84 protein-coding genes and 1 tRNA gene (1 of these 85 running past the window's edge) are annotated in these 115,343 nt (G+C 50.0%); 30 read left to right on the forward strand and 55 right to left on the reverse strand.

Annotation, left to right across the window (positions count from 1 at the left end):
• Positions 1–629 precede the first annotated feature (629 nt).
• The 4 genes from Q4579_RS05060 to puuE are packed head-to-tail and all read right to left on the reverse strand — an operon-like array spanning position 630 to position 3,941.
• Entirely contained in the window at positions 630–1,886 is a 1,257-nt protein-coding gene (locus Q4579_RS05060; RefSeq protein WP_303562201.1) for a urate hydroxylase PuuD, read from the reverse strand.
• 47 nt (positions 1,887–1,933) lie between these two features.
• A complete protein-coding gene (locus Q4579_RS05065) occupies positions 1,934–2,479 on the reverse strand; it encodes an ureidoglycolate lyase (RefSeq protein ID WP_303562202.1) in 546 nt (181 codons plus the stop codon).
• A gap of 20 nt (positions 2,480–2,499) precedes the next feature.
• Positions 2,500–3,015, reverse strand: coding sequence for a 2-oxo-4-hydroxy-4-carboxy-5-ureidoimidazoline decarboxylase (gene uraD / locus Q4579_RS05070; RefSeq protein ID WP_303562203.1), 516 nt, complete (start codon positions 3,013–3,015; stop codon positions 2,500–2,502).
• A gap of 2 nt (positions 3,016–3,017) precedes the next feature.
• Complete coding sequence (gene puuE, locus Q4579_RS05075) at positions 3,018–3,941, reverse strand: allantoinase PuuE (protein ID WP_303562204.1); 924 nt, start codon at positions 3,939–3,941, stop codon at positions 3,018–3,020.
• Between the two features lie 393 nt (positions 3,942–4,334).
• On the opposite strand from puuE, the gene uraH reads away from it, so the two are divergent.
• From uraH to Q4579_RS05095, 4 genes are all read left to right on the forward strand, one after another.
• The gene (gene uraH, locus Q4579_RS05080) at positions 4,335–4,688 is read left to right on the forward strand and encodes a hydroxyisourate hydrolase (RefSeq protein WP_211647893.1); all 354 of its coding nucleotides are present in this window, start codon (positions 4,335–4,337) and stop codon (positions 4,686–4,688) included.
• A gap of 277 nt (positions 4,689–4,965) precedes the next feature.
• Positions 4,966–6,312, forward strand: coding sequence for an NCS2 family permease (locus Q4579_RS05085; protein WP_303562206.1), 1,347 nt, complete (start codon positions 4,966–4,968; stop codon positions 6,310–6,312).
• A gap of 151 nt (positions 6,313–6,463) precedes the next feature.
• Positions 6,464–7,858 carry a nucleobase:cation symporter-2 family protein gene (locus tag Q4579_RS05090; RefSeq protein ID WP_303562208.1) on the forward strand — a complete coding sequence of 465 codons (1,395 nt, stop codon included), beginning with the start codon at positions 6,464–6,466 and terminating at the stop codon, positions 7,856–7,858.
• Positions 7,859–7,965: 107 nt separating this feature from the next.
• Positions 7,966–9,336, forward strand: coding sequence for an 8-oxoguanine deaminase (locus Q4579_RS05095; RefSeq protein ID WP_303562209.1), 1,371 nt, complete (start codon positions 7,966–7,968; stop codon positions 9,334–9,336).
• A gap of 266 nt (positions 9,337–9,602) precedes the next feature.
• Here the strand turns inward: Q4579_RS05095 and Q4579_RS05100 are convergent, their stop codons facing one another.
• The gene (locus tag Q4579_RS05100; protein ID WP_303562210.1) at positions 9,603–10,214 is read right to left on the reverse strand and encodes a TetR/AcrR family transcriptional regulator; all 612 of its coding nucleotides are present in this window, start codon (positions 10,212–10,214) and stop codon (positions 9,603–9,605) included.
• Between the two features lie 193 nt (positions 10,215–10,407).
• Here Q4579_RS05100 and Q4579_RS05105 point away from each other — a divergent pair, with 193 nt between their 5' ends.
• The 6 genes from Q4579_RS05105 to Q4579_RS05130 all read left to right on the forward strand — a co-directional run bounded on the left by Q4579_RS05105 (position 10,408) and on the right by Q4579_RS05130 (position 16,166).
• Positions 10,408–12,006 (forward strand): DUF4331 domain-containing protein, encoded by a 1,599-nt coding sequence (locus Q4579_RS05105; protein WP_303562211.1) that lies wholly within the window; start codon positions 10,408–10,410, stop codon positions 12,004–12,006.
• Between the two features lie 11 nt (positions 12,007–12,017).
• A complete protein-coding gene (locus Q4579_RS05110; RefSeq protein ID WP_303562212.1) occupies positions 12,018–12,515 on the forward strand; it encodes a cadherin-like domain-containing protein in 498 nt (165 codons plus the stop codon).
• A 78-nt stretch (positions 12,516–12,593) separates the two neighbouring features.
• Positions 12,594–13,661 (forward strand): tetratricopeptide repeat protein, encoded by a 1,068-nt coding sequence (locus Q4579_RS05115; RefSeq protein WP_303562214.1) that lies wholly within the window; start codon positions 12,594–12,596, stop codon positions 13,659–13,661.
• A gap of 75 nt (positions 13,662–13,736) precedes the next feature.
• Positions 13,737–14,819 (forward strand): HupE/UreJ family protein, encoded by a 1,083-nt coding sequence (locus tag Q4579_RS05120; RefSeq protein ID WP_303562215.1) that lies wholly within the window; start codon positions 13,737–13,739, stop codon positions 14,817–14,819.
• A 112-nt stretch (positions 14,820–14,931) separates the two neighbouring features.
• On the forward strand, positions 14,932–15,465 hold the full coding sequence (locus tag Q4579_RS05125) for a sigma-70 family RNA polymerase sigma factor (protein ID WP_303562217.1): 534 nt from the start codon (positions 14,932–14,934) through the stop codon (positions 15,463–15,465).
• A complete protein-coding gene (locus tag Q4579_RS05130) occupies positions 15,462–16,166 on the forward strand; it encodes an anti-sigma factor (protein WP_303562219.1) in 705 nt (234 codons plus the stop codon). Before Q4579_RS05125 ends, Q4579_RS05130 begins: the two co-directional genes overlap by 4 nt.
• A 96-nt stretch (positions 16,167–16,262) precedes the next feature.
• Here the strand turns inward: Q4579_RS05130 and Q4579_RS05135 are convergent, their stop codons facing one another.
• Positions 16,263–16,859, reverse strand: coding sequence for a TetR/AcrR family transcriptional regulator (locus Q4579_RS05135; protein ID WP_303562221.1), 597 nt, complete (start codon positions 16,857–16,859; stop codon positions 16,263–16,265).
• A gap of 140 nt (positions 16,860–16,999) precedes the next feature.
• On the opposite strand from Q4579_RS05135, the gene Q4579_RS05140 reads away from it, so the two are divergent.
• Positions 17,000–18,202: an MFS transporter gene (locus tag Q4579_RS05140; RefSeq protein WP_303562222.1), complete on the forward strand. Its 1,203-nt coding sequence runs from the start codon at positions 17,000–17,002 to the stop codon at positions 18,200–18,202.
• Between the two features lie 75 nt (positions 18,203–18,277).
• Here the strand turns inward: Q4579_RS05140 and Q4579_RS05145 are convergent, their stop codons facing one another.
• The 4 genes from Q4579_RS05145 to Q4579_RS05160 form a co-directional block, all read right to left on the reverse strand.
• On the reverse strand, positions 18,278–19,645 hold the full coding sequence (locus tag Q4579_RS05145; RefSeq protein ID WP_303562224.1) for a glutamine synthetase family protein: 1,368 nt from the start codon (positions 19,643–19,645) through the stop codon (positions 18,278–18,280).
• Between the two features lie 129 nt (positions 19,646–19,774).
• Positions 19,775–20,215 carry a DUF2214 family protein gene (locus tag Q4579_RS05150; RefSeq protein ID WP_303562225.1) on the reverse strand — a complete coding sequence of 147 codons (441 nt, stop codon included), beginning with the start codon at positions 20,213–20,215 and terminating at the stop codon, positions 19,775–19,777.
• Entirely contained in the window at positions 20,200–21,186 is a 987-nt protein-coding gene (locus tag Q4579_RS05155; RefSeq protein ID WP_303562227.1) for an alpha/beta hydrolase, read from the reverse strand. Before Q4579_RS05155 ends, Q4579_RS05150 begins: the two co-directional genes overlap by 16 nt.
• A gap of 43 nt (positions 21,187–21,229) precedes the next feature.
• The gene (locus Q4579_RS05160) at positions 21,230–22,330 is read right to left on the reverse strand and encodes a sensor domain-containing diguanylate cyclase (protein ID WP_303562229.1); all 1,101 of its coding nucleotides are present in this window, start codon (positions 22,328–22,330) and stop codon (positions 21,230–21,232) included.
• Positions 22,331–22,697: 367 nt separating this feature from the next.
• Here Q4579_RS05160 and Q4579_RS05165 point away from each other — a divergent pair, with 367 nt between their 5' ends.
• Positions 22,698–23,387, forward strand: coding sequence for an RT0821/Lpp0805 family surface protein (locus tag Q4579_RS05165; protein WP_303562230.1), 690 nt, complete (start codon positions 22,698–22,700; stop codon positions 23,385–23,387).
• A 39-nt stretch (positions 23,388–23,426) separates the two neighbouring features.
• Here the strand turns inward: Q4579_RS05165 and Q4579_RS05170 are convergent, their stop codons facing one another.
• The 4 genes from Q4579_RS05170 to Q4579_RS05185 all read right to left on the reverse strand — a co-directional run bounded on the left by Q4579_RS05170 (position 23,427) and on the right by Q4579_RS05185 (position 27,459).
• Positions 23,427–23,867: a DUF1772 domain-containing protein gene (locus tag Q4579_RS05170; protein ID WP_303562231.1), complete on the reverse strand. Its 441-nt coding sequence runs from the start codon at positions 23,865–23,867 to the stop codon at positions 23,427–23,429.
• 23 nt (positions 23,868–23,890) lie between these two features.
• Positions 23,891–26,233 carry a membrane-bound PQQ-dependent dehydrogenase, glucose/quinate/shikimate family gene (locus tag Q4579_RS05175; protein WP_303562232.1) on the reverse strand — a complete coding sequence of 781 codons (2,343 nt, stop codon included), beginning with the start codon at positions 26,231–26,233 and terminating at the stop codon, positions 23,891–23,893.
• A 147-nt stretch (positions 26,234–26,380) separates the two neighbouring features.
• Entirely contained in the window at positions 26,381–26,947 is a 567-nt protein-coding gene (locus tag Q4579_RS05180) for a GNAT family N-acetyltransferase (RefSeq protein WP_303562233.1), read from the reverse strand.
• A 2-nt stretch (positions 26,948–26,949) separates the two neighbouring features.
• Positions 26,950–27,459, reverse strand: a complete 510-nt coding sequence (locus Q4579_RS05185; RefSeq protein WP_303562235.1) for a GNAT family N-acetyltransferase — start codon at positions 27,457–27,459, stop codon at positions 26,950–26,952.
• Positions 27,460–27,931: 472 nt separating this feature from the next.
• Here Q4579_RS05185 and Q4579_RS05190 point away from each other — a divergent pair, with 472 nt between their 5' ends.
• Positions 27,932–29,590: an EAL domain-containing protein gene (locus Q4579_RS05190; RefSeq protein WP_303562236.1), complete on the forward strand. Its 1,659-nt coding sequence runs from the start codon at positions 27,932–27,934 to the stop codon at positions 29,588–29,590.
• 11 nt (positions 29,591–29,601) lie between these two features.
• Here Q4579_RS05190 and Q4579_RS05195 read toward each other — a convergent pair whose 3' ends face one another.
• The 4 genes from Q4579_RS05195 to slyA form a co-directional block, all read right to left on the reverse strand.
• Complete coding sequence (locus Q4579_RS05195) at positions 29,602–31,218, reverse strand: methyl-accepting chemotaxis protein (RefSeq protein WP_303562237.1); 1,617 nt, start codon at positions 31,216–31,218, stop codon at positions 29,602–29,604.
• A gap of 196 nt (positions 31,219–31,414) precedes the next feature.
• The gene (locus tag Q4579_RS05200; RefSeq protein WP_303562238.1) at positions 31,415–32,452 is read right to left on the reverse strand and encodes a DUF2955 domain-containing protein; all 1,038 of its coding nucleotides are present in this window, start codon (positions 32,450–32,452) and stop codon (positions 31,415–31,417) included.
• 12 nt (positions 32,453–32,464) lie between these two features.
• A complete protein-coding gene (locus Q4579_RS05205) occupies positions 32,465–33,523 on the reverse strand; it encodes an HlyD family secretion protein (protein ID WP_303562239.1) in 1,059 nt (352 codons plus the stop codon).
• 6 nt (positions 33,524–33,529) lie between these two features.
• The gene (gene slyA / locus Q4579_RS05210) at positions 33,530–34,012 is read right to left on the reverse strand and encodes a transcriptional regulator SlyA (RefSeq protein ID WP_303562240.1); all 483 of its coding nucleotides are present in this window, start codon (positions 34,010–34,012) and stop codon (positions 33,530–33,532) included.
• 260 nt (positions 34,013–34,272) lie between these two features.
• Between slyA and Q4579_RS05215 the strand changes: the two genes are divergently transcribed.
• Positions 34,273–35,952 (forward strand): Hsp70 family protein, encoded by a 1,680-nt coding sequence (locus tag Q4579_RS05215; protein WP_303562241.1) that lies wholly within the window; start codon positions 34,273–34,275, stop codon positions 35,950–35,952.
• Between the two features lie 76 nt (positions 35,953–36,028).
• On the opposite strand, the gene Q4579_RS05220 is transcribed toward Q4579_RS05215, so the two are convergent.
• From Q4579_RS05220 to Q4579_RS05245, 6 genes are all read right to left on the reverse strand, one after another.
• Positions 36,029–36,886 (reverse strand): hypothetical protein, encoded by an 858-nt coding sequence (locus tag Q4579_RS05220; protein ID WP_303562242.1) that lies wholly within the window; start codon positions 36,884–36,886, stop codon positions 36,029–36,031.
• A 26-nt stretch (positions 36,887–36,912) separates the two neighbouring features.
• Positions 36,913–37,611, reverse strand: a complete 699-nt coding sequence (locus tag Q4579_RS05225; protein WP_303562244.1) for a hypothetical protein — start codon at positions 37,609–37,611, stop codon at positions 36,913–36,915.
• Positions 37,612–37,946: 335 nt separating this feature from the next.
• Positions 37,947–40,802, reverse strand: coding sequence for a J domain-containing protein (locus tag Q4579_RS05230; RefSeq protein ID WP_303562246.1), 2,856 nt, complete (start codon positions 40,800–40,802; stop codon positions 37,947–37,949).
• Entirely contained in the window at positions 40,799–41,566 is a 768-nt protein-coding gene (locus Q4579_RS05235) for a DUF1266 domain-containing protein (RefSeq protein ID WP_303562248.1), read from the reverse strand. The genes Q4579_RS05230 and Q4579_RS05235 overlap by 4 nt, the downstream gene beginning before the upstream one ends.
• A gap of 970 nt (positions 41,567–42,536) precedes the next feature.
• Positions 42,537–42,627 (reverse strand) — tRNA-Ser (locus Q4579_RS05240).
• 113 nt (positions 42,628–42,740) lie between these two features.
• Positions 42,741–43,652, reverse strand: coding sequence for a DMT family transporter (locus Q4579_RS05245; RefSeq protein ID WP_303562250.1), 912 nt, complete (start codon positions 43,650–43,652; stop codon positions 42,741–42,743).
• Between the two features lie 100 nt (positions 43,653–43,752).
• Between Q4579_RS05245 and Q4579_RS05250 the strand changes: the two genes are divergently transcribed.
• Positions 43,753–45,216 (forward strand): PLP-dependent aminotransferase family protein, encoded by a 1,464-nt coding sequence (locus Q4579_RS05250; protein WP_303562252.1) that lies wholly within the window; start codon positions 43,753–43,755, stop codon positions 45,214–45,216.
• 202 nt (positions 45,217–45,418) lie between these two features.
• Positions 45,419–46,447 (forward strand): PQQ-dependent sugar dehydrogenase, encoded by a 1,029-nt coding sequence (locus tag Q4579_RS05255; RefSeq protein WP_303562537.1) that lies wholly within the window; start codon positions 45,419–45,421, stop codon positions 46,445–46,447.
• Positions 46,448–46,538: 91 nt separating this feature from the next.
• Here the strand turns inward: Q4579_RS05255 and htpX are convergent, their stop codons facing one another.
• Positions 46,539–47,420, reverse strand: a complete 882-nt coding sequence (htpX, locus tag Q4579_RS05260; RefSeq protein WP_211647734.1) for a protease HtpX — start codon at positions 47,418–47,420, stop codon at positions 46,539–46,541.
• A 280-nt stretch (positions 47,421–47,700) separates the two neighbouring features.
• Between htpX and Q4579_RS05265 the strand changes: the two genes are divergently transcribed.
• The gene (locus tag Q4579_RS05265; RefSeq protein ID WP_303562256.1) at positions 47,701–47,856 is read left to right on the forward strand and encodes a hypothetical protein; all 156 of its coding nucleotides are present in this window, start codon (positions 47,701–47,703) and stop codon (positions 47,854–47,856) included.
• Positions 47,857–48,003: 147 nt separating this feature from the next.
• Positions 48,004–48,672 (forward strand): transporter, encoded by a 669-nt coding sequence (locus tag Q4579_RS05270; protein ID WP_303562258.1) that lies wholly within the window; start codon positions 48,004–48,006, stop codon positions 48,670–48,672.
• A 55-nt stretch (positions 48,673–48,727) separates the two neighbouring features.
• Here the strand turns inward: Q4579_RS05270 and bioD are convergent, their stop codons facing one another.
• From bioD to bioB, 4 genes are read right to left on the reverse strand one after another with little or no spacing between them, the layout of a single operon-like run.
• Positions 48,728–49,417, reverse strand: coding sequence for a dethiobiotin synthase (bioD, locus tag Q4579_RS05275; RefSeq protein WP_303562260.1), 690 nt, complete (start codon positions 49,415–49,417; stop codon positions 48,728–48,730).
• The gene (gene bioC, locus Q4579_RS05280; RefSeq protein WP_303562261.1) at positions 49,410–50,237 is read right to left on the reverse strand and encodes a malonyl-ACP O-methyltransferase BioC; all 828 of its coding nucleotides are present in this window, start codon (positions 50,235–50,237) and stop codon (positions 49,410–49,412) included. The genes bioD and bioC overlap by 8 nt, the downstream gene beginning before the upstream one ends.
• Entirely contained in the window at positions 50,206–51,402 is a 1,197-nt protein-coding gene (bioF, locus tag Q4579_RS05285) for an 8-amino-7-oxononanoate synthase (protein ID WP_303562262.1), read from the reverse strand. The genes bioC and bioF overlap by 32 nt, the downstream gene beginning before the upstream one ends.
• A complete protein-coding gene (gene bioB / locus Q4579_RS05290; protein WP_211647723.1) occupies positions 51,392–52,441 on the reverse strand; it encodes a biotin synthase BioB in 1,050 nt (349 codons plus the stop codon). Before bioB ends, bioF begins: the two co-directional genes overlap by 11 nt.
• A gap of 138 nt (positions 52,442–52,579) precedes the next feature.
• Here bioB and bioA point away from each other — a divergent pair, with 138 nt between their 5' ends.
• Together bioA and Q4579_RS05300 are read left to right on the forward strand one after the other, a co-directional pair.
• Positions 52,580–53,893, forward strand: coding sequence for an adenosylmethionine--8-amino-7-oxononanoate transaminase (gene bioA / locus Q4579_RS05295; RefSeq protein ID WP_303562263.1), 1,314 nt, complete (start codon positions 52,580–52,582; stop codon positions 53,891–53,893).
• Between the two features lie 146 nt (positions 53,894–54,039).
• On the forward strand, positions 54,040–54,609 hold the full coding sequence (locus tag Q4579_RS05300) for an LON peptidase substrate-binding domain-containing protein (RefSeq protein ID WP_303562264.1): 570 nt from the start codon (positions 54,040–54,042) through the stop codon (positions 54,607–54,609).
• Between the two features lie 6 nt (positions 54,610–54,615).
• On the opposite strand, the gene Q4579_RS05305 is transcribed toward Q4579_RS05300, so the two are convergent.
• A complete protein-coding gene (locus Q4579_RS05305) occupies positions 54,616–54,981 on the reverse strand; it encodes a thiol-disulfide oxidoreductase DCC family protein (RefSeq protein ID WP_303562265.1) in 366 nt (121 codons plus the stop codon).
• Positions 54,982–55,112: 131 nt separating this feature from the next.
• Positions 55,113–56,330: an ROK family protein gene (locus Q4579_RS05310; RefSeq protein ID WP_303562266.1), complete on the reverse strand. Its 1,218-nt coding sequence runs from the start codon at positions 56,328–56,330 to the stop codon at positions 55,113–55,115.
• Positions 56,331–56,617: 287 nt separating this feature from the next.
• Here Q4579_RS05310 and queE point away from each other — a divergent pair, with 287 nt between their 5' ends.
• The 4 genes from queE (at position 56,618) to Q4579_RS05330 (ending at position 63,951) form a co-directional block, all read left to right on the forward strand.
• On the forward strand, positions 56,618–57,286 hold the full coding sequence (queE, locus tag Q4579_RS05315) for a 7-carboxy-7-deazaguanine synthase QueE (protein ID WP_303562268.1): 669 nt from the start codon (positions 56,618–56,620) through the stop codon (positions 57,284–57,286).
• A gap of 196 nt (positions 57,287–57,482) precedes the next feature.
• Positions 57,483–60,347, forward strand: a complete 2,865-nt coding sequence (locus Q4579_RS05320; RefSeq protein WP_303562269.1) for a hypothetical protein — start codon at positions 57,483–57,485, stop codon at positions 60,345–60,347.
• Positions 60,348–60,558: 211 nt separating this feature from the next.
• Positions 60,559–61,959 carry an asparagine--tRNA ligase gene (gene asnS / locus Q4579_RS05325; RefSeq protein ID WP_303562539.1) on the forward strand — a complete coding sequence of 467 codons (1,401 nt, stop codon included), beginning with the start codon at positions 60,559–60,561 and terminating at the stop codon, positions 61,957–61,959.
• Positions 61,960–62,406: 447 nt separating this feature from the next.
• Complete coding sequence (locus Q4579_RS05330) at positions 62,407–63,951, forward strand: PAS domain-containing methyl-accepting chemotaxis protein (RefSeq protein WP_303562271.1); 1,545 nt, start codon at positions 62,407–62,409, stop codon at positions 63,949–63,951.
• 395 nt (positions 63,952–64,346) lie between these two features.
• Here the strand turns inward: Q4579_RS05330 and Q4579_RS05335 are convergent, their stop codons facing one another.
• A complete protein-coding gene (locus Q4579_RS05335) occupies positions 64,347–65,303 on the reverse strand; it encodes a transposase (RefSeq protein ID WP_303562541.1) in 957 nt (318 codons plus the stop codon).
• A gap of 450 nt (positions 65,304–65,753) precedes the next feature.
• On the opposite strand from Q4579_RS05335, the gene Q4579_RS05340 reads away from it, so the two are divergent.
• Together Q4579_RS05340 and Q4579_RS05345 are read left to right on the forward strand one after the other, a co-directional pair.
• Positions 65,754–66,167, forward strand: a complete 414-nt coding sequence (locus tag Q4579_RS05340; protein ID WP_303562273.1) for a hypothetical protein — start codon at positions 65,754–65,756, stop codon at positions 66,165–66,167.
• Positions 66,168–66,171: 4 nt separating this feature from the next.
• A complete protein-coding gene (locus Q4579_RS05345; RefSeq protein WP_303562274.1) occupies positions 66,172–68,460 on the forward strand; it encodes a YgiQ family radical SAM protein in 2,289 nt (762 codons plus the stop codon).
• 91 nt (positions 68,461–68,551) lie between these two features.
• Here the strand turns inward: Q4579_RS05345 and Q4579_RS05350 are convergent, their stop codons facing one another.
• The 6 genes from Q4579_RS05350 to Q4579_RS05375 all read right to left on the reverse strand — a co-directional run bounded on the left by Q4579_RS05350 (position 68,552) and on the right by Q4579_RS05375 (position 74,818).
• Positions 68,552–69,988: an aspartate kinase gene (locus Q4579_RS05350; RefSeq protein ID WP_303562275.1), complete on the reverse strand. Its 1,437-nt coding sequence runs from the start codon at positions 69,986–69,988 to the stop codon at positions 68,552–68,554.
• A 150-nt stretch (positions 69,989–70,138) separates the two neighbouring features.
• Positions 70,139–70,534, reverse strand: coding sequence for an ectoine synthase (locus Q4579_RS05355; protein ID WP_303562277.1), 396 nt, complete (start codon positions 70,532–70,534; stop codon positions 70,139–70,141).
• 11 nt (positions 70,535–70,545) lie between these two features.
• Positions 70,546–71,811 (reverse strand): diaminobutyrate--2-oxoglutarate transaminase, encoded by a 1,266-nt coding sequence (gene ectB / locus Q4579_RS05360; protein ID WP_303562279.1) that lies wholly within the window; start codon positions 71,809–71,811, stop codon positions 70,546–70,548.
• 23 nt (positions 71,812–71,834) lie between these two features.
• Positions 71,835–72,371, reverse strand: coding sequence for a diaminobutyrate acetyltransferase (gene ectA / locus Q4579_RS05365; protein WP_303562281.1), 537 nt, complete (start codon positions 72,369–72,371; stop codon positions 71,835–71,837).
• 337 nt (positions 72,372–72,708) lie between these two features.
• Positions 72,709–72,864 (reverse strand): hypothetical protein, encoded by a 156-nt coding sequence (locus Q4579_RS05370; protein ID WP_303562283.1) that lies wholly within the window; start codon positions 72,862–72,864, stop codon positions 72,709–72,711.
• A gap of 19 nt (positions 72,865–72,883) precedes the next feature.
• Positions 72,884–74,818, reverse strand: a complete 1,935-nt coding sequence (locus Q4579_RS05375) for a diguanylate cyclase (protein WP_303562285.1) — start codon at positions 74,816–74,818, stop codon at positions 72,884–72,886.
• 224 nt (positions 74,819–75,042) lie between these two features.
• On the opposite strand from Q4579_RS05375, the gene Q4579_RS05380 reads away from it, so the two are divergent.
• Entirely contained in the window at positions 75,043–75,879 is an 837-nt protein-coding gene (locus Q4579_RS05380; RefSeq protein WP_303562287.1) for a UDP-2,3-diacylglucosamine diphosphatase, read from the forward strand.
• Positions 75,880–75,953: 74 nt separating this feature from the next.
• Here Q4579_RS05380 and Q4579_RS05385 read toward each other — a convergent pair whose 3' ends face one another.
• A complete protein-coding gene (locus tag Q4579_RS05385) occupies positions 75,954–79,016 on the reverse strand; it encodes an FAD-binding and (Fe-S)-binding domain-containing protein (RefSeq protein WP_303562289.1) in 3,063 nt (1,020 codons plus the stop codon).
• 261 nt (positions 79,017–79,277) lie between these two features.
• Positions 79,278–80,798, reverse strand: a complete 1,521-nt coding sequence (locus tag Q4579_RS05390) for a phosphatase PAP2 family protein (RefSeq protein WP_303562291.1) — start codon at positions 80,796–80,798, stop codon at positions 79,278–79,280.
• 226 nt (positions 80,799–81,024) lie between these two features.
• Between Q4579_RS05390 and Q4579_RS05395 the strand changes: the two genes are divergently transcribed.
• Positions 81,025–82,680: a VRR-NUC domain-containing protein gene (locus tag Q4579_RS05395; protein WP_303562292.1), complete on the forward strand. Its 1,656-nt coding sequence runs from the start codon at positions 81,025–81,027 to the stop codon at positions 82,678–82,680.
• A 124-nt stretch (positions 82,681–82,804) separates the two neighbouring features.
• The gene (locus tag Q4579_RS05400) at positions 82,805–83,653 is read left to right on the forward strand and encodes a pirin family protein (protein WP_303562294.1); all 849 of its coding nucleotides are present in this window, start codon (positions 82,805–82,807) and stop codon (positions 83,651–83,653) included.
• An 11-nt stretch (positions 83,654–83,664) separates the two neighbouring features.
• Here the strand turns inward: Q4579_RS05400 and Q4579_RS05405 are convergent, their stop codons facing one another.
• Together Q4579_RS05405 and Q4579_RS05410 are read right to left on the reverse strand one after the other, a co-directional pair.
• Complete coding sequence (locus Q4579_RS05405) at positions 83,665–84,150, reverse strand: DUF2947 domain-containing protein (RefSeq protein WP_303562543.1); 486 nt, start codon at positions 84,148–84,150, stop codon at positions 83,665–83,667.
• A gap of 188 nt (positions 84,151–84,338) precedes the next feature.
• Positions 84,339–84,554, reverse strand: coding sequence for a hypothetical protein (locus tag Q4579_RS05410; RefSeq protein ID WP_303562296.1), 216 nt, complete (start codon positions 84,552–84,554; stop codon positions 84,339–84,341).
• A 497-nt stretch (positions 84,555–85,051) separates the two neighbouring features.
• Here Q4579_RS05410 and Q4579_RS05415 point away from each other — a divergent pair, with 497 nt between their 5' ends.
• Positions 85,052–85,834, forward strand: a complete 783-nt coding sequence (locus Q4579_RS05415; RefSeq protein WP_303562298.1) for a DUF3108 domain-containing protein — start codon at positions 85,052–85,054, stop codon at positions 85,832–85,834.
• A 33-nt stretch (positions 85,835–85,867) separates the two neighbouring features.
• Here Q4579_RS05415 and Q4579_RS05420 read toward each other — a convergent pair whose 3' ends face one another.
• The 13 genes from Q4579_RS05420 to Q4579_RS05480 all read right to left on the reverse strand — a co-directional run.
• Positions 85,868–86,119 carry a hypothetical protein gene (locus tag Q4579_RS05420; protein ID WP_303562300.1) on the reverse strand — a complete coding sequence of 84 codons (252 nt, stop codon included), beginning with the start codon at positions 86,117–86,119 and terminating at the stop codon, positions 85,868–85,870.
• A gap of 2 nt (positions 86,120–86,121) precedes the next feature.
• Positions 86,122–86,682 carry a gamma-glutamylcyclotransferase family protein gene (locus tag Q4579_RS05425; protein ID WP_303562302.1) on the reverse strand — a complete coding sequence of 187 codons (561 nt, stop codon included), beginning with the start codon at positions 86,680–86,682 and terminating at the stop codon, positions 86,122–86,124.
• A 31-nt stretch (positions 86,683–86,713) separates the two neighbouring features.
• On the reverse strand, positions 86,714–87,640 hold the full coding sequence (locus Q4579_RS05430) for a biotin-dependent carboxyltransferase family protein (protein WP_303562303.1): 927 nt from the start codon (positions 87,638–87,640) through the stop codon (positions 86,714–86,716).
• Complete coding sequence (gene pxpB / locus Q4579_RS05435) at positions 87,622–88,320, reverse strand: 5-oxoprolinase subunit PxpB (protein WP_303562305.1); 699 nt, start codon at positions 88,318–88,320, stop codon at positions 87,622–87,624. The genes Q4579_RS05430 and pxpB overlap by 19 nt, the downstream gene beginning before the upstream one ends.
• Entirely contained in the window at positions 88,317–89,057 is a 741-nt protein-coding gene (locus Q4579_RS05440) for a 5-oxoprolinase subunit PxpA (RefSeq protein ID WP_303562307.1), read from the reverse strand. Before Q4579_RS05440 ends, pxpB begins: the two co-directional genes overlap by 4 nt.
• Positions 89,058–89,316: 259 nt before the next feature.
• Positions 89,317–90,042, reverse strand: coding sequence for an amino acid ABC transporter ATP-binding protein (locus Q4579_RS05445; RefSeq protein ID WP_303562309.1), 726 nt, complete (start codon positions 90,040–90,042; stop codon positions 89,317–89,319).
• Between the two features lie 19 nt (positions 90,043–90,061).
• Positions 90,062–91,009 carry an amino acid ABC transporter permease gene (locus Q4579_RS05450; protein WP_303562311.1) on the reverse strand — a complete coding sequence of 316 codons (948 nt, stop codon included), beginning with the start codon at positions 91,007–91,009 and terminating at the stop codon, positions 90,062–90,064.
• Between the two features lie 70 nt (positions 91,010–91,079).
• Entirely contained in the window at positions 91,080–91,883 is an 804-nt protein-coding gene (locus tag Q4579_RS05455) for a transporter substrate-binding domain-containing protein (protein ID WP_303562313.1), read from the reverse strand.
• 331 nt (positions 91,884–92,214) lie between these two features.
• Positions 92,215–92,700, reverse strand: a complete 486-nt coding sequence (locus Q4579_RS05460; RefSeq protein ID WP_303562315.1) for a hypothetical protein — start codon at positions 92,698–92,700, stop codon at positions 92,215–92,217.
• 152 nt (positions 92,701–92,852) lie between these two features.
• Positions 92,853–93,425, reverse strand: a complete 573-nt coding sequence (gene yeiP, locus Q4579_RS05465; RefSeq protein ID WP_211647649.1) for an elongation factor P-like protein YeiP — start codon at positions 93,423–93,425, stop codon at positions 92,853–92,855.
• Positions 93,426–93,703: 278 nt separating this feature from the next.
• Positions 93,704–94,435, reverse strand: coding sequence for a thioesterase II family protein (locus tag Q4579_RS05470; protein WP_303562318.1), 732 nt, complete (start codon positions 94,433–94,435; stop codon positions 93,704–93,706).
• A 76-nt stretch (positions 94,436–94,511) separates the two neighbouring features.
• Positions 94,512–110,597: a non-ribosomal peptide synthetase/type I polyketide synthase gene (locus Q4579_RS05475; RefSeq protein WP_303562320.1), complete on the reverse strand. Its 16,086-nt coding sequence runs from the start codon at positions 110,595–110,597 to the stop codon at positions 94,512–94,514.
• Positions 110,597–115,343, reverse strand: the 3' portion of a protein-coding gene (locus Q4579_RS05480; protein WP_303562321.1) for a non-ribosomal peptide synthetase. It continues 2,366 nt past the right edge of the window; only the last 4,747 of its 7,113 coding nucleotides appear in the window; the start codon falls outside the window, past its right edge; its stop codon occupies positions 110,597–110,599. The genes Q4579_RS05475 and Q4579_RS05480 overlap by 1 nt, the downstream gene beginning before the upstream one ends.

Consider the following 115,343-nt stretch of genomic DNA (forward strand, 5'->3'; position numbering starts at 1 on the left):
TGTTGTAATTCTATCTGTTCAATCATGATTTTCGTGTAATTTTAACTCGGGGTTCTATTTGACGAATTTGAGTGTTTCCGATGTGACGAAGAGTTGTTTGAGATTCAAGATTTTCCCTTCAGTTTTAAAATCTCACCACAATAGAAAATGACAATTATTGAGTAAATTCAATGCGTGGTGATTTCATTGAATCACAGGTCACAACACATCCCCTTTTATCCAGCAAGGGCCGTTCGGAACAACAAAAAAAGCCCCGATACAACACGTATGGGGCTGGTCACATATTATGGATTGATATGTAAAGGAGATGAGTCGCCGTCACTCCCGGACTGCTGCCTGGCTACCTACCCTGAACCCATTCAGATTGCCATCTGTGTGAATCGGTTCGTTGTATGCCGCCTGACTGCAGTCACAGGAAGTTCAGGCAAACGGACTATCATACCAATCGCAGTCAATCATCGGTCATCCTAGCTTGTTCAAATGCTCGATAACTGCGTTAGATTTTTTGATTGTAGAGTAACTACTTATCTAAAAAATCCGCCTTGTTCTCAAACATTTTTCCTACGCTATTTCTGATCACTGACTGACTTTGATTGGTATAACAGGGGCTTTCGCCCCCGAGGGGAACACTAGAGTTGCGCGCCCTGCTTCACCCAGGTGCCGATGAGCTGACGCTCATCATCCGTCATCTGAGTCAGGTTACCCAGTGGCATCACTTTCGTTTGTACCGACTGAGCCACAATGCGTGGCGCATTCACTTTAATTTCTTCCGGTGTATCCAGAATCACACCGGCAGGCGCTGTGGTAAAGGCGGCGTGCGTCGGCTGAGCCGAATGACAAACCGTACAACGCGCCTGAATCACATCATTGACCTGAGCAAAACTGACGCCCTGCGCTGCTGCTGGCTGCGCTGAAGCCGTTGTGCCCTGCTCTGCCTGTGATGCCGTTGACTCAGCCTTCACTGAAGGCGTCGCAGTTTCACCCATTTTGCTTGCGTATGGGGAGGTCACAAATGCCAGCGCAATCATACCCAGCGCGGCCAGCGGCATGGTCCAGGCATACTTCTGGCTGCCATGACGGGTGTTAAAGTAATGGCGAACCAAAATACTGAACACGGCCAGACCAGCAAGAATCAGCCAGTTGTACTCCGACCCGTACGTGCTTGGAAAGTGGTTACTGATCATGATGAACAGCACCGGCAGCGTCAGGTAATTGTTGTGACGTGAGCGCAGCAGACCTTTCGCAGGCAGGACCGGATCCGGTTCGCGGTTTTCTTCAATCGCTTTCACCAGACCACGCTGAGCCGGCATAATCACGAAGAACACGTTCCCGACCATGATGGTCCCGATGATTGCACCCACGTGGATGTAAGCACCCCGGCCACTGAAAACCTGGCTCAGACCATACGCCGCGCCAACCAGTGCGAAGAACAGAATGATCCCCAGCAACATCGGTTTTTTACCGAGCGCGGAGTCACACAGCAGGCTGTAGATAATCCAACCGGCAGCCAGCGCACCGATACCCAGTGCAACCGATGCCGTTGCTCCCAGACCGGAACCCGGCGCAACCAGATAGATATCGGCATTCATGTAGTACACGACGCCCAGCAGCAGAATACCGGTAATCCAGGTAAAGTAAGCTTCCCACTTAAACCAGTGCAGGTTTTCCGGCATGCTTGGCGGGGCCAGCTTATATTTTTCGAGGTGGTAGATACCACCGCCGTGAATGGCCCATAAATCACCAGACAGGCCGGTTTTCGGGTTGACACGGTTCAGGTTGTTTTCCAACCAGACAAAGTAGAATGAGGCACCAATCCATGCGATACCTACAATCATGTGAATCCAGCGGATTACCAGATTCAGCCATTCCGTCATATGTGGATCCATAACGAACTCCTGTTATGTTATGCGTTCTTTGATTGCTCTCTGGCTTATCAAAGTACGACGGTTGATGCTTCCTGCTCTAAACTGCTCAGTGATAATTCGATACGGACATCGTCAGAAAAGTACACTTCATCGCAGTTATTGCCGGGTCCTGAACGATCGACGACTAAAAACTGGTCGTTCTCGTGCAGTGCCAGCACCGGGTGGTGCCAAACCCCTTTTCCATAATTCACGCCCTGACGTCCATTACTGTAAAACGCCTTAAGCTGAGCGGGGTCTGGTGTTTCCCCTGCCGGGGCCACCAGGATCAGGTACGGATTGCCCAGTAAAGGAATGAAAGCCTGAGAACCCAGTGGATGACGCTCCATCATCGCTATCCGCAACGGATAACTGAGTGGCTGGGCCTCGAAGATACTGATGATTGCAGCGCCACCTTCTTCTGCGACATCCACATTCGCCATCGCATGGTAACGTCGGGTCGACCCGTTATTGATCATAAAGTAGTCACTGACTTCTTTATCAATCACATCACCAAAAGGGGCAAAGGCTTCGCGTGTCAGCGGTTCAATCGTCAGTTGTCTCACGGGAGTACTCATCCTTTCTATTCCTGTTCGGGTTACATTGTCTGCAGACGGAACAAAGCGATCTTATTGATCTCTTTCAGCGCCTGCTTGAACTCAGCGTCAATTTCATGACCTAATCGCTCCTCAAACGACTCAAGGATTTGATAACGATTGGCCCCTTTCACAGCCATGATGAAGGGAAACTGAAACTTTGCTTTGTAGCTGTCGTTATAACGATTGAATTTTTCAAATTCTTCTGCGGAACACTGATCAATCCCTGCACCGGCCTGCTCAGAGGTCGAAGCTTCCGTCAGTTCACCATTTATGGCTGCACGGCCGGCTAAATCCGGGTGTGCATTGATCAGGGCCAGTTGCTCTGTTTTGCTGGCAGACAGCAAGACATCGGCCATGCGGGCATGCAGTGTGCTGATCTCATCATCAGCTTCGTTGATGCCATTGTCATACACTTTTTCCGCCACCCATGGGCTGTGCTCGTACACATCCGCAAAATGCGAAACAAAAGCTTCCCGGCTCATTTGGCTCGGCTGGCAAGACGAAAAACGTGCCATCATTAATACTCCTTCATACTTGGGTGCGGGTGATGCTCGTGCCAGTGCTTGGCAATATCAATTCTTCGGCACAGCCAGACGTTGTCGTGCTGTTGCACATAATCCAGAAAACGTCGCAGTGCAGCGATCCGGCCCGGACGGCCAATCAGACGACAGTGCAAACCCACAGACATCATTTTGGGTGCGGTCGCGCCTTCTTCATACAGGGTGTCAAAGGTGTCTTTGAGATAGTTGAAGAACTGATCGCCGGCGTTGAAGCCCTGAACTGTTGCGAAACGCATGTCGTTCACGTCCAGCGTGTAAGGGATCACCAGCTGTGGTTTTGGCCCCTCTTCATGCCAGTATGGCAGGTCGTCATCATAGGCATCGGAGTCATATAGGAAACCGCCTTCCTCTGCGACCAGACGACGTGTATTCGGCCCGGTACGGCCGGTATACCAGCCATAAGGACGCTCACCGGTCAGATGACGGATGATCTCAATCGCTTTCATCATGTGATCCCGCTCTGCGGACTCATCCATGTTCTGATAATCAATCCAGCGATACCCGTGACTGCAGATTTCATGGCCAGCATCCACAAAGGCTTTCGCCACATCCGGATGACGTTCCAGTGCCATCGCCACACCAAAAATCGTCAGCGGCACATCATATTCTTTAAACAGGCGCAGAATACGCCACACGCCTGCACGGCTGCCATATTCATAAATAGATTCCATGCTGATATGACGCTGACCCGGAAAAGGCTGTGCGGCTGGAATCTCAGACAAAAATGCTTCTGACTCGCTATCGCCGTGTAGAATGCAGCGTTCTCCACCTTCTTCATAGTTGAGAACAAAAGAGACTGCGACGCGGGCGTCATTTGGCCACCGTGGGTGCGGAGGCACAGCACCGTAGCCGATCAGATTGCGTGGATACTCATTACTCACACATGACTCCTTTAGATCCTAATTGGTCTTCTTCCTGACCATCTGATAATCAATTTATAACAGCGATTGTATACAATATCCAGAATTTTTGTAAATAAAATGTACCTAACATTTTTTGTGAACAATCAAAAAAAGTTAAATGCTTGTTATCTATAGATAGGTTTCTTTAAGATCAATATCTTAATGACATACTATACGCGACAAGGGCTTAGAACACCTAACTTCCGAGTTAACATTTCAGTTACACGGGCCTTTACTAATCGACAAAGTTGTGTACATAGTTAAATACAATGTGACGAACTGATAACGAATCACACATCGACGGCATACAATAAGTATGCAAAACGTCATCCATATTCGTACAACTAAGGAGCGCAACGCGCGAGGTTATCCATGGGAAAACTGACTACTCACGTGCTTGATACAGCCTCAGGCTTACCTGGAGCAGAAATCAAAGTTTCTCTGTACCGCCAGGAAGGCACAGATTTTGTTTTGGTGAAAACCGTTCATACCAACGCTGACGGCCGAACCGATCAGCCAATTCTGGAAGGCAATGCCCTGACATCTGGTAAATATCAGCTGATTTTTGACACAGCCGAATATTTTCGTCAGCAAGGTGTCGAGCTGGCGTCCGTGCCTTTCCTGGATGATGTGGTGATTCGGTTTGGTATCGCAGATACCGGAAGCCACTACCATGTGCCGCTGCTGGTTTCTCCGTACAGCTTCTCCACATACCGGGGCAGCTGATCCAAAACAGAACGAAAGTAGTAAAAACAAGGTTTCCGGTGCTGAGGTCAGATGCAGCATCGGAAACCAGACAAGAGAGTTTGAAGTTGTATACAAAAGTTCAGGCTAATTCGTAATCACTTCAGAAACCGTGTTGTCTCAGGCAGTCATAGTGCCAGAGGGATTTCAGTAAGTGACGGCCTGGAAGATAGAGGGAAGCCCTGAATCATATGTGCAGTTGGATAGACCAATAATTACCAGCACACAGCAATTTCAGGCACAAAAAGGAAGCGTCGTCATGAACAATACCAAAACAGAAACGCTCAGCCGTTCTGAAGCCGGCCCGGCTTCACTGATAGAGCGCCTGTTTCAACTCAAAACTCACGGATCCAATGTGAGAAACGAGATCGTCGGTGGGATAACAACCTTTGCCACCATGGCTTATATCATTTTCGTGAACCCACAAATCATGTCGGCCTCAGGCATGGATGCTGAAGCAGTCTTTGTCGCCACCTGTATTGGTGCAGCGATTGGGACACTCCTGATGGGCCTGTTCGCCAACTGGCCCGTCGGTCTGGCACCGGGCATGGGCCTGAATGCCTTTTTCGCCTTCACCGTCGTTGGGGAGATGGGGTACAGCTGGCAGGTCGCACTCGGCGCTGTCTTTATTTCCGGTATTCTGTTTGTCGCAATGAGCTTCTACAAAGTCCGCGAATGGATTATCGAAAGTATTCCTGAAAGTCTCCGATTTTCAATGACGGCCGGTGTCGGCCTGTTCCTGGGCCTGATCGGCCTGAAAACAGCGGGGATCGTCGTCGACAGTCCGGCGACACTGGTCAGCCTGGGTGATTTCACTCAGCCGCAGGCACTGCTGGCCGCCATCTGTTTCCTGATTATCGCGGTCCTGAGCGAGCGAAAAATCTTCGGTGCCGTGCTGATCGGCATGTTCAGTGTGACCTTGGTCGGCTTCCTGCTGGGCCTGGTTCAGTACAATGGGGTTGTTTCCATGCCACCAAGTCTGGCACCCACCCTGTTTGCCATGGACATCACCGGCGCTCTGAATATTTCAATGATCAGCGTGATTCTGGCTTTCCTGTTCGTCAATATGTTTGATACCGCAGGCACCCTGATGGGTGTGGCAGAACGTGCGCATCTGCGCAATAAAGAAACCGGTCGGATTGAAGGCCTGAGCAAAGCCCTGAAAGCCGACAGTATCGCCAGCGTCGCTGGTGCCTGTGTCGGCTGTCCTCCGGTCACCAGCTATGTCGAAAGCGCCGCGGGTGTGGCGGCAGGTGGCCGAACCGGTCTGTCTGCGATCGTGATTGGCCTGCTGTTTGTCGCTGCGATCTTCTTTTCGCCACTGGCAGGGATGATCCCGTCCTACGCAACCGCAGGTGCACTGATCTACGTCGCATTCGTGATGATGGGCAGTATGCAGCACGTGAAATGGAACGATTTCACCGATGCCGCTCCCGCAGCGATCACCGCACTGATGATGCCTCTGACGTTCTCAATCGCAAACGGTATCGCACTGGGCTTTATCACCTACACGGTTCTGAAAGTCGCAACCGGCCGGACCAAAGAAGTCTCCATCAGTATGTATATCCTGACGGCAATCTTTGTCGCCAAGCTGGTATACCTCTGATTCTAAAACAATAAATAGTAAAGATTTTGGTGCACACCTCTTCTGTCAACGACACAGAAGCGGGTCCCTGCACCCTTTAAAACCAAAAAGACGTTTACACAACATTAACCCTACGCAGCCAATTCATCGGATGAATTGTGGAGAAATAACGATGAAACTTCTCTATACGCTCAACCAGAGACCGCCCCACAGTATTACCCTGCTTCTGGCCATTCAGCACATGCTTGCCTCCATTGGCGGTATCGTTGCGGTGCCACTGATTGTCGGCACCTCAATCGGATTACCAACCGACGAAGTCGTCACCCTGATCAATGCCGCCCTCCTCGCCTCTGGCATTGTCACTATCGCGCAATGTCTGGGTATTGGTCCGGTGGGGATTCGCCTTCCTGTGGTCATGGGCTCAAGCTTTGGTTTTCTGGGCGTAGCCATCAATATCGGCAACGACGGCGGGGTCGGAGCCATCATGGGCGCCGCGCTGGTCGGTTCTTTTGTCGTGGTCGCTGCCAGCTTCTTCATGGATAAGATAAAGCAGCTGTTTCCAAATGTGGTCAGCGGCGTTGTCGTCACACTCATCGGCCTGACGATTCTGCCTGTAGCGATGAACTGGGTCGGCGATGCACCGAACTCCAGCGCACAGTTTGCCACCATGCCGAAACTCTTCCTGGCGTTTATTTCGCTGGCGATTGTGATTGTTGTCTCGATTTACTGCCGGGGTGCCGTTGCTGCTTCTGCCATCGTGATTGGTCTGGCTGGTGGTTATCTGGTGGCACTGTCGATGGGCATGGTCGATCTGGATCAGATTTCACGCGCCGCCTGGGTTGGCAGCCCGGCTATCATGGAATATGGCATGAGCTTCAGTCTGTCTGCGATTGTGAGCATGAGTCTGGTCTATATCGTGGTTATCGCGGAAGCAACCGGTGATTTCATGGCGCTGGCGAATAACTGTAAAGTCAAACTGTCTGGCAATGATCTGAAGCGCGGCTTACTGGGTGATGGGCTGGGCAGCACGCTGGCGTCATTTCTGACAGCGATGCCGCTGGCGTCATTCAGTCAGAACGTCGGCATTGTCGGGATTACAGGCGTTGCCAGTCGTTATGTGGTTGCAGCCACGGGCGGTCTGCTGATTCTGGGGGGCCTGTTCCCGAAACTGGCGGCCATTGCCGTTACCATTCCCAAACCGGTTCTGGGCGGTGTGGGCTTCATCATGTTCGGCATGATTGCCTATGCCGGGATTCGCATGCTGATTAAAGCCGCAGATACCAAGCGCAATGCGCTGGTGATTTGTGTCGGTCTGGCCTCGGGTCTGGCTGTGACCATTGAACCGCGCCTGATTCAGCATCTGCCGCATGACTTACAAAGCCTGTTTCACTCCGGGATCACCACAGGCACCATCATTACCGTCTTACTGAATCAGATTCTGCCTGAATCTGCCGTCAGCGATCAAACTGAGGAAACGGCTAACGAGGACGAAGCAACTGCTTCAACGGTGCAAACGTCTGAGTCAGCAGAAAAAAAGCAAACGATTGAAACCGTAAAACAATCCTGAACAGAGGGTCATCAATACTTTTATTAACCCCTGATCCGGTTTCGACCGGGTCACCCCCCATCAGACCTTCTCCTCGGAAACGGCAGAGAAGGCTAAGGACGAAAGAAATGGAAACCATTTGGCTGAAAAACCCTTTAGCCATTTACACAGGCTCAACTACGGCACAGGATGCCCGCGGCGGCGTGGTCATTCAGGGAACTCAAGTGATTGAGCTGGTTCCGCTTGGTGCACAACCCAGCCGAACCCCGGATCAGGTGATCGATGCCAGCGAGCATGTCATCACTCCGGGGCTGGTTAATGCGCACCATCACTTCTATCAAACCCTCACCCGGGCCTATCCGAATGCACTGAATAAAGAACTTTTCCATTGGCTCAAAACGCTGTATCCAGTCTGGGCTGGCCTGGACGAAGAAATGATGCAGGTGGCCACAGAACTGGCTTTAGTCGAGCTGATGATGTCCGGCTGTACTACGGCGTCGGATCACCACTATCTGATTCCGACCGGTCTGGAGCACGCCATCGATCTTCAGGTCGAAACCGCTCAGAAACTGGGGATCCGCGCTATCTTTACCCGTGGCTCGATGAGTCTGGGCGAAGATGAAGGCGGCCTGCCGCCGCGTCATACAATCCAGAAAGAAGAGACAATTCTGGATGACAGCATGCGTCTGATTCGTCAGTACCACCAGCGAGGCGACGGGGCGATGACCCAGATTGCTCTGGCCCCCTGTTCTCCTTTCTCGGTCACCACAGATCTGATGAAAGAAACGGCACGACTTGCTGAACGGGAAAACGTCATGGTGCACACCCACCTGTGTGAAACCATCGATGAAGAAAACTTCTGTCTGGAGCGTTTCGGCCTTCGCCCGGTCGACTACCTGGAAGAAACCGGCTGGCTGAATCACCGTACCTGGCTGGCCCATGGAATTCACTTCAATGACGAAGAGATCCGCCGTTTAGGTCAGGCTGAAGTCGGGATTTGTCACTGCCCGTCATCCAACATGATGCTGGCTTCCGGTATTTGCCGGAATAAAGAACTTGAAGCCGCAGGCGTCAAAGTCGGTCTGGGGGTCGATGGTTCCGCCTCGAACGATGGCTCGAATCTGGTGAATGAAGTCCGGATGGGACTGTACATCCAGCGACTGCGCTACGGTTCGGCTGAAGTCACCCATTTTGATGCGTTGCGCTGGGCCACATCCGGTTCGGCACGCGCCATGGGACGTGAAGATTTCGGTACGCTGGCGGTGGGTAAACAGGCAGATATTGCGATGTTCCGACTGGACGACATCCGCTTCTCCGGCGCACACGACCCGCTGGCAGCGCTGGTGCTGTGTGGTGCCCATCAGGCGGATCGGGTCATGGTTGCGGGCCAGTGGCGGGTGCATGATGGCCACGTCATCGGTGTCGATTTACCTGCTTTACTGAGCCGGCATCAGGCCGCAGCGAAACGACTGGTCGCACGGTTCCAGCAACGCCGCTGAGTGCGCTTCGCAGCAGCCATGTAAAACAAATCACGCTCTGTTCAGAACAATCCAAGCGCTTTCGTCTTCATTCCTCAGGGGCGAAAGCGCTTTTTTCGCGGCCTTATACCAATCAAAGTAAGTCAATGATCAGAAATAGCGCCGGAAAAATGTTTGAGAACAAGGCGGATTTTTTAGATAAGTAGTTATTCTACAATCAAAAAATCTAACGAAGTTATCGAATATTTTAGCAAGCTAGGATGACCAGTTATTTACTGCGATTGGTATTAAGCCGTTTGAATCTTGCAGCCCTGAATCACGAGCTGGGTCAGAAACTCAGCCGCATTGGCAAAATCCTGATCATCCAGCGCTTCTTTCTCGAGCACATTGCAAATCTGCCAGCTGAAATCAGCATAAGTCTGTGTGGATGCCCAGATGGTAAACATCAGATGTTGCGGTGAAACCCGCGCCATCACACCTTTTTCAATCCAGCGTTCCAGCTTGCTGATGATCATCCGGGACTGTGCCAGCAGTTCTTCGCGGATATCTTCCGGCAGGTAAGGCGCGCCAGACATGACTTCATTGGCAAACACTTTTGAGGCAAACGGATGATCGCGGGATATCCGAAGTTTGGTATGAATGTACGACGTGAGGGCTTGTGCCGGATCGTCCAGATCCTCAATTGGTTTTGAGGCTTCCAGCAATGGCTCCGTCACGCTTTCCAGTACCGCACGATACAGGTTTTCTTTGGTTTTGAAGTAGTAATACACATTCGGCTTGGGTACGTCCGCCAGTTTTGCAATATCCGCCACTTTGGTTGCGGCAAATCCCTGCTCGGCAAACAAACGCCCGGCATATTTAATGATCACTTCCTGATTTTTTTCTCGAATACGCGACATAACCTGACTTCATCCTCCAACCGATGGAACGCCTCATACTAGACGAACTGACCCGCGAATCAAAGTCTGTCGCCCCTATTTACCTGATATCCAGCGTCATTTTAATTTTCCGGAAAAAATGCACATTTTTCGCATCCGAATCCTCTGCCCGCACGTTTCTAAAGGGACGAACAACAACAGATAAGGGTTCATCATGTATCACAAGCTCGTTGTCAGTGTCCTTGCCTTGAGTATTTCAAGTATTGTTTCTGCATCCAGCCACCGGGAAGCACCAAACATTACCCGTTTGCCCACACTGGACTCTACAGACTTCTATGCATTTAACAGTTATGAATCTGGCCGTGAAGCGTATGTCACCCTGATTGCTAACTACATCCCTCTGCAAGATGCCTACGGTGGTCCAAACTATTTCGCGATGGATCCCGCTGCGGTCTACAGTATTCACATCGATAACGATGGCGATGCCGTTGAAGATCTGACGTTCCAGTTCCGTTTTACCAACGCTTTGCCCAACAATAATCAGGGGGTCATGCTCAACATCGGCGACAGCGGTCAAACACAGTCAGTTGCTGTACCGCTAAAAGTCGTCGGGGGCATCAGCGCTGCCGATCAGAGTGCTGCGAATTTCAGTGAATCCTACACACTGAGTCTGGTGAAAGGTCAGCAGCGTTTTGGCAACGCAAGCAAACTCAATAACTTGTCGACCGGACAAAACACCTTCCATAAGCCCTTGGATTTCATCGGCACGAAAACCTTTGGCAGTGAAGGCGAATACGTCAATTATGCCAATCTGTTCGTGTATGAATTTGGCATACCAGGTTGTTCCGGTGCGGGGAAAGTGTTTGCCGGTCAGCGCAAAGATCCCTTTGTTGTCAATCTGGGTAAAACCTTTGATTTAGTGAATTATGTGCCAGTTGAAGGGGACAGTGCTCCCGGCGCTAACGACGGTGGCGGTTTTCCAGGTGGTATCACACAGTCTCAGTCGAATGATGATTTAAGATTCAAAAATGTCACCGAACTGGCCATCGAAGTGCCCAAGTCCTGCATTACAGGCAGTGGGAATGGCACTATTGGGGCATGGACCACGGCAAGCCTGCCGCAGGCCCGGATACTGAATCCGAACGCTACATTCAGCCGGCCAGAAATTAACGGGGGGGCACTTACGCAAGTTTCCCGCTTAGGAAACCCGCTGGTGAATGAACTGGTCATCGGTCTGAAAGATAAAGATACTTTCTCCGCTTCACAGCCTCGGAATGACGGTCAGTTTGCGACCTATGTGACCCACCCCAGCTTACCTGAACTGCTGAATATACTGTTCAAAGATGCTGTCAATGCCACTCTGGGGACAAGCTTAACGACGCTGGCACCAACCAACTTCCCCCGAAATGATCTGGTCACCGCTTTTCTGACCGGTTTTCCGGGCGTGAATCAGCTCAAAACGGTCACGCCATCTGAAATGCTTCGCCTGAATACAGGCATCCCAGCCAAACCCGTGGCGGAACAATCTCCATTCGGCGTGGCCGGTGATGATCTGGCGGGCTTCCCAAATGGCCGCCGCCCCGGGGATGACGTGGTTGATATTGCCCTGCGAGTTGTGATGGGCCGCCTGTGTTACCCCATTCCGGTGAATGGTGAAGAAACCGAACTGGGCCTGTGCGAACCCTCAGATGCCAGTGTCGGCAATGTTCCCTTCACTGATGGTGCACCCGTGAATGCCACACTGATGGACGACAGCTTCCCTTATCTGGCACCACCCCTGCCCGGCTCTGGTGTTGACACAGGTGCAGAATGAGGAGTAAAGCCATGAAGTATTTGATCTCTCTCATCCTACTGTGTATTGCCACAGCATTGACAGGATGTAACGGCAGTTCCGATGATGGCGCAGGTACAGAGAATTCCGCGCCGAATGCGACCCCTTTTTCAGGGGTCACTCAGACCGAAACACCGTTATCCGGCAACCTGAAAGCTGAAGATCCTGACGGAGATGTACTGACCTTCTCACTGGTCAGCGCCCCCGTGCAGGGCTCGGTTCAGATCCAGCCTGACGGCCAGTTTACTTACACCCCCATCACTGGGTTTACCGGGAATGATCAGTTCACCTTCAGCGTTTCAGACGGCAAAAGTCCGCCTGTCAGCGCCGTGGTCTCCATCACAATCGAAGTACTGCAACTGAGTTTCTCGTCATTCAGTCGTGAGGTTTTTGCCGCTTCAGAAAACAGCGAGCCCAAAAGCCTGCGGGGGCGTCAGGTCAGCAACGATATCAGTCAGCCTGACTTTTATGATGATTTGCTGACGGAATAAAGTGTGCGTGTTCGGTCTGCATTTCAGACCGCTTCGTGTTCGATCGGCCAGGGAAGGCCTCTTTTTTGGAGATTTCAGATGAAACTGAACGCAGCTGTTTACCTGATCATGACAGGACTGGCTTTCGCTCACGCCAGTGCTTCAGCGAAGCCCGGCATTCCTGAAGATCCACAAGCGCCGATTATTGCACTGAACCCGCAAGACATGCAGGCACCATCGGCAACACCCGCTACACTGGATCGTATTGAAGCGTTGATGATGCAAGCAAAATTCATTGACGCTTCGCCAGAAACCGTTCAGACGGCCTTGCAACAACTCCAACCTTACCTGACGGGCGCAGCTTCTGCCAAGGCACTGTCCCTGCTCGCAAGAGTTCAACAGCATCAGCACCAGTTTGCCGATGCCGAAAAAACCTTACAAAAAGCACTGAAACAATCACCCGATGACAGCTCCGCACGACTCTTACTGGCCAGTGTGATGACCATTCAGGGCAAGTTCGATGCTGCTAAACAACAATGCCTGATGCTCATTGATCAGGCTCCCATGCTCATCACCTCTGCCTGTAGCCTGAATGCCAGTTTTCATCAGCTAAAACACCCGGACCAACAAACAGCTGTCTATACTCAGTTGGCTTCGCTCTCCGAGCGATTCGCGGTGGCAGATGAAACCTCTGCCGCTTGGGTCATGGAGATGCTGGCGGCCATGGCACTGGATCTGAATCTCCCTCAGGCAGCCATACAACATTTGGCGCTGCCTGTCAGCCCTGACCGGACCATCAGCTATCTGACAATTTGGGCCAAAGCCAAGCTGGCCGCTGGCGAGCCAGATAGGGTCCTCAGCACACTAGGCAATTTGGTTCAGTCTTCGGCCTTACCGGATGACGCACTATTGCTTGAACTGGCACGGGCCGAAAAACGCAAACACGCCCGAAGCACCTGGCACCAGCAAGTTGAAGCACGAGTTCAATTACGGGAGCAACGGCAAGATATCTCCCACGCAGCCTTCCTTGCGTACTATTACCTGGAAATCAGCCCTGTACCAGGCAAAGCCCTGTACTGGGCAAAAGTGAACTGGCAAACCAATCGGCTACAGACCGATCAGCAACTTTTGAGTCTGGCTGAGCAAGCGATGGCCGTTCAGTCATAGGTCAGTGTCATCACCCGAAAAGGACAAGCCATGATATCCCACATCAAAAATTTGATACTGATGCTGTGCTCAATCTTGCTAATCAGCAGTTTCGCACAGGCACATCAGTTAAGTACGTCTTATCTGACCCTTCAGCAAGACGGAAAAAACTTCACCGGCAACTGGCAGGTCCAACTCACCGATATGGCCAGACTGCTGGCAGCGGACGGGGTTTCGCTGGATCAGAACGCCGATCAACAATTAAGCTGGCGCGAAATTTCAAACCATGAAGAAACAATTTCAAGCGCCTTACTTGCGCAACTCAAGTTCAGTCAGGAGAACGGGTCTTGTTCACCGACTCAAACGGGTGGATTTCAACTGGATTCTCACGCTAACCTGCCCTATTTATGGCTGCCAGTCCGGGTCAGCTGCCCGCATTCAGGTCAGGTCAGCCTTCAGTATCAGGGAACTTTTTTTGAACTCAGTCAAAGCCATAAACTCATCGCCAACATCATGCTGTCCGATGCAACACTTAACCGGATTCTGGACGTTAGGCAGCCGACACTCCTGCTTTCTACAGGCAGTGCTTCCAGTCTGGAAACGGCGAAAGAATATCTTTTCCAGGGCATCGTCCACATTCTGATTGGCACCGATCACATCCTGTTTCTGCTTGCCCTGCTGCTCACCTGCGTGCTGTACCGTGATCAGGGGCGCTGGAAAGGCATCCAGAGCCCAAAATCAATTTTCATCAACACCACATGGATCATCACGGCATTTACGCTGGCCCATTCCATCACACTGACTGCAACTGCTCTGGATTTATTGCCGGGGAACCGATGGGTCGAATTGATGATCGCCATCTCAGTGCTGTTTGCTGCAATGAATAATATCTTCCCGCTGGTCTCGCGGCTCGGCTGGATTACCTTTGGTTTTGGCCTGTTACATGGGATGGGTTTTGCTTCCGTGCTGGGCGATTTGGGCTTACCTGCCCGCCATACCATTCTGGCCATCGTTTCATTCAACCTGGGTGTTGAAGTCGGACAGCTTGCGATTTTACTGATCGCCCTGCCCGGACTGATCTGGCTGCGGCATACCTGGAGTTACCAGCGCTGGATCATGCCAGTGAGTTCGGCCTTCATCGCAATAATGGCGATTCGATGGTCGCTGGAGCGGCTGTAACAACAAAAGATGCCAAACAGACTGAATACTTTTGGCGTAACCCGGTTCAACTGCTAGCTTTAGAAACAGCATGAAAATTCAGGCTGTTATCAGCCAGCAAGCAGGAAAGACCATGGAGAAGGATGTTCATCTGAAGTTGATCAGCGCAACCGCTCTGGGCGACAGAAAAGCGTTTGCCGCATTGTATCAGCAGACCAGCGGCAAACTGCTGGCTATCTGTATCAACATGCTTGGCAACCGCGCACTCGCGGAAGAGGCCATTCAGGACGCTTACGTGAAAATCTGGCACAACGCAGCTGAATACCAGCGCCACAAAGGAACAGTGCTGACCTGGATGATCAGCATTGCCCGGTATCGCGCACTTGATATATTGCGTTACCAGAAAGTTCGCAAAGAAGAACCCATGCTCAATGAGGCAGAGGGGAATGCCATCGATCTGGAGACACTCGCTGATACCGGCTCGGTCCATCAGCTCAATCGGTGTATCGGCGAATTACCCCAGGAACAGCAACAAGCGATCCATCTGGCTTATTTTAACGGGTACAGCCATCAGGAAGCCGTTCATTATCTGGACAAACCGCTTGGGACCATCAAAAGCTGGATTCGCCGGGGCCTTCAACAGTTGCAAAGGTGTCTGACACGATGAGATATGACAACCAGACATTAATCGATATGCTTGCCGCCGAGTATGTGCTGGGTACCCTGCGTGGCCCCGCCAGAAAACGGTTTCAGTCGCTGATGATGGGCTCCGGCCGGATTCGCGAGGCCACCTGGCAATGGGAAAATCACCTCAACGATATCCAGCATCAGATTCCTGCGATTCAACCCGATGAAGCGGTCTGGACAAAGATTTGCAACCGCTTAGGCTTTGATGACCCCCCAGCTTCCCAGCCCGAACATAACCGCCGGGGCCTTTCATGGCTGTGGCCTGCGCTGGCTTCTGTCGCGACGGCGGCCTCCCTTGTGCTGGCAGTTTTCCTGTGGCGGGAACAAGCCGTCCAATTCCCTGCCGCCTCGCCAACAGAGCATCTCGCGGTCATCAAAGGGACAGACACGGCTTCCTACTGGCTGGTAGAAGTCCATTCCGATGCGATCTCCGTCCGAGCAGGTTCAGCATTTCAGGGAGCAGCCAACCGGGATTATGAGCTATGGGTGGTCGCCAATCATGAACCCAATCCGATCTCACTGGGTTTGTTACCCAAACAAGGCGACATGACGCTGGCAAAAGATGCCCGGTTTGACCAGCTTGACATCAAAATGCTGGCGGTCAGTGAAGAGCCGCTCGGTGGCTCGCCGACAGGGCTGCCAACCAAGGTACTTTACACGGCTGATTTAGTGCAGTTCTGATGCCAGCACACCACTGGTGACAACGTCACAACGTGATCTTCAGCCAGAATCAGGCATCTGCTTTTCTGCCCCCGCATTCAGGGGCAGATGCAAGATTCAGGCGTTGTCTGCCCGTAATCCGTTCAAAAAGACGCGGAGTGTTTCAGATGCTTCCGCATGTGCTTGCGCTGGTGTTTTACTGCGAGCAATCCAGAGTGCAGCATCGGTGAGCGCCCCGTTCATCATGCGTGCCAGCACGATGGGGGAAGCCTGCGCGATCACTTTTTCATCCATCAGTGCTTTCAGCAGTTTCGACAATGCCGCAATACAGTTGAGCTGCACCGCTTGCACAACTTCGCTATCCAGTACTGAAGCTGCATCGCGCAGTATGATCCGCTGAATATCCGCTTCTGTGGCCATACTCAGAAACGCCTGGCATCTGCCTGTCAGTGCAGACCACACATCCGGCGCATCGCGCTCAGCTTGCTGAAGCCGCTGATCCATTTCCTGATCCACCTGCTGATAAACCGCCAGAAACAAACCTTTCTTGCTGCCGAAATGATGATACAGTGCCCCGCGGGTTAATCCGGCTTCACCGGTCAGTTCATCCATCACGGCACCTGCAAACCCGACCGTACCGAATTGCTTTCGGGCCATGCGAATCAATTTGAGCCGGGTCTCCGCCATCATTTCATTACGTGTTTGGCGTGCCATGCCTGCCTCTTCTTTTATTCATTCTGTTGCATTTTATAATTGACATACATGGCGTATGTCAATTAAATTCACATACGCCGCGTATGCAAACGTTGCATATCAGGCCCGACAATATTTGATTTCACTCAATGGAGAAAACCATGGCGAACCCTTACAAGGAATTATTCAGCGCGCCTGGCACGCTGGCCTTTTCGCTGTCCGGACTCATCGCACGGATGCCAACGTCCATGACAGGCATCGGCATCATTACCATGCTGTCTCAACTTTCCGGGTCATACTGGCTGGCTGGTGCGGTCGCAGCGACTTTTACCTTCACCATGGCGCTTGTGGCACCGCAGATCTCCCGTGCAGTGGATCGCTTGGGCCAGCACCGTGTCTTGCCTTACGCGGCAGGCGTCAGTGTCATCGCACTCCTGCTCCTGCTGTTGTGTATTCGCAATGAAGCCCCCGTCTGGACCTATTTCCTGTTCGCTGCGCTGGCCGGATTGATGCCCAGCATGCCAGCCATGATCCGGGCTCGCTGGACTGCGATCTATAAAGGCAATGAGAAACTCCACACCGCCTATTCCTTCGAATCTGTGATGGATGAGCTGTGTTTTATTATCGGACCGCCACTGGCCGTCGGCCTGTGTGTTGCCGTCGCACCTGAAGCCGGGCCATTCGCCGCAGCCATTCTGCTGGGTGTTGGTGTCACCTTATTCGCCAGACAAACCCATACGGAGCCCCCGATTGAAGTGGAAACCACCACCCACAGTGGATCGGCACTTCAGGCGCTTTCGATGAAAATGCTGATGCTGGCATTACTGGCCCTGGGCACCATTGTGGGTACCATTGATGTCATCAGTGTGGCCTTTGCCGAGCAGCAAGATAATCCGGTCGCCGCCAGTTATGTCCTGTCGGCCTATGCTGCTGGCTCGTGTTTATCCGGGTTATTCTTCGGGACACTCAAACTCAAGATGCCGCTGGAAAAACAATTACTCATTGCCTCATTCGCGACGGCCCTGACCACGTTACCGCTGTTGCTGGTGACGGGAACGACAACACTGGCGATGTCTGTCTTTGTCGCAGGCGTCTTCTTTGCGCCCACAATGATCATCACCATGGGGTTGGTTGAAACCATCGTCCCGGCTCGTCAGTTAACGGAAGGCTTTACCTGGATGATCACTGGGTTAGGGATTGGGATTGCTGCCGGGGCAGCCATTGTTGGCTGGGTCATTGACACGTTTGGGATTCAGGCTGGATTTGCTATCACCATCGCTGCTGGTGGTGCCGTCTTCCTGATCGCTTTGCTGTGCTTCCGGCTCTTACAACGCAAGCCGAGCCAGGTGCCAGCCTCAGCCTAAGGCAACTTGCTGAACAACAGACAGGCGCGCTGATAAAGCGCCTGTCTGCTCAAATGGCCCAGTTCGGACAACCACTCAGATAATCTCGAAATACCGGCTCAATTCCCAGTCTGTGACATGTTTGCGGAACTCGCGCTCTTCCCACTCTCGAGTGGCCGCATAATGGGCAACAAAGGGCTCGCCAAACATCGTCTTTGCAGCATCCGATGCTTTCAAGCGTTGCGCCGCTTCCCAGAGTGTCGCCGGTAACGCCAGTGCCTCAGGTTGCGGCTGATCATATGCATTCCCTTCAACGGCTGCCATCGGCTCCCATTGATTCATCACACCGTACAGACCCGATGCAATGGCCGCCGCCAGTGCCAGATAAGGATGCGCATCCGCCGCACCCAGCCGGTATTCAATGCGCTGTGTTTTTTCCGATCCAGGAATGACACGCAGTGCGGTCGTGCGGTTTTCAACCCCCCAGGTCGCATGCGTTGGTGCCCAGAAACCCGGAACCATACGCGTATAACTGTTGATGGTGGGCGCCAGCAAACACAGAAACTCCGGCATCAGGCGTTGCTGCCCGGCCAGAAACTGGCGTTGTATCAGGCTCATTCCCTGTTCAGCATTGGCATCATAAAAGGCTGACTGACCACTTTTGTGATGCAGTGACACATGCATATGCCCGCTCTGGCCAGGATAATCCATGGACCATTTCGCCATGAATGTCGCCAGTAATCCCCGCCGTTGTGCCAGCACTTTCATGAAGGTTTTAAACAATGCTGCTTTATCGGCAGCCGATTCTGCCTCATCCACAGCAATCGCTGCTTCAATCACGCCGGGGCCGGTTTCGGTGTGAATGCCTTCGATGGGAAAATCCATGGTTTCCGCCATTGACAGAATGTCGTGATACAGCTCATTGGCAACTGAGTTTCGGATCATGGAGTACCCAAACCAGTCGGGTGTGAACGGCTGCAGATTTCGAAACCCTTTCTCCCGTGCGGTTTGCGGGGTTTCCTGAAACAGGAAGAATTCATACTCCAATGCCGCATGGACCACAAATCCAAGCGAATCGGCTTTTTCGAGTACTTTTCTCAATATGCCCCGCGAGCAGACAGATTCGGCCTGACCGGCAAATTCTGCGATAAAAAGCAGCATGCCCGGTTCATCGACAACCTCCCGGCAAGTGTGCGGTAAAATGCGGACCGGTGCGTCCGGATAGGCTGTGTGCCACCCCGTATATGTGGTGTTGTCATACAGCTGATCTTTGGCATCCCAGCCCAGCACAACATCGCAGAACGAAAAGCCTTTTTCCAGAGACGCAAAGAATTTGGCTTTCGACATATATTTGCCGCGCATGATGCCATCGTTATCAAACAGCCCGACTTTGATATGCGTCAGTTTCCGTTCATCCACAATCGCCATCGCATCTGCGACGGTTTTCACCGCTCGTGCATCCATCTCAACCTCACTTATCCGGCACCGCCTTTCTTAAGCTTAGCTATGATTTTGCAAGAGACTGAGATGAGTACGGTTTTGGCTCAGTCAGCGCCTGACGTCAGCGAAATCCGCAAGATAAACAGGGTCTCCCTAAGACGAGCCCAATCCGATCCCCCGCGCCATGAAAACCGCCAGCAGCGGAATGACAGCGAGCAGCAAAAGCTCCAGACGGATCAGCATCACGATAATGGGGGGAACCGGAACCGTCTCTCGGGTTGTTTTGCGATGTTTCAGAAAAAATACTGTCGGGAACACAGACAGCGCTGCCACAATCGCAAACAGGGTCAGTTTGGCGTGAAAAACCGGATTGGCGCTGTAAAACTCTGGCGGTTTGCCCACCAGAAACCAGAGCGACAACCCGGCCAGCAAAACGATCACGGCAGAAATGCCATACACCGCATCCAATCGTGCAAGGCGGTGCATTTCTTCAGCCGTCAAACGCCGTTTGAGAAGCAAGTGCTCTGCCACCAGTACCGCAACAAGCATAAAAATTCCAAGAAAATGGGCATAACGAATCAAGAGTTCGAGCATCGTTTGTCCTGATTGATGAACGGGTCCCGCATTCGGGGCGTCGCAAGAAAATCGGCAATCATCCGGTACGTTGCCTCACATCGTGCGGGCACCAGGTTTTCCAGATTCAGATAAGCATGAATCATGTCATCCAGATGATATTGCTGGACAGGCACACCAGCATTAGATAGCCACTGAACATAAGCAGCCCCTTCATCACGGAGCGGACAGTACTGCGCCGTAATCACTAAGGTTCTGGGGAAGTGTTTTGACACAGGCATAAACAACGGTGATGCCGCCCGACGGTCTTCTCCGTTCTGAAAGTACTGATCGAAGTACCAGCGTATTTTTTCCTGCTGCAAAAACAGCCCGGTACCATTTTCCACCACAGACGGCAGACTCATGGTGTAATCCAGGCTGGGATAGATCAGCACCTGATTGACCAGTTGAATGTCAGGGTCAGACTGGCAGTCAGCACTGAGTGTCGCGGCCATCGCACCGCCCGCAGAATCCCCCACCAGCGACAGCACCGGCTGATATTGAAGCTGATGTTGTTCACACAGCGGAACAAGCTGGCGCAGCACCTGCCGCGCATCTTCCAGTCCTGCCGGATAGGGTGATTCCGGCGCCAGACGATAATCCACAGCCACCACAATCTGTCGGGTCGCATCCGCCAGCTTACGACAAATCGAATCATAAACAGCGACACTGCCCGCCAGATGCCCGCCACCATGAAGAAAAAGCAACACTGGCAGTGCCGTGTGTGGCGCTGGGTGATACATCCGGACCGGAATGAGGTGAGATGCAGCCGGAACAAAAGTATCGATCACCCGCGCGACGTCTGGCGCGTGGGTGACGTAAGTTGCCGTCAGTGTCGCCAGACCCTCGCGAATCATGTCGGCCGTGGCAATCTGACCCGAGGCAGCAAAATGTGCCAATGCCTCGTGATAAGCCGACAGCCATAATTTGAAACCACTATTCAGATGGGACATGTGTACTCAGATACTCCGTCATCAATCTGCATGCCAGAAAAGTTTAGCTGAGTGTATCCAGGTAAACAGCGCCTTCACTGTTAAATTGATATTGCCCACGGCCTGCCGCTTTGGCTTGATAGAGTGCCTGATCGGCTTTCGCAATCATGACATCAATAATCTGTTCCGGATGCACGAATTCAGCCATCCAGTCCTGCTCGGCCACACGGGTTCTGAAATGAAAAATGCCAATACTGACCGTCACATTCTCATCAATGGCTTTCGACTGATCCAAACCCGACATCAAACGATCACAGACAGCCTCAATGCCTTCCCGGCTGGTATCGCCAAGCCAGATGATGAATTCATCACCGCCATAACGGGCGACTGCGTCGTAGCTTCTCAGATTTCGCTGCATGACATTGGCGAATTCAACCAGCATTTTATCGCCCAGCAGATGCCCGTAGGTATCATTCAGTGTCTTAAAATGATCAATGTCCAGCAGCAGCACTGCGGCTTCCCCCCCGCTTTTACAGCGCTGCATCTGATTCAGCGAACGCTCAAGTAATTCCATAAAAGCACGCCGGTTCATCAGATTCGTCAATGGATCCACAGAAGCCATTTCTTTCAGCTTTGCATTCAGAGAACGCAGTTGTTCTTCCTGCCGGCGCCGAACCATTTCAACTTCGATCCAGCTCGCCATCAACTGAAGTGCATCTACATCTTTGGGTTTGAATTTCCGGGGATAAGGCGCAGGGCTGGAGAAATTCAAGGTTCCCCAGGTCATTCCGCCGATATGGATCGGAACTGCAATGTAGGATTCCAGCCCAAACTGGCGATAGGCTGGATGCGCCCCCAGCACATCACTCTGACCCACATGTTCCACAGCCACCACACCATCCGCTTCGCAAGTCACAGCACAGTAAGTCATACCAAACTCAAATTCATCGCCGGGTTTCAGCGGCATATGTTCAGGACAGACACATTTATCGACGATATAAGTGTCCCCTTCAACTCTGGCCAGAATCCCGATCTCCAGCTTAAAACGTTCCATACCTAAGCGAATGAGCGCTTCCATCTGAACATCAAACCCTTTGTCATAGGCTTGGGTAATTTCATGCAAACGACGAATGACATTTTCACTTTCAGAATACTCAGTCTGCATACACAATCCTTTGTTTAATCTGCTGCTGCAATTTGGACGTAGCACTGGCAAGTCCGAAAAACACATGGAATAAATGCAATAGCCAGCATAAGTCACACTAAAGATAGTCGAAGGAACACCTTGCACAAACAGAATTGAGCCAATCTTGAGATCTGAGTAAGCAGACGATTGAGCGGATCCAAATATTCACGGCAGCATTCCTCATCCGAGCTTGAAGTAAACTCATCTGTTCGTCTTGATCCTGAGATCAGATATCGAGAAGCCTCAACCCGGAGATTCCACTTTCTATACTGATTTCAGGGAACAAAAAACAATCATGGAATGAAAAATATCAATCAGGTTTACTTTTGATATGGAGTATTCGCCCATGTCTTCGACAGGATTTTTCCGACGCCATCATGTCACCGCGCAGTTATTTCCCCTGTTGCTTCTCACGTTGACCAGCATCACGCAGGCAAATCCCCTGATGCCCAGCGCAGGTCACCAACTTGCCCTGCTCAGTACCCAGCAACCCATTTATAACCCTCAGGTCGCTGTTGAAAAGAAAACCGGGCGGATCAGCAAAGAAGAACTGAAAAACGGTGTGATGGACAGCCGTCTGTCGTTTGATATTGACCAATATCTGGCCATCAAAAACCAAAAAATCCAGACCGTTCCAGCCAACCGATATCGAATGGTCCAGGATATTCGGGTCACCCGCCCTTATGGCAATTGGTACTCAGGATACGGTGAACTGCAAACAGATGCTCAAGCCTTACCCTGGCTGGCATTTACAGCCATCCACTTTGAATTACTGAATCAGATGACAGAACGCCAGCAACGTCAGCTTGAACAGGCACAGATTGAAGCGACCCGTGTTTCTGTCGGCAATGCTATCCAATGGCAGGTGGAGAACGCATCCGGTTCGGTCACCCCCACCCGGGAAGGCACCACCACCAGTGGCCGCTACTGCCGGGAATTTATTCAGGAAGTCCGCATCAATGACACGACGGCCACCGCGATGGGGACCGCCTGCCAGTTAGACAATGGACGCTGGGAAATCGTGACCACCGGATAATGCCAATACGGTTCCTCCTGCGCGGATAACCTTCCCTCACTAATCAACCACCAGCACCGCGAAATCAATCAGACAGGCCAGCAGGCTCATCGCGGTTCTGATGGCATGCAACCGACCCCATTGCTCCAGTAACACAAAGGTCGCCGACGAATGCTTTTTCAGCCCCGTTGCCTGTAATTGCCGGTTGATTGGCATGATGGCAAGAAATGTAAAAGGGATCACCGCGAATATCAGCGCGCCACCGAGCAGCCACAGCCAGAGTCCACCCATCGCCGCAGCGGTGATTGCCGCGAGCGTCGACACCAGTGCCAGCGTCACCTGCATCCTGGCGGCACGACGGTAACTGGGCTGAAACTCGGTTGCAGCCAGCTCTCCGCCGCATTCCAGCCGGGCAGGATGTTCGACAAGGCTGATATAACTGGCTGCCCCGCAAAACAGACTGGCACTGAAAGCCGCTAACACACCTGCGAAGTCAGCCACAGTATTCAAAAGATCGGCGGGAATCACCGCTGGCTTCTCAGTTGATAAGCCAGGACATAATCGCCCAGTTTGGTGCCAATGGAGCCATGCCCGCCCGCAACAATCACCACCATTTGCTCCCCCTGACTATTGAGATAGGTCATCGGCGTTGCCTGCCCTCCTGCCGGTAAACGGGCCTTCCAGAGCTCCTCGCCATCACCCAGATCATAAGCACGGAGATAGTTATCCACGGCGGCAGCCATAAAGACGAGTCCGCCTTTGGTGATCACCGGCCCGCCGATCCCGGGCACACCCATTTTGATGGGCAGCGGCAGCGGCGTCAGGTCTTCAACAGTGCCATTCTTCTGCTGATAGATAATTTTCCCCTGAGCGAGATCCGCACCGGCAATATAGCCCCAGGGCGGCTGCTGACAAGGCACGCCCAATGGCGAAAGAAATGGCTTCAGCTCGACCGCATAATCTGCCCCTTCATTGGCATTCACGCCATGTTCGCCCACATTCACTTCGCCCAGATCGCCCGTATCCTTTGGAATCAGAGTCGATGTAAATGCAAGGTACAGCGGCATACCGAACATCACCTGACGTTCCGGATCCACCGCGATCCCCCCCCAGTTAAAGACACCGAAATTGCCGGGGTAGACAATGGTGCCCTGCTCTGACGGCGGCGTATAGCGTCCTTCATAACGCAAGCTTCTGAACTGAATCCGGCAGTAAAGCTGATCCAGGGCTGTTGCGCCCCACATGTCTTTTTCTTCCAGCGGTGGCGGATTAAAGGTCAATGCAGAAACAGGCTGTGTCGGAGAGGCGAAATCCCCTTCAATGGTTCCCTGAGGTGCGGGGGCTTCGGTGATTGGATGAATCGGTTCTCCCGTGGCCCGGTTCAATACATAAACATCACCCTGTTTCGTTGGCACCACCAGGCCGGGAATGAGCCCTTTGCTGGTTTGAATATCCACCAGACTGGGCTGTGCAGGGGTATCCATATCCCAGAGATCATGATGCACAAATTGCTGGACCCACTCGGCCTGGCCATTATCCAGCCGCAAGGCAACGACGGAGGACGCATATTTTTCTTCATCCGGCGTGCGGTACATGCCCAACTGGTCCGGTGTCCGGTTCCCCATCGGGAAGTAAGCAAGGCCTAGCTGTGGATCGGCACTGGCAACGGACCAGCTGTTTGGAGAACTGGTCGCATACATTTTATCTTTTGCGATGGGCTGGGTTTCCGTGGGGTTCGCAGCGTCCCAGTTCCATTTCAGGTCGCCGGTTTTGACATCGTAAGCCCGAATCACGCCTGATGGTGAATTAATATCGTAATTATCATTCACCGCACCGGCCACCAAGACCACTCCCTTGGCCACCACAGGCGGTGACGTTGAGTAATAATAACCGGACTTCGGAAAGGGCATGTTATGCAGCAGATTCAGCACACCATCGTCTGCGAAATTCTGGCAGCGTGCACCTGTGGCCGGATCCAGTGCAATCAGCTTGGCGTCTGATGTCGGCAGATACAGCTGCGCATCGCAGGCAATACTGGGCAGTGTTTCTGCTTGGGCTGATCCCGCAGCCGTCAACGCCACTGGCTCACCTGTTGCTGGCGGCAGATAAGACACGCCCCGGCAGGTCTGATGCTGACGCTGATTGTCGGTCCCGACTTTGGCGTTGTACTGCCAGCGCCTTTCACCGCTGTCGGCATCCAGGGCGACCAGCCAGTTATGCGGGGTACAAAAATATAAGGTATTGCCTATTTTGAGCGGCGTGGCTTCGTAGGTAAATTCCCCGATATCCCCTTTGCCTTTGGTATCTCCGGTCTGATACTGCCAGGCCAGTTCAAGCTGGCCGACGTTCGCAGGGGTGACCTGCGCCAGAGGGGAATACCGCTGGCCGAGCGGACTGCGACCATAGCTGTACCAGTCCCCTTCAGGTACATCTCCCAGGTTCGGGGACTGAACCAGCGGCGACGTATTCAGTTTGCCTTCCAGGTGGTGCGTGGTATTCAGCATGCTGCCCAGGGTCACCAGAGCCACCAACCACCAGTAAGCGGTCAAACGACTGATTTTGGAACGCCCCATCAGGCGATAAGAGAATAAAAGCGGAATCCCGAGGATCAGAAACAAACCTAAACGGCTTGCGAGCGCCCACCAGTCATACCCCGACTCCCACAAAGCCCAGACCAGCGACGCCAGCAGAAACAGGCCATAGATCAACTGGGCATTGCCCCGTTTCGTTCTGACCTTGGCTGCAACCAGCAACAATACAACACCTGCAAGCGCAAAATACCAACTGCCTCCCAGAGAAATCAGCCACAGTCCGCCCCCCAGTAACGCCAGACCGATCAGTGAGTACAAAAAAGCAATGAATCCCATACACCCATTCCCTTCAAGTTCTTATCAAGCAAAGGGTAGACCATCCGGTAAAGATGCACAGGAATTCAAGCAGATGAAAGCCAGAAATTCTGACCGCCGAATCCACCGAACATTGCGGCTGAAGCGCGGGCATGCCTGATTTATTGCTTATAGGTTACGTTTTTTCTGCTGCCATTCTGCCCGGGTAATCCGGTACAGACAATGCTCTGCCAACACATGATCCGCAGGCAGTTTCGGATGCAGGAAGTTTTGCTCACAGTCTGTCATTCCCAGCTTCTGCATCACCCGCTGCGAAGGCAAATTCGTCACCGTTGTAAATGCATATACATCGGGTGCATCCAGTGATTCAAACGCATACTGCAATGCACGTTGTGCCGCTTCTGGAGCATAGCCTTTTCCCCAATGCTCAGCGTCCAGCCGCCAGCCAATTTCCACGAAGGGGGTATTCGGAATCGCCAGATCCTGAGCATGCAAGCCCACAAAGCCAATGAACTGCCCGGTAGCTTTCAACTCGACCGCCCAAAAGCCCCACCCGTTCTCTTCAATCAGAGACTGCACCCGCTGACGTAACGCTTCACTCTCCTCCTGAGATAATACAGACGGAAAGTAACGCATCACTTGCGGATTGGCACACATCTTCGCAAGGGGCACTGCATCTTTGTTTTCCCAGGGACGTATGAGTAATCGTTCAGTTTCTAAAAATGCCATTGCCATACTCACGCCTGTTTTAAAAATTTCGCCATATAGACTTCATCGACAAACTGACCATCCACTTTCAACGCATCCCGTTTGACACCTTCTTCCTGAAAACCCGCAGAAAGATAGAGTTTTCTGGCCACCTGATTGTGTGCCATCACAGTCAGTTCCAGCCGATGAAATTGTTGCGCGCTCGCCCATTGTTCCAGGGCAGATATTAATCGCCGACCCAAGCCACGTCCCTGATACGCTTGCCGGACGCCAATCACAAGATAAAGCGCATGGCGATTGCGGTTCATTTTTCCACCGATCCCAACCACAAACCCAGCGATATTCTGGTTGTCATCTTCTGCAACGAACATCGCTTGGTGTGCATGATCAATAAAACCCGGTAAAATTTCTGATTGTGCCTCGACTGTCAATTGCCGTTCACCCGGTTCAAATAACATGAATGAGGTTTCATGATCCAAAGATTCAAATAATCCAACCAATTGCTCAGCATCATTCAGATTCACGCTTCTGATGTTCATTGTTCATCCATATTCAACTTTCAGGAGGATTTAAACTAGCGTAATTCAGGCGTGAAATACACCTGGAATGCATAAAGACAAATTGCATCAATACATTGTCTTCATGAATCATTCTTACTTTCTCATCAATGCCAGCCAATCATTGGCATTTTGACATCATCATCTGCTCAGGTAAGCCCGTATCCGTAAAATAAAGACGCCAGACATAGCGTCCATCCTCTGGCAAAGTGGCTGCCGTATCTTTGCCGTAACTGCCCGTGATCAGAGGCTCTGCCTGTCCCATTATCAATCAAGGAGGTCTTTCAGAAACCATCCTTATCATTCTTTTAACCGGCGTAGTCAGGGGGTGGAGAGATTGCTCAGATATTCACATTTATTGATGTAGATCAATTTTAATGTTTTATATAAATAAAAATATTGTTATCAGTTTTGCTCACATAACATTCCAAACAATGTGATCCATGGTATTCTAATGCGTAGCCTCTCATCAAAATACGCTGAATCTTTGATTATGAATATTCATTGCCAACATAAAAAAACGGCCTCATATCGAACAACGCTCTGGCAATGTTGCATCACTCTTTCTATCTTTCTTGGTATCATTGCAATTGGATTCTTAGGTGTTTACCTTCATGCAAGATATAGCCTTCAAAGTCAGATTTACGAAAAAGAAACGATTCTAAACAATCTCTTTCAAAATATTCTCGACGATGCATATGACGCAACCCATCAGGCCGCCCAACTATTAGAGCAAGAATGCAACCTTGAAACATCAAATCAATTAAAGCGGATTTCTGTACTTATCTCGAATATTCGAACACTCAACTTGTTGAAAGATAACTACATTTATTGTTCATCTGCTTTCAACAAGCCAATCCCAAAGAATAAAATCAGCTATCTTCCCATTCAGGGAAACATTTTCCTAATTCCCTCAAGCTATTATAGCCCCGATAAAAAAACCTTAATTGTCAGCCATCAAAAGAGCAATGGGGTTGCGGTAGCGATGATCGATACCACCTATGTCAGAAAATTACTGAATACCATCACCAAAAACATTCCCCTGACCATCACGCTCAACAATCTTCAGTCTGTAGAATTTAATCATGGCGACATTGATATTTCCTCCGCCACAAAAATGTCCCAGAGTTCGATAAATAAAGAGTTTACAATCTCAGCCTATGTCAGCAGAGGCATGTACTTGGATTATTTAAAACATGAATTTTACATTCATTTATACCTTTGCGTTCTCATTGCCATTCTGGTCAGTGCAAATCGTTATCGCCAGTTAAATCGCCCTCGTTCGCCTCAGGAAGAATTGAAAAGAGCCGTTCTGAAACAAGAGTTTTCTCCATTTATTCAACCCATCGTTAATCGACAGGGCCAATTATGTGGTGCAGAAGTACTTATCCGCTGGCAGCACCCCAGCCAAGGCATTATTCGACCGGACTTCTTTATTCCGCTGGCAGAGGAAACGGGATTAATCAGTATCATGACAACACAAATCCTCTACCAGTTGAAACAAAGCCTGATTCAGAATATTCACTTGCTTCCAGACAATTTTCACCTGGCGATTAATATCAGTGCAAGCCAGTGCGATGATCTCCAGTTATATCAAGACTGTTTGAATTTACTTTCACATCTCCCTGAGGGGAAATTGAAACTGGTTGTAGAGCTGACGGAGCGCGCCATCATTGAAGATACGCATCAGACCCATCATTTGTTTGAAAAGCTACACCAGTTAGGCGCACAAATCGCGCTGGATGATTTCGGCACGGGCCATTCATCGCTCAGCTACATCAATCAATTTGATGTCGATATCATCAAAATTGATAAAAGCTTCACGAATCTGATTAAAACTGTGGACCACCCTAATCACATCGTGGATAACGTGCTCGATCTGGCGGCACGCCTGAATATTGAGGTCGTTGCAGAAGGGGTTGAAAATGCTATCCAGGAAGACTATCTCAAACAACGCCATATCCGTTATTTTCAGGGATATTTTTACGGCAGACCTATCGCTTTGGAACACTTTTTTGATCAGTTGGCCACACTCTCGGCGGCTGAAATCGATACCCTGCAAGCCACAGTTCAAAAAAAACAGCAACCCGACTCAGGGAGCAGTGCCCCCTGAGCAACGTCCGATCACACTTTAAAGTAGGCCAGATGCTGATTCAGCATCTCAGAAGCTTCAGCCATCGCCTGGCTTTCCATCGCCAGATTCATAGACGCTTCTTTCATCGCATTCGCTGAAAGATTAATACTGCTAACATTTTCGTTCATTTCATTCGCCACAATGCCCTGTTGCTCGGCTGCAGCTGCAATCAGCACAACCCGATCCGTGGTTTCATTCAGATCGGCCACCATGGTATCGAAAGTCGTGCGGGTTTCCAGCGCTACATCCACACAAGCTGCCGCCTGATGATGGCTGGTTTGCATCGTTTGACTTGATTGTTCCGCGATCTGAGTCAGCCGATCAATGCTGGCTTTCACTTCTGAGGTCGACTGCTGTGTCCGGCTCGCCAGATTTCGGACTTCATCGGCAACCACAGCGAAACCGCGTCCCATTTCCCCGGCTCGTGCAGCCTCTATCGCAGCATTCAGTGCCAGCAAATTGGTTTGCTCGGATACATCCTGAATCACATTCACCACAGCATGAATGTCTTTTACCCCATTCAGTAACTGATTCACCAAGCGGTCTGCATCGGTAATATTTTCCGCAACCGTCTGAATGTTGTCACTGGTCGCTTTCATGCGCGTGCTGCTGTCGTGCGCCTGTGCTGACACCCCTTTTGTGGCTTCTGAGGTGCTTTCTGCGTTCTGTGCCACATCGTTGATGGTCGCCGACATTTCATTCATCGCAGAAGACAACTGTTCCAACTGAACATGCTGTGATTCCACACTGCTCGCAGTTTCCTCACTGGCACCGGCGATCCGGCTGGCCATATCCCGCGATTGTGCGGCTGAATCACTGGCGACTTTCAATGCGGCCTGTAACTTATCCAGCATGCGATCGACTTCCCGGCCCATGTTACCGATTTCATCTGTACGCTGCTTGTTCAGCCGGACTTTCAGATTCCCGTCCGCAATCACATGGACCTTTTCGACCAGCGCATTCAGCGGTATCACAATGTCCCGTGCCAACAGATAACCAAGCCCACCCAGGATTAGAATCGCAACTGCCGCAAAACCGGCTTCTTTGGCCAGATTGAAATAAAACTCGTCTTCAATATCAGACACAAGAATGCCGGAACCAAGGATCCAGTCCCACTGCGGAAAATAAAGCACGTAGGAAATTTTGTCATGCAGACGGCCATCCGGCGCACGCCAGGTGTAATCCAGAAAGCCCTGTCCGTCCGAGGCTGCAATCCGGGCCATTTCCTGCCAGTGATACTGACCGGACCCATCGCGGATCGAAGACGCATCCGCACCGTTGAGTTCAGGTTTCAGCGGGTGGAGAATCACTTGCTGACGGGGATTGGTGATCCAGAAATAGTTGTCGCTGTCATATCGCAATTGCTCAATCGCTTTCTTGGCCATCTGCTGTGCTTGCGTCTGGCCCAGTTCAGATGCCTGTCCGGCAAAATACTGAATGATGCTCTGCGCCGTTTCGACCTGTGCCCGCAATTTGCCTTCCCGTTCCTGAAAAGCAGCCGTGCGTTGTAACGCCAGATTATAAATACAGACAGAGACAATCATTCCGGCTGCAATGGCAACCAGCAACTGTAATTTTATTTTTATCGAAATATTCCCTAATTTCACGCTATCACCATGCCGAAATAAGCAACAAAACACCTATTGTGGCCGAGTGAAATCTCCCCTTATTTATCTGAGGTCAAAGAAATAGGAAATCATCCCCTTCAGGCATAAACTAAAACACTGATATGCGACATCAGTCTTAATCAGATTCTACAGATTGCGTCGTTGTTGCAGCAAAGCATAACCGGGATCGAATCATTTAAGCGGCACTGAACCGGGTCGCTTCAAAGCGGTTGAGCAGCAGGTGAACCAGATACGTAACCAGCAGCGTCACTACAATGGCAAAAAAGATACTGCTGACGCGATACAGGGCGCTGAAAATCAAATCATTCCCGGGCGTCAGATACTGGCCAAATAAGATACCCAGTGTCGTTAACCCACCAAAACCTGCCCCCGACCCACTGGACTCTTTTACATGCATGTAACTGAATATCATCGCGCCAATCCAAAGAACAGGCACAATCAGAACCAGCATGTCTGACCAATCATAAAGCAGCAGTTGTCCGGCCATACCGAACGACACGCCGAGCAGTGTCCCCATCGCCCGCTTTCTGGCATAGCCCAAAGCGCCGTTCCAATGCATCGGGAATAGAAGCAATAAAGTCGTCGCCTGAGCTGACATGGAGTCACTGAGATCAAACACCTGAAACACAATAAAAGACAGCGTTGCAATGGTCGCCCCCATCAGAGCTTCATGACGCATCCGGTGCGAACCTTTCGGCTCTGCCGGCCGGGCTGGCGCGGGCCTTGGCGTCGCATCAGGGATCAGAAATGTCATCAGATATGCAATCACCACAGACAACACATTGGCCAGCAGGTTACTGAAAATCAGTTCATTTAAATCGGAGCTGGGATAGCTGGCGAAATGCAGCATGATACTCAGACTCAGGACACTGTTGGCACCAAACAGAAACAGCGGCCCCTTCGACATACAGGCAAACTTGTACAGAAACAGGACAAACGCAATCATCGTCATCATACCGGGATGACCGCCAAACAAGCCGCCAAGAATGCCCACTTCCAGCCCGCAAACGACCGCAGAGGCAATCAGTTGTCTGGCCGCATGCGCGCTCATCACCGGCACCATGCCCAGCAACAGCATCGGTGTGACCGTAAAAAATACGCCATAATTCCAGCCAAAGATTTTACTGAGGGTAAAGCCCAGCGTGGCGCCGGTAGCAATTCTCAGACACTGGCGGAAATCATTTTCCGACATCGGGTGATCCCAAAGTTTCATGGCCCCTCCGTATTAGTAAATATAATGAAGGGCACTCAGGAACCGAATCTGCGTGCGGGCCAACCAGGCCAGCAGAGCATTTTCAGGGATCAGCTGAACCGTCGCTCTGGCACCGGCAGGCATTGCCTGAACAGATTCATCCTCAAGGCTCAGATGCAAACGCATACGTTGTGCATCACGCACCCAGCGGTTGGATTCCGTGGGTGTTGCCAGACGGCCATTGGCATCAAACTGACCTGAACTGACCCCGGCATCCAGACTGCTGATATGCGCTGTGAATATCCGGCCCGGCTGACTGTCGAATGCAATCATAGCCTGACTGTCCTGTGAAAAATGGCGCAGGCTTTTCTCGCGGAAGTCCGCAATGATATCGACATCTTTGGACACCAGTGCCACCAGCGGATTTCCTGCCGCGGCATAAGCCCCTTTTTCAAGCTGCAGGTTAGTCACCACACCATCGTGTTTGGCTTCCACCCGGGTGTAAGACAGGTTCAGCTCAGCCTGCTGCAGCTGGTTTTTTGCAACACGAATACTCAGGTTCTTGTCGCTGACATCGCCCCGGCTGACCTGCAGCTCTTTCAAGCGGGCCTGAGCAGCAATCAGATTGGCTTTTGCAGCCTTGGCGGCACTCTGTGCGTCATCACGCAATTGCTGTGAAGTCCCGTTGCGGTGAAACAAAGCATTCAGTCGTTTCGCTTCGCGATTCTTCTGCTGTAACACTGCGTCATTAGCTTCCACATCCGCGCGGGCAGCCTGAATCGATGCATCCAGTTGTTCATTGTTCTGAATAACTTTTTCCAGATTCAGACGAGCCTGCTCAACCGCCAGCTGATACGGCGCCGGGTCGAGATCAAACAAGACATCCCCCTGATGCACCACCTGGTTGTTTTTGACATGAATCTCGGTGATCTGTCCGCTGACTTGTGGCGATACTTTGGTCACAACCCGTGTTGCCATCGCTTGCGGGGTTAAAGGCATGGCCAGATCCGCCACCAGAAAATAGGCAAACAGAAGAACAAAAGCGAAACAGGCATTTCGGATCCAGCGGGCGAATTTTTGATCGGGTGTCATAAGGGCTTACTTCTCCTGTGCGTGGTTATCGCTTTCCCGGTGCAGGGAATCCAGCGCGTTATGCGCAATTTGCTCCAGCATCAAACTCAGATGCTGCAGATCTTCTTCACGAATCTCGGCTAATAACTGACGACGGACCTGCATGATGCGGCTCTCCATTTGCAGAATCATCTGGCGGCCGGATTCAGTCAGGCTGACAATCCGGGCACGTTTGTCGGTCTCGCAGCATCGCCGGGTGATCAGGGACTGTTCTTCCAGTTGCTTCAGGGTCCGCATCAGCGATGCCAGTTCAATTTCCAGCGCTTCGGCCAGTGTCTTCTGGCTGACGTGATCGCCCAGACGTTGTAATTTCCACAATGCTGTCCAGCGGGGATGAGTCAGCCCGAGCGGGGCCAGCTCACGATCGGCGACCATTTTCCATAACCGGGAGACACGGCCCAGCTGCTCTGCCAGTGGCATATCCCGAAGATAATTGATGTCTTGAACCATGATTCACCGCCCTAATTAGTTAGCCTGCTAAGTAATATAATCGAGTCAGCAGGCTAAGTAAATAGTTGTGAGTTCAATCACACATTTCTTGTACGAGCAGGCAAATGCACAGGCATACCCGACAGCTTTGGAGAACCAAGCAGCACAATGCCATCTGCAAGGCTTTTCTCAACGTCTCACATCTTTGAAATCAACACGTTGGCTCAAAGCATATCTCTTGATATCCTGCGCCTTTCTGTGGGTATGCAATAGGGATTACTGTGAGCACAAACAAACATCTGGCGATCGGGATTGATTTAGGCACAACCAACAGTGCCATTGCCGTTTGGCGTGATGGTCAGGCCGAACTGATCCCAAATGCACTGGGCCACTTTCTGACGCCTTCCGTGGTGAGCATTGATGAACAGGGTCAGGTACTGGTCGGTGAAGCCGCGCAGTCCCGCTTACTTACCCGCCCGCAGGAAACAGCCGCGGCTTTCAAACGCTTTCTGGGCACGGAAAAAACCTATTTACTCGGACAGACCCGCTATACGCCTGCCGAACTCTGCGCGCTGATCCTGCAATCACTCAAAGCCGATGCCGAAGCACATCTGGGCGAAGCGATTCTTGAAGTTGTGATTTCTGTACCGGCGTATTTCAGCGACCAACAACGCAAGCAAGTCCATCAGGCGGCAGAGCTGGCGGGATTGATTGCCGTCCGGCTGATCAACGAACCCACCGCAGCGTGCCTTGCGTACAGCCTGCATGAAACCCATGAGCGACGCTTTCTTGTATTCGATCTGGGCGGCGGGACTTTTGATGTCACTGTGGTTGAGCATCAGGACGGTTTTGTCGACGTCCATGCCTCCGCGGGCGATAACCAGCTTGGCGGTGAAGATTTCACGCGCCAGCTGGCAGCGTATGTGATAGATCAGCTGAAAACCCGCGAAAGCGATCTCAGCCTGAGCGATCGGGCCAAGATTTTCAGCGCCTGCGAAGCTGCCAAAAAAAATCAGCAACCTGAGATGACAATCGTCCTGCCTGAGCCATTCAATACTCAGTTCACGCTGACGCCCATTCAACTGGAAGATATCTGGAAATCCACCTTACTCAAGCTCTCGCAACCCCTGCGCCGTGCTCTGAGTGACGCGCGCATCAGTACCGATCAAATCGATGAACTGATTTTTGTTGGCGGCGCAACGCGACTGCGTCAGGTGCAGCAACTGGCAACCCGGCTGATCGGCCGGTTTGGCCAGAGCAAGCTGGACCCGGATCAGGTTGTTGCGATGGGGGCCGCCACGCAGGCTGCCTGTCGGCTTCGGGATCAGGCGGTTCAGGAAATCGTGCTGACAGATGTCAGCCCATTCAGTCTGGGCATTGCCGCTAACCGAAACGGGCAAGTGGATGTCTTCAGCCCGATCATTGAACGCAATACCGTGATTCCGACCTCCCGGGTCGAACGTTTCAACACCGCTTATGACCAGCAGGATAAAGTCCGGATCGCGGTTTATCAGGGCGAACGATTCTGGGCACGCGAAAATATCTTCATCACTGAGTTTGAAATCGAAGTGCCACCGAACCGGGCGGGAGAAGAAGCCATCGATGTACGTTTCAGTTACGACATCAATGGCCTGCTCGAAGTGGATGTGACGATCCTATCAACCAATGCCAAAGTCCAGCAGGTAATTGATCGCACGCCCGTTGGCCTCAGCGAAGCCGACAAGCGCGCCAGTCAGGAACGTCTGGCGCAACTGAAAACCCATCCGAGAGATCAGTTACCGAATATCGCTCTAACGGAAAAACTCAACCGACTTTATGAAGAAAAACTCGGCTACGAGCGAGAAATGGTTGAACACCTGATCCTGCAATTTACGCAGGCACTGGACAGCCAGAATCAACAAATCATCCTGGATGCAAAGAAAGAAGTTGAGGTGCAGTTGAAACACTGGGGGTTTTCGTAAGATATGAGCTGGGAATAACTGCACTTTTCCAATGGTTAATATGTACGAGACGGTTGACCGTAATGGTCAACCATTTCTAGCATTGCGTCGTAAAATTATGTGCCGTCGTTTCTGGATTTGGATAAGCAATATACCAAGAGCGAATATCCCTAATAATTTGATAGCCGCACTTTTCGTCAACCAAAGTACCTCGAATCGCTTTTACTCCAGTTTCATTCTTAATCAGAAATGTTTCTTGTTTTAAATCCGCAGAAGTGTATTTTCCAGTCAGTTCATTGCGAATGATATATATCGTCCCTTTGAGCATGTTGGATAATACATACTGAATCTGCACTTGATCGCCGTCCAACAGTTCATTACGTTGTGATTGATTCAACCGTGGCCCATACACCTGAATCAGGTTTTTATACCTGATTTCGTTTTGCTGTTCATCGGTCATCCAGACAATCGATTTCAAAGAGAGCGTATTCATTTCATGATTACTGAAAAAGATGGGTTTCACTTTAATCGACTGAAACGCGTCTGTTTCCGATTGAGCATATTGAGCCCCGTACTCTCCAAGAAGATTTTCAAGCGGAATATTTTGAGTCACTTTGATCAGTGGCAAAATTTGCTGATTTGCCTTCTCTTGCTCCAAAAGAAGTTTTTCAGCTCTTTGAGACTGTATGATGGCTGAATGTGTCCCTACTTGTGCCAGCATACCGACAAGTCCGGCACCGCCATGATACATCATTTGCGATTCGCCTACGGAATCATCTGGCTGGTAAATTCCTCGCATATCAACCAAAGTGGCTCCTTCAAAGCTGAACTGAAAATTCGCTTCAGAAATCTCACCACCTGGTATTTCGTTCACATACCTTGCGTAATCATCCTGATAAGGGGTGCTGCCGCACCCCACAAGAAACAACAAGGCTAATGTCATCAGAAATTTCATATATCCCATCATCAAAGCCCAATGACTTAAATCGCTTCTTTGATATTGTGCTTCACATTTTCAACAGCCTGATAATAAGACGTTGTCACACTCGGGAATTGCGTCGGTTCATCCCACTCACCGACCGGCTGTACCTTTTCGCTGATATCTAAATACTGAAAGTATGCATTTGTTTTCAAGTCAACCGTGTAGAGTAACCCACTCACGTAACCTTGAGGGTCAGTATTCGGAATATAATTACTAAAGCTACGGTACGCGCCGTGCTGGTATATCTGGAAAACAACCAGCGCATCCAGGTCCATTTTTTCTTTCAGCACGGTAAAATCTTTTCTTGCAAAACCAAGACCTTTATCAAAATCTTTCAGCTCGCTGATATCCATACCAAGATCAACCAGTCGAACCTGTTTCGAACGAGTGGCATATTCAGATAAAACCAGATCTTTCATCTTATCCAGTTCTTCATCCGTCAACGTATTTTCTAAATGGGTATCAAGATCACTGGTTAATGCAGCGGCGATACCATAACAAAGCAGGCAGTTTGCGCCAAAAATATGCGTTGTCGCTTTCTCTGCAGGCTTCATAAAGACAACCCCAATTCGCATATCCTCAGATAACAGACCTTCATCCAAAGCTACAGTTGGCTGCGGTGTTGCCACACAAGCCGAAAGCACCATTGCCAGACCTAATACGAAAATCCCTTTGATATGTTTCTTTATTGTTTTCATTCTATCCTCAATTTTTATTCAATGATTACGTTGAAAAGCAACGCAATGACTAAATCCACCACAACAAATATTCTTTCAGAGCATTCATCTTGCCGCGAGGCGATTGGGAACACCTCATACGAGCACGATCATAAACCTGTCAAAATTCCGTCAGAATTTACTGGATAGATTAATGATATTCAACGAATTTATTTGAAAACAGCGAGATAAAATGAAAATAGGTTTATTTAAAACATTTAGTTCAAAAAGCATACTGAACGGTTCTGTGTCGAATTCATGTGTACGATCAGAAGCCATGATTCACTAAAAAGAGGCCATTCGGCCTCTTCCTGTACTTATTTATTCTTTTCTTTCATCCCGAGCAATTTGCGTAAATTGACGGTTCTTTTTTGCACCACTTTTTTCTCCCATCCGCCATTTCCGTAAAGCTGGGTTAGCCCTCTTGCGGTAAACCAGTGGGTAATGAGATTGATCAACGCCAGAACCGGAGATTTCGTCCACAGGGCTGCAATCAGCACAAAGGTGGCATAGCCGGCATAACGCATCCGGTTTCGCCGTTCAATGACGGGTTGACCAATTCGCCACACAACAAAGCTGTGGCAGACAAAGAGCAACACCTGATAAGCCAGTAAACTCACGCCAGCAATCTGGGAACGAGCCAGCCCGTCGGCTTCAAAAAACGTTGGCGTGAAGAAAAGCAACCAGGACATAAAAAAGAAAATTGCCAGCCACTGCAAGCGCCGACGACTGAAGCTCGCCGCTTGTTTGCCTTTCAGCTGTATGTCATGCGTCAGCTTATGCTGATACATTTGCTCCAGATGGATAATCGCAATATCAGCCGTTGCCTGCTGCAACGCAGTCTGTGCTTTCCGGCTGTACGCCAGATGCTTCAATGGAGACAAGTCATACCCTTTCTCCCCCAACCCCAGATGTAACTGCGTTAACAGGTGGTACATCGGATAATGAAAATTCTTGGCTTCATCAACCGGAGAATGATCAGCCATTTCTACCGGTGGAATAAACCAATCTTTATCTCGGGTCAGCATGGCGTACAAAAAGGTCGGTTCAGTCACACGATAGTTCTCCTGATCCAGCCCTTTTTCTTCCCGTAAACGAATCAGAGACTGCTGCTGCCAGGACACGACATCCAGAAAATGTGGGTGCTGCCTTAACGCAGCCGCTGTGAGGTTCCAGAAGACAATGGCTTCATCAAAATGATCCTTCGCCAGCACACGCGACAAGGCGCAACAAGCCGTCATCTCTCCGGTTTGTGCGAGCTCGAGCAATTGCGCCTGATCGCAGGTACGGGTCAGCAAAGTGACCTGATCATCCACAAGGGTCCGGTAAACAAACTGTTCCGGAAATTCATTCAACGCCTGAACGGCATCCGGCAGGAATGTATCCGGCGACGCCGCAAAAGGCAGCAACTTCGACATTGGCCCTTGCTGCTGTTCTGCAGGAAGTAAAGGCAAAGCATCAATCATCGACTGCCTTGCCGTCCCGACCGGGGACATATGCCCGTAGTAAAACAATGCCCAATCAAAAACACCTTGAAACGGCGCGTCCTGCCAGCAACTGGCCAGCCGGAAATCGGGGTTCACACACCGGAAGAAATTCAGAGAATCAACATAGGCCGGATAGGTATTGGCATCCCAGAGTGCCTGCTGCGTGAGGATGCCGGTTTCAGTGAACTTGTGAAACCACGCATCCGGCAGCAGCGGGTGACGAATCAGGCAATCCAGCCACTGCGCTTGACTGAGCGATTCAAATTCCTGATCGGTCAGCGGCTCCACCTGAAAGAAGGCATCGGTTTCGTAAAGAGCCAATTTTTGCTGTAAGGATTCGCTGCCAGCCTTCAAGTTGCATTGTTGTTGTACCCATGCTTTTGTCAGCTCGACTGCATACTTGTGTTCAGGCAATGCTATATCGATTGCATTCAGTTTTTGCTGAATCTGTGCCAGCCACGCCCAGCTGCCAAACCGTCCGGCCCAGAAGGCCTCCGTCAGCAATGCTTCAATCCCGGTCATGCCCGCAAAATCAAGTCGATGACTGAATCCTGGGTGATCATGTCCGGTCAGTTGGCCATACAACCACAAAAACAGCCGGCTTTCCGGGTCTGATTCCGGTTGCGGAAACAGCTGACGTTCTGCACGCCAGTAAACTTGTGGTAAAGGCTGCCATTGCTGACGAAGAAACCCGTAGCACAATGCCAGCAGCCGGTTCTGCGGCACGGTTTGCTGGTATTGCAACTCCGCCACTTCGGCGAACGCATTCAGCGCGAGCAAACGCTCAGAAACCCGATGGACTGCCTCCAGATCCCCCAGTTTGTGACTGACTTCACCCAGAATTTCCCACTGACCCAGCGTCAGGGTGTCGGAATCGGCCTCCAGAAGCTGGTGAACCAAATACGCTGCCAGCGTTTCCGGCAATTGCTGGCAGGCAAGAAAGCCCTTCAGCAGACTGATCCGAAAGGTCACGGAAGCAATCAGGCTGGTGGCCATCGGCTGCGAAAGAATATTCTTCAGCGCCGCGACTTCGCCATACCCCATGGCAAGATGAAACGGCCTCAAAAAACTCAGCACGGCCCGTTGCTCAGCTCCCGACATTGCGTCCAGATGAGATAAGGTGATCGATAACGCTTGCTGACGCCAGTCCTCAAGAAACTCCCCCTGCTCACTCTGCTCGGTTGTACCGCTCAATAGAAGTTCCCAGCTCAGCCCATGCCAGAGTAATTCAATGATTTCGCCCGGCAACCAGCGGTTGTTCATGACCATCGTCACGGTTGCATCTGAAATTTCCTGTTGCTGGGTGATGGGCAGAACCTGAACCGCATCAATCCAGTTTTGCCACTCTGCAGCCTGAAACCGTCGGTGCGGATCAATCAGTAATTGCTGCAGGGATGTTATCAACTCATGCGGGCTATCTTCACGCCCTCGGTTCGTCTGCGCGTCCGGTGCCAACGGAACAACCTCGGCATCATCCAGTATGGGCTGAACCGGGGCATTGTCCTGCCCTTTTACCAGCGTTTCGAGGCTGGCAATCGCGGCTTCATAAGCAGCCCGAACGGTTTGAAAACCTTCCGGGTCATCTTCAGGATGATGCTGACGCAGCTTGATTCGGTAAGCCTTTTGAATGGCTTTTTCGTCGGTGGTTTGCGAAATCTCCAGAATGTCCCAGCAGCTCATCGTCATCCCTCACTCGTTTCATTCAATAATGCATTCAGAGATTCTGGCACCTGAATGTCCGGCAACCTGACATCCCAGGACAGCGCCGGGATCGGAATGTCCGTATCATTATCGATCAGATTGAAAAACTGGCTGTAACCAATGCCAAAGCCATTACTGAGCAAATAAGGAATGTTCACTTCATCCCCGTCTTCATCATTCATGTATTCCCAATAGGCCCGGCCAAATATAAAACTTTGCAGATACTGTTCCCAGCTCGCATAGTCACGTTGAATCTGACGTGATAAATAATTCAGTAGAAAAGCGAACTCTTCCTGAGTGACTTTGCCGATGGCATAGCCAGCCCGGGTCAGAAATGAGGCCCGGCAATAATCCCAGGCTTTGAAACCGGCAACACCGACGTGTCTGAACACCGCATCAACAAATCGCAGTTCGCCCTGTGCCACTTCACTTTTTGTCGCATCAATCCGCTGCAACCAAGCCTGATTGGTCATACAGGCCCGGCGACTGAACTCACTGCGCCACACATTGCCATGCACTTCAGCCATTGCCAGTTGATGTATCATCTGATGCCAGTCGCGGCGTGTCTCTATCCCCCAGGACTCCGATATATTTTTTGCCCACTCGGCCAGCCCCGCTTCAGATGTCCGCATACCGGGCATGTTGTAATCATAATGCTCACGGTTATAACAAATCTGAGGAGACGTGATCGCTAACCACCATTGGCAATGTGGCAAACTGAGATCAAATTTATAAGCAGAGATAGACATGCCGCTTTCCTGAATCAAACACAATGAGTTCAGTAGAATAGCCGGATTAAAGCCATGCGCCAATAAAGAGCGGCATTTCAGTGAAGGGAGAGTGAGCTTGGTTTGAAAACGGTTTGCAGGGGCTGGCTCCGAACTTTTGTATGCCAAATTTTTGACGACCCGAAAGAAAAGTGGCCGACGGTTTCAAGTCTCATCGCCGTGGAGCGTCATCGCATGATCAAGGTAAATAGGAATTTTCTTCTTTTAGCCCTCCATTGAAGTGATGAAATGCTCAACTTTCTGCGGCGAATCTCTCTTTAAAGCAAAAACGTACATTACATTTTCAATTGGGTTCCGACAGCGTTCCTAAAAATAGAACAGGAGAGTTCAAGAGAGTTCTGACAAACATAAAATGTTCTTGAATTCACAAGGGAATCAAATCATTTTCAGACGATTTTTAAAGTGGCATGATGAGAAAATCATAAATGACTGGCAGAGGGCTTCGAAAAGAAAGTGCTTTTTCCTCATTGCGATCACAGCTTTAGTGTATTCATTGGTCATACTATTTCTTAATTCTAGGTTAGAAGTATCTATCATGACCTTTACTTTAGGACTGGTTTGTGGAGCAAACTTTGAGAAGTTAATTCAGCTCAGAATAAGAGATAAAATAAACAATTAAACTAATGTTGATGTACGATAAGCCACCAAAAACGGTGGCTTAAATTGCTCGCGCCCCTACAGGCGTTACCTGAAGCTATGTGGTCTCGCTCGGCTAAAGACTCGCTATCTGCCCCATACTATGGTTCTGCACCCTTTCTCGATTATGCCGCAGTTCTTAAGAAAACACGGACGAAAAAAAACGCTGAGACTTCAGCGGTTTCTTTAAATGTGGTGGAGCCAGAACAAGACATAGAGGGATTATCAAATCCCGATCATCGCTTTCCTGGCCAAAAACGAAAAAAGCCCCGTCTGACGACGAGGCTTTTAAATGTGGCGGAGAGATAGGGATTTGAACCCTAGATACGCTATGAACGTATGCCGGTTTTCAAGACCGGTGCTTTCAACCACTCAGCCATCTCTCCGTAAGTGGTGCGCATGATACCCAGCCGGTTCGGTGTTGTAAATACCCCATTGAACTGACTGCGCAGATGATCGCCAATCCGTTCTCTCATGAGACATATTGCCGGACGTTTCATCAGATGGTGCTGCTGGCTTGCGAATCGACCTGCGCTTTTTTCCTGAAAACTGGCTGACCGGGTTTTCGCATGACCAGAAAAACGGCCACCGCGGCTATCGCAAAGCCGATGGCACTGAAAGCATCAAAGGTTTCATTGAATGCCAGCCAGGCTTCCAGTGCGGTGACCGGAGGAACCAGATAAAAGGTAGAAGCGACTTTAGACGCTTCTCCGTGCCTGACCATATAAAGCAGCAACCAGATTGCCGTCACCGACACCCCGAGCACCAGCCAGGTGAGCGTTAGCGTAAACGTCAGGTTCCAGGTGACCATCATGGTTTCAGCCGTCAGCATCACCGGCATAAAAACGGCGGCGGCCATCATGTACTGCACAACAGACCCGCCAACCAAATCGACCTGACGACAAAAACGTTTCTGATACAGTGTGCCCAAGGTGATTCCCAGTAAGGCCAGTCCAGCAAAACCAAATGCAGCGGCTTGGTGGGTTTCATCCTGCCAGCTCATATTCCCCTGAAGTACCAGAGCAATTCCGAGCATCCCGAGTAAAAGACCCAGCCATTGTGACCATGCCAGACGTTCCTGTCCCAGTAACAGCACGGCCGTGACGATGGGTTGAAGCCCGACAAGCAAGGCGCAAAGCCCGGCTGGCATCCCGAGATAAATCGCATAATACGTGCCGCCAAGATAAAAACCGTGAATCAGCATGCCCGTGACCAGACAATGAAAAAACGCTGTCCCTTTGGGCAACTGAGATTTCAGGACCAGCGTCAGTACCGCAAAAATCGCAATGTTCGCAAGCATACGAATCAGAAGAAAAGTCGCTGGCTCGGCATAAGGTAATCCAAAGCGTGCACCAATAAAGCCAGTGCTCCAAAGCAGAACAAAAATAAACGGAATGAAACGCGCCATCACAAAGCCTCTGGTGAAATCTCCAATGTTTCTCTACTCTATAGCGGGTACAGTTACGAACAAAAGTGACAGTTTTGTCCATTTATTAGGGTACAGATGCGGCATGGAACAATCGACGCCCCGCTCCAAAAGCAAATACCGTCAGGTGATACAGGAACTGGAAGTCCGTGTCTCGCAAGGTGTCTATCAAGCCGGCGACCGGCTCCCCTCCATCCGTCAGTTAAGTGAGCAACTGGCCGTCAGTAAAAATACGGTGATTCGCGCTTATCAGGAATTGGAGGCGGCTCAGAAAATCGAAGCCCACCCGCGTTCGGGATACCGGGTTGCCGAACGGACCCAGACTTCATCGGGCACACCGCCCGAGCCTGATTTTGTCGATCTGTTATCCATCAGCCGGAAAGTGTTACAACACACCCTGAACAGTAACCTCTTACCCATGGGAAGCGCCCACCCCAATACTCACTTTCCGGCGATTACGTCTTTATATGCGGAAATCGGCCGTCAGAGCCGGTATCAAACGCAACAGCCCAGCCATTATCTGCTCCCCCCGGGCGATGAGCAGTTGAGAAAACAGCTGGTTTCGGTGAATCAGTGGCTGGGGATTTCCGCATTTCCGCATGAGATCCTGATCACCCATGGCGCCCAGCAAGGGATCAGCATGGCTCTTCAGGCACTCACCCGCCCCGGTGATACTGTAGTCATCGATTCACCCTGTTACTTCGGCAATCTCTTACTGCTGGAATCACTCGGACTCAAAGCCGTGGAAATTCCCGCCAGCCCGCTGACTGGCATGGATTTAAACCAGCTGGCTCTGGCCCTGAAACAATGGCCGGTGGCCGCAATTCTGATCAATCCAAGCTATAACAATCCGACCGGCTCAGTCATGCCAGCCGCAGCCCGCCAGCAATTACTCACGTTAACCCAAGACATTCCGATCATTGAGGACGATGTCTTTGGCGATCTGGGTTACGGCGATCGACCTCCCAGCATATACAGTCTGGATGACAGCCAGCGTGTGATCTACTGTAATTCACTGTCGAAAACACTCGATTCCCGGCTTCGGATTGGCTGGTTGCTTGCGGGACGATATCAGTCTCAGATTGAAAAACGGCTCCTTGCCGATAACATGGGCAGCCTGAATCTGATGCAGTCCGCCGTTGCTGAATTTCTGAAAACTGGCAAATACCGTGCTCATTTACGAAAAGTGCAACGTTATTATCAGCGAAATCAGCGGCAGTTCTGCCAGGCGCTGACGGCTGCACTGGATAGCTATCCCTGGCTGCTTGGCCGCTACCACCTTTATCAGCCGGACGGGGGATTTTTGTGCTGGCTGTCCCTGCCGGAACACACTGACAGTGATCAGTTATATCAGCAAGCCCGCGCCGCGGGGATCAGCCTGCTGCCGGGCAGCATGTTCTGCACGCAAAAGCAATATCGTCACTGTCTCCGGTTGAGTTATGCCGCCTTTGAAGACACACCGGACTGGCAACAGGGTATCGCAGCACTTGCTGCGATCATTGCTTCACACTTGCAGCCTTCGTCATCGGAATCAACAGGTTTCAGCTAGGCTTAAAGCAAGCATCCGCTGAGCCGATCACACACATTCATGAAAAACGATGACTGTCTGCGCAGCCCCTTAGCATCATGATATCTATGGAAGGAAAGAGATGATTCAGACCCGATTTTTTACGTTATCCGCTTTGCTTTTCTGTGCCGTGCTTACAGCCTCAGCACTGGCGCAGCCCATCACCACCGGACGCAGTGAAGGCATGGCTTTTCAAGTCGAAAAAGTCGCAGAGGGATTCCCGGTGCCTTGGGGAATGACTTTTGTCGATGACGACAAATTACTCATTACCCTGCGGCAGGGTGAAGCTGTGCTTTTCAATATCCGTAACGGCCAAAAGCAAAAGGTTTCTGGCTTACCTGAAGTCTATGCCCGGGGCCAGGGCGGACTGCTCGATGTGCAATTGTCACCGGATCCTGAAACTGCGGGCTGGCTTTATTTCACTTACAGTAAACCCGTTGGTGACAGCAGTGTAACCACACTCGCACGCGCCCAGTTATCGGAACAGACACTACAAAACTGGCAGGATTTACTGGTGACCCGCTCCCAGAGTGATACCAGTCGCCATTACGGCAGCCGGATCGCATTTGATGGTCAGGGGCATGTGTTTTTCTCTGTTGGCGATCGCGGCCATCGACCAAACGGACAGGATCTCAGCAATCATGCCGCAGCCATCATGCGCTTGAATCTGGATGGTTCGATTCCGAAAGACAATCCGTTTCGGGAACGTTCAGGCGCTTCCCACGAAATCTGGAGTTATGGCCACAGAAACCCACAGGGTCTGGCGTTTGACCTTGCAACCAACCGCCTTTGGGAAATAGAACACGGTCCACGGGGTGGCGATGAGATCAACCTGATCCAACCGGGCAAAAACTACGGCTGGCCAGTGACGTCTCACGGCAAAGAATACTGGGGGCCACTGGATGTTGGCGAAGCCAAAGAAAAAACCGGCATTGAAACGCCCAAAAAAGTGTATGTTCCATCGATAGCACCCGGCAGCCTGCTGATTTATGACGGCGATGCTTTCCCCGCATGGCGGGGGAATCTGTTTTCGGGCGCTCTGGTTTTGCAGCATCTGAATCGTATTGTGCTGGATGCACAAGGCAATCCGGTTCAGGAAGAACGGCTGCTGGAGTCCATGAATGAACGTATTCGCTCACTGGCTCAGAGCCGGGAAGGCTGGCTGTACCTGGGGACAGACAGCGGCATGATATACCGGATACGGCCCCAATAACCCATCAAAGCGGCCAGCCCAGGAAAGAAACACGTCAATAAAAATGCCCCGGCACAAACCGGGGCATTGAGTGATTCATGTCTCTTGATGATTACAGATGTTCGCCACGGCGCAGCGCATCAATCCGTTTGTCCAGTGGTGGGTGCGTCATAAAGAGCTCAGACAGGCTTTTCTTGCCATTGATGCCAAAAGCCATCATCGACCCTTCCAGGTGCGATTCCTGACTGACTTTTAAACGCTCCAGGGCAGCAATCATTTTTTCTTTTCCAACTAAATGTGCTGAACCGGCATCGGCTTTGAACTCACGGTGACGGCTGTACCACATGGTAATAATGCTCGCGAGGAAGCCGAACAGCAGTTCCATCACCGTCGAAACAATGAAGTAAGTCATAAAGCTGCCACCGCTTTCCCCTTCTTCATTATTGCTGCTCACGCCACTGACGGCACCCGCAATAATCCGGGAAATGAAGATCACAAAGGTGTTCACGACCCCCTGCAGCAACGTCATGGTAACCATGTCGCCATTCGCAATATGGCTGACTTCATGAGCCAGCACGGCTTCTGCTTCTTCCGGTGTCATGCTGTGCAGTAATCCGGTAGAAACTGCGACTAACGAGTCGTCCCGCTTTGCACCCGTCGCAAATGCGTTGATGTCTGGTGAGTCATAAATCGCAACAGTCGGCATGCCGATACCGGCCTGTTGTGCCTGACGCGTCACGGTTTCCATCAGCCAGTATTCGGATTCATTCCGGGGATGCTCAATCACCCTGCCGCCTACAGAACGCAAAGCCATTGATTTCGACATGAAGAGCGAAATCAGAGAGCCACCAAAACCAAACAATGCCGCCATCACCAGCAGGCCACTCAGACTCCCTGGTTGTAAATCTGTCACGGCATATACAATATTGAGCACAATACTGAATACCAGCATGACAGCCAGGTTGGTTGCCAGGAACAAGGCAATTCGTTTCATACCTTTCTTTCTCCAACAAAGGTCAATCCATCCAACGCTTCGACGCCTTGAAACATGCAGTCTCAGCAAGTATTTATAGTATGGTCGTTTAATCATAAAACAAGCGGAAGCGGGAAATTGTTACTTTTCGTAAGTCCACCCAGTCCTGACCAGACCTGTGAGCTTCATCCAGTTCTTTCCATTGAATCGACTCCTTAGACTTTGGTCGTATTGTTTCTCATCGTGCCATTCACTATTGTCACTGGGTATTGGAATTCACTCAGTAAAGAAAGGAGGCAAGATGGCTGACCACGAGAACTACCAAGTTGCGATTGATATCCTGCGCTGTCATCTTGGCATGACAGCTGAAGAAGCCTGTGCAGAGCTTGGACTGGATCCTTCTGCGACACAATCTGCTGAAGCTATCGACCCACTTTCGTTGCTGAACCCGAACTAAATTCCCTTGTATTAAGTGCTAACTCCAAGGCCTCCTTTCAGGAGGCTTTGTCATTTCTGCGTCATAATAATGTCAATACAGTTTCCATTCAGATTAATTGTGTGATACTACTCCCAAAAATTATTCTGAACACTGTGCAGGTAAATTATGAAAAAGCTCTATTCGCAAGCATTGGATAGCGCAACAACGCAGAGCAACACGCAGGGAAACGCACGGACACTGCTCATTCCAATCGCAATCTTTATGGCTGTGGCTGTCATCGCTGCAGTGGCTGCTTTCATCATCCAGATCGAAGTCCTGCAATTTAGCGGGAATCTGGGTGAAGATTCACTTGTCGAGTATACGCAGGAAATGTATTTGGCCCTGAGCAGCGCACTTTTTGCAGCCGTTGCTGTGAAGAAGCCAGCACTGCGTGGTTTTGCGATCCTGGTATCGGCATTCTTTCTGGTACTCTTGATTCGCGAGCTGGACGGTGTCCTTGATTTGATCCAACACGGTTTCTGGAAAGTCCCCGCGGTTCTGGTGGCTGTTGGCGGTATCGCCTACGCGTACCAACACCCGCAAAGCACCCAGTCGCCCCTACGCAATTACAGCAAACATGCCAGTTTTGGCCTGATGATTGGCGGGATGGCGACCCTGATGGTGTTCTCGCGACTGTTTGGGATGGGAGATCTGTGGCAAACCGCAATGCAGGACAATTACGTCCGTGAAGTGAAAAACCTGGCGGAAGAAGGGGTTGAACTCTTGGGTTACAGCCTGATTCTCGCGGCCTCTGCCTGGTACTGTCTGCCGAAGCTTGTCAGCAAGAAACAGTAAGCTCAATCATTCACACTGACGATAAAACAAGCCACCGGACTGGTGGCTTGTTGTTTCATGACATCAGGGCTTTCAGTTGTTCCTGATCAATAAATGCGGTGAGATCCCGTTTACTGATATCCGGCAGGTAAGGTATTTCCCCCAACTTAGGTGCTGGTAGATTCGCTTCCAGATAAGCCAGATTTTCCGCATAACAACTGACCTCCGGATCAACCCGATTCGCAATCCATCCCGCCAGAAACAGCCCATCCCGGACAATGGTTTCCGCAGTCAGCATGGCATGATTCAGGCAACCCAGTTTCATCCCGACCACCAGAATCACGGGCAGATTCTCTTGTCTGGCCCAGTCTGAAAACTTCACTGAATCAGACAAAGGGACCCGCCAGCCGCCAGCTCCTTCAACAAAAACCACATCCGATTGCTCCTGCAGACGGTATAACCCACTGGACAATTTATCCGTGCAGATTTCAACACCAGCCTGACTTGCCGCAATATGCGGTGCAATAGGCGGCTCAAAGGTGAAAGGATTCACGGCTTCATACTGGAGTTCAGGATTTGAGGCAGCCTGCAAAAACAGTGCATCAGAATTCCGCATTCCATAAGCCGTCAGCGTACTACCGGATGCGACCGGCTTATAGCCTGCCGTCCGGAGTCCTGCCTGCACACAAGCATTGATCAGGGTTCGGGTCGCCACAGTTTTTCCGGCGTCGGTATCCGTTCCGGTCACAAAGAAAACTTTAGACATTCTTTAATACTCCAAAACAAACCTGGTAAGTTGCTGGTAATTGACCCGCATCATCCCGAAAACTTGCGTAAGCATCCTCAATCCGTTTGAGTGTATTGCGGCCAAACAACCCCTGCCGGCGCTGTTGTGACAAATGTGTTGCGCCAATCCCTTTCAAATCTTTCATCAGCGCCATCGCACTCGGATAATGCATCACAACGGACTCAACCGACAGGTCAAACTGAGTAAATCCTGCCGCTTTCACTGCGCTGAGCAAAGCAGATTGGCTGTCGAATTTGTTCACATGCAGATGTTGGTCGACCGCCTGCCAGGCCCGCTGCAACTCAAATAATGAATCTGCGGCCAGCGTGGTGAATCCAATCCACCCGCCGGGCTTAACGACCCGCCGAAGCTCCTTCAATGGCACACTCAGATCACGGCACCATTGAAGCGCAAGACTGGAAAATGCAGCATCAAACCGCTGATCTTCAAAAGGCAAGGCTTCGGCATCTGCCAACTGAAACACTCCCTGATGCTGGCACCTCAGCTGCGCCTGTTCGAGCATCGACAATGACAGATCAACGGCTGTCGTCCGGCAGTTCAACTGTTGTAATTGCTGGGTGAAATAGCCTGTCCCGCACCCAACATCCAGCCAGTGTGTTCCTGCGATGACATCCGGGCGCCGATCCAGCAACAGATGCCCGACCCGGCGTTGAAATGCCGCCGATTGATCGTACCCTGATGCCGCTTTTCCAAAGCTGGCAGCAATGGCCTGTTTTTCAGCAGACTGGACTTTCCAAAAAACTGAATCAGTCTGATTCATTGATTTGATTGGCTGCATCCGTTACCTCTTCAAAAGACGCATTCAAACAATGGGCAAGCTGCAAAACCTGCGCTTCGGTGTGATTCGCCGTCAGCGTAATTCTCAAGCGCGCCTGATGGACAGGCACGGTGGGCGGTCGAATGGCTGAGACCCAAATGCCTTGCTCCGCCAATGATGCCGACAACGACATCGCGCGTTCACTGCTTCCCAGCAAAATAGGTTTAATCGGGGTTGAAGTGACTTGCAGGCCAATGTCCGGAGCCAGTGTCTCCGTCAGCATCTCACCTAGGGTCAGCAATTTTTCTCGCCGCCAGTGCTCGGTCTGCACCAAATCGACCGCGGTGCACAACGCAAATGCCTGCGCAGGCGGCATTGCCGTGGAATAGATGTAATGCCGGGCAAACTGAATCAGATACTCTGCCACTGCCTGACTACACAAGACGGCAGCCCCCTGCATGCCAAAGGCTTTGCCAAATGTCACCACCAATATATCTGGGTGAATCCCAGCCTGATCGCAACTGCCGCGCCCGGCTTCACCAAGCACACCGCAACCGTGGGCATCATCCACCATCAACCAGCTTTGCGATAATTCACAAAGGGATGCGATGTCGGCCAAAGGTGCCTGATCCCCATCCATGCTGAACACCCCTTCCGTGACAACAAGCCGGACCGTATCACTCCCCTCATGTCTGGCCAGCTGTTGCTGCAATACAGCGACATCATTGTGCGCAAAGCGCTGCATGATCGCCGGCGACAACATGCCTGCCTCCATGAGTGAGGCATGATTGAGTTTGTCCTGAATCAGCAAATCACCTTTCTGAAGCAACGCAAACAACACAGCCTGATTGGCACTGAATCCGGTACTGAACAGTAATGCGCGCTCAAATCCCAGCCATTCAGCCAGCCGGGATTCTAAATTTTGATGTGGAGTATGATGTCCGGTCACCAGCGGTGACGCCCCGCTGCCAGCGCCATAGCAAGACAACCCATGCTGCCATGCCTGAATCAGTTCAGGCGATTGCGCCAGTCCCAGATAGTCGTTACTGGAAAAGTTCAGTACGGGTTGCTGGCTGTCTGCCAGGCGGACCTCAGACAAGTGTCTGTCCAATAAACGACGCTGACGATACAGACCCTGCACTTCTCGCTGGTGCAGGGCCTGATGCAGGCGCTGTTTAAGAGGCATCGTAGAACAGATCATCAGCCGACGGACGGGAAGCAACGCGTTGCGCGACCTGACCCAGCAGCTCCTGCTCCTGAATTTCATCCGGCTTCGCTGCCTGTTCCTGACGGTTAATTCCCAGCTTCTTGAACAGTTGCATGTCTTTGTCTTCTTCCGGGTTTGGTGTGGTCAGCAATTTGCAGCCATAAAACACCGAGTTTGCACCCGCCATGAAACACAAGGTTTGGGTTTCTGCGCTCATGCCTTCACGACCGGCAGAAAGGCGAACAGCAGACTTCGGCATCATGATTCGGGCCACAGCGATGATCCGGACAAAGTCGAGCGGATCAACATCGTCCACACTTTCCAGTGGCGTGCCCTTCACTTTCACCAGCATATTGATAGGCACACTTTCCGGATGTACCGGCAGGTTCGCCAGTTCCACCAGCAGGCCGGCACGGTCACGGGCACTCTCTCCCATACCAATAATGCCACCGGAACAAATCTTCATCCCTGCATCACGAACGTGGGATAAGGTGTCCAGACGATCCTGGTAAGTCCGGGTGGTGATGATGTTGCCGTAATATTCAGGTGAGGTATCCAGATTGTGGTTGTAATAGTCCAGACCCGCATCGGCCAGCGTGTTTGCCTGCTCACCACTGATCATCCCCAGCGTCATACAGGTTTCCAGACCCATGGCTTTCACACCGCGAACCATCTCCAGCAGGTAAGGCATATCCCGCTCTTTCGGGTTTTTCCATGCTGCGCCCATACAGAATCGGGTCGCACCGGAGTGTTTTGCTTTTTCAGCCGCATCCAGTACACGCTCGACTTCCATCAATCGCTCACGATCAACATCGGTCCGGTAATGCGCACTCTGCGGACAATATTTACAGTCTTCCGGACAGGCACCGGTCTTGATCGAGAGCAGGGTACTGACCTGAACCTTGTTCGCCTCATGATACTGACGGTGCACTTGTTGTGCTTCAAAGACCAAATCCATGAACGGCTTTTCAAAAAGCGCCTGTACTTCTGCAATGCTCCAATCGTGTCTTACTTCCACGTGTAAACCTCATTCATTGTTCTTATATCCCCGTTGCGCTGTCACGATAACCGCAAGAATTCCACGGGTTTGAATGCTTGCAAGTCTACTTTGAGTCGGTACACTGTCAACCATAAAGAAAACACAAGGTTTACATCTGTGCAAAAAGTCACCACAAATAACGAGACCTCCAACCAGTGCAAGGCGGCTGGGGTCGATCTGGACTACGATCGCGAACATGTCTGGCATCCTTACACCTCCACCATCAACCCCTTACCCTGCTACCCGGTCAGCCATGCGAAAGGCGTGCATCTTTACCTCGAAGATGGTCGTGCGCTGATTGATGGCATGTCATCCTGGTGGTCTGCCATTCATGGCTACCATCATCCGGTGCTGAATCAGGCTGCCAGAGATCAACTGGATCAGATGTCTCATGTGATGTTCGGGGGGCTAACACACCAGCCTGCGGTGGAGCTGTGCCGAAAGCTGATCGACATGAGCCCCGCCCCGCTGCAGCAGGTTTTTCTGGCCGATTCCGGTTCTGTTTCCGTTGAGGTTGCGCTGAAAATGGCGCTGCAATACTGGCATGCCAAAGGAGAACAACGGGCCAAATTTCTGACGTTACGCCATGGCTATCACGGCGATACTTTTGCTGCGATGTCGGTGACGGATCCGGAGAACTCCATGCACAGCCTGTATCAAGGTTTTCTGCCGGAGCACATTTTCGCGGACTCACCTGAAATCGGGTTTCATGACACGTGGCAGGAAGATGATATTGCAGATTTCAAAGCCAGAATTGCCGCGCACCATCAGGAGCTGGCTGCCGTGATTCTTGAACCCATTGTGCAGGGTGCGGGAGGAATGCGGATTTACCATCCAACTTATTTACGCCGGGTCCGGGAGCTGTGCGACGATTATGGCGTATTGCTGATTGTTGATGAGATTGCTACCGGTTTTGGCCGCACCGGCAAACTTTTCGCCTGCGAGCATGCCGGGATCAGCCCGGATATCATGTGCGTGGGCAAAGCCCTCACCGGCGGATATATGACTCTGGCTGCCACACTCACCACCAAAACAGTGGCGGATACGGTCTGCAGCGGCGCGGCGGGTTGCTTTATGCATGGTCCGACATTCATGGGGAACCCCCTTGCGTGCGCCGTTGCGAATGCCAGTTTAACTTTACTGGCAACCAACGCATGGCAGGATCAGGTGAGTCGAATCGAGCACCAACTGGCCGAACTACTGCCCGCCCTCACGGAGTCCGACAAGGTAAAAGCAGTCCGCTGGCTGGGAGCGATTGGTGTTGTGGAATTGCATGCACCTGTGGACATGGTGAGCATTCAGCAAAGTTTTGTAGACAATGGTGTCTGGATACGCCCGTTTGGCAAACTTATCTATATCATGCCGCCCTTTATCACCACGGATCAGCAGCTTAAAAAACTGGTTTTCGCTATTTTACAATCCTTGAAGTAATATCGAAAAACAGACAAAGCTTCAACTTTGAACAGATATACTCATAAGAAGCGCCAGAGTAGGGTGAACGCCTGTATTTTTGGAGGTCAAATCGTCCAGAAAGGCAGGCAGCCCAGGCAAATATGACGTCAGAAAGGCTGATTCTTATGCAGTTACCTCTTTTCCCACTGCGGCTTTATGTATTACCGGGTGGTGTCAGTAAACTGCGGATATTTGAACCCCGCTATACACGCTTGGTGACGCTCGCCATGTCCTCCGGTCACGGTTTCGGCCTGTGTATGAAAGACGGAGATTCTCTCTGCCATTTCGGAACCCGGGTCGAAATCACCGATTTCGAACAACTCCCTGATGGGTTGCTGGGCATCACCATAAAAGGTGTAGAAAAGTTTGTCATCAACAATCACTGGCAGGAAAAAGATGGCCTGCGTTTTGGTGAAGTCAGCTCAATCAGAAATTGGGCCGCCAGCACCCCCCGATTCATCGACAAACCGATTGCGAACAGTCTGGAAGCGCTGTTTGATGAGTACCCGGATTATGCGTCGAATTATCCGGAGCCGGATTTCACCGACATGGCCTGGGTATGCCAGCGCTGGCTGGAAATCCTCCCGCTGGAGACCAATCAGAAACAGTGGTTTATGAGCCGGAATGATCACCGTGCTGCGCTGTCCTTTCTGCACAATGTGATTGACGAGGAGCTCAAGCATGACGATCTCTGACCTGACTTATCCCCGGCCTTCGCGGCTGAGACGCTGATCGACCATGCGTCGGTAAATTGCGGACAAGCCCTGACGGATGCCCGGAAGCCCCATCAAAAACGCAACCGGGCGCATCCACCAAATCTGATTGAGCAGCAGGATGTAGGCGTCCATTTCGCGATGGACAACGCCTTGCCTGTCCTGCACATGCAGCTCCCGCAACGCTTTATCCGGATCGATCCCCATGGCTTTCAACGCTTCGTCTTCACCGGTGATGTCATACCACACCACCAGCTCCGGATGACGACCCAGCCACGTCTCATACCAGGCCCGGTCCCGAACACAAGTGGGACAGGCACCATCATAAAAGACCGTGATCTTCTCTTTCTTCATGGGTGTCAGCCTTCAATTGTTCATGGGTGTCAATGACCACCAAAAGGGGTTTGTTTACTTTAAGTCTGGCTGATCCTGGCAGAAACTGCCGTCAAGACCATGTCGTTTGGAGGGATGAAACGCTGCAAAAATCAGCCTTCTTCCAGCAGTTTCAGCAGTAAAGTTCCGTCGTACATCGCCTGCTTCACCAACGCTGCCGCTGGCATGGTTGCCTGCGTATAAAAGCTGGTTTCTTCGATCCGCAAATCCTGGTTGTAAACCGGCAGTGACTGCGCCTTCACGCAAGACAAAATGGCCGGATAAAGCACCTTCTTCGCCTGATTCAGCTCGCCGCCAATCAGTACTTTTTCCGGCGTGAACAGGTTCACCATAATGGCAATCGCCCGGCCAAGGTGATGCCCGAGTTCAGTGATCACACGATGCGCCAGCGGATCGCCCTGCAATGCTGCTTCGCAGATCGTTTCAATGGTCAGGTCCTGGCCGTAAAGCGAGGATGCCTCCCCCAGACTCAGGCCTTTATTCACCTGTTCCCGAACCGCCTGAAGACTGGCAACGGTTTCCAGACACCCCCGGTTGCCGCAGTGACAGGGCAATCCATCCGGCTGAATCTGAATATGGCCCAATTCGCCGATATTCCCGATTCGCCCCTGAAGTACCTGATTATCCAGAATGATCCCGGCCCCGACCCCATGATGCACAGACACCAGAATGGAATTGGCCACATCTTTTGCGTTGCCAAACAACTGCTCGGCCAATGCCCAGGAACGGGTATCGTTCCCGATAAATACAGGCAGGCCGGTTGCCTTGTGAATCGCGGACCCCAGGGGCATGTCTTTCACTTCGTAGTGCGGCATTTGCAGCACCATCCCTTTCTCAGAGTTCACCAACCCCGGTAACGAAACCGCAATCGCCGTGATCCGATCCAGCAATTTGGCATGACGGGCAAAGAAGGTGTCAATTTCGGTGAGCAGTTTGTTCAGCACCTCATCCTGCTTGCGTTCCAGAATGTCCTGCCGTTCTTCAAACAGGATATCGCCCCCCTGCTCATGCAGAGCTATCGTCAGATATCCCCGGCCCAGCCGGATTCCAAGAAACTGCCAGCCATCATTATCTGGAACCAGACCAATCGCAGGTCGTCCCCGACTGCCGGACTCAAGAATTTCAGCTTCTTTGATTAAATGACCCTCGAACAGTTCCCGGGTAATCTTGGTGATACTGGCTGGCGCCAGCTGGCTCTTTTTCGACAACTCGATCCGGGAGATCGGGCCATACTGATCAATGAGTTTGTAGACGCTCCCGGCATTGTTCCGTTTGATATGATCGATGTGACCGGGTTGAGCGACGTACATGCGCGAACTTCCTCTGTCTGATAATAAATACGCAAGGCACTGAATTTTTTTACAGTGCGAAGTAATTGTGAAGCGACTTGTCCCAATGCCGTGAACCCAATCACCAACTTTCAGCAATTTCACCGGCAATGTGTATATATGTCGGGGCGCCACCCAGTGCACTTCATGTGAAATCACAGCAATAGAGACAATCCCATCGGGTTCTGACATAATACGCGCCCTTCAGCGTTCCGGGTAACAAAACACCCGCGACCCCGTGAAAATTGTCAGATGTTTTGAGGTCAGCCGTGTACAAAATCAATGAAATCTTTGAAACCATTCAAGGGGAAGGTGTTTTCACAGGTGTACCGGCTATCTTTGTTCGCTTGCAGATTTGCCCGGTCGGCTGCGCCTGGTGCGACACCAAGCAAACCTGGAGTGCAGAACCGCAGGATGAAGTGAACGTTCAGGCCATGATGGCCAAACGGGTGGATTCTCCCACCTGGACATCGCTGGATACTCAGGGCATCGTTCAACTGCTGCTGGATCAGGGATATACGGCCCGTCATATCGTGATCACGGGCGGAGAACCCTGTCTGTACGATCTGCGACCGCTCACGACCTTGCTGGAAGCCCAGGGTTTCCGCTGCCAGATTGAAACCAGCGGCACCTACGAAGTGCTTGCGACCCCGCAAACCTGGGTCACCGTTTCTCCGAAAATTAACATGAAAGGCAAACTGCCTGTCCTGCCAATCGTGCTGGAACGTGCCAATGAGATCAAACATCCGGTCGGCACCCAAAAAGATATCGATCAGCTGGATGCGCTTCTGGATGGCGTCCCGCTCCGGTCAGATGTCACCATCGCCCTGCAACCGATCAGTCAGAAAGCCCGGGCTACCGAGCTGTGTATTGAAACCTGTATTGCCCGGAACTGGCGTTTGTCGATTCAGACCCACAAGTACCTGTCCATCGCCTGACACCGGCCCGAAACCCTGCGCACCCGGGCCACTCTGACAAGCGTTGTCTTAATTCTCAGACCGTGTCTCAGCCTGTGAGACACGGTGTCTGGTTTTACATTCCCCTCCCCGCCGCTTACCTATACTCACCCCAAACACCGAAACCAATCTTGCGTTTCGAATAAAAGTACAGCTTTGATCGTTCAGGGGAAAATCTATGCGTGCCTATCTGATGATGGGGCTCAGCCTGATTTTGGCGGGTCTGCTTTCTGCTTGTGGTGGTGGGGGTGATGGAGATAGCGGGATTCAGCCCGCCGATCTACCTTTGGCAAAAACCAGGTTTACCGTAACCGTCGACCTGCCTGCCGGACTCATGACGGCACAACAGCGCAGCAGCTGGCAATTGATCAGTAAAGCCTACGCTGCCACAACAACTCTCACTCAGGATAACTTTGCCGTGATATTCCTGAATGCTCAGGGCAAAGTCATGGGGCAAGGTGAAATCACCAACTTCCAGCAAACTGATGGGAACTACATCATTGAGGCACGCAGCCCACTGTTATTGCAGGGGGTGCTGGTGCTGAACCTTGAGGAGCCACCGCAATTTGCCATTGGGGATGAACTGCCGACCAACCTGCTGATGACACCGCTGACCGATACAGAAATCGCTTTGTCTCTGAAAACCACACTGGCGTACCGGGCACTGATTAAACGCGTTGTCCGGGACGGCAACTGGGGCATCTTCATCGAAACTGTCAGTGAGCCCGCCAATATTGATGTCCGGGATGCCGGAGACTTTATCAACGAACTGGCCGATGAACTTGCCGTTACGCTGATTCCGAAACTGGGCCTCAATGGGGTCAGCCTGAGCAATCTGATGTCCCTGACCGTCGTCAATGACATTCTTGAAGGCATCATGACCCGCAAATACACCGAACTGACCGCGCAGAAAGATCAGATTCAAACGGTCTTCAACGCGGGCTTTTGGCGGTTACGCAGCCAGCGCTCCCTGTCAGGCAGCACACTGGAAGCGGATATGATGGACTTTAACAGCCCGGATACTGCAACCAATGAAACCCGACAAATCGACTGGCGCTGGCACAAAAACGGCGACAGTGAAATCAGCCTGGCCGAAGAATTTCGCTATCTCAGCGAGCAGGGACTGGTTCAGTTCGATCAGAAAGAGAATGCCATTCAAGGGAAAATCCTGACCTCAGGCGGCTGGAAAGATTTGTATGACTACTTCCAGGTGCTGATCTCTTCCAGCAGCACCGCCATCATGACCGATGCAGGACTGGCAGAAAGTGACAGCCGGAACATCACGATGCGCGTCAACAGCTATCCGTTATCCGGCCAGCGGATGCATGATTTTCTGACCACCAAAGAAAACCACTTTATGACCCGCTATGTGCCCGATGACGCCACATTTGCAGAAGGTTCAACCGGCTATTACTTCACCTGGAATCCGGAAACCACCCGGATGCTGCTGTGCAGCACCGACATCAACGGCGATGAGTGTTCCGTCTCGCCCCGAGATAACCCGGGGGTGCCCTATACCACGCTGGAAGATCTGGTTTCTGTGGCCGGTTCAGGCAGTATTGAGCAAGTGAATGGCTATCATCTGACCGACAATGTGGTGCTGGAGTTTGTCTTCAATAACACGCATCAGGTGAACTATTGGGTGAATATCGGTGGAGATGACTGGGTTATTGTTGAAAATGGCCTCTGGTCGCCGGTCACCACTCAGGGAATTCAAATGTTCCAGTTCACAGTGCCTGATGTGATCAAGCAGCTGGCGAATCGTTATCCGTTCGACACGCCGTATTTGTTCCTTGTTGTTGATCAGGGTGCCGTCCATCAGGGACAGGCCGTGTTGAAAGACAGTGATTTCCACTTTGCCGGATTTAACAATGCCGCCAAAGAGCAGATTTATGCCGTCGCTTCCCGTGATAACCTGCCGCCATTCGGAGATTGTAACTTTGGTGACACCACCCCGGCCACAGAAGATCAATTCCTGAACGCGGTGACCGAATGTGGCGGCGATGAAGCTTTCACAACCGACAGTGTGATTGCACTCGCCGATCAGCACCTGGTGCAGATTTCGACCGAGCCGGACACGCAGGGCGAGCTGGCAGCTGTCATTCTGCGCAGTGGCAACACCTGGGATTATTATCTCAATACCGTGTTACAACCCGGCTCAGACAACCGTGAATGGGCACTGGATGAACTTGGCTTCCTGCGCCTCACTGAGGACAAAAACAACACTTTCAGTGATTACGCGCTCTGGGCCGTGACCCACAAGAAACATGATGCCCGTCCGCTCTGGGCGATCAAAACCTTCCGTCAGACGGATTTAGGGGGCGCCAATCAAACAGAAATCAGCCACCTGATGACCAAGGAATATGCGCCGGATACGCTGGTCGCCTGTGCAACCAGTGATTCGGGCTGGAACAGCAGTACCCAGATGCCAGCGACCGCAAGAACCAAAACCGAATTCGACAATCAATCCACCAGCTGTGTTGTAAGCTGGGAGGGGCGCACCCCACGCTTCACCCAAAACATGCTGGCTGGGATGGCGCTGACCTTTGCCGGGGATTCGTCCCGTCATCTGGTGCTGAACCCACAGGCGGACACACAAGCGGGGTTCAATACGGGCCGCTACACCGATGCAGACGGTTGCGGCTTTGATATTCCAATCCGTTGGAAACTCGAAGCAGACGGCACCCTGTATTACGAAAATGCCATGGCACAGTCGGACATCGATGCAGTGTTCAGTAACGGCGCCAAACGGTTCCCGACCGGAGATTTTCAGGAATGGATCAAAGTCTCGGACACAGACGGACTCAAGCTGACCATCAAAGGCTTCAACCACTTCACGCGCTGGGAAAATGCCAGCCCCGCCCTGAGTACAACTCAAGGGGAAATGTGGAGCGATGTCGTCACACTGATCCCGGCTGCCAGTGCACCATCGGTTTCGGTACAAAGCCCGACCGATGCACCACAACCCGGCAGTCCATTCCCGGGCACTGTATTGCGAGACGGACTGAGCTGTAATCTCACCCCGCCCCCCACCACGCCATAAACACATCCATCCGGCAGCCTCACCGCTGCCGGATTCATTCTCAGCCCCGCTTCTGATTACTAATTCAGCACAAAAGCCGACACAATGTGATTATTTCCCACCGGAGCACGGATCAAAGCTTGATGCCTGAGACGAGACAGGTAATATTGCTGCTTTGGACTGTAAATTAAGCACAGCACTCAGTCGTGCCTCAACGGAGAATCATTACATCATGACTTACGCGCCTGTATCAGACGTACTGAGCGGAAAAATCGCGGTTGACAGTGAAGTTACTGTTCGCGGTTGGATCCGTTCACGTCGGGATTCCAAAGCCGGAATCTCTTTCCTTGCCATCTATGACGGCTCTTGTTTCGACCCGATTCAGGCCGTGGTCCCGAATGAACTGAATAATTACCAGGAAGAAGTGCTGAAACTGACGACTGGCTGTTCCGTTGAAGTGACCGGCAAGGTGGTCGAATCTCCGGCCCAAGGTCAGGATTTCGAACTGGCGGCAACGGCTGTAACCGTGGTTGGCTGGGTTGATGACCCGGATACCTACCCGATGGCAAAAACACGTCATTCCATCGAATACTTACGTGAAGTAGCACACCTGCGTCCGCGGACCAACGTGATTGGTGCCGTTGCCCGTGTGCGGAACTGTCTGTCTCAGGCCATCCACCGTTTCTACCACGAGCAGGGTTTCTTCTGGACTTCTGCCCCGCTGATCACTGCGGCAGACGCAGAAGGTGCCGGTGAGATGTTCCGCGTTTCCACGCTGGATCTGGAAAACCTGCCACGCACCGATGATGGCAAAGTTGATTTCAACGAAGACTTCTTCGGCAAAGAAACCTTCCTGACCGTGTCTGGTCAGTTGAACGCTGAAGCCTATGCCTGTGCGTTGAGCAAGGTGTACACCTTTGGTCCGACGTTCCGTGCTGAGAATTCCAACACCAGCCGTCACCTGGCCGAATTCTGGATGGTTGAACCTGAAGTTGCCTTTGCCGATCTGGACGACGTTGCCAAACTGGCTGAAGACATGCTGAAGTACGTGTTCAAAGCTGTTCTGGCTGAGCGTCGCGATGATCTGGAATTTTTCGCACAACGCATCAACAAAGAAGCCATTACCCGTCTCGAGCAGTTTGTCGATTCTGACTTTGCACAGGTCGATTACACCGATGCCATCGACATCCTGCAAGCCTCTGGCCGCTCGTTCGAATTTGATGTTGAGTGGGGCATTGACCTGTCTTCTGAGCACGAACGCTATCTGGCGGAGGAACACTTCAAAGCACCTGTGATTGTGAAGAACTATCCGAAAGACATCAAAGCATTCTACATGCGTCTGAATGAAGATGGCCGCACGGTTGCAGCGATGGATGTTCTGGCACCGGGCATTGGTGAAATTATCGGTGGTGCACAGCGTGAAGAGCGTCTGGACGTTCTGGACGAGCGGATGCGTGCCATGAACATCGAACCGGCAGACATGGACTGGTACCGCGACCTGCGCCGCTACGGCACTGTACCACACGCAGGGTTTGGTCTGGGCTTCGAGCGCCTGGTGTCTTACGTTACCGGTATGGCGAACGTTCGCGACGTGATCCCATTCCCACGTACGCCACGCTCAGCAAACTTCTGATTTTCAATCAAATCAACGCTTCTCAAGCCCTGTTCACTGCAGGGCTTTTTGATTCCACAAATCAATTCTGCGTGAATTCCGCAATTTTTTCTGCTCCAGACTAAATTTACGGAAAAAAAGGACGCCATTCCCTTACAGATTTTGTGTGTATTGTGACACGCAAGCGACAGTGGATTCATGAATGGCGAGAATAATGCTTAGTTGATGAGCGCAGAAAATATCTATAAAGACTGATCATAATCACTCATTTTAGCTTTGCTTACTTTTTCTCTGGTCATTTTCTTATTCTTTGAAGCATTTCAAATCTCCGGTATTTCCAATAGGTCCATCAATACCTGTCATCTAGAGTTGGGACAGACGTGCCATAAAACAAAAAAAGCAGCCCACTGCTTCGCTGCGTTTCAATGAAAACGCACTTTGAATATACGTTTCGACGAGGGATATTTCATGCGTAAAAACCGCCAGGTAACCGATCGCGAGGTCGTCCTTGATCATCATGCTCAACTCGTGACGACCACGGATTTACAAGGTGTGATCACTTATGCCAACGATGAATTCGTAGATATCAGCGGGTACGAATTTGACGAGCTTGTTGGCCAGCACCATAACATCATTCGCCATCCGGATATGCCAAGAGCCGCATTCGGAGACTTATGGAGCCACTTAAAGTCTGAAAAGCCCTGGCGGGGCATTGTGAAAAATCGCTGTAAAGATGGCAGTTATTACTGGGTCGATGCTTATGTCACGCCTTTATATGAAAACAACAAAGTGTGTGGCTATCAATCTGTCCGCCGGAAACCAACCTCGGACATGATTGAGACCGCCACACATATTTATCACCAGCTCAATCAAAATAAAAATCCTTACGGCTTCCACCTGTCCAGCTGGAGTAAATTAGGGCTGACCGCCCTTCTCACTGCAATTAATGTTGGCTTATTAAACTATTTTATTCCCGAATATGATTTCCTTTCCGCTGCGTTGCCATTTGCATTCATTGCGATCCTTTGCCGGGGTGAGTTATTTGCAGTACCCCGTTTTTTTCAGCAGCTTTCCGACAATTACGATGCGCTGACCCGCATCGTCTACAGCGGCAACGGACCTGCCTCCATTGCTGACTTCCATTTAAAACTGGATGACGCCCGGTTAAAAACAGTGCTGGGCCGGATTGACGACGCCGCAACAACCATCAAAGGTGTCACAGACGAGCTGACCGACATTACGATCACCACTCGTGACTCGATTTCCAATCAGGATCAGGACACACAACAAATTGCTACCTCCATCACACAGATGTCTGCTGTCGCAACCGAAATCGCCCAGAATACCCAGCTCACCACCGAGAAAGTCCTGACCGCACAGCAAAAGTGTGCCAACACCACCAAAGTACTGGGACAGACACAGAACAATATTAACGACTTAGCCCGTGACACGGAGAATGCCGCACAAACAGCACAGTCACTGGTGAAGGTTTCCGAGCAAATTGAAACCATGATGCTGGAAATCCAGGGCATTGCCGAGCAAACCAACTTGCTGGCACTGAATGCTGCTATTGAGGCTGCCCGCGCCGGCGAACAAGGCCGGGGGTTCGCTGTAGTCGCGGATGAAGTTCGCGCACTGTCGCAACGCACCCATGGGGCGACCGAAAACATTCAGGCCAGTATCGTCAATATCAGCGCGACCCTGAACCAGTGGCAATCCACATCAGCAGAGAGCATCGAAAAAACCCACCAATGTGTCGCACACACCAATGAGACAGCCGCCAGTATTATGGAAGTGGTTGCCATGGTCGACGAAATTGCTGAAATCTCAACCCAGATCGCCGCGGCCGCGGAGGAGCAAGGCACCGTCGCCCAGGAGATCAGCAGTAATGTGCACCAGATTTCGACCTCTTCCTCCAGCAACCTGACCATGATGAGCCGCATGGAAGACGCTGCAACAAAAATGCGAGCAAAAGTTGCTTCACTGGAAGGACTGAGTAAGTCATTTGGTTAAACATACAGTCCCCCCTGAAACAGCGATGGCTCCCGGGCCATGGCATTGAAGTTAAAGGCCGCTGATGCGGCCTTTGTTCTTTGGATCGTGCTGGGACAGACATATTAAAGATCATATCGGGACAGTCACATTCAATGACGGAAATAATCAGGGCAGCCATGGTAAAAAAATCAGCAATTCTCATAAGACAGACATACAGGGCTCTAATAGGACAGTCACACCAGACATTGCCATTTCTCTTCATTTAAATCGTGGGTTGTTTGAAGCTTTATAGTGAAAAATCAACCGCATAACAATTTCAATCAGAAATTGAATGCACTATTGTGATTCTCAGATAAGCCTAAGCCTACATATAAAAACGTATATAAGTTGAAGACATGAGGTGACGTGTAGCTCTATGGAATTTGTAAACCGATTCGACGCTGTCTTTTCAAATGTGGCAAAGCAAATTGAATCGCTATTGTCGTTCCAATAAGTGGCCCCTTCTCTATTTGTGTGCATGTGTTGAGCCAGATTTGGGTCCCAAAACCCAGTCGCTCCAGAATTGGCGGCTGCCTTGACTGAACATACTCACTAGGATTCTCCTTCAAATGTCGTCCAGTCCAGTCAACGAGTTCCAGATAGTCTGATAAACAGAACGGAAGTCCTTCCGGCATTTCACTTCTTGGATGACCAGCAAAAGGAAAAAGCGATGGCGCAGTCACTTCACCTTTGCGAATTGACTGAATGCGTGATTTTACAGACGTAAAATCAGAGCTTTCCGGTGTGTCCGCAATACCAGCCCGAACCGGATTTAAATCGACATACGCCATCGCCGCCGCCAATGCTTTTTCATCAAGTAACGCCTGACTTTTAAAACGACCTTCCCAAAAATGACCCGTACAGTCGTCTTCGCGATTGGCTTCTATGGCAATGAATTGGTTCAGAAGGCGCATAAACCAACTGATGGAACAGAGCCGTTCCCGCCAGCTTTGAATCATAGCGAGACAGGCTTTTTGCTCGGTTTCACTGGATGTTTCACCCGATACAAATCGCTGAATCAGCACGGGAGGTCGATGTAAAATGAGCCAGCGCTCTATCACTTCAAGATCAGAGAGCTGGTTCGCTCGCGCCTCGTTAATATGTAGTACGACATGATAGTGATTACTCATAATTGCGTAAGCGCAAATATCGATGCAAAAGACGCCTGCCACTTGCTTCAATCGATTCTCTACCCACCCTCGCCGGTGTTCGTAACTGGTTTGCGTCAACGCGTCATATCCACAAAGGAAAGAGCGACGTACGCATCTGGAAACACAATGATAATAAGGTGTGGCGTTTACGCTGATCAGTTGGCTTCGTGCTGTAGTCATTGTCATGGCTTGATTAGAACTGGATGAATACACAGTATCCATTTTTGTTTGTCAGATAAAAGCGGTCATTATCAGATTGGGAGATAGTCGAAAATTATCATGAAACTGATGAAGTGCTTCTTTGCTGGTACGACTGTCCCTACATTGCTCTACATTTGCTACGTCTGTCCTTAAAATTGTCCTACGTCTGTCCTTAAAATTGTCCCGCTTTCGCAGTCTGAATATGAGCGCACCATCGTCGCCTGCCTGAATGAACAAGACAGGAACTTGTGGTAGCTGGCCGTTTACACAGGCTCTGGCATGGGAGGATGTAGATCTGAAAGCTGGCACTATTCAAGTCCGCCGAAATCTGACACTCGAGGCTCAGTTCGAACTGCCGAAACAACCTCTGGTGAACGCGCTATCAACCTGTTAGCACCCGCAGTGGAAGTACTGTAAAGGCAACAGGCTTTGACTCTGATGTATCCATCAATAGAAATTGATGTATTACAGCGGGAACATGGTAAAATCGTGCGCTTTTTTATACGCCCTGTGTTTTCACCGCGAGTGACGGCAACAAGAGAGACAAAAGCATACGACTTTCATACCAGTATCCATGATAAATGGACTGGCGTATGCAGACGCTCAAAAGTGCCGTATCGCAAACCGTATCAAACACGCCATACTGATGCGTGCCGGATGCTGTCTGCAGGGGCAAATCCAACTTTTATTGCGAAGCAAATGGGGCATTCAAGTGCTAAGGAAATTTATCAAACATATGGCGATTGGGTGAGTGACCACACTGCTGATCAGCTGCAGATGCTGAACAACACTTACGGCAACAATGCCCCCTATATGCCCCCAAACATGAACGAGCAACAGTAAACGCATGAATTTAATGAAAATTAACGAATACCCAAAATACTGGGCTGAATGCTACGGCACAGCGCCATTCCTGCCCACGACACGGGAAGAGATGGATACGCTTGGCTGGGATAGCTGTGACATTATCATTGTGACCGGTGATGCCTATGTCGATCACCCAAGCTTTGGGATGGCAGTGATTGGGCGTGTGCTGGAAGCTCAGGGATTCCGGGTTGGGATCATTTCTCAGCCAAAATGGGAAAATAAAGATGCTTTCATGGCGCTGGGGAAACCGAATCTGTACTTCGGGATCACCGCGGGCAACATGGATTCCATGATTAACCGCTACACTGCGGATCGGAAGTTGCGTCATGACGACGCCTACACACCGAATAATGAAGGTGGAAAGCGTCCGGATCGTGCTGTGCTGGTCTACTCTCAGCGTTGCCGTGAAGCTTATAAAGATACCCCGATTGTTCTGGGCGGTATCGAAGCGAGTCTGCGCCGCCTGGCCCATTATGATTACTGGTCTGATAAAGTTCGCCGCTCTGTCTTGTTTGATGCCAAGGCCGACATTCTGCTGTTTGGTAACGCGGAGCGAGCCCTGGTTGAGGTTTCTCACCGGATTGCCGCAGGTGAAGATGTTGCGACGATGACCAACATTGCCGGCACGGCCGTGATCCTGAAAGAAGCACCGGCTGCGTATAAGATTATCGATTCAACACGGATCGACAAACCGGGCAAAGCCATGGTGATGCCGAATCCGTACGCCACAGAAGAAGTCTGTGAAACCAATAAAGAGAAAGCCGAAGCTGAGCCTATCAAAGCCCAGCCCGTCCAGATTCAGCCATCCCGGCACGATGCCTTCACCAGCGCCGTCCGTTTACCTTCGTTTGAAAAACTGAAGAACGACCGGATTCTGTATGCTCATGCCAGCCGTGTGATGCATCTGGAGGCCAACCCTTACTCTGCCCGTGCGCTGATTCAGCAACATGGCGATCGTGAGCTGTGGGTCAACAAGCCGCCCGTCCCATTGAGCACAGAGGAAATGGACTATGTCTTTGGCCTCTCTTACGCGCGGGTGCCGCATCCGTCTTACGGCAAAGCCAAGATCCCTGCGTATGACATGATCAAAACCAGTGTGAATATCATGCGTGGTTGTTTCGGTGGTTGCTCTTTCTGCTCGATCACTGAGCACGAAGGTCGGATTATTCAGAACCGTTCTCACGAATCGATTTTGCAGGAACTGGAAGATATCCGCGACAAAGTACCGGGATTCACGGGCACCATTTCAGATCTGGGTGGCCCGACGGCGAACATGTACCGTCTGGGATGTTCAGACCCGCGAGCAGAAAAGAACTGCCGCCGCCCATCGTGTATCTTCCCGAAGATCTGTGAAAAGCTGGATACAGACCACAAGCACACCATCGATCTGTATCGGAAAGCGCGAGAAGTCGAAGGCATCAATAAGATTATGATTGCTTCCGGTGTCCGCTACGATCTGGCGATTGAATCGCCGGAATACATCAAAGAACTGGTCACGCACCATGTAGGCGGCTACCTGAAAATTGCTCCGGAACATACCGAGAAAGGTACGCTGGATCTGATGATGAAGCCGGGCATGGGCACTTACGACCGCTTCAAAGAATTGTTTGAAAAATACAGTGCAGAAGCAGGCAAAAAACAATACCTGATCCCGTACTTTATTTCGGCGCATCCGGGTTCAACTGATGAAGACATGCTGAATCTGGCGCTCTGGCTCAAGAAACATGATTACCAGTGCGATCAGGTCCAGAACTTCTACCCGTCTCCGATGTGTAACGCAACGGCGATGTATCATTCCGAAACCAACCCGCTGAAACGCGTGAAGTACAAGCAGCGTGACGATCTGTTTGTTGCCAAAGGTGATCGCCAGCGCCGTCTGCACAAAGCCCTGTTACGCTATCATGATCCAGCCAACTGGCCGCTGATCCGCGAAGCGCTGGTCAGTATGGGCAAAAAGCATCTGATTGGTGACCGTCCCGAGTGCCTGATTCCGGCTGAAGGCAGTGAAGCTGCACTGACACCGGCCAAACGTCGGGGGTCAAGCCGTCATGGTGCCAAACGCTTTGCAACCAAACACCCGAACCAACCGGATATCCGTAAAGACGGACCGGCAGGCCAACGAAGTTCAGGTCAAGGGAAAGGGCAAAACAGGACCAGGTCGCAGGGCCAGAGCAATCGACCGGCAACAGGTGGGAATCCTCAGCAAAGAGGCAACGCCAGAACCCAATCTGGGAGTAAACCTGCAGGGAAACGTGGGGCCAGAGCATAACCTGCGCTGAAAAATCACAGCGATAAAAAAGGCAAGCGCATCGCGCTTGCCTTTTGTTGATGCCAAAGGAAAATCTGGCTGAGCGTTTGCCTTAAGCCACAACTTTCTCAGCAGACGACACAACGGGTGTGTCTTCACTCATAAAGCTCTCATGCAGTGCGCAGATTGCGCCCTGATAGTCACTGTCCTTCACCACGAACTGTACATCCACATTCCGCAGCGATGCATGGGCCGCTTTCGGGCTGATATCTTTGTCCAGCAGTGAAAGCACACCCTGACTCATGGTTTTATTGGTATCAATTGCAGAACCAATCACTGAGATTAAAGCCACCATTTTTCCGGTGATTTTGGCTTTCGGATAACGTTTCTCGGCTTTTGATAACACTTTATTCTGGCTCGAGGTGCTACCGTCCAGATAGTAGGTCACTGAATTCGCATTCATTTCTTTACTGATCAGCTGAACATTTTCCTCACGGATAATTTCCATCAGATCGTAACTGACATCTTCAACCTGACCAACCATCGCCTGGTCAAACAGATGCAGGGCGAAAACCTTATCCCGTCCGGCAATGATCTCTGCTTTGTCCGTCTGCGGATGATAGTCCTGAGAAATCACTGTGCCCGGATGATCCGGTTCAAAAGTATTCTTCACCGCCAGTTCAATCCCGGCACGACGCAGGCCTGATGCAGCATTGGGATGAATCGCTTCCATGCCCAGGTTTGCCAGTTGGTCAGCCACATCGTAGTTACTCTTGCCAATCGGGCGTACATGCTCCGGACCGACAATCCGCGGATCGGCACTACTCAGGTGGTATTCTTTGTGAATCACAGCACGGCTGGCTTTACTCAACACCGCCAGACGGCTGAAAGTCATTTCACTGTAGCCGCGGTCGTAAGTCTTCATCAGACCTTCATCGCAGTAAACATAACCGGTCACAATCGGCAGCTCTTTGCTCAGATCAATGTCTTTAATGGCATCCAGAATCACCGCATCCAGATCACCCTGAACATTGTTTTCCGCACCCCAGCCGGATAAATCCACGAAGCGTGACTGAATTCCAACATTATTCAGCATCAGCGTGGTATTGAATGCAGAATGCGCTTCACCAATCGAAGACAGAAACTCACGAATCTGCGGCAGATAACTCGCCAGTGAAAACTGTCCGTACTGACAGGTCTCTAAAATATTCTCAATACAAGTAATCGCATTTGCAATGCGTTCTTTGACAAAATTATCGGCGCGATTACGGCAAAACAGATCAGGAAACATCGTGTCGTTGATCAGCAGCATACGCTGCTCCAGCGCTTTCAGTTTTTCGCGCCAGACATCATTACGATCTGCAATATGACGGAAGATACCGGGTTCACCTGTCCGCTTGCATTCCAGTAAAGCGTCTGTGATACCACCATAGGCTGAGACAACAAAGATTCGTTGATAAGGATTGTCCGGATACAGCAGGATATTGTCCATCACCGCATCAAACGCAGACATGGAAGTACCGCCGATTTTTTCAACGGTATGAGTCATGGGAACTCCTTGTTCTTTTCATCAGTGGAGACAGTTCGTCTCACACTTGATGGGATTGAAAGGCGGCTGATACCGCCTTTCGATGAACCCTCGGATTGATATCGCAAGGAGGGTAGTTCGCTTGCGGAAATCAGATAGTCTCGATTTCAGTTATTCAGCAGCCGGGTAAACACCGTCTTTGTCGTGCACTTCCATCCCGGTCAGAGGCGGGTTGAAAACACAGGCCATAACCATGTCGACACCTTTGTTCGCACGCAGCTGGTGCTCATCATGCTTATCCAGAACATACAGCGTGCCTGGTTTAATTTCATAGGTCTTGCCGTCTGCAGTGGTCTGAATTTCACCTTCACCGGAAACACAGTAAACCGATTCCAGGTGGTTCTTATAATGAATATGGGTGTCGGTGTTTGCAAAAATAGTCGTGATATGGAATGAGAAACCCATGTTGTCATCACGCAGCAACATGCGAACGCTTTCCCAATTCCCGTTTTCTGCGACAACGCGACGGTCGCTGTCACGGCACTCATCCAGGGTGCGTACAATCATTCTTATTCTCCTTAAGACGCTTTCTTCAATTCAGACTTCGCAAATTCGGCCACAGCATTCTCGAAGATGTGCAGGCCTTTTTCCAGCTCGGCTTCGCTGATAGTCAGCGGACAGAAGAACTTCAGCACTTCATCATTCGGGCCAGCGGTCTCAATAATCATGCCGTTTTCAAAACAAAGCTTACCAATAGCATCAGCAAACTCACCATCATGACAGGCAATACCCTGCATCAGGCCGCGGCCTTTGATTTTTTCGAACACTGCCGGATACTGCTTCAGCAGTTTGTTTAGCGTCACATTCAGCTGATCGGCACGCGCATGGATATGCTGCTCAAATTCATCGTTCTGCCAGTAAGCTTCAATTGCAGCCGCTGCAGTGATAAAGGCATGGTTGTTCCCACGGAATGTGCCGTTGTGCTCACCCGGTAACCACTTGTCCAGTTCAGGTTTCAGCAAGACGACTGCCATCGGGGAACCATAACCACCAATGGATTTCGACAGTGTAACCATGTCCGGCTTGATGCCTGCGGGTTCAAAGCTGAAGAAGGTGCCTGTCCGGCCACAACCAGCCTGAATGTCATCGACAATCAGCAGAATGTCATGACGCTGGCAGATGCCGCTCAGACGTTGCAGCCATTCGTTTGAGGCAACGTTCAGTCCGCCCTCACCCTGAACAGTTTCCAGAATCACTGCAGCCGGTTTATCCAGACCACTGGAGTTATCAGTCAGCATGGTTTCGAACAGTGCCAGGCCATCCAGTTCAGCGTAACCTTCATATGGCAGACGGGTCACGCCAGTGAGAGCCATACCCGCGCCACCCCGGTGGTGCTGGTTACCCGTCGCCGCCAGGGCACCGTATGACACACCATGGAAACCATTAGTGAAAGCAACAATATTCTGACGGCCCTTCACTTTGCGTGCCAGTTTTAGTGCGGCTTCAACGGCGTTTGTACCCGTCGGGCCAGTAAACTGTACTTTGTAATCCAGACCACGCGGGGTCAGGATGAAATTTTTCAGGTTTTCTAAGAAAGCCGCTTTGGCTTCTGAATGCATATCCAAACCGTGCGTGAGGCCATCTTGATCGATGTAATCCATCAGTGCTTTTTTCAGCACAGGGTTATTGTGGCCGTAGTTCAGCGCACCGGCGCCTGCCAGGAAATCCAGGTAGCGATCGCCTTCACTGGTGTTCAACCAGCAACCCTTAGCAGATGAAAAAACCACCGGGAAATTGTTGGCGTAACATTGAACATTTGATTCCTGCGCATTAAAGATATTCATGACTAATCCTGTTTTGTCGTGATTTATTGTTTCAGTGGAATGCGATAGAGATATTCCGAATCATGTTTACCGTCGAAATGTTTCTCTTCGTCAAGGAACAGCGAGACTTCACCTAAGTTGCCATTCGCCTGGTCCACTTTTTTAAACAACGCCCAAGAGGCTTTATTGAGGCGGGTGATTGTGGTTTCGATATACCTGATGTCTTTCAGGTCATCACGCGCCAGGAGTTGTTGAATCATCTTGAAAGCGAGCCCTTTACCACGCGCTTTCTCACTGACCGCAACCTGCCAGATAAAGAGGGTGTGCTCTTTTTCCGGGACCCGGTAAGCCGAGACAAATCCTGCCATCTCATCGTCAAGCTCTGCGACAATACAGGTGTCTTTGAAATGAGTCGTCTGCAGGAAGTTACAGTAGGAGGAGTTGGTATCTAATGGGGGACAAGATTCGATCAGTGAATGCACTCGATAACCATCTGAACGCTCCGGTTTTCGAAAAACAAACTCTTCCTGAGTCTTGGTCGATGTTTCTGGGGCTTCTGCCCATGGTGCCATTGTAATCATTGGTCGCCACATTGTTTAGTGCTCTAATGAATTCAGAAACAATTATAGGGTTCAGATAAATTAAATCAACCCCATAGAATTGGATAAACATTACATTTTAAGCATAAACAACTGATTTAGAAGGGATAAAAAATACAAAATGATTACAAATCAAATTATTACAGAACTAATCATATAAGTGTCATCAAAACCACATAAAGTGGGGAATCGTGCCTGCTCATGGTCTGAAAGGCATACGAAAAGTTCTGAACTGGGTCTGAAAAGTCAAAAGGATTGAAACCTGAAAAGGGATAAATGAAGTGTCGCGGATAGGGAAAAAAGCAGGGGACAGAGGCAATTAGCGCGCAAGCTCAATGGCCATCAACACCGCAATGGCGATCAGTGCACAGATCCCCATCCCGAAAAACAGTGTCTTTTGTTTCTGCTCATCAAGAAAACGAGAGAGCAGAAAAGCCAACGCAATCAACAGTACAATGACGACAAATTTCAGCATACCACTCCCCTGTTATTCATCATCCACAGTCACACTCGCGGCTGCGCGTGTTTTCTGAAGAAGGCGTTTTGTTCTTCAACTTAGCACTGATTGGCGACACATTCCTCTCTAACTCTGGAGTTTGCGGCTCTGAACTCAGTTCCCCCGCATAAAGGACCCGATTCTTTCCCTGCGATTTCACCCGATAAAGCGCTTTATCAGCCTGAGAAATAGTAAATTCCATCCCGTCAGCGAGCCGCGAAAAACCAACGCTGACGGTCAGTGAACATCGCTTATCCTGCGCATGGATGTCCTCAGCCCTGACACTCCTGCAAAAAGCCACCAGCTTTTCTCGGGCAGTTTCGCTGTCAGGCGCTTCCATCAAAACCGCAAACTCTTCTCCGCCATATCGACACAATACCGAATTCGAGTGAAAGCTTTGATGCATTAGCGCCGCAATCTGCAAAATCACCTGATCTCCGAACAGATGCCCATAGGTGTCGTTGATCGACTTGAAATCATCAATATCAATCATGGCCAGATAATACCGACTGTCTGTATCTTCTAACCGGCTTTCCATCTGCTTGCGGAGAAAGTTCTTATTCTTCAGCCCGGTCATCTGGTCCTCACTGCGAATATGGTGCGCCAGCAGCAACTGATTCAATGCACTGATGGTATAATTCACAATCATTTTGGCAAACAAAGGGTAGGCCTTCCCCGGCCGGATAATGTAAAGCAAGCCAATCAATTGTTTCGTCGGGCAGGAGGACTCCCCATGACGGGACATATTCATCAATGGCAAGCGTATACAAGATTCCTGTGGTGCGATACGTCGCACGATCGGATCCTGCTCAGGCCTGCAGTAGCGGCCTAACTGCTGACAACCCGATAAACGGCAAATTAAATCCGGCGGTATATTTTCCCTGAGGTGGTGAGAGTGTTCTTCAAGAATGCCTTCCTTTTCGTTCATCACAAACAGATAGACCTGACGACTGCCAATCGTATCATTCAGCAGTTTGGACAACTGGATATGCAACTCTTCAAATTCTAATGCATCCAGTAATTGCCCACCAACCTGATGAACCCGACTGAACAGGTATCCAACCAGCAGGATAAAAATCAGAATCATGAGTAACGTCCCGCCGACAACGCCCATTTTCAGTGCACTGGCGGTGATTTCCTGATTCCGTGTCCCTGACAGCAAGATCCAGCCAAAACGATCATTCGTATCGTAAACGCTGAATTTAAATTCATTTTTGTATTCGTAGGATGGGATTTCCCCCGACTTCTCTCCAGCTGAAATTTGTTTCACCAACCCTCGTTTCGTGCCGACAGACTTGGTCCCTAATCGCTCCGGTTCCGGATGAATGACGACCTCATGCGTGATGGCATCCACGCCAAATACATAACCATCTTCCATCGTTTTCAGATCAGAAAGATCGGCCGACATTGCACTGACATCCAGCTCAAGCAGAATCCGGACATCCGTTTGATCCGAAACCGCAACTTTCCGAACCATGGCCACACACCATTGCTGTGTGCTTTTACTTTGATAGATGGGTGAAAGAAACGTTTCACCAGGTAACTGGTCCTTGTCGTACCATGGGCGACCCGGAGCCTTGCCCGAAACACTATCCACCCGGAAACCATCCGTGCCGTAGTAACTCGTCCCGATGAGTAACCCAATTTCTAAAAACTTATTCTGCCGCTCAACGATATACTGAGCAGCACTGAGAAAGCTGTTGAGATCACTTTGATCTTTCAGGAGTTCAGCCAGTAAATACAACTGATTCTCAGCAGCCGTGTGGTGCTGATTCAAGTAATCCTGCGCCACATTTATATTAGCGCGTGACTGCGCATAGGCACTGTACTGAATGGCTTTGTAATCGGAATAACCAACGTAAATCAGCACCGTCACCAATATCAGAAATACAGGGATAACTAAATTAATTAGATATTTAAGCTTTAAATCCATTTAAAAAATCAATCGGTCAAGCGTACCAAGTAAGATATGAATCGGAGCGATTATATCCAAGGGTGGAACGAATGTCGCAGTCTAAGTCTCTGATAGGGTCGGCTCTTCACATTTTCTATGTATCGATTGCAATGAATGCGTCATCATTACGACACCCCATCGTCATACTAAAAAACTACGCTTTTTTCTGAATCTGATATCTTGAAAAACAGGTCATATCGACTATGGGAAAAAACGCCTACCGCACCCTCTGGCTGTCAGACATTCATCTGGGCAACCGGGATTGTAAAGTAGATTATCTGCTGGATTTTTTAACCCGCCATCAAGCTGATACGCTGATTCTTGTCGGTGACATCGTGGATCTCTGGTCCCTGAAGTCCCGTTACCACTGGCCTGAAAGTCATACCCGTGTGATTCGTTTACTTCTGGAACAGGCTGAAGCAGGATGCCGCATTGTTTATATTCCCGGCAACCACGATGAAGCTGTGCGTAAGTTCATTCAGTTTAATTCGGGCAATGTCGAACTCGCCCACCGATACGTTCACACCAGCGCAAACGGACAGCGCATTCTGGCCCTCCATGGCGATGAGTTTGACAGCCTGGTCTGCCACAGCAAACTGACGTCGCTGCTCGGTGATCTGGGCTATGACCTTTTATTATTTATGAACCGCTGGCTGAATGTATATCGCCGCATCACGAAGCAGCCTTACTGGTCACTGGCCAGCTATCTGAAGGCACGTGTGGAAAAAGCGAATGTTGCCATTGCCCGCTTCAGGCACGCAGCGATCACCATGGCCAAGCACAAAGATGTCGATGCCATTGTCTGCGGCCATATTCACCATCCGGAAATTAGAGAAGAAGACGATATTCTTTATCTCAACGATGGCGACTGGATTGAGAATTGCACTTTTCTGGCTGAACACCATGACGGGGTGATTGAATTAATTCGTTGGACTGAACAAGCAGAGTTGCTCGACAGTTCAGATAAGTTCCGGGTCAAACGCGATACACCAATGGTAATTATCGAAAAACCGCAACGTCAGGCAGACAGGGTCGCCTGAACCTCAAAAAAACGGCGGAAGCCTGTGCTGTCCGCCGTGTGGTGTTATCCTTGCAAGCAACGGTTTCGGTCACTTCAGGCTGTGCTGACCAGTCGCAGCAACACCTGAACCGGATGCTTCATCCGAATATGTTCGAATCGCTTCACCTGAGTCCGGCATGAATAGCCGGTCGCCATACAACGTTCCCCGTCAAGCGTGGCCAGATTGGGTTGCCAGCTCAACTGATACACCCCTTTTGACGTCTCCAGCTTGTCTTTTTCATGACCGAATGTACCAGCCATGCCACAACAGCCGACTGAGATGGCTTTCAGACTGGCCCCGAAATGACTGAAGATCGCGCCCCACTCTTTTTCGGCATTTGGCATTTTCGTTTTTTCAGTGCAGTGTGCGAACAGATACCAGGGTTCCTCATTTTCACGCGGGTCAACAGCACGCAGCTCTTTCAGTAGTGGGGTCAGCCACTCATGTGCCGTCACAACCTGAAACGCCCCCCGCTGTTCTCCGAGAATTTCCTGATATTCATCGCGGTAACAAAGGACAAGTGCCGGATCCACGCCTACCATCGGGATGCCCAGTGCACTCAGCTGATTCAGAAAATCAGCGGTGTTTTTAGCCGTTTTCGCGAACTGACGTAAAAAGCCCTTCACATGTTGCGCTTTCCCGTTGGGCTTAAATGGCACCAGCATCGGCTTCCTGCCCAGTTTTTCGATCAGCAATACAAAATCGCGAACAACTTCCGCATCGTAATAACTGGTAAACGGATCCTGCACAATCAATACGTACTGTTGACGTTCTTCCGGCGACAACGCCTGCAACCACTGCAAATCAAAACGCGTGGCATGATGTCCATCCAGCCCCTGCATCAGCGTTGGCACCGACAGCTCAGGCATGTCGACATAACCCAGCATTTTTTCCGTCAGCGATTTTGACCAGCGTGGACGCATCACGGCATTCATCAGCGAAGGTGCTTTAGCCATCAGTGGCAGGTAATCTTCAACATAGGCCACCAGATAGTCTTTGGCAGGACGCTGGTAGCGGCTGTAGTAGATATTCAGGAAGCGTGAACGGAAGCTGGGCACATCCACTTTAATCGGACACTGACTGGCACAGGCTTTACAAGCCAGACAGCCATTCATCGCTTCCATGACTTCATGGGAGTAATCATACTGAGTGCGGTTGCGGCCAAAGCTGTTCCGGAACCGATCCATAATCTGCTTCACCGTCGGGGATTTTTCCATCAGATCCCGTTCGATTGTAACCGGATCAACCCCCTGCGCGGCCAGCAATCGCAGCCATTCACGCACCAGCCCGGCACGACCTTTCGGTGAGTGGCGACGGTCAGCACTGACTTTCATCGACGGACACATTGGTGAACTGGTGTCGTAGTTAAAACACAGACCGTTGCCGTTACATTCCATCGCCTGTTTGAAGCTGTCTCGCACCTGTACCGGGATCTGGCGGTCAAAGTTACCCCGCTTCACCCCATCCACTTTCACCAACGTTGCATCGCTGTCCAGTGGCGTACAAATTTTTCCGGGGTTGAGACGGTTCTGCGGGTCAAACGCTGCTTTAATCCGGCGAAGCTCCGTAAAGAGTTCATCACCAAAAAAAGCCGGACCATATTCCGAACGGTAGCCTTTACCGTGCTCACCCCACATCAGGCCACCATATTTCGCGACCAGTGCAACCACCTGATCGGAAATTTCTTTCATCATTTTTTCCTGATCCGGATCGCACATATCCAGCGCCGGCCGGACATGTAAGACCCCGGCGTCGACATGACCAAACATGCCGTAATGCAACTGCTTCTCATCGAGCAACTGACGGAATTCAACAATAAAGTCGGCCAGATTTTCCGGCGGAACGCAGGTATCTTCGGCAAAAGGAATAGGTTTCTGCCAACCTTTTGCAGCGCCCAGCAAACCCACCGCTTTCTTGCGCATGTTGTAAATTTTATTGATGCTGTCGAGTTCTTCGCATACCTGAAAGCCAATGATGCCCTGCTGGCCGATCAGGTTCTCCAGCCGCGCGCACAACTGACTGACCTGTTCTGCAATCAAGGCTTCATCGTTCCCGGCAAACTCGACAATATTGATGCCCTGCATGTCTTTCCCGGGTACATCCGTCAGCAAATCGCTCACCGTATGCCAGACGATGTCCTGCCGCGCCAGGTTCAACACTTTAGAATCCACGGTTTCAACCGATAAGGCTTTGGCTTCAACCATCACCGGCGCATTGCGCAGCGCAGCATCGAAACTGTCGTACTTGACGTTCACCAGCGTCCGGGCTTTCGGAATGGGTGTGATATTCAGTTTGGCTTCTGCGATAAAGGCCAGCGAGCCTTCGGCACCACAGAGTAAGCGAGCCGGATCGAACTGGCTGAGATCATCGTTATAGGCATGCTTGAGATCATAGCCGGTCAGAAATCGGTTCAGGGGCGGGAATTTATCCAGAATTTGCGGTCGCTTTTCACGACAAACCCGTGCCGTCACCGCCACGGCTTCTGCTGCCTGCCCGCTTGATGTTGCAAAACTAGCGACGTCAGCTTCTGACATGGGTTCAGTATCCAGCACAGAGCCATCAACCAGCACAGCTTTCAGGGCCAGTACATGGTCTGAAGTTTTGCCATATTGCAGCGAGCCCTGACCGGAAGCGTCCGTATTGACCATGCCACCAATCGTGGCCCGGTTACTGGTTGATAAATCCGGAGAGAAAAAGAAACCGTGTGGGCGCAAGGCATCATTGAGCTGATCTTTCACCACGCCGGTCTGAACCCGGACCCAGCCTTCTTCGGGATTGATTTCAAGAATTTGGTTCATGTGGCGGGACAGATCCACCACCACACCGGGAGTCAAAGACTGACCATTGGTCCCTGTGCCGCCACCGCGGGGAGAAAAACTGACCTGAAGAAACTCAGCCTGCTGGCCAACCTTTCCAACCAGAATCAGATCATCCACACTTTTCGGAAACACAACCGCCTGTGGCAGTTGCTGATAGATGCTGTTGTCTGTTGCCACCGCCAACCGGCTAGCGTAAGTGCGTTCAATATCGCCGGAAAATCCTGCATCTTCCAGCGCATCCAGATATGACAGTACGACAGGATCGATACTGTGCTCATAAGTCAGTGCGGGTAACATTGCTCTCCTTGTCCAGTTCGGGCGTTCCTGCTTCCACTGGCTCCATACTATGCTGGCTTTTTTCCCCGTACTCACAGTGGTTCATTCACCCGGTCAGCTCCCGACCGTATGATTCAGCACCGCAGATGAGGGATATGCCTTATTGATATAATCGTTTACCCTAACTTTACCGCACTCAAAGCATGAAACAAAGCACTTGCGGGGGTTGGTCTGATACTCAACGCCCGTATACGTGAGGCTGAAAAAGTGAACGCTCACGATTTATGATTGCTTCTGTTCAGGGTCAGCCAGTAAACGCAGCATCACAGAAGAACCGGCAACCAGCCAGATCGCCAGTAAGAAGGCTCCGACGGCCCGCAGGCTGAGAATAATCGGGCTGACAGAGCAATGGTCTGCAAGTTCTGTCGAGAAATACGCAATGCTGCCCGCCCCGATCAGTAAGCAAGAAGCCACCAGCATATGCCGCATTACAGACAAACTCAGTGCGCGCTTCGGTAAAGCGTCCAGACTCAGAAACACACCAAGAGAAATGGCGAACAGGTAGGAATGTTGTGGGAGTTGCGTCAGCCCGGCAGCTGATCCGGTCAACACAGTGATGCCCAGCCAGATTGACTTTCCTCGGATACTGGCCGGCGTGATCACACGGGCAAAAATCACCAGAAGCAAGATCCCCAGCAACATGGCAGCCAGAGTATCACTGATAAAATGAACACCGTACCAGACCCGCGCAGCCGCCTGACCCACAACCAGTGCAATCACGATCAGCAAGCCGGATTTGGCATGATTCCAGGACTTTTTCGCACAGAATTTCAGCCAGATCATGCCCCAGACAACCGTTGCCAGCAGCGTATGACCACTCGGAAAACCAAAGCCGTAGGCATCGCCTTGCTGCAAAGCCGGGATGAGATAAAAGGGCCGTGGTGAATGGAGCAGATCCTTGAGCCAGGTCGAGCACAGAATCGCAAGTATGGTGGCAGACACAAGTTGCAGCATCGCAACAGGTCCGAGCAAAGAGGCAATCCCAACAGCCAGCAAAAACACGAACCAGTATTCACCGGAAAGATTCAGCAACCACATCAGGGTATTGAACAAGGTCTGTGCCGTCGACGACAAGGTACTGCCCCAGGCCTGAAAATGCTGAATGATCTTCAATTCCGCCTGATGCAAACCGTTCGCCTGCGCACTGATATCCTGATAAAACACAACCTCACTTTCCGGGGTCGCCTGCATCCACTGATATAAATACAGAATATCCCCCGGATAGCGGTACTCCCCTTCCCTCAACGTCAACGGCGACATCAGATAGACATTTTTTACTTCTGAACCAAAATGCGGAGCGTTCCAGGAGGCAACCTGATGCCGCTGGTTCAGATCCATCCGTTGCGCCACTAAAATGGGTTGCTTGGTGACACAGGCAAAAATTGCAGCCCGATCGCGATATTGCAATAACTGAACAACGTCAACGTCCAGACCGGTTTCCTCTTTGGCTTCCCGCAGTGCCGTCACACTGGCGGTATCGCGGTGATCAATGTAGCCACCGGGAATCGATAACTTTTGCGAGATAATTTCCGTCAGCATGATCATCTGCTTTCCGTGCCGGATAATGCAGGCCGCCCCAACCAAATCCGTGGGCTGTTCCACTGTGCTTGTTTCCGGCAAAAACTTTTCCCTGTTTTCCTCTGCAGCATTCACAACCAAAGGCCATGACACCAGCCAAAAGCAAAATAATGCCATGGCAACCATGACCTGAGCAGGCTGAAAATGTTCACGCTGTCTGTTCACTGGAAACCTTTCTAATATTTCATTAACAATTCAGAATTTTAACAATGCAAAGCATATGCCACCACGAAAAATCCATCAGTGTGTGATGCATCCCCAAGTGCCCGAAAAGGCAGGCTGAGAAAAAGCAGGCATCATAGTTCGATTTGATTCAGGTGCATCCTCGGGCTTTACGCATAGCCAAGAAGTTCCCACAATAGACGCATCTCTTTTCACTGGTGAGACAATGATGACCCAAGCCACATCCCCCGAGCTTGCCCCAGACTACTATCGTCAGAACTTTGAAATTCTGCTGGAGGAAGTGGATCGCCAGTATCAGGATTTACTGAGTCAGGCCGAACGCCGCTGGATGGCGGATTATCACGAACTCCCCGATTGTGCAAAGCTACTGTATATTCGCCTACTCTCACGGAAAAGCCTGTTTTTCCGTGTTTCACGCTTAAATTACCCGGAAATAGACACGGTCAGACAGGCCATTGTGTCCTTGTTGCACTCCGGGTTCATCAGTCAGAGTCAGGCAAACTGGCCGAAAGAATCTCTCCTGAACCTGTTTACCAAACCCGAACTGCTGGCATCTTTTGACGCTTGTTCGTACCCGGCTTTATGGCAGGCATATCCCGCGCTCAGGCAACTAAAAAAGGCTGCATTGGTCGAAGCGATTGTGTGCCAGATTCCCGATTGTCTGTCTTTGAACGACACGCTGATCCGGGTCGAACATCAGCGCCATTTAACAACTTTCCTGCTGTTATTTTTTGGCAACCAATATCAGGATCTGAGTCAGTTTGTTCTGGCCGATTTAGGACTGCATCGGTTTGAAGCCTACCAGACAGACACAAACACCCGATTGTTTCAGCAAAGACACCACATCGTGCAGTGGCTGCAACTCGAAACGCTGGCACAGCACTACGACACCATCGCAGCCGCGAAGCAGCCTGATGCCATGGCAGCATTCGCGAAGACCTTGCCGCCCGCGTCGGACTGGCCTCCGCTTGAACGCCATCGTCAGCGTCTGCTGAACCGGGTGGCACGCGATCTGGAGCGCTGCGGGCGATTTGATCTGGCGCTGTATTTATTCAGCCGAAGCGCCCTGCCCCCCAGTCGCGAACGTCAGGTCAGAATCCTGATTCAGTTCAACCGCCCGCAGACGGCACTGGCGATCTGTCAATCCATGCGACAGCAACCCCACCATGAAGAAGAACTGGAAATCGCGGAACGGCTGAAGCTCAAACTCAATCGGATGCTGAAACGCCCAGCCCAGCCAGCAGCCCGAGAACAGTTTTGTGAAGAAACCCTGCATTTACCTGCAACCGGATTACGGGTCGAACTGGCCGTTGTCGCGCATTACCAGCAGCAAGGCTGGACGGTGCATTACACAGAAAACGCCCTCTTGTGCGCGCTGTTTGGTCTGGCCTTCTGGGATATTATTTTTTCGCCAGTGTCCGGCGCTTTCCTCAATCCTTTCCAGCGCGCGCCCAGAGATATGTATCACCCCGAATTCAAAACACGACGAGAAGCCATGCTGACGTCCCGCCTGGAAGCCATCCGGACCGGGCAATGGCAAGAATGGCTCACGGTATTTCATCACAAACAAGGCATCACCAACGATTGGGTCAACTGGGCGCTGGTGTCACCTGAACTCATCACAAACACACTTGCCTGCTTAACCCCTGAACACCGTCATACCATTTTATCCCGCTTGCTGTTCGATCCGCGGCAGAACCGCAGTGGCCAGCCTGATCTGATCCTGTTGAAAAACGGGCAGCTCCGATGGGTTGAAGTCAAAGGACCGGGCGATACACTGCAAGCGAATCAAAAACGTTGGTTGCGGCTGTTTCAGCAATGTGGACTGGATGCCCGGATCAATCATGTGGTCTGGCAAATGTGAACCTTATCAAGAAAGGTCAAATCCCGGTCAATTTTAAGAACACAATCCGGTTCAAATAGTCGTTTAAAGACCATATGAACTAAGATTGATTCTATAAGAAGTACAGCATTTCAGTGGTGTGATCATGCAGGCGACAAGAACGATCAATAAAATCCGCTACGGTCGGAAATCCGGCCCCATGACAGCCTATATCTATCAGGAAAACCTTTCAGAACTGAATCCGTTCGTTCTGTGGGATCATTTCGATGCCAATGGCATCAAAGAAGAAACCGGGCTCGATTATCACGGCCATTCCGGGATTGAAGCATTCAGCTATCCGGTCACCGGCACCTTACATCACATGGATTCGTGCGGTTGCTCTGTCACCATGCAGACCGGCGATCTGCAAATCATGACAACGGGCAAAGGCATCGTTCACAAAGACACCATGCAACCGTTAGGGGGGCGGGCAGAATCGTTTGCCCTCTGGACCGCACTGCCAGCCGGTGAACGGGAAATGGCCGATGCGTCCAGTCAATATATCGGGACAGGCAGTCTACCTCTGGTTGAAGAAATGGATACAACCACCAAGGTGCTGATTGGTGAGTACAAACAGGCGAAAAGTCCGCTGTCCTCCAGCATTCCGGTAACTTATCTGGATATTATGATTGCGCCTTACGGAGGATGGTACTGGGAGCCGGATGAACGTCTGGTATCAGGCTTTGTCTATATGCGATCCGGCTCGGTGTATATCGGCGCGAATCAGCTGTACCCGCAGCAAATGGGGATTCTGAATCCCTCCAAGCTGCCGATCCATATCAAAACCAGTCAAAAGGGTGCGCGGCTTTTTCTCATTCTGGGTGAACCGCTGAACCAGCCGATGCTGAGCTCGGGCAGCTCAGTCCACTCGAACCCCGAAAATTTACATCAGGGCAGCGATACCATTTCCGCGCTGATGGCAAACCACCCGGTGCATCTGGCCGATCCCAGCTGAGCGGTTCACGCTCAGTTCGATGAAACGCGGTGACCGATGCGACAAGTGCCGTCAGACTGAAACCACACTGCTTGTGTTTGCTTTTTCGCGATCAGGATCGGGCCATCATCAAAGAACAGGAAATTTTTCCAGTGACGCTTGAACACATCCCAACGCGTTTCAATTAGATTGTACTTCTCGTAGCAAAAATATACCGGCGTATTGTCTTCCCACGCCAGAAAAGCCGCCAGGGCTTCCGGCAAAGCGTTGTCATCATCGTGATCCCACGCATCTTGCCAGTTCACAGTGTCAATCCAGTTTTTGTCCTGCGCTGGCCAGTCTCCTTGTCCGAAATGATCTGCATCCGGGCTTTGCGCACTGATGTGCTCACGCCATAACGTGGCCGAGCGGGCTTGAGTCAAAGGATGGATTTGTGCCAGATCCGCTGCCGGGACAGGCATGGATGCATGGGTGAAAATCCACTTGCGGGAGTAAGCGTTAATATCGATGTAATGCATGATCTGATTCGGAAAACAATAAGACCGGGAAATGTACCGCAGATAGCCGTCTGATGCCAGACGGAGTCGATCAGGCGTGATTTGTGACATGACATGCTGCAGGCAGAAATTGGCCAGCCTGACAGGCTGGCCGTACACGACAGACCAACAGGCAGACCCAAACCACCTTGCAGATTCGGATCTACCCATTATTTCGCCGACCAAAAATTACTGATCCAACCGCCCGCGCGATCATCAAAATGATTGCCATTGAACAAATGTTGCTCAGCGTGATCAAGGTGGGTACTGGTTTCCAGCAAATGATAAATATGGTTTGCCATCGGATCATCACTGCTTTCGAGTCGCTTTCTTGTTGCAACCTCTTTAATAATCTGCAGCCGATAGGCACCATTCGCCTTTTTCATGCAATCCTCCGTCTCGTCTCAGGTTTTACGGGCAGGTCATGTCTGCGTCTCAACCGTGTCGGCATTGGATGTGGTTATGGATACGCAGAGCCCATAAACCTTAGGTACAGAGTGAAATTGCGTCAAATTTCCGACATCTCTTTGTCATCTTGGCGTGCTAGTGAACATCGGGAGCACCAACGTATGATCAGTGAATTAGGCGAGCTCCGGCCTGCGACCTCCTGCCTCAATGTTGATTCATTCAGCTAACCCACTGAATTTACTGACATGAAACTGACATAAAAACTTCATCAAATTCATAGGATAAGCATCTGATGATTCAGGCAATCTGGTGAGAAAAACCAGACAATATAAACCCATCAATCACACCCGGCATGAACTCCCTGCCATTGTCCATTGTCTCAATGATGGAGAGCATCCCTTGTGGTGTTTGCTAAATTAATGAATGTGGGTTGATGTCGCTCATGGTTCAGATTGAAAAGTCCGGGAGAGGTTTCGTGAATCGTACTATTTTTTTTTCAGCTTTGATGCTGTGTCTGTCCCCGCTATCCGCCCTGGCTTCGCCTCCTGCCGAATGGCACCAGTGTGTCAAAACACTCACTTATGATTTGTATTACGGCAGCCATAAAATTGGATTTTTTGAACGCAAACTCAGCTGGGAAAATAATCAGACCGTTGATATCCGCTCCCGCAGCCGCCTGTCTGCCATTGTGGCCAAAACCAACTTTGAGCAGCACACCCGAGTGATTTGGTCAGACATCAAGAATTCTTTCCTGACCCAATCCTTCAATCGTTCGATCACAGGTCTGCTGGATGGTGAAACCCGCGCTCAGTTCAATCAGGATGGCACACACTCCGAAATCGTCAATGACGGCGAAAAAATGAAGTTTGACAGTGCCGACCTGCCTTTACTGGATGTCGAAGCCGTTGCCAGCCAAATGCGGCTGAATCTGATTCAGGGTAAGAAAACCTTCGATTTTAAAATGCAGGAATCCGATGATGTGAGTCATTACTATTTTCGGGTGGCTGGTGAAGAAAAACTCAATACCAACTACGGCACCGTGAATACGGTCCGGGTTGAACAGATTAAAAAACCCGATCGTCAGGTCAACCTGTGGTTCTCTCCCGATCTGGATTATCAGTTGGTCAGAGGGACTTACAAACGTAAAATTCTGGACCTGAAAGCCGTTTTGCGCACCAAACGGGAACTGTGTCCGCAAAGCTATTTCACCAGCAACAACCCGGAGGCGATGACCGCACAATCAGCGCCGATGAACTGATCTGTGTCATCGACAAACTGACCTGCGTTCCGGCTATTTCTGAAATGCTTTCCCACCAATGATCTTGAACGCGGGTGTGCCCCGAACCAGCGTATCGCGGGCAAACACCTGCTCACATCCGGGGCAGCAGCAGGGTGTCGTCGTATGGTCTCTGACAATCCGCTCTTTAAAACATTTCACCAGCGCACCCTTTCCGCCTTTACGATATTTCAGCAAGAGTGTCCGGCATTGGCTGCAATAGATTTCAACGGTTCTTTCCGGTCCTTTTTTATTGGGCTTCGCCATGGTCAGAACAGCTTTCTGGACCGATGAACCAAGCGATCAATACAAGGCAGGTGCGCCGCCTCAACCCCGGCAAGATTACCGTACTTCGGGCTTTCTCGATCGTTTTCCAGCGGGTGATGCCATCCGGAGGTCGTCTCCACAAAAGTTCGGGCAAAGGCATCAGAAATCGACAGGCATCCGGCCAGCACCGTGTCGACATAAGTCTGCATGATCGGTTGCTGGTCGCAAGGCGGGGCTGGATTCGCTTTCACATACACCCAGACTGGCGCATCAAACGACAGAAGCTCATCCTGAAGAATTCGGGCCGGATCCAGCTCAACCCGCTGGTATCCGCGTTCACGCTGGTCAAAATGGCCAAGGAAATGATCTTCAACTTTCAGCAGTACGCCATTACAGCGGCCTTCTCCGAGCGACGCCACCAGGGGAGAAATGGCATAAGAACCATCCACTTTCCCCCAGTGGCGCTGAAGACCTTCCACCTCTGCCGGAATTGCGGCGCCGGTCTGCCCGGTGCGTTGACGTGAAGCACGATTGATCAAACTTCCATAGCCAAAGATATACATCCTTTCCTCCTCTGTCGGGAATGATTTGGTCTCAGAATGGCAGGCCAAAAAAATGCGAGAATCGCTGCCATGCTTTTCGCAATGATACCAAATCGCCACGAATAAATCGGATGTCTTTTCCAGGGCGCGCCTGAGCCAGTCTGGGCAAATCAATACGGGCGACACATCCCAGCTTGGGATAACCGCCCAGTGTCTGCCTGTCATTCAGTAAGACGATTGGCTGACCATTCGGTGGGATCTGAACCGCCCCCAGTGCAATCCCTTCAGAAACGATCCCGGCCGGACCGCCCAGAATGACGTTGCCCTCCAGACGGCACCCCATCCGGTCACTTTCAGGCAAGACATGATAATGATTATCAAAAAACTGATTTCTGGCATCCGGTGGAAAAAACTCCCACTGTGAGGAGGCCAGCAGATGCAATTCGATCGGGCTCTCATAATCTGGAATAAACCGGGGCGGGACGTATCGGGGACGATGGTGATACAGACTCGCAAGAACCGGTAGCTGATCCCCTTGTTTTAATGGCCCGCCGTCCAGACCTCCCATCTGATTGCGCACGACCGTCGCCCGGCTGCCAAGCACAGGCTGTGTATCAATGCCCCCCTGAATCGCCAGATAAGCCCGCAGCCCGCTGCGGGCATAGCCCAATTGCAAGGTTTGGCCTTTTCGCATCACAAAGGTGGCCCAGGTATCTACGGGTTCGCCGTCTAAAGTTGCCTGCATTTCGGCACCGGTCAGCGCACACTCTATCTCTGCATGTGCTTTAAAACTGGCCTGCCCCAGCGTGATTTCGAGCTGAGCACAGTCCATCGGATTGCCCAGTAAATAATTCGCCCAGCAATAGGCATGTAAATCTGCCGCACCGCCCTGACTTAATCCCTGACGGGCAACTCCCAGGCGACCTGTGTCCTGAATCAGCGTGAGCGTGCCGGGGCGGATCACTTCCAGTGTGGCCATATTTCCCCTCCGAGCGAATGAAATGTCTGACGATCAATCGGCTGAAAACGGACCTGATCCCCAACCTGAAATGGGGTCATCGGCTCCTGATGCGGATTGAACAGCGGCTTGGGGCAGTTTCCGATGATCTGCCAGCCACCCGGCGACTGCGCCGGGTACACCGCCGTTTGCTGATTGGCAATCCCGACACTGCCCGCCGCTACCCGAAGTCTGGGTTCTGCATGTCTCGGTGTCGCGATGGCCTCATCAACGGAAGCCAGAAATGCAAACCCCGGTGCAAAACCAATCGCACAAACGGTATAGGTTGCGCCGCTGTGCAGGGCAATGACCTCGTCGACACTCATCGCCTGACTGGCAGCTAAGGCCGTCAGATCCGGCCCGACATCCGGATGATAAAACACAGGCAGCTCAATCAGCTTTCCCTGCGTCGAACAAGGCTTGTTTTGCCATTGCTGATAACAATGCTGCACACGCTCACGTAGCACGCGCTCGGTGATTTTATCCGGATGAAAATGAATCAGGATGGACGTATAGGAAGGCAGCAAATCGATCAGTTGCTCTGGAAAATCGGCCTGAATCTGGCCGACCAACCGGGCAATCAAGGGCGTCATGCTGACATCAATCTCATCCGCAAGATGGACCATCAAGGTGCTTTCCGACACCGTATCAAAGCGAATCATGACTGCATCGCCTTTCTGATTTCAGCGATGGTCGCAATGGACTCGGGATTATCACCATGCACACACAGAGTGTCCGCCCGCAGGGACAGTGACTGTCCGTTGATCGTGGTCACTGAACCGGTCGCCAGCGCCAATGCCTGCTGTTGAATCCGTGCCGGATCATGGTGAACCGCGCCGGGTTGGTTTCGCGCCACCAGATTGCCCTGTTCGTCATAGGCCCGATCTGCAAAAGCTTCAAAGAGTAACGGCACCTGATACCGGGCTGCTGCCGCCTGAATAACGCTGTTATCGGCTTTCGCCAAAACCATGAGGGCAAGCGGGGTTGGCCGTTGTCGGTTCATCGCTGCGACTGACTTCAGAATCGCATCCAGAACATCTGACCGGCTCATCATGTCGTGATACAGGGCACCGTGCGGCTTCACATACGTAACCTGCGTCCCATGTAACTGGCAGATGGCTTCAAGCGCCCCCGTCTGATAAGCCACCAGATGGGTAATGGCTTCGGGGCTGTGTGGAATGCTGCGACGGCCAAATCCTGGCTTGTCGTCATAGCCCGGATGCGCACCGATGGTCACCTGATGCGCCACAGCACTGGCCACTGTTCTGGCCATGGTGTCCGGGTCTGATGCGTGAAATCCGCAGGCAATATTCGCCTGATCAACATAAGGCATCACCGCCAGATCATCCCCCATCTGCCAGCAACCGTAGCTTTCGCCCATATCACAGTTCAGTTTCATGCAAATCCTTAGCACTCGTTGAGAACTCGTCGAAAAAATATCTACCTGATTCAATTATAACGAGTTTGCCAAAGATTCACCGCCAACCTCAAGTGAACCCTGTTATCTGTTTCAGAAAATCATGGCTGAAAAATATCAATCAGCATTGGGAAAAACGGATGGATTCACAGGTCAGAAGCGATTGACACAGGAAAAAACAAAAACAGGCAAACAGCATTTGCCGGCCTGTTTTCATTGTCACGACCCAAGATCGCAGAATTTACAAAAGCTTGGAAAGAAACTGCACTAAACGCGGATGCTTTGGAGAATCAAAAATGTGCTCGGGGGTATCGCCCACCAGCAATTCACCGTCTTCCATGAACAGCACCCGATCCGCCACTTCTTTGGCAAATCCCATTTCATGCGTTACGACCACCATGGTCATGCCTTCTGCCGCCAGATCTTTCATCACATCCAGCACTTCTCCCACCATTTCCGGATCAAGTGCAGACGTGGGTTCATCAAACAGCATGACGTCGGGCTGCATGGCTAACGCACGGGCAATCGCCACCCGTTGTTGCTGGCCGCCGGATAACTGCGACGGATACACATCCATTTTCTCAGCAAGTCCGACACGCCTGAGCAACTGCTCTGCGTCGGCTTCGACCTCTGCTTTCACACGGCCCAGCACTTTCTGAGGCGCAAGCATCACGTTGCCCTTGACCGTTTTGTGAGGAAACAGGTTAAAAGACTGAAAAACCATGCCAACATTGGCACGTAATTCATTGATATTGGTCGATTTAGCATACATATCCATGCCATCGATCTGAATCTGGCCGGAAGAAATCACTTCCAGTTGATTGAGTGTGCGCAGAAAAGTCGACTTTCCGGAGCCTGAGGGGCCGATAATCACCACCACTTCACCCCGCTTGATGGTCGCACTCACATCCTTCAGTGCATGGCACTGATTCGGATAAATTTTATTGACGCCTTCTGCGATAATCATGTCATCACCCTGGTATGTTCTAGTCACTGCTCGCCAACCTCTTCTCAATGCGTTGTACTGCCCAGGATAAGCTTGTCGTCAGTAGCAGGTACAAAGCTGCAACCACAAACCACACTTCAAAAGTGGCAAAGCTTCCACTGATCACCTCGCGGCCGGCCTTCGTCAAATCCGTAATTGAAATAACAGACACCAGCGAAGAATCTTTGATCAGGGTGATGAGCTGCCCGGCCATCGGCGGTAAGGTTCGCTTGAACGCCTGCGGCAAAATGACATACATCATCGCCTTGGGGTAACTCATCCCCAGTGACCGTGCCGCTTCCATCTGGCCAGGGGGAATGGACTGGATGCCAGAGCGGATGATTTCGGCAATATAAGCACCGGTGAAAATCGACAGTGCAACCACACCGGCCGTAAAGCGTTCCAGATCAAAAATCGTGCCCAGAAAAAAATAAACGATGAAAATCTGGACCAGTAATGGCGTGCCACGAATCACCTCAACATAAAGAAACGCCATATTCTTAGTGACAGGATTATGGGAAATGCGCATCAGGCCAGCAATCAGGCCCAGAATGATGGCAAAGAACAGGGACAGGACGGATATCTTGAGCGTAACCCAAAGCCCCATGGTCACAGGTCCGATAGTCCATTGCTCGCTGGTGGCGAGGATATCTCCTTCAAAGACTAAATCGCCTTGTTGGACATTCCGGTGATCATAGGCCGGAATACGCTGAGGGACATCACTGTTATCCAGTTGAATCGTGATGCTGTGATCTGCATTGATCTGAACCGTGCCATCTCCCTGAGCACGATATTCCTGCGGCGAGGTATCAATAATAAAGGGCAACACACGCTGCCACTGCCAGTTGTAGTTAATACTTTGCGATGCCTGATATAACCCAAGCATCAGGAAAGCCAGAATGGCAAAAAAGGCTGCATGCCACAACCAACGGTTCGACGTCCTATTCATTTACTTCTTCCTGAGCCGTTTAGCGGTCTGAAACAATACCACGGCAGGTTTCCCCGCCGTGGTATCGGCGTTACTGCACCTGGCTCAGCCAGCTGTTATCTTTAAACCATTTGTTGTACACGCGCTCGTAGGAGCCATCTCCCTTAATCTGGCGCAGGAAGTTATTCAGGAAATTCAGCATATCCATATCTCCCTGAGCCACTGCCCAGCCTAAAGGCTCATAGGTAAATGGCTGGTCCAGGTGAACCACTTTCCCGTTATTCTGAGACGCATAAATTGCATTGAACGGCATATCGTAAATGAAGGCATCCGCTTTACCGTTTGCCACTTCGAGCACAGCATCAGACTGAGTTTCGAACACATTCAGTTTCGCTTTACTGATCATACGCTTGATTGCCTGCTCCCCTGTGGTACCCAGTTTGGTCGCAATCGTATATTTGCTGTCGTTCAGATCTTTATAACTTTTGATTTTACCTTCCAGCTCAGGCGACAACAGGATAGACTGGCCAACGATGATATAGGGTTCTGCAAAGTTCACCCGCATATTCCGTTTTGCATTTATCGTCATACCCGCGTTAATCATGTGGCACTTGCCCGTCAGCAAGGTTGGAATAATCCCATCCCATGCGGTATTCACCGGTACATATTTCACGCCCATCTGCTTGGCCATCATTTTACCGATATCAATATCAAATCCGATAAATGACCCATTTTTACTTTTCATTTCAAACGGCATATAACCTGCGTCAAAACAGACACGGAGTTCACCGGTTTTCGCAATATCGTCCAGAACCGGACCGGCAGAAACAGACGCCGATGCGCCCAACAGCAGCGTGGCTGCAGCAATAATTCTGGTAAATTTACGCTTAAACATCCTTGTATCCTTAATTTTGTTAAATATTGAAGAATTCGATTGAGACAAGAATGGTTATAACAAATAAAATCTTGCGAGCTCAATTCAGAATGAACAGAAAATGACCAGCACAGAATGAAGTAGAAACACCCTCTCAAGATTTAAAATCACGAAACAGAGCATTGACAGCAGAAGATAATGACATACTCATCAATTTACGGGCGGAACCCCGGAAAACATAAGCATTCACAACGCATGATGTTTTATTCGATAGTATGACCGAGCACTCATTCTGAGATATGCCGTGCTGGTATTGAAATCGGATGATTGAAACCCTTCCCTTTGCTGCCACTCAGAGCACAAGACAAACCGCCTGGATATCAATATCTTTTGGCATTTCCTGCAAGGTCTTGGCGACGGACCTTTCCCGGATCCCTTCAATGACCCGTAACCCCGATCCCTCATCAGCCCGCAGTGAATTTACCGTTTCCGGCAAAAATATCTGCCACAATATGCCATAAAACGTATGAATACGGCTTTGGTCTTCCCGGCTGTAAATTTCTTTTCCGCCACGCAGAATCGAGGTTTTACTGTCGACATGAGAAAGCCAGTAAGTTGGAAACAGGCCCAACGTATAGGTCGATAAAGTGCCGGAAATATTCTCACTGCCGTAGTCATTCACGGCATTCGATGTCACCCGAATCTGATAGGTTGTCGGCGTGTCATCGCAATAGCGTACGTAGCGGTCAATCTGAATATCTTCCAGATCCCCCCCGACATAGCCGCTGCACCCCTGAAGCAAAACAATCAGAAGCAGGGAAAGTACCTTTCTTATCATTCGCAAAATGCCCTTCCTTTTGACATGTGATTACAACCAATCCGTTGCATAGCTTAACGTGATTTCTTCGGCTGATCCAAACGGCCGGCTCCGATCTTCAGATACAAAAACAGCCGCTCAGTGGCGGCTGTTTTCTCATTCAGAAATACAGATTATTTCTCAACGCGGTTCATGTATTTATGTTCCAGCGTGTTCACGCGAATTCGATCGCCGTTCGCGATGTATTCAGGCACCTGTACAGTCAGACCTGTGCTCAGCACCGCAGGTTTGGTCCGCGCACTGGCAGATGCACCCTTAATCGACGGATCGGTCTCGACGATGTCCAGATCAACCGTTGATGGCAGTTCCAATGCGACGGGCGCACCATTGACCACCAGCACATGCAGGCCCTGCGTATCTTCCGTGATAAACAGCAGTTCTTCTTCAATCACATCTTTATGGAAGTGATACGGGGTGTAATCTTCATTGTCCATGAAAACATACTCTTCACCGTCAATGTAAGAAAAAGCCGCTGGGTGACGACTGAAATCTGCCAGAGTGATGATGTCATCCGCTTTGAAGCTGACATCCGCTTTCGCGTTAGTCGCAACATCATACATACGCATCCGGTACAAACTGCTACCGGCACGGCCACTTGGCGTCAGCTTATTGATTTCCTTTACAAAATAAACTTTACCATCATGTTCAATGGCTGCAGACTTTTTAATCTCACTCGCCTTTGGCATTTTTTTAGCTCCGATTCATCGTTGATGGCGAGAAAAATAGCATGAAACCGCATGAAGACAAGTAGGCAGTGAAAAAAAAGTGAGCTTTCTTAACCCTTGGTATCCCAAACCGGAACAAAGTGCTAAAACGCATACAAAAAGTCATCAAACGTGCCTCCATCTCAGTCCTTTTGCTGGCGCTTCAAACCCAGATGAATCGCCCGAACTGACTTCAATTGAATACCAGGTAAACCCCTGCTCGTTTACATTGCTGGTGACGCTATGAAACACATGCGTGTTCAGATTTGACTGCAAATGATCTGAACAACCTCACGCGCTCTGTCCTCAATAAAAAAATGACCCGATTGAACCCGATGTACGGCAGTTGATTTCGACGTATAAGGCTCCCACGCCAAAATCTCATCAATCTTCACATGCGAGTCTTCTTCTCCATGTATAAGAATGAATTCTTGATCAAGACAAGTGTTCTTCAGTCTTTCATTCAGCTGATAGTTAATTGAAAATTCATTCCTCATGATGGGGTAATAAAATTCCATAAAGTCTGGATCATGAATCACTTCATCAGACAATTTTCCATACCTTTTTAACTTCTCCGCGATTTGTTGATCAGTAAATACGATTGGGTCTTCATGAAACTCATTGACATGAGGCGCTGATTCCGCGGCAATCCAAAGGTGCATCGGCCTCGCCCCCTTTGGGTTCATTTTTAAGGTAAATAAGTAGGCAAACAGTGCCCCGGTACTATGACCATAGAAAGAAAATTTTCGACCATTTCGTATGGTATCCATGACTTTCAAAGATTCATTCAAAATATAATCAATATCATTACTCAAAGGCTCTGTGAATCTTATTCCCATTCCCGGAAGCTGAAATACAAAGGCAGAGATATGATCCGGGAGTTTTTCAATCATTTGATCAAACACTTCAGAACTGCCACCGGAATATGGAAACAGAAATAAAATATGTTCCTGATGCTCAGATTGACTGGCTTTCTTTTTTTCAAACCACATGAAAATTCCTTTTACTCAGAATAATATCGCTGGAGTTGACCTCAACTCCAGCGTTGTTACAAATCGTTACTCTCAATTATGATGACGGCTCTGAAATTTCACTCATTTCAACACATTTATCCTGACTCCATTGTGAGAGATGACGAGCAAGAAATTCTGAATTCAGTGGCCCATTCATCGTTAAGTGATTGCCGGAAGCCGGCACAACACGGAAAGAGGCATGCCCTAAACGCTTCCAGAACTTATCCTGGTCGGTCGGAAATCCGGGAATCTCTTCCGTATGGGAGAAAAATAACAGATGACTGTCAGAGCCCTTCGCTTCATAGTTCTGCATCAATTGATTATTACACTCCCAAACCTTTAAATACTTAGGTAAGAAAGACGCAGAAAGAATAGATTCATATGCTGTGTCATGACTCACTTGACCAAGATATTCAATTTTTTCCTCCAAACTATCCATTGAATCGTATTGACTCCAATCCAGCTTGATATCCGCCATACCGAATGTCATGAGGTAATCAAGAATTTCAAGACCAGACATACTCTCTGGCAAATTGCCATAACAAGGGCTGTCAATCATCGCAACAGGTAAAGAAACATCATATTTTTCTTTATATTGCATGGCCATTTCATATGCCACAATTCCGCCAAAAGAAGAGCCCGCAAGCACTGGGGTGATACCACCCAGATAAGGCTCAATCATCTCCAGATAGGTGTTTGCCATTTCTTCCAAGGTACGATACTGAACCTCAGTGGTCAGCATCGGCGACCGGATTGCATACACCGGATATTCATTCGGTAAGGCTTTCACCAGATCCCGGTAAAAATAAATATCTCCCCCGATTGGATGAATCAGGAAAATCGCTGGATATGCTGAGTTCCCTGTCTGCATTGCAACCAGACTTCCCTGAGAGTCAGCCCCTTCCTCCAGCATTGCCGTTTCTATGGCATTGACAATGGCATTCACACTCAAACGCGGTAACTGCATGAATTCAACAGCTAAACCAAACTGATTCATCACCTTTGCACTGTACTGTACAGCCATCAAAGAATCACCGCCGAGTTCGAAGAAATCGTCATCAGCATCGACCCAGTCTACCCCCAAAACATGGCAGCAAATCGCCGAAATTTGCTGAACCCGATCGCCATCAGCCGGGTAGACGGGCTCCGAGCCCGTTTCCGGAGCACATAGTTCCTGAACCTTCTTTTTGTCGCCGATCCAATAACGTGAACGCTCGAAAGCATAAGCGGGCAATTTCACCCTGTGTTCGGGCTTCAATCCCCATAACCGTTGTACGTCAATACTGGCCCCTAAGTTATGCAGTTGACCAATCATTGCCATCAAGGATCCATAAGGTGCATTTTCAGCTAATCCAGGAATCACAGACGCCTGATTTCTGGCCGGATGCCGTTTAACGAGACCGCTTAAAAACTTCCCAGGGCCAACTTCAACATAGACGGCACTTGAAAGCCATTGGGTCTTGAGCAACGTTGCAAGACCCGCTTCAAACATCACGGTCTGTCGAAGGTGCTTCACCCAGTAAGCTGACTGGCAAACTTGCTCTGCATCAACCCAATGACCATCCAGATTGGAAACATAAGGAATAGTCGGCGAGTTGAGTTGCACAGTCTCTACCAAACGGGAGAACTCTTCTAACACGGGATCAAGCATGGCCGAGTGGAACGCTCTGGAGACTTGAACGTCACGCCAGGTGATTTCTTCCTGCTCGAAAACTTTGACCAGTGCCGCCACTTTGTCTGGTGAACCCGACACAACACAAGACGCATCCTCATTGATCACCGCGATATCAACACCGGCACGAGTCACAAGCGGCATGAGCACGTCCGGCTGGCAACGTACCGAAACCATTCTCCCTGCAGGTAAATCTGCCAGAAGCTGACCACGTTTCACCACCAATTTCAGCGCATCCGGCAAAGAAAGCACTTCTGCACAACACGCCGCCACATACTCTCCCAGACTGTGGCCAATCATGGCGGCAGGTTCTGCACCCATCGCTATCAGCCATTTCGCCAAAGCAAACTCGCAGATAAACATCGCCGGATGAGTCACCGCTGTCTCGTGTACGCGTGAATTCGTCGCCAGAATATCGTCGCGAGTTAACGCTGCAGTCAGCATCGGGTTGACCAGGTCCAGACATGCATCAACCCACTTGCGGAATTCGGGTTCATGCTCATACAAGGCTGCGGTCATCCCCGGATACTGCGAGCCCTGCCCCGGAAACATAAAGACAAGAGAAGGCTCATCCATCATCGGACGCACACTGTGTTTATTGATCGACAGATCATGAATTACGGCTTCCCGCGTCTGCCCAACGACAACGCGCTGACACGCAAATCGTCTTCTCGATTGCATCAGGGTATAACCCGCGCGCACCAGAAGTTCTGGATTCGCATCTCTGATAAATTCAGCCATTTTCTCGGACTGCCGCTTCAGTGCTTTTTCATCAGGTGCAGACAGGCACAACAAATAAGGTCTCGCTTCAATGACAGAGACTTCATCTGAACGCTGTTCGGGGAACTCCTGTAAGACTGCATGTGCATTGGTACCACCAATGCCAAATGCGCTCACGCCAGCAGTTCGCAATCCGTTCGTTTCTGGCCAGAATTCCGTGGATTGCTGCACAGAGAACCCACGCGCCTGTAACTTCAAGGCTGGGTTTTCCTGAGCAAAATTCACGGTCGGTACCAGTGTCTTGTGCCGGATACACAGGGCAGCTTTCATCAGCCCTGCAATTCCCGCTGCAACATCCAAGTGTCCTAAATTACCTTTGAGCGCTCCAAGCCGGCAGATTCGGTCTGAACTTGGTGAGGAGAGAACCTGAGAGAGGCCGGCAACTTCAATCGGATCACCCAATTTTGTGCCTGTCCCATGGGTTTCAATATAAGACACCTCTTCCGGGGTCACTTGTGCACTGGCGATAGCCTTACGAATAACATCCGCCTGCCGATCCTCACTCGGTGCAGTAAATCCTGCTTTCTGATTACCATCATTATTAATTGCAGTCCCTTTAATCACCGCAATCACTTGATCTCCGTCTTCAATAGCTTCTGCAAGTGACTTCAGCAGAACAACACCAACTCCTTGCCCCTCAATTGTCCCTTGTGCATTGACATCAAAAGGCCGGCAATGTCCATCGGGCGAGAAGATCATTCCCGGCTGATACAAATACCCCTGCTTTTCAAGCTGCCCGAGAGAAATACCACCCGCTATCGCCATACGGCAGTCACCCGTCTGAATCGCACGGCAGGCCTGATGCACTGCAACCAAAGAGGATGAACATGCCGTTTGAATGGTCATGGCTGGGCCGGTCAGATCCAGAGCATAAGCAACACGGGTCGCCAGAAAATGCGATTGGTTACTGATCATCACCTGATAATGGTCAGCGAGATCAGCTTGACCTAAGGATGGTAAAACATAGTCCGACTCATAGTGGTTCTGACCAACACTGGCAAAAACACCGATCTCTCCCTGATATGCCATCGGATCGCAATTCGCGTCTTCAAAAGCGTGCCAGACACACTCAAGGAAGAGCCTGTGCTGTGGATCCATCATCCTTGCTTCTTTGGCTGTATAGCCGAAAAATCCAGCATCAAAGAATTCGATCCCATCGACCTTATTTTGTGAATACACATAATTGGGATGCCTGAGTTGCTCCTCTGGCACATGCGCCTGTAAGTCCTCACGGTTGTAATGCGTGGTGAACGTCGTTCCTGCTTTTAAATGCGCCCAGAATTCGTCCAGAGAATCAGACTGAGGAAAGCGTCCGGACATCCCAACAATCGCAATATCAGAGACAGATGAAGATTTCTCTGGCAACTTGCTTTGTGCTGCTTTCGGCATCGACAAGTGCTCAAGATGCTTCACAATCGCTGAAATTGTTGGCAGCCTGAATAAGTCGATCAACGACAGTTGGGCTTGGATTACTTCTGGCATCAGACCATACATCCGGGTAAGCAGAATCGAGTTCCCGCCCAGCGAAAAGAATTTATCATCCAGTCCAATGCGCTTCCCAGGTAACAGTTTTTCCCAGATCTCCCGTAATTGCTGAGCTAAAGGAAGATAACTCTGATTCAGCGTCTCAGCCGGTTCGGTACGATTCTCGTAACTGGGAACCGGAAGTGCCCTGATATTTAACTTTCCGTTTACTGAGATAGGCAGCGCTTCTAAAGCAATCAATTGCTCCGGAATCATATATGATGGTAACTGACTCTGAAGCCAAACCTGTAAATTTTCGCGTTCAACTGATTGATATTCAGGAACATAATATCCAACCAAGATTTCAGACTGACCTGCGTTTTCAGTTCGTATCAGCTGAACTGTGGCTTGTTTGATTGCAGGGTGACGAAGCATCGCCTGCTCAATATCTTCGCGCTCAATACGGTGTCCCATCACCTTCAGTTGGCCGTCCTGACGACCGAGGTATACCAAATCCCCATTTTCATTCATCCGAACCATGTCGCCTGTCCGGTACCAGATTTCATCAGAGAATGGCAAAGTGACAAACCGTTGCGATGTGAGTTCTCGCTGATTGAGGTATCCCAGAGAAACCCCCGTCCCACTGATATACAACTCACCCGGTGCACCTTGAGGGAGAACCTTGGTATCTTCCCCTAAAATGACACAGCGCTCGCCCGGTAATGGGGTGCCGATACTCAACTCATCCAGTGTTGTTTCTGCAGTGTAAGTTTTACTGGTTGACCAGATACAGGTTTCTGTTGGCCCATACACATTGATGACTTTCGAGAACTTTTTCAGTCCGCGCTCAAGCAGATGCCCTGGGAGCGCTTCGCCACCAACCATCAGCACACAACGCTCTGCCTGTTCAAACGATTCAAGCGTAAATTCCAGCATACTGGGCGTGGACTGGATAAAATCATAGGCATTGCAATCAATATAGCTTACCTGATAATCCCCCAGCGTCACCAAGCCACCGGACAAGAGTGGCAAGCCATATTCAGCACCGAAAATGTCAAAGACCATGTTTGTCATACTATAGGTGCTGATAGATGCCTGGCCGTCAAAGTGTGCCTGCCACAATCCATGCAGTGTGGCCATCAATGCATGATTGGGGACTTCGACCCCTTTCGGTTTACCTGTAGTGCCTGATGTATAAAGCACATACGCAATGGCGTCTGGATCTGGTTCAGACTGCATAACAGGAGGAAGCGCATCCATCCTGCCCAAGGTTGATGCTGACAGCTGCAAAACAGGAACAGCAACCGCTTCAAGCAAAGTCTCATGCTCCTGATCTGTGATCAGACAACTCGGTTGGCAATCTTCAAGAATGTACGCAATCCTTTCGGCCGGATAGTCATCAGACAAAGGAACATAGGCTGCACCCAGCCGTCCAATTGCCAGCATCGTTGCCAGTGCAGTCGTCTCTTTCGCCATCAGCATCGCAACACGTTGTCCCGGTAAAATCCCGTACTCCGTTTGCAGGCGATAAGCAATCACAGAAATCTGCTGATTCAACTGAGCGTAGCTAATCACACAGCTTCCCTGACGAACCGCAGGTGTATCGGGTTGCTGGCTTGCATGCCATAGCACTGCATCCGACATCCGTTCTGCAGGCATCTGTGGGATCATATTCCGCATGGGTTTCCCTTCCAGCACCATCGAAGGAAAGTCTAAATGCCCAACGTGCGGATTGTCAGAAACCTGTAACAGAATCGCTTTCAAAACCTCCAGCGCACTTGCCATTTTCTCTGAACAGAACCATTCACCCGCGAAGTCGAGATATACATCCAGCGATGTATGACTGACCTCAATTTGAAGAGCAAGCGGATAATCCCTGTGCTCTTCACGCGACACAAACTCATGTTCAAGCCATTCATCGTTTCGCTGTGCAGGTGCCGGATAATTCTCAAAGATATAAAGCGCATCAAACAATCGGTTCCCGTGCTTTTGCAACTCCGATAAATTCACCAGCCCTCGATGGTTCGCCTCATTCACGGCATCCTGCAGCGACTGAATCTGCGATAAAAAGCTACCGGCATGCTGATGGTCATGTTTCACAGGCAGCGTATTCAGGAACATACCAACCGCATTTTCTATCCCTGAAACGGGTAACATCCGACCGGCAATAACGGTACCTACAACCGTCTTAGACGCACCAGAATAAAGAGCCAGCCATTTATGCCAGGCATACAGGAACAGAGAGTTTAATGTCAGGCCATGCTGCTGAGCCGATTCAGTCATCATATTTAGTTGCGCCTGATCAAAGCACAGACGGTGTCTGCGCATCTCCCGGACCTGACGATGACTTCTGAACTCAGATTTCGCAAGATGGGCATTCATCAGTGACGTTAATGGCTGCACATCTTCAACATCGTCAAGATAGGATTCCCAGTACATCTGATCATCCCGCTGATGTTGCTGCATGTAACGTTGTACCGCCGGGAACGTGTCCAGATAAGGCGCTGGCGTTTGCCCTTGTTCCAAAGTTGCATAAATCGCATGTAGCGATGACATGAGGAGAGGGCTGCTCCATCCATCCAGAATGGCATGATGGACATTGAGTAAACAACAGTAATGTTCTTTCGCCAATCGAATCAGACACACTCTGAACAAGCCGCCGGACTGAAGATCATAAGGATGTGCTTTGTCCTGCTGTTGAATCTCTTCTAAAGCATGCTGCTGCTCAATATCATCCATCTCACTGAAATCATGGTAGCGCCATGGGAAACTCCCCATTTTATCAATGATCTGAACGATCTCACCTCGCCAGTCAAACCGCGAACGCAGGCAAGACATCTGTTGTTGTAGCACCAGCCATGAATCGTGCAGTCGTTCAGGATCAACCTCTGCATGATAATCCCAGCGGACTGCAATCCGGTATGCTGAGTCCTGCTCACCAAACATCAGACTGTGGTGAATCATTCCCTGTTGCAAACTGTTCGCCAGGAAAACAGCCTCGATCTCCTGATGTTGCTGCAGTTGATCCAAATAGTGCTGATCGATGACATAATCCACATCAGCAGCGGTGAGCCAGGTACGATTTTCATCCGGTAAATCATCAATCAGTGCAGACAACTGAGCGACGAGCGATGCAGCAACCTGAGCGGCCGTTTGCGATGCCAGATGTGTTTTCACCAGGATAACCAGCTGACCATCGGCCAGCCATGACACCACATCCAGCAGGTGCTCTGCCGGGTTTTCCGGATGGCTCGACAAAGCACTGAACTGGATATCCAGTTGCCATTCACTGCCTTGCTGCGAATCAACCCGCCCCAGGTAATTCAGGCTGACACCATCTTGTGTGGTACATGGTGTTGGGAAGGCTGCCCCGAAAGCCAGACTATGATCGGCACAATAACGCAGCAAATTCTTGGTTTGGATCAGTTGCGCCCGTGCATCCGGGTTCGTGGTAAAACGTACTGGATAACGCGTGGTGAACCATCCCAGCGTTCTGAAGACATCCTGTGACCCATCAATCGACTGACGGCCATGCCCTTCCAACCATACACTATGCGTTGGTTGCCCGGTCAGTTGTTGCAGATACCCGCTGAGTACAGATGCCAGACTATCTTGAACTTGCAGTCCACAAGGCTTTAATTTTTCGATAAGTGCATGGGTTACATCCGCATTCAGCGCAATTGTATGGCTTGTTTTCTTACCGCCACCCAATTCGGCAAGTGCCGTTCTTTCGCCCTGCGGCCGTTGGTTTTCCCAGAACGACGTCAGTTCATCCGAAACCTGAATCGCTTGAACCGATGTACTCCATTCACGGTAGCTCAATGCTTTTTTACCCAGAACCGCACCCTGATATGCATGATATAAGTCATCAACCAAAACAGACTGACTAACCGTATCCATGATCAAATGATGCCAAGCCATGAAAATCCGACCCTGCCCGTCTTTGAAGCCATCAAGATAAATCAATACACCCAGCGGGCCCTGAGAAAGATCGATCTGCTGCTGATACACAGCCAATCGTGAAGTCAGACAATCCTTGAATTGCGCATGACTCTCATCTATGGCCAATTCAGAAATATGAAGATAATGGCAATACGGATTCACTGGTGGCTCTGACTGATAACACTGCTGCCACTCCCCCTGCGAATTGGCATGAAACCGCAATGCAAAAGCATCATGATGTTCAATGACTTGATCAACCGCCTGCTGCAATCGTTCATACGACAGCGCTGGCGTGACAATCATCGCTGTTTGATTCCAGTGATTGATCTCAGCCCAATCATGGGTAAAGAACCATTGCTGGATAGGCAGCAGCGGAACATCTCCTGTCAGTTCCTGCGGACTTGTTGCTTCTTCCGGTTGTTCAACTTCAGCCTGAGACTCGGAAATATAGTTTGCTAACGCAGCGACTGAGCGATGAGTGAACAGCTCTCGCAAACCGATCTCAATCTGCATTTCCCGGCGTATCCGACCCACCATCTGGATCGCCATCACGCTATCGCAACCTAACGAGAAAATGTCATCCTCAACACTCAATTGATCCGCTGGCAGGTTTAGGATGCCAGACCACAACTGTGACAATTGCAACTCAACCGGATTTCGGGCCAGTACACAAGTGGGTTTCGATGCCGTATGCGGCACAGGTAAAGCACTGCGATCAAGTTTTCCATTCACAGTCAGCGGCAGCGCTTCCAGACCAATCAAGAACCGCGGCACCATATATTCAGGTAATTTGTCACTGAGCAATTGGCGCAACGCTTGTTCATCAATGGATGATTTCGCGACGTAATAACCTGCCAGATAAGTTGCGGATGCATCATTCCCGGCACCTTGTGTCAACACTAATGCCTGTTCAACACCTTCAAACTGAGCAATAACACTTTCTATCTCACCCAATTCAACGCGGTGCCCGCGTACTTTAACCTGAAAATCATTTCTCCCCTGAAAAATGATGTTCCCATCTTGTTCAACACGGCCTAAATCGCCTGTTTTATAGAGGCGTCCCAGCATCGGATGCTCAATAAAACGCTCAGTTGTCAGCACATCATTGCGCCAATAGTTCAATGCGACACCGACCCCGCCGATGAAAATCTCCCCTGTGACGCCAACCGGGCATTGCTGTAGCTGTTGATCTAAAACATGCATGGTCTGATTCGGCATGGCTTTACCATAGGGCACAGACGTCCAGTCCGGATGTCTGGATTCAATTGGATACCAGATCGACCAAATACTCCCTTCCGTGGCTCCTCCCAGACTCACTTGTGCCGCATTCGGGAATGTCTGCGCCAGTTTGTCGATCAGGTTTAGCGGAATCCAATCTCCACTCATCATAAACAAGCGTAACGAAGGCACTTCAGTTTTAGTGGCTTCCGCAGCTTCTTCCAGCAACCCTGCAAGCTGAGGAACGGTATTCCACAAGGTGACTTGTTCCTGATTGAGCAAATCCAGCCAGGAGTCAGGTGATTTCACATGGTTCTGGTCCGGGAAAACAATCTTTGCCCCCGCAGCAAGCGCTCCGAACAGGTCATAGACAGACAGATCAAAACTCAACTCAGACAACGCAAAAATCGCATCGTCCGAATTCACCTGATATTCGGTATTCACAGCAAGGATTGTATTGACAGCCCCCCGGTGACTGATGGTCACACCTTTTGGCTTCCCTGTAGAACCTGATGTAAAGATGACATAAGCCACATCATCCGGTTGCACCTGTGGTAAAGGGACAGACACTGGTTCTGATTGAGACAGCACGGGTTCAATACAGCACTGGGACACCGAACCCAGCAGGGTTAAATCCCGCTGCTGTTGAAGCTGACTAACCAAAAGCTGACTGACGCCCGCTTGTTCCAGCACGCCTTTCATTCTGGCTTCCGGCCAGTCAACATGGAGTGGCAAGTAACCTTTACCTGCTTTCATCACAGCCAGGCAAGCGCAAAGCTGGCTGTATCCCTTCTCAGCTAAAACCGCAATTAAGTCACCATCCATTTCGGCACATTGCACGGCCAGATAGTCGCTGTCCTGCTGCAATTGTGCGTATGAATAGTATTCAGCGCTCTGTTCATCATAGACAGCCGTGCGATTCCCAAGCCGCTCCGCCTGCTGTTCAAACAGGCCGGGAAGGGTGAATTCACTGCTCGCTTGAGTTGCGTCATTCGTTGCATCAATACTTTCCTGATCTACTGTCGTCAAATATGCAGGCAACAAACCTTGATCCCATTCATGGGTTGCCAGGTAACGGATCAAATCGCAGTAACACTGATTAAGGTGCGGAATAAAATCGGGGGCAAACAGCTGATCAACATAAAGCCATTTGCTCATAAAGCGATCACCCGATTCAACTGCCTGCAGGTCTATCCATGCCTGAGATGTTTGCGCACACCAATAGCGCTCTTCACGAATTTCAGTCTCATCCAAAAAGCGCTGCTTCTCCCAGTGATCTGTTTGCTGACCAACCACACCTGTAAATACGATCGGTGAAACGGCAGCATTGGCATCGAGCTGATGCTGCTTCACCAGCTCTCGTTGCACATTCAGGCCATTATAGAGGGCATGGTTTACATCATCCCACATCCGATCATGCGTTTGCTGAATGGTTTCAAGGATTTGGCTGCCCGCATCCTGAAAGTGGAATAAGTTGGTTGAAGTAAAATCACCTAAAATTTCATCAACAGCTGGGCATACCGGATAACGGTTAAAAAGTGTCAGCGTGATCAGGAATTGATCACTCCCTGAATAACGCGCAATTAAATACCCATATAGTGCAAGCAATACCGACGAATAAGACACATGATAAGCCTGTGCTTTTTGTTTAAATTGCTGCCAAATATCTGACTCAACATACAATGTATGCTCCGAAAACGTTGGGTGAACTACGCGCATCGGATCTGTTTTCAGCGGCAAGTTCGGGCGAAATGGCAGCGTTTTCAGCTTCTCAAACCAGTAAGCCTTGTCCTGTTCATACCAGCGTGTATGCGGCAGGTTTTCGGTATAGTCCTGATAATCTTTAAACGTGACGTCAGGTAGTTCTGAAGTGATGTCTTCGCCTTTGTATAGCTTATCCAGCAAGGTAAATAATTTCAGCCGGCTTTGTACATCCAGTAAGATTAAATCCATACTGACATGGAGAATATCACGGTCTTTCAATCGGCTGACTTCAAATTGAAATAGTGGAAAACGAGACACATCATAAACAGTATGCGACAGTCTTTCTCGCACCGACATTAATTCCGATTCCTGCCGAGCCGGGTTCAATTCATTGACTCTGACCTGATAAGGTTCGATCGCATCCGCTGGCAGATAACGTTGACGTAATGTCGATTCGTCGAACACTGTTCTCAGAACCGGACACAGTTGAATCAATGTATTCATCGCAGACGCCAATCTTTCTACATTCAGCGACGTATAAACATATTCGTTATAAATATGATTAGAAACATTCCCGATTTCGTATTGTCCTAACCGGCCCAGCAAATACGCTTTTTGAATTTCAGTCATCGCAAAATCTTGCGATTCATCCGGTTGAGGAAGTAGTGGTAACTGTCCGAGATCAGCTTCACTCTGAATATGACTGAAATCGCTTGCTGTATAAACAGGTGTCGATTGTTGGTCGCAAAGTTCCATTAAATCTTTCAGCGCAGACTCATATTGATTCAATAGAGCCTGATTAAATGCCTCACCAAGACAAGACTTCACTTCAACAGACAACTGACCATCAACCACATACCCAAAAATAGTCACGCTGAACGGCCAATCCTGACGATTGCCTATCGTTTCTCCTGTCTCCGACACAGACAAACGCCAGTGAACACTGTGCACGGAGTCGTCTTGAACTGGCGTATCCAATTGCCCCAGGTAGTTAAAGCAAACCGGCGGGAAAGGCAGTCCCTCCTGCAGTGCCCATGCACCATAGCCAACCCCTTTAGACGGCATCTTTCGGCGCTGTTCTTTACACCCAATGAATGATTGCTTGAGATCTGCGGTAGACTGCAGACGATAGGGGGCAAGGCTTGTAAACCAACCCACGCTTCGGTCGATGTCCAGAGCATCGTCAATCCATTCACGGCCATGCCCCTCCAGTGTCATGTGCGTTACCGCGTTGTTCGTCACTCGCTTGAGCGCAATATCTGCCGCCGTGATTAACATATCATCAATCTGCGTGTTAAATGCCTGATTGCAACGCCCCAACAAATGCCGGGTCACCCCCTCAGAAAAGCAAACCTGATGAGCCGTGAATTCCGTTTCCATGAAGTAGCTGAAATCTGGCTCAGTATAAGATTCCATGATGCCCTGCCAGTAAACCAGCTCATCGGCATGGTTCTGCGGATACTGAGCCATACACGCTGCCCACTGCCTGTAACTCGTTCGTTTTTTCGCCAGTTTCCTTCCTTCATACAGCGCTTGTAAATCTTCAACAATGATTCCCCAGCTCACACTGTCCATGATCCAGTGGTGGAAACTACAGAATAACTTCGCCCGATCTGGCTGCAGTCCCTCAATATAAACAAATTGATAAAGCGGACCTTCCGTAAGGTCAAACTGACTTTGCCACGCCGTCATGGCGTCATGCAGTTCCTGATCACTTGTCTGCTCGCTGAGTGACACAGTGATCAAATGGACAGGTTGAACGGGTTTGTACCGCTGACGTGGTTGTTGATCGCCATGGTTCAAATCAAGATGCAGTCTCAACGCATCATGATGCCCGACCAATGCATTGAGCGCATTTTCTAAAATACGCTGATCCAGTAATGGCACATCAATACAGAAAGCCTGATTCCAATGCGACGGCTGATGAAATTCACGAGTCAAAAACCACGACTGAACTGGCAGCAATGTTGCCTCGCCTTCCAGAATACCCTCCTCAGACTGATAAGCTGCCTGCGTCACTTTCTGATCCGCTAAACGGCAGATTGCCCGGATATTTTTTAAGGCAAACACGTCCTTTACAGAGATTTCTAACAGCGCCGCTTGCCGGATCTGGCTAACCAGCCGGATGGCCATAATGCTGTCTAACCCCATCTGGTACAGATTTGACGTACATCCAAGTTGCGACTCTTTGTATCCCAGTAAATGTGCAACAATCGCCCGGACATGAGCTTCCAATTCATTTTCAGGCTCATCAATCACATCCGAAACCTGGCGCACAGGAATCGGCAAGGCTTTGAGATCTAATTTTCCATTGATTGTCACAGGCAACGACGGCAACCGAACATAAACCTCTGGGATCATATATTCAGGTAAAGCTTCAGACAGATACGCCTGAATCATGGCATCACTACAGCTTTGATCTGCAACAATATAACCAGCAAGCCAAGGGTGATTGTCCTGTACAACCTGCACTGCAGCCCGTGAGATAAGCGGATGTAATTCAAGACAAGCTGCAATTTCTTCCAATTCAATTCGAAAGCCACGAATCTTCACCTGAAAGTCGTTCCTGCCAAGATAGACAACAGAACCGTCAGACTGCTGGTAAACCAAATCCCCGGTCTTATACAGTTTAGAATTTCTGCCAGACCGTTGATCCTCTTCAGATTGATACGGATTATCTACGAATTTTTCATTTGTCAGGGAAACATTATTCAAATATCCGCGTGCCAGGCCGACACCAGCCAGATGTAACTCCCCAACGGCGCCAACAGGCAGAATATTCAATGCATCATCTAAAACATAGATTTTGATATTATCGATTGGTTTTCCAATCAAAACTTTCGACAATTCCGGGCCATTACAGTCAAAATATAAAACATCGATGGATGCTTCGGTTGGCCCATAAAGATTATGGAGCTGTACATGAGGCAACAACTGTTTTATTTCTTTCACGTGTGACAAATGTAAAGCTTCACCGCTGCAGAACATATATTTTAACCCGGACAAATTGACATCTTTCGGATTGTAATTGCTCAGTGACTGTGAAAATGCATTGAGCATTGACGGGACAAAATGTATGACGGATACTTCTTCTTTTTCGATCGTGTCGATCAAATATTCCGCATCTTTGTGTCCGCCTGGTTTTGCCATCACGATCGCAGCACCATACCAGTTCGCCCAGAGAAGCTCCCAGACAGAAACATCAAAAACATATGGGGTTTTCTGAAGCACTTTATCATTTTCAGACAATGGATAAGCTTTGTTCATCCATTCAATCCGGTTAATCAGGCCTCTGTGCTCACACATTACGCCTTTGGGCTTACCTGTCGTACCTGAGGTATAAATGACATAGGCTAAATCATCCGGACTCACCTCGTTACACAGATTTTCCATACTCTGCTGGCTAATTTTCTGCTCTGTTTCAGTCTCATCGATGATCACCATTTGATGGCTGAAATCATGCAGTCTGAGCGCATACTGACGATGAATAATTAAAGCAGACGCTTGACTGTCCTTCAGAATGTATTCAATCCGATCTTGAGGAAAATCAGGTTCAACCGGAATGTAAGCGGCCCCGAGTTTCAATACAGCCCAAATACTCATCACAGTCTCTGCACTGCGATCAAGACATAAGGCAACAAAGTCGCCCCGCTTGACACCAGCATCGCGTAAATAATGCGCGAGCTGATTCGCTCGACTGTTCAGCGCACGATAGGTGAAACGTGTATCCTCATCAATCAGCGCCAAATGATCGGGGGTTTTCTCCACTTGGTTTTCAAGAATTGCCGCAACATGTGTTTGGTCAGAGAAAGCACAGTCCGTATTATTCCAGCGATCCAGGAAATCAGATGTCACTTGTTCAGAGACAGCGAAAAGCTGACGTAATGGCGCCTGCCAAACATGACTATCGCTTTGCCGCAGTGAATCCACAAAACGATGAAAAATGGCTTCAATCTGCTCAGACTCATAGATATCGGATGCATAAGTCAGCGTAAATGACAAAGAAGAGGATTTCACAGCCGCGATCAGAGACACACCAAATTTTTCAGTCAGATCGGTATAGGGCTGAATGTCGTATTGTGTCTGAACCCCGTCACTTGAGTAATCATCAAAGTTATGGAGTGTAAATAAAACTTGAAGCAGCTCATTTAACCTTGGTGCGCCGCCTTCGATATCATGGACCAATTGCTGCAGATTCAACCCATTCATTGCTTGATATTGAATCAGGTGCTGGTGCAGCCCTTTCGCATTCCAGAGCACACTTTTCGACAAATCGAGATTCGGCACGATAGGTAATGTACTGATGAATGGCCCGATCGCTCTCTGGAAGCTCTCGGGTCTGTTTGCAACCGTCAATCCAACAGGAAAAGAAGACTTCTGCCCTGTGTACACAGAAATTGCATGGATGAAATGTGTAAATAGCAGCGGATAGAGCGTCAGATTATGCTGCCCGCACAAACTGACCAAAACATCATACTCAGCCTCACTTAAATCTGCGGTCAGATGTTTGGCATGATTCTGTGCTTTCGTTGAATATTGCTTTCTGAGTTGAGGAACATCTGCATCATTTAATTGAGAAATCAATTGCGATCTGAATTTATGCTCAGCTGGGTCGACTTCTTTTTCCTGTTCATAGGCAGAATAATCGAAATAGCCGGGTTGTGGCGATGCCTGCATATATGCTTCAACATCTTCATAAGCGCGGGCCAATTCATCCGCAATCACAGGTACAGAATAAGCATCAGAAAACATGTGATGGTGAATGCAGGCCAGTATCCATTGGTTTGTCTCTGTGATATGTAACAGCTCAAAACAAGTATATTGCCCTGTTGAAAGAGGAAAAACTGTTTTGGCTAATCTGTCTTTATATTCACTGACCTCTGACGCCGCGATTTCTCTGACCGGACATCCAAAATCCGATACAGGTAAAGCATGCCATTCTAAATTTTCACTCACCCCCTGACAGAATATGGGATGTCTCATTAAAAATGCATGAATTGCCTGATGCATACGCACTGCATCCAGATCCTGAAATGCGATAAATAATGGAATGGTATACGTATATGGCAAATGATCGATTTGGCTCTGCAAATACATTCCCTGCTGAATCGAAGACAAGGTTCGAGGCCAATGGTCTTTTCCTAACGCTAAAAACGGTGTTCGTTTCGCTTGCTCTTCACTTTGAATTTTATTATTACTGAGCAACTCAATCAGTTCTTCTTTATATTGAATCACCAACTGCTTCATTTCTTCTGGAAATCCAATTTCTTTGTCGAATGAATACCCTAACTGTCCCTCACTGCTCACCCAGAGAAATATGTGCTGACTTTTTAATTCATTGAACAGTTTTACTAATGTCATTACAGAACTCCCATTTCCCGTTCGTGATTTCCATTCTGTTTTTCTGCTATCTTTGCCATCGCACAGACGGAGCTATTGTTATAAATATCTTCCAATTTGATTCGCAGACTCAATTGCTGGTCAAACTGACGAACCATACGCATGGCTAGTAAAGAATTTCCGCCGCTGTTAAAGAAGCTTCGCTCACAATCAATTTCATCCGGATTTCGGTTTAATATTTGAGCCCAGATTTCACTAATACGCATTTCTATCTCGGTCGACGGCAATTTGATCTGACTCTCAATGACCACTTTCGGTAACCGGGATAAATCAACTTTTCCATTCGGCGATAAAGGTAATTCCGGCAAGACGATACACTGCTGAGGCAACATATATTCAGGTAAACTCAGGGCCAGTTGTTCACGGATCACGGTGTTTAGTGCTGCCACCTCTGCCGTGACATCACTCACCAATTTATCTTCTCTGCGGATACTGCCGATAGCCATCGTATACAGGTTTTGTTCATTCAAACAAATACCAAGCATACAACTTGCAATATCCTGAGCGATGAAGGCATCACCAAGCCGCTGGAATAGCCAGCCTGAATAAATATAATTCAACGCTGAATGCTCACCTTCTAATCGAATTAAACCGTGCGCGTTGCTCATGATGTGGTTTATATCAGACGATTTTAGAAAGACGGACTGCGCGTCTAAGTCATACACAGCAGCACCTGTCTGGTCCTGAAACTGACGACCATCACGTTTCATAAAGGCCATATTTAATTCAGGTTTTAACGCTGACTCATTAGAGAACTCAAGGTAGATCCGGCAAGCTAAAGTTTGCGTAACGCCATCTTCAGGCTCAAAGACTTCCACATGATATCCTATCCCCGACTCAGCACAATTTCCGGTGAGTAACGACAGCATATGGCCGACTTCTCTTAATGCCAGAGATTTTGCCCTTTCATGATAAACAGGAACAATTGCGTCCCAATAAATCACGAAGTCAATATAGGGACAGTTTGCCCCGGAACCCGACTGCGTCAGTGTATGAAGTGTCTGGTTGATCGGCTGATAATAATAGTAGTCCGCTAAACCTGCCCCTGTAGGAACACCAACCTGAGTCCGGACACTATACGTACTCCCCGCAGAAGGATAGCGGTATTTCGGCAGGGCCCGGTCGGGTATGGTGAATGCAGCGCATGCCGACAATAGATATGCCAAATCTTCCCAGACAGCGGTTCTTCCTTGTGCGGAGAAACAATACTGAGACTGTATCAGCACATGTTCCTGTGCGCGCTGAATGCTGGATGATTCAACCGGTAAATCCGCAAATTTCCGATAGCTTTTACGGATCAGGTAGTCGTCCTGACGAAGGTCATGCGACAGCTGATGAGCCACCTTACCCGTCGAGGCTATCCCTCTTTGTTCCAGAATGAATCTATCTTTATTGTCATCATAAACCGGAACAGGCTGTTCTTTCTCTTCAATCAAATAAGCCACAAGCACGGGGTTGTCTTCCCGATTCTGAATTTGAACCAGTGCCTGCGAAATGCCCTGAAGTTTATTGATATGTGCAGCGATCTCTTCAAGTTCAACCCGATAACCATTTAACTTCACCTGGTTATCGTTTCTGCCAAGGAATTCGATGTATCCGTTCTCTGACCAGCGACCCAAATCGCCGGTTTTGTAGATTTTTCCAAGTCTCGGATGCTTCAGAAAACGCTCTTTCGTTAATGCTGGTGCATGCCAATACTCAAGCGCTACGCCATCCCCCCCGATATAGATTTCCCCTGTGACACCAAACGGGCAGTGTTCACCACGATTATCAAGCACATACATCGCCTGATTTGGCATCGCAGTTCCATAAGGAATGCTCGTCCAGTTGGTCATAACCTGAGTGATTGGATACCAAATCGACCAGATGCTGCCTTCGGTTGCTCCTCCCAGGCTGATAACCTCAGCCTTCTGGGATAGTGCCGAAATTCGCGCTGGAAGGTTCATAGGGATCCAATCCCCGCTCAGAAGAAATAACCGGATGTTCAACGGTATTTCAGGCTTTGAATCATATTCATCAATCAGTAATCCGGCCAACTGTGGCACTGTATTCCATATTGTCACTTGGTGTTCATGAATTAATGACAACCAGACATCTGGATTCTTACTATCCGACTGACGAGGAAAAACAACGGTTCCTCCGCTTCCCAGAACACCAAAAATATCGTAAACAGATAAGTCAAAACTCAGCTCCGACAAGGCAAAAACCTTATCCGATGCAGTCACCTGAAATCTTCGATTCACCGCTTCAATTGTGTTCACTGCCCCATGGTGGCTGATTGCGACACCTTTGGGCTGACCAGTAGAGCCGGATGTGAAAATGACATAAGCAAGATCTGTAGGTCTAACATTAGGCCAGGCGACATGCTCAAGAGATATCGTTTCTTGTGCGAGAGTCTCGATGTCCAGCACAGATGCATGCAATACAGATTGCTCAGCATCTAACCTCGTCCGTTGCGCATTGGTAGCGACAACGGTATGACACCCAGATTGTGACAGGATTTCATTCAAACGCTCTGTCGGCCAGTCCGGATGCAACGGTATATAGGCAGCACCCGCTTTCATGATGCCCAGTGTGGCAACGGCATGCCAATGACCTTTCTCCGATAAAACTGCAACCAGATCCCCTTTTACGACTCCACGACGCAGCAAAGATGCAGCAACATTCTGATAACAGTGATAAATTTCAGAATAAGTAAACCGCTGATTCAGCTCTGAATCAATCACAGCAACAGAGGTTGACTGCTCAAGTAAACCAGGTGACTGCTCAAATAAATCCACGAGTGTTCTGGCAGGATAATTTTCAGCCGTGTTATTGAGATGAAGAATGATCTCTTCTTGCCAATCCGGCAAGCGAACAGACGGCAATGCCATCAGATCCCAGTCACGTTCAACGGCCTGCTCGATTAATGTGCAATAGCCTTGATGCATCGCCTCAATGGTCTGCGGTGAAAATAACTGTTCAACATAATCCCATTCCGCCACAAACCCTTCGTCGGTTTCATAGGCTTTATTGTCGAGCCATACTTGAGACGTCTGAGAAATGGCATACTGCATGCCCTGATAACTATCGTCTAATGGCAGGTCAAACATACTTGCCTGACCTTTCATACCTATCACACTGGTTAGCACAACGGGTGCAACAACTTGATTGGAGGGCAATCCATGGTGAGTTTTTAATAACCGTTGCACATCAACACCATCAAAAAGATTATGCTCTATATCTTCAAGCAATCGCTGGTGTACGGTTTCAAACTGACTCCGGGCAGAAATATCAGAACGCAGTTGATAATCAAACAAGCTGAGCACTGTAAAATCACCAATAATATCATCCACCTGAGCATGTAAAGGCAGTCGGTTAAATAAGGTCAAATTCAATGTCATTCGATCCTGATCGGACCAATAGCATAAAAGACGACAGAACATCTCAGCGATGAATGCCGTTGGACTGATATCATGAACCTGACATTTTTCAATTACCTTATTCCAGATTGAATGCGGAATTGTTTTAGAAATTCTCTTAAAGCGAGGCTTTTCCACACTTGCTGGGTTACTCACCAAAGGCAGGTTCATTTTGAATGACATTTCAAGTGTCTTTTCCTGCCAATACTGCTCAGCTTGCGCAAAGAGTTCGCTTTCTCTGATTCGCTCATACTGAATATGATAATCACGGTAATTAATCTGCAACTCAGGCAATATTAGGTGTGGATTTTGGTATAGAGAAATCCATTCTGAAAACAAAATTTCAAAACTCTTCATATCAATAATAATTGCATCAAAACTCACATGAAGGATGTATTTACCCTGCCACTTTGTAAGCAATATATCAAACAGTGGATACGTATCGGTTGAATATACCTTATGTGAGTACTCATATCGTATTGCTTCCAGCTCTTGCGGATCTGAAAGCTCATGATAAGAGATTTTATAATGACTCACTTGATTGAGATAACGTTGAACATCATTCTCAAAAACAGTTCTTAATGATGGATGACGTTGAATAAGCTGGTTGAATGCATTTTCTAATCGACTGTGATCAAGAAACTCAAATACATATTCATGATAAATATGCGTAGAAACATTACTGAGTTCAAAGTTTTTAAACCGACCAAAATAATACGTTTGTTGTACATTATTCAATGTGAATGGATGATATTGACTGGCAACATCAGTCCCTTCAATAATATAATCCCGATAGAGAAAATCACCTTTACCCGCTTCAACTAACGGCGTGATAGATGAGACATTTTTCTGTTCAAAAATATCTTTAATCTTGATATCACAATCAAAGTTAGTATTGATTAAATTCACAAGTTTTATCGCAGAAAGACTGTTTCCCCCCAGAGAGAAAAAGTCATCCTTAATACCAATCTTTTTATTTCCCAAACCTAAAGCAGATGCAAAAAATTCGCATAGTTTACGCTGAACCTTGCTTTCTGGTGCAATAAACAACACATGGTTGCTGAGTTGAATTTTGGGGAGAGCTTTTCGGTCTATTTTACCATTCATATTCAGTGGAATAGACGAAAGATACATAAAATCAACAGGGACCATGTATTCTGGCAGGCGGTTCTCCAGCCATCGTTTCAGTATGTTCGAAGGAATCGGAGATTCCGCCGTATAGTATCCCACCAAATACGGTTCGATGTCCTGTCCCTTATCTTTTTGTAACTGCACAACGGCTTGTTGAACATCCGCGTATTCCGTC

This window comes from Photobacterium sp. 1_MG-2023 (assembly GCF_030547945.1).
Taxonomy (GTDB): domain Bacteria; phylum Pseudomonadota; class Gammaproteobacteria; order Enterobacterales; family Vibrionaceae; genus Photobacterium.

Bases quoted from the DNA above. Each gene is read 5' to 3' on its own strand.
- Q4579_RS05380 (WP_303562287.1), top strand. From the start codon at position 75,043: ATGGGAAAAAACGCCTACCGCACCCTCTGGCTGTCAGACATTCATCTG.
- bioC (WP_303562261.1), bottom strand. From the start codon at position 50,237: ATGCAGCCAATCAAATCAATGAATCAGACTGATTCAGTTTTTTGGAAA.
- ectB (WP_303562279.1), bottom strand. From the start codon at position 71,811: ATGAATATCTTTAATGCGCAGGAATCAAATGTTCAATGTTACGCCAAC.
- Q4579_RS05090 (WP_303562208.1), top strand. From the start codon at position 6,464: ATGAAACTTCTCTATACGCTCAACCAGAGACCGCCCCACAGTATTACC.
- htpX (WP_211647734.1), bottom strand. From the start codon at position 47,420: ATGAAACGAATTGCCTTGTTCCTGGCAACCAACCTGGCTGTCATGCTG.
- Q4579_RS05205 (WP_303562239.1), bottom strand. From the start codon at position 33,523: ATGACACCCGATCAAAAATTCGCCCGCTGGATCCGAAATGCCTGTTTC.
- Q4579_RS05385 (WP_303562289.1), bottom strand. From the start codon at position 79,016: ATGTTACCCGCACTGACTTATGAGCACAGTATCGATCCTGTCGTACTG.
- Q4579_RS05350 (WP_303562275.1), bottom strand. From the start codon at position 69,988: ATGACTCATACCGTTGAAAAAATCGGCGGTACTTCCATGTCTGCGTTT.
- Q4579_RS05270 (WP_303562258.1), top strand. From the start codon at position 48,004: ATGAAAAAGCTCTATTCGCAAGCATTGGATAGCGCAACAACGCAGAGC.
- Q4579_RS05455 (WP_303562313.1), bottom strand. From the start codon at position 91,883: ATGTTTAAGCGTAAATTTACCAGAATTATTGCTGCAGCCACGCTGCTG.
- Q4579_RS05105 (WP_303562211.1), top strand. From the start codon at position 10,408: ATGTATCACAAGCTCGTTGTCAGTGTCCTTGCCTTGAGTATTTCAAGT.
- Q4579_RS05330 (WP_303562271.1), top strand. From the start codon at position 62,407: ATGCGTAAAAACCGCCAGGTAACCGATCGCGAGGTCGTCCTTGATCAT.
- Q4579_RS05450 (WP_303562311.1), bottom strand. From the start codon at position 91,009: ATGAATAGGACGTCGAACCGTTGGTTGTGGCATGCAGCCTTTTTTGCC.
- Q4579_RS05445 (WP_303562309.1), bottom strand. From the start codon at position 90,042: ATGATTATCGCAGAAGGCGTCAATAAAATTTATCCGAATCAGTGCCAT.
- Q4579_RS05440 (WP_303562307.1), bottom strand. From the start codon at position 89,057: ATGAAACTGAACTGTGATATGGGCGAAAGCTACGGTTGCTGGCAGATG.
- Q4579_RS05145 (WP_303562224.1), bottom strand. From the start codon at position 19,645: ATGGATGCACGAGCGGTGAAAACCGTCGCAGATGCGATGGCGATTGTG.
- Q4579_RS05320 (WP_303562269.1), top strand. From the start codon at position 57,483: ATGCGTGCCTATCTGATGATGGGGCTCAGCCTGATTTTGGCGGGTCTG.
- Q4579_RS05460 (WP_303562315.1), bottom strand. From the start codon at position 92,700: ATGATAAGAAAGGTACTTTCCCTGCTTCTGATTGTTTTGCTTCAGGGG.
- Q4579_RS05220 (WP_303562242.1), bottom strand. From the start codon at position 36,886: ATGAAATTTCTGATGACATTAGCCTTGTTGTTTCTTGTGGGGTGCGGC.
- uraH (WP_211647893.1), top strand. From the start codon at position 4,335: ATGGGAAAACTGACTACTCACGTGCTTGATACAGCCTCAGGCTTACCT.
- bioD (WP_303562260.1), bottom strand. From the start codon at position 49,417: ATGTCTAAAGTTTTCTTTGTGACCGGAACGGATACCGACGCCGGAAAA.
- Q4579_RS05160 (WP_303562229.1), bottom strand. From the start codon at position 22,330: ATGCAGACTGAGTATTCTGAAAGTGAAAATGTCATTCGTCGTTTGCAT.
- Q4579_RS05235 (WP_303562248.1), bottom strand. From the start codon at position 41,566: ATGTCTATCTCTGCTTATAAATTTGATCTCAGTTTGCCACATTGCCAA.
- Q4579_RS05150 (WP_303562225.1), bottom strand. From the start codon at position 20,215: ATGCTCGAACTCTTGATTCGTTATGCCCATTTTCTTGGAATTTTTATG.
- Q4579_RS05155 (WP_303562227.1), bottom strand. From the start codon at position 21,186: ATGTCCCATCTGAATAGTGGTTTCAAATTATGGCTGTCGGCTTATCAC.
- Q4579_RS05190 (WP_303562236.1), top strand. From the start codon at position 27,932: ATGCGTAGCCTCTCATCAAAATACGCTGAATCTTTGATTATGAATATT.
- Q4579_RS05060 (WP_303562201.1), bottom strand. From the start codon at position 1,886: ATGGATCCACATATGACGGAATGGCTGAATCTGGTAATCCGCTGGATT.
- Q4579_RS05305 (WP_303562265.1), bottom strand. From the start codon at position 54,981: ATGAAGAAAGAGAAGATCACGGTCTTTTATGATGGTGCCTGTCCCACT.
- Q4579_RS05395 (WP_303562292.1), top strand. From the start codon at position 81,025: ATGACCCAAGCCACATCCCCCGAGCTTGCCCCAGACTACTATCGTCAG.
- Q4579_RS05255 (WP_303562537.1), top strand. From the start codon at position 45,419: ATGGCTTTTCAAGTCGAAAAAGTCGCAGAGGGATTCCCGGTGCCTTGG.
- Q4579_RS05135 (WP_303562221.1), bottom strand. From the start codon at position 16,859: ATGGCACGCCAAACACGTAATGAAATGATGGCGGAGACCCGGCTCAAA.
- Q4579_RS05115 (WP_303562214.1), top strand. From the start codon at position 12,594: ATGAAACTGAACGCAGCTGTTTACCTGATCATGACAGGACTGGCTTTC.
- Q4579_RS05345 (WP_303562274.1), top strand. From the start codon at position 66,172: ATGAATTTAATGAAAATTAACGAATACCCAAAATACTGGGCTGAATGC.
- Q4579_RS05430 (WP_303562303.1), bottom strand. From the start codon at position 87,640: ATGGCCACACTGGAAGTGATCCGCCCCGGCACGCTCACGCTGATTCAG.
- Q4579_RS05225 (WP_303562244.1), bottom strand. From the start codon at position 37,611: ATGAAAACAATAAAGAAACATATCAAAGGGATTTTCGTATTAGGTCTG.
- Q4579_RS05230 (WP_303562246.1), bottom strand. From the start codon at position 40,802: ATGACGATGAGCTGCTGGGACATTCTGGAGATTTCGCAAACCACCGAC.
- Q4579_RS05370 (WP_303562283.1), bottom strand. From the start codon at position 72,864: ATGCTGAAATTTGTCGTCATTGTACTGTTGATTGCGTTGGCTTTTCTG.
- Q4579_RS05175 (WP_303562232.1), bottom strand. From the start codon at position 26,233: ATGGGATTCATTGCTTTTTTGTACTCACTGATCGGTCTGGCGTTACTG.
- Q4579_RS05335 (WP_303562541.1), bottom strand. From the start codon at position 65,303: ATGACTACAGCACGAAGCCAACTGATCAGCGTAAACGCCACACCTTAT.
- Q4579_RS05475 (WP_303562320.1), bottom strand. From the start codon at position 110,597: ATGACATTAGTAAAACTGTTCAATGAATTAAAAAGTCAGCACATATTT.
- Q4579_RS05140 (WP_303562222.1), top strand. From the start codon at position 17,000: ATGGCGAACCCTTACAAGGAATTATTCAGCGCGCCTGGCACGCTGGCC.
- pxpB (WP_303562305.1), bottom strand. From the start codon at position 88,320: ATGATTCGCTTTGATACGGTGTCGGAAAGCACCTTGATGGTCCATCTT.
- Q4579_RS05165 (WP_303562230.1), top strand. From the start codon at position 22,698: ATGTCTTCGACAGGATTTTTCCGACGCCATCATGTCACCGCGCAGTTA.
- Q4579_RS05375 (WP_303562285.1), bottom strand. From the start codon at position 74,818: ATGGATTTAAAGCTTAAATATCTAATTAATTTAGTTATCCCTGTATTT.
- Q4579_RS05405 (WP_303562543.1), bottom strand. From the start codon at position 84,150: ATGCATTACATCGATATTAACGCTTACTCCCGCAAGTGGATTTTCACC.
- ectA (WP_303562281.1), bottom strand. From the start codon at position 72,371: ATGATTACAATGGCACCATGGGCAGAAGCCCCAGAAACATCGACCAAG.
- Q4579_RS05130 (WP_303562219.1), top strand. From the start codon at position 15,462: ATGAGATATGACAACCAGACATTAATCGATATGCTTGCCGCCGAGTAT.
- Q4579_RS05310 (WP_303562266.1), bottom strand. From the start codon at position 56,330: ATGTACGTCGCTCAACCCGGTCACATCGATCATATCAAACGGAACAAT.
- Q4579_RS05470 (WP_303562318.1), bottom strand. From the start codon at position 94,435: ATGTGGTTTGAAAAAAAGAAAGCCAGTCAATCTGAGCATCAGGAACAT.
- Q4579_RS05095 (WP_303562209.1), top strand. From the start codon at position 7,966: ATGGAAACCATTTGGCTGAAAAACCCTTTAGCCATTTACACAGGCTCA.
- Q4579_RS05400 (WP_303562294.1), top strand. From the start codon at position 82,805: ATGCAGGCGACAAGAACGATCAATAAAATCCGCTACGGTCGGAAATCC.
- Q4579_RS05420 (WP_303562300.1), bottom strand. From the start codon at position 86,119: ATGGCGAAGCCCAATAAAAAAGGACCGGAAAGAACCGTTGAAATCTAT.
- Q4579_RS05200 (WP_303562238.1), bottom strand. From the start codon at position 32,452: ATGAAACTTTGGGATCACCCGATGTCGGAAAATGATTTCCGCCAGTGT.
- Q4579_RS05185 (WP_303562235.1), bottom strand. From the start codon at position 27,459: ATGAACATCAGAAGCGTGAATCTGAATGATGCTGAGCAATTGGTTGGA.
- Q4579_RS05265 (WP_303562256.1), top strand. From the start codon at position 47,701: ATGGCTGACCACGAGAACTACCAAGTTGCGATTGATATCCTGCGCTGT.
- uraD (WP_303562203.1), bottom strand. From the start codon at position 3,015: ATGGCACGTTTTTCGTCTTGCCAGCCGAGCCAAATGAGCCGGGAAGCT.
- Q4579_RS05410 (WP_303562296.1), bottom strand. From the start codon at position 84,554: ATGAAAAAGGCGAATGGTGCCTATCGGCTGCAGATTATTAAAGAGGTT.
- Q4579_RS05065 (WP_303562202.1), bottom strand. From the start codon at position 2,479: ATGAGTACTCCCGTGAGACAACTGACGATTGAACCGCTGACACGCGAA.
- yeiP (WP_211647649.1), bottom strand. From the start codon at position 93,425: ATGCCAAAGGCGAGTGAGATTAAAAAGTCTGCAGCCATTGAACATGAT.
- asnS (WP_303562539.1), top strand. From the start codon at position 60,559: ATGACTTACGCGCCTGTATCAGACGTACTGAGCGGAAAAATCGCGGTT.
- Q4579_RS05125 (WP_303562217.1), top strand. From the start codon at position 14,932: ATGGAGAAGGATGTTCATCTGAAGTTGATCAGCGCAACCGCTCTGGGC.
- Q4579_RS05355 (WP_303562277.1), bottom strand. From the start codon at position 70,534: ATGATTGTACGCACCCTGGATGAGTGCCGTGACAGCGACCGTCGCGTT.
- bioF (WP_303562262.1), bottom strand. From the start codon at position 51,402: ATGCCTCTTAAACAGCGCCTGCATCAGGCCCTGCACCAGCGAGAAGTG.
- Q4579_RS05250 (WP_303562252.1), top strand. From the start codon at position 43,753: ATGGAACAATCGACGCCCCGCTCCAAAAGCAAATACCGTCAGGTGATA.
- slyA (WP_303562240.1), bottom strand. From the start codon at position 34,012: ATGGTTCAAGACATCAATTATCTTCGGGATATGCCACTGGCAGAGCAG.
- Q4579_RS05300 (WP_303562264.1), top strand. From the start codon at position 54,040: ATGCAGTTACCTCTTTTCCCACTGCGGCTTTATGTATTACCGGGTGGT.
- Q4579_RS05110 (WP_303562212.1), top strand. From the start codon at position 12,018: ATGAAGTATTTGATCTCTCTCATCCTACTGTGTATTGCCACAGCATTG.
- Q4579_RS05085 (WP_303562206.1), top strand. From the start codon at position 4,966: ATGAACAATACCAAAACAGAAACGCTCAGCCGTTCTGAAGCCGGCCCG.
- Q4579_RS05100 (WP_303562210.1), bottom strand. From the start codon at position 10,214: ATGTCGCGTATTCGAGAAAAAAATCAGGAAGTGATCATTAAATATGCC.
- Q4579_RS05180 (WP_303562233.1), bottom strand. From the start codon at position 26,947: ATGGCAATGGCATTTTTAGAAACTGAACGATTACTCATACGTCCCTGG.
- Q4579_RS05425 (WP_303562302.1), bottom strand. From the start codon at position 86,682: ATGTATATCTTTGGCTATGGAAGTTTGATCAATCGTGCTTCACGTCAA.